The following is a 111,938-nucleotide window of genomic DNA, read 5'->3' on the forward strand; positions in this document are numbered from 1 at the left end:
TATCCGACGCGGGCGAAGCGGCATTTCGCGCCGAGAGCGCTAAAAACAAGGGGTGAAATCAGTCACGGTTCGATCGCGCCCACGAACGTCAGCCATTCGCCGACGATCGCCTCGGGCGCGTCTTCCTGCATCAGATGTCCTGATCCGGGCACACGCGTGAAGCGCGCCTTTGGAATCAGCGATGCGAGTTCGATACCGCGCTCGACCGGTATCCATGCGTCTTCTTCGCCCCAAAGAATCGACACGGGACACGTCAATTCACGGTAGCGCGATTGCACTTCATCCGTGTAACGCTGATCCATCTGCGCGATCTGCCGATAGAACGCGGCCTGCCCCTTCTCGCCCGTCCACGGCTGCGTATAAACGCACAACGTCTCTTCGGATAACTTTCGATGCGCCGCGCCTTGCAGATACGCATCGAGCATCGCTTGATGCATGTACGGCGGCACGCCTGCGAACGCGGCTTCATGTTGCCGCACATGAGCCACGAAAGGCGATCCCCAGGGCGCGACGGCAACGGGATCGACGAGCATCAACGAGCGATACGCGCAACCGTTCAGCAACGCTGCCCTGAGCGATGTCGCACCGCCAAAGTCGTGCGCGAGCACATCGGGTAATGCGCCATTCCAGTCGGCGCTCCAGTACCCGATGAGCGCCGCGAGCACGCGATTCTGCACGCCGAGCGAAACGTCCTGTCCATCGCGCATTTCCGAAGCGCCGTAACCGAGCAGATCGAAGTAATGCACGCGGCGCGAACGGGCCGCAATCGGCGCGATACGCCGCCATACCTGGGATGAAAACGGCGTCCCATGCACGAGCACGAGCGGCGCACCCTCGCCGATCACGCCGTAGTGCACAGCCTGCCCTTCGAAGTCGAACACATGATCGACCGGCAGGCGATCTTTCGTTTCGCTCATGACGCTGTCTCGCTCAACGCAGGTTCGTGCGCGCGAGTTCGACGATTTCATCGCCGCGCCCGCTCAGAATCGCTCGCAACATGTAGAGGCTGAAGCCTTTTGCCTGCGACAACTCGATGGTCGGCGGCATTGCGAGTTCGTGCTTCGACGTGACGACATCGACGACCGCCGGTCCCTTGTGCGCGAACGCTTCCCGCAACGCGTTTTCGAGTTGCTCCGACTCTTCCACGCGTACCGACCAGATGCCCGCGCCCTTCGCGATCTGCGAGAAATCGGTCTTGCTCAGATCGACGTTGGTGTCGAGATAGCCGCCCGCCTTCAACTCCATCGACACGAAGCCGAGCAGACTGTTGTTGAACACGACGACCTTGATCGGCAACTCGAGCTGCACGGCGGAGAGCAGATCGCCCAGCAACATCGACAAGCCGCCGTCGCCCGATAGCGACACGACTTGCCGTTGCGGTTGCGCGGCCTGCGCGCCGAGCGCCTGCGGCATCGCGTTGGCCATCGAGCCGTGATTGAACGAGCCGTGCAACTGGCGCTTGCCGTTCATCGTCAGATAGCGCGCGGCCCATAGCGTCGGCGTGCCGACATCGACGGTGAAGATCGCATCCTCGGCGGCGATTTCATCGACGAGCTTCGTGAGGTATTGCGGATGGATCGGACGTCCCGGCGCGGACGGCGTCGCGAGATCGTCGAGGTCCTTGCGCGCGGTGGCATAGTGCCTGAGCGCGTTCTCAAGAAAACGCCGCTCGTCCTTGCGCTTAAGCTTGGGCAAAAGTGCCGCGAGCGTTTCCTTGATGGTGCCGACGAGCCCCATTTCCAGCGGCGCGCGGCGTCCCAGTTGCGAGCCGCGCCAGTCGATCTGCACGATCTTCGCCTGCGGGGGATAGAACGGGCGATACGGAAAATCGCAACCGAGCAGGAGCAGCGTGTCGCAGGACATCATCGCGTGATAGCCCGAGCTGAAGCCGATGAGCCCGGTCATGCCGACATCGAATGGATTGTCGTACTCGATGAACTGCTTGCCGCGCAGCGCATGCACAATGGGCGCGCCGAGCGTGTCGGCAAGCGCGATGACTTCGTCATGCGAGCCGGCGACGCCGCTGCCGCACATGATCGTCACCGCTTCGCAGCCGTTCAGAAGGTCGGCGAGTCTGCCGAGGTCCGCATCGGCCGGCACGATCGCGCCCGGGGCGCTCGCGGTCCAGCGCGGCTCGACACCCGGGCCGTCGCTCAATGCAACATCGCCCGGCAGCACGATGACCGCGACGCCGCGCTGATCGAGCGCCGCGCGCATCGCGCGTTCGAGCACGCGTGGAAACTGCGATGCATTGGACACCAGTTCCACGAAGTGACTGCATTCCTTGAACAAGTCCTGCGGATGCGTTTCCTGAAAGTAGTTCAGGCCGATTTCGGTCGACGGAATATGCGCGGCGATGGCGAGCACGGGTTGATGATTGCGATGGCAGTCGTAGAGCCCGTTGATGAGATGCAGATTGCCCGGTCCGCAACTCCCGGCGCATACGGCGAGCTTGCCCGTAGCGGCTGCATCCGCGCCCGCTGCGAAAGCGGCCGCTTCTTCATGACGCGTATGCATCCAGCGGATCGAGCCCACGCGATCGAGGCTGAATGCAAGTCCGTTCAGGCTGTCGCCCGTGACGCCCCAGATGCGTTCCACGCCCGCTGCCGCAAGCGTCTTCGCGAGATAGTCCGCTACCGTGTTCCTGGCCATGATGGTTCCTGTGACGAAGAGAGGGAGTCCAATGAGTGGCGGATCGCGGGCAGAGCGGCGCCGCGCATCCGCTATGGCTCAATGCATGCTGGATTCAAAACGCAAAGCGAGTGTACGCCGGGTTACTGTGGATTGTCTTGAACGGGGGGCGAGGCCGCATGGCGCGGCTGTGACATGGCTTACCCAGGCTTTCCGGTACGGCAATACCGGCATTTCGAATGCATTATTCGCCGGTGAATTTCGTATGCGGAATGCAAATAGAAACGGGGCCCAGTCGCGATCTACGTCGAATCTGTTGCTTACGAGGCGCAGCATTGAAGCAGGGCCGGCGTCATCGAAGGAGACCGACGCCGGCCATAGCTCAGCCCTTGCGCACGGTCTCCGGCAAATCGCGCCCGTGGTACTTCTTATAGATCGTATTCAGGTTCCCGTTCTTCATGTTCGTGCCGACCCAGTTGTTCACCCATTCCTTCAGTCGCGGCTGGTCTTTGTTCATCGCAATGCCGAGATCGAAGGTCTTCTGCTCGAACTTCATCTCGATGTTGCGTTGCGGCGCGCGGTCCTGCATTTCCTTCAGGTTCGAAGGCGTGCTCGAAAAGAGCTCGACCTGACCCGTGACCATCGACGTAATGAGCGTCGCGTCGTCCTCATAGCGCTGGATCTGCGCGCCCTTCGCCTGTTGCGTCGTGAGCGTGTCGTTCACGGTGGCACGCGTGAGACCGATGGTCTTGCCGTCGAGGTCCGCGTAATCCTTCACCTTGATCGTCTTTACGCCGCCGACGATGATCGAGATCACCGCATACGGGTTCGAGAAATCGACCACTTTGGCGCGCTCCGGCGTGACCGACAGCGACGAGATGACGAGGTCCGCGCGCTTCGCCTGCAGCGTCGGAATGCGTGCGGCATTGGTGATCTGCACGAGTTCGAGCTTTACGCCGAGATCTTTTGCGAGTGCGGTGGCGGTATCGACGTCCGATCCCGCGGGCTTCAGGTTCTGATCCGCGTAGCTGAAGAGCGGCGTGCCGATCGCGATCGCGACGCGCACGACGCCCGCTTTCTTGATGTCGTCAAGCTGATCGGCCATCGCGCTGTGCACGGCGGCCGCCATCATCAGGGTTGCCACGGCCGCGCGTGCAATGATTGTCTTTGCTTTCAAGTCGAGTCTCCGTCGTTATTGATGTTGCTGGATGGGATGCTGCGGATATCAAAGTCCGTTATCGAGAAATGCGCGCAATTCGGGCGTGCGCGGCGCATCGAGCATGCTGCCGTCGCCCACTTCCCACACCTTGCCCTGATGCATGTAGATGATGCGATCCGCGACGCGCTTGGCGAACGCCATCTCGTGCGTGACGAGTAGCATCGTCATGCCGTCCGCCGCGAGGTCTTCCATCACGCGCAGTACTTCGCCCGTCAGTTGCGGATCGAGCGCCGACGTCACTTCGTCGAAGAGCATTACCTTCGGCGACATCGCGAGCGAGCGCGCAATCGCCACGCGCTGCTGCTGTCCGCCTGACAATTGTTCGGGGTACGCGTCGGCCTTCTGTGCCAGACCGACCTGCTCCAGCACATTCATCGCGATACGACGTGCTTCGTCGCTCGACATCTTCTTCACGTGACGCAGTGCGAGCATGATGTTCTCTTCCACCGTCAGATGCGGAAAGAGGTTATAGCTTTGAAACACGATGCCCACTTCGCGGCGCAACAGATGCAGATCGACTTTCGGATCGTCGACGCGAATGCCGCACACTTCGATCTGCCCCTGGTCGATCGTCTCGAGCCTGTCGATGCAGCGCAGCGCCGTGCTCTTGCCCGAGCCGCTCGCGCCGATCACGGCGATCATCTCGCCCTTGTTGACTTCGAACGACACGCCCTTGAGAACATGATTGGAGCCGAAGCTCTTGTGAATATCGCCGACCTTAACGATTGCTGACATTGAGCTTGTTCTCCATCGATTGGCTCCAGCGCGAAAGCGGATAGCACAGGACGAAATAGAAGGCGCCGACCAGCCCGAAGATGAGGAACGGCTGGAAGATCGAGTTGTTGATGATCTGCCCCGCGCGCGTCAGCTCGACGAAGCCGATCACCGAAGCAAGCGACGTCATCTTGATGAGCTGTACGAGAAAGCCGACCGTCGGTGGCAGCGCGAGACGCATCGCCTGCGGGATGATCACGAGGCGCAGCGTCTGCCAGCGCGTGAGCGACAGACACTCCGACGCTTCCCATTGCGGCTTCGGCATGGCTTCGATGCAGCCGCGCCAGATGTCGCCGAGATATGCACTCGAATAGACCATCAGCGCAAGGCCGGCCGCGACGAGCGCGGGCACCTGATAGCCATAAACCGACAAGCCGAAGTACACGATGAAAAGCAGGATCAGCAGCGGAATGCCCTGAATCGCTTCGATATAGACGAGCGCAGCACGCGAAAGCCACGCGCGCGGCGAAATGCGCGCGAGCATCACGCAGAAGCCGCCGATGCCGCCGAGCACGAACGCGAGCACGGAGAGCACGAGCGTCCAGCCGATCGATTGCACCAGATAGACGAGGTGCGATGACGTGAATCCGCCGCTCATGCCGCACCTCCGGGAATGACGGTATCGATGCGTTGCGAGTCGGGCGGGGTCGTGCCCGCGCGCTTCGCGGCGAGACGGATCGCCCGGCGGCGCTTGAAGAGATGCTCGCCCACTGCCCACGCAATCAGCTTGATGATCAGCGACAACACGAGATACAGCCCCGCCACCACGATGTACGTTTCGAGTGAGCGGAATGTATCGGACTGCACGGTATTGGCGACCGCCGTGAGTTCTTCAGCGGAAATCTGCGACGCTATCGCCGAGGCCTGCATCATCAGCAGGAACTGGCTCGTCAGGGCGGGATAGACCTTTTCGATCGACGGCTGCAGCATCACGTGCCAGCCGATGCGCCACTTCGAAAGCCCAAGGCATTCGGCCGCTTCGATCTGTCCGCGCGGCACCGATTCCAGACCGGCGCGAATGATCTCGGCTGCATAGGCGCCGATGTTGATCGTCATGGCGAGCGCGGCGGCCGCGAAGGTCGGCATGCGCAAGCCGATGCTCGCAAGACCGAAGTACAGAAGAAAGATCTGCACCAGAAACGGCGTGTTGCGCACGGCCTCGATATAGAGGATGCAGACGCGCGTGAGCACCGGCACCTTCGCGCGCTTGGCGAACGCGACGAGCATGCCGAGGATCAGGCCGAAGAACACGGCCACGCACGTCATCTTGAGCGTGAGCCAGGCGCCCAGCAGGAACGTCGGCCAGTACGGCAACAGCGGGGTGAAATCGAGAGAAAACATGGCGGCAAATGTTCCTGTGATGCCCGGGTGCCTGCTCCATGACGCCCGTGCTGGATGTATGACGACATACTACGAATGTCGTGATACCGCATGCTGCATGCATTAAACCGGGTCGAACGGGCCCGTCGTGGTGAACGTGCCGCCTTGCAGTACGGCCACGGGATCGGTGGGCGCGGGCGGCGGCGTCGCTTCGATCTTTTGGCGGAACTGCTCGGACGAGTCGCGCGGCTCGAAGCGCAGATGCGCAGCGCAGCGGTTGTCCCACCATGTGTGCGCGTTCGCGGACATGCCGAACACGATCGTATGGCCGACGTCCTCCGTGAACAGGCTGCGGCGCAGCAATTCATGGAAGTCGTCGTAGCTCATCCAGCTCGCCATCATGCGGCGATCCTTCGGCTCCGGAAACACGGAGCCGATGCGGATGCTGACGGTTTCGATGCCGTAGCGATCGAAATACATCTGCGCCATGTCTTCGCCGAACGATTTCGACAACCCGTAGTAGCCGTCAGGACGCTTGCGCGCGGTGGCGTCGATTCGTTCGTCCTGCCGATAGAAACCCGTGACGTGATTCGAGCTCGCGAACACGATGCGCCTGACACCCTGACGGCGAGCCGCTTCATAGAGGTTGAACACGCCCTTGATGTTGGCTTCGAGAATCTCCTCGAAGGGTCGCTCCACCGACACGCCGCCGAGGTGGATGATCGCATCGCAGTCGGCCGCGAGCGCATCGACGGCCTGGCGGTCGGCCAGATCACAAGGAACGAGTTCCTCGTGAGGCGCCGAATCGCCCGGCAGCACACCGGGCAAGTCGGAAATGCGCACATGTTGCGCGAATTCCGCGACGCGATGACGGATCGCCCGTCCGATACCGCCTGCGGCACCCGTCAGCAGCAGCCGATCGAATCGCGCGACGTCGTTGGTTTGTTGTTCCATCAACCTTGTCTCCTGAAGGCTGTCGTGGCTAGGAATTACCCTGCACGCGTCTTCTTGTACGTTGTCATATCACTACATGACGCATATCATCATTTGCCGACCGATTTGTCAATGTGTGTAAAACCCACGCCAACGAGAACGCCGTGACGCTATCGCCCGATCCGCATGCCGAGTCGCTCCATGCTTCTTCGACAGATCCATCCATTGCGCTGCCTGCCGCGCGACGCAGCCTCACCGCGCAACTGGTCGATGCGTTGCGCGCGCAAATCGATGCGAGGACATTGAAGGCCGGCGCCCGCCTCGCGACCGAAGCGGAGATGGTGCAGCGTTTCGGCGTGAGCCGTACTGTCGTGCGTGAGGCGCTATCGCGTCTGCAGGCTGCGGGGCTCGTGGAGACGCGGCATGGCATCGGCACCTTCGTGTGCGAAGCGGGTATGTCGCCGTTGTTGCAGCTCGATCCAGCCGATGTCGCGGGCTCCATCGACGCGCTCGCGATCCTCGAATTGCGCATCAGCCTCGAAACGGAGAGCGCGGGACTCGCGGCCATGCGATGCGATGCCGCCCGCCTCGCGACGATGCGCTCGGCGCTCGCCGATTTTTCACGAAGCGTCGGCGCGGCATCGGATACGGTCTCGCCCGATTTGCGTTTTCACATGGAGATAGCGCACGCGACGGGCAATCGATATTTCGTCGAGATCATGGAGCATCTCGGCACGCGGATGATTCCGCGCACGCGTATCACGGCCACGCCCATTCCGCGCGAACAATACGCGGAGTATCTGATGCGCGTGAACCGAGAGCATGAACAGATCGCGGATGCCATCGAACGCGGCGATGCGGATTCCGCGCGCACCGCCATGCGCCTGCATTTGATCAATAGCCGCGAGAGATTGCGGCGCGCGCAGGCTGCTTCGGCGTGAATGCGCGGCAAGGACCGCATATCACGCGATCCTTGCCGCCGATACGACGGCTGGCGTTAGCGAGCCGCCATGTTCGGCTCGCCGTCCTCGATATCGTGCTCGCCGGAAATCGTCTCCAGCGCCGCATCGTGATGCAGCAGCAACACGGCAGCCACACCGACCATGCCCGCCCCTGCAAGACACAGCAAGCCCGCGCCGAAGCCGCCCGTGCTGTCCTTGATCCAGCCCATCGCATAGGGACCGAAGAAGCCCGCGAGGTTGCCGAGCGAGTTGATCGCAGCGATACCGCCGGCAGCGGCCGCGCCCGACAGGAACGAAGCCGGCAGCGTCCAGATCACGGGCAGGCAACCGAAGATGCCGAAGCCCGCGATCGAGAGCGCGATCATCTTCATCACCGGGTTATCGAGCCCCGCCGAAGCCGCGATGCCGCCCGCCGCCACCATCAAGGCAATCGCAACGTGCCAGCGGCGTTCGAGCTTGCGATCCGAATGCCGACTCCACAACACCATACTGATCGCGCCCACGGCATAAGGCAACGACGTCACGAAGCCCGTCTGCAGGTTGGTCAGGCCGAACGCCTTGACGATCTGTGGCAGAAAGAAGCTCAGGCCATAGTTGGTCGCATTCGCGCCGAAGTAGATCAACGCAATGGCCAGCACGCGCGGATTGAAAATGGCCTCCTTCACGCTGAACGCATGCACCGATTCACGATGCGCCCGCTCCTGCGCCTGACGATTGACGAGCCAGTCGCGTTCGTCCTTCGCGAGCCAGTGCGCATCGGCGGGCTTGTCCGTCAGATAGAAGAACACGACGAACGCGAGCAACAGCGCGGGCAATGCCTCGATCAGATAGAGCCATTGCCAGCCTTGCATGCCGCCGATGCCGTCCATCTGCAGCAGCGCGCCGGAAATGGGTCCGCCGATTACGGTGGACAGCGGAATCGCCGCCATGAAGTACCCGACGACACGGCCCCGATACTTCGCGGGAAACCACAATGTCAGCAAAAAGATGATGCCGGGAAAGAACCCTGCTTCCGCGATGCCGAGCAGAATGCGCAAGCCATAGAACACATAAGCGTTCGACAAGCCCGTCGCTTGCGCGATGTGCGGAATGTAGGCCATCGCCGCTGCGAGGATGCCCCACGTGAACATGATCCGCGCGATCCAGCGGCGCGCGCCGAATCGTTCGAGCAGCAGGTTGGACGGAACCTCGAAAAAGAAATACGCGATAAAGAAAATGCCGGCACCGAAGCCGAACATGCTGGCGGTAAAGCCGAGCGCCTTGTTCATCTGCAACGCGGCGAAGCCGACGTTGACGCGGTCCAGATACGCGATGAAGTAACACAAGATCAGGAACGGCACGAGGCGAACCATCACGCGTTTCATGGTACGAGCTTCAAGGTCCATCAAGGTCTCCTCCGGATTAGAGAATCGGTAGATCGCTGAGTACTTGAGATACCTGCGGAGACTACTCTTTACGGAGGAACAACAGCATTGGTGTTTGTTCTTGGTATCGGTTCCGGAGCGGGACGTGTTGTTGATTTGATCGCGCCAATGCGGTGCACCGAATCGTTTGCGTCCCGAAGAATGCGAAAAAAAATGCGAACGGGGCGTGCAATCCGCCCCGTTTGGTCACTGTTATGCGACCGGTAACAGACCGGCATAATCCGGTTCCGGTAAGCCTTGCACACCGGGAACCACTGCGAACACGTAACCGTCGTCGTCAGTGGCATTCTTTGCCGGACGAATCGTCGTGACATAGAGCGTTCTCAGATCGCCCCCGCCGAACGCGCACATCGACGGCTTGCTCGCGGGCAATGCAATCTCCCGATCCAGCTTCCCCTGGGGCGTGAAGCGCAACAAGCGCCCCCCGTCGTTCGCGCAGGTCCAGTAGCAGCCGTCCGCGTCGACCGCGGCGCCATCCGGGCGTCCCGCGTAGTGGTGCAGATCGGCGAATACGCGCTGCGCACGGGGCGTGCCCGTGTCGGGGTCGAAGTCGAACGCCCACACGAGGCGGCGCTGCGGATGCGAGTCGGACAGATACATCGTTCTGCCATCCGGCGACCACGCGAGACCGTTCTGGGTGATCAGACCATCGACAACGGGGGCCGAGAGCGTGCCGTGCTCGTCATAGCGATACAGCGCGCCGGCAGTACTCGCGAGTGACATGTCCTGCACCATCGTCCCCGCCCAAAACCGCCCTTGCCTGTCGCAGCGGCCATCGTTGAAGCGCATGCCCGGCGCGGGAAACGCCGGCGCGGCGAGCTTCACGACGCGTCCTTCATTCACTTCGCTCGCACCGGAGAGCGTCACGCCGAAGATGCCGCTCTCCATGCCCGCGACGACACGCCCCGCCGCATCGAACGCAAAGCATGCGACCTGTTCGCCAAACGCCCATTCCGTACGACGCGCGCTTTCGATCTCGAGGCGAACGATGCGGCGCGCCGGAATATCGACCCAGTAAAGCGCGCCCTCTTGCGCGCGCCATACCGGACATTCGCCGACAGCCGCGCGGCCGCCCGCATCCAACCGTTCGGCACGCACGACGGCGCTCATCGCTTGCGCTCCATCGGCTCGCCCAGGACGAACGCGCCGCCCTGGAAGCGCTGCGCGGGGTCGTCGCGCTCGGCGGTCGGTCGGGTCACCGGAAAGAGCCCGTCGAACTTCGCGGAGCTGTCCTTCGGATTGAAGCCGAGGAAACCGGCCTTCGAGTTGTCCCACCACTTCACCGGATTGTCGGACGCGCCATACACCACGGCATGTCCGACGCGGTTCGTGAACAGCGAGCAGCGCACGAGCTCGATGAAATCGCGGTAGCTCAAATAAGTGACGAGCATGCGCGGATTCTTCGGCTCCTCGAACGACGAACCGATGCGCAGGTTCACCGTCTCGATGCCGAAGCGGTCGAAGTAATAGCGCGACAGCGATTCGCCGAAGCACTTCGTCACGCCGTAGAGGCTGTCCGGACGATGCGGCGCATCCGCGTCGAGCACTTCGGTGACCGGATGAAAGCCGATTGCATGGTTCGAGCTCGCGAACACGATGCGCTTCACGCCATGACGGCGCGCCGCTTCATAGATGTTGTACGTGCCGCGGATATTCGCCTCGATCAGATCATCGAACGGTGCGTCGATCGAAATGCCGCCGAGATGCACGACCGCATCCACGCCTTCGACGAGTTGCATCACCTTCTCGCGATCCGCGAGATCGACGGCGCTGATTTCTTCATGGCTCGCCGCGTCGTCGAGCGGCGCGATGTCGGAGAGCCGCACGATGTCGGCCCATTGCGCAAGCGCTGCGCGCAACTGACGACCCAGATTGCCGGCGGCGCCGGTCAAAAGCAGGCGCTTGAACGGTTTGCCCGCTGCGTTTGGCTGATTCATCGAGACTCCTGTTTGATACGTTTAATGCGTCGAAGGAAATATTTGAGAAAACGTTTTCTGGACTATAGCGGCGGCATGGAGCGGGCGTCAATTGACGCTTGGCATCAAAACTCCGCATGCAAAATGCAGAAGCAACGTCATTGTTTCCCAAATTTCTGCGACAATCCGTAAACATTGCGAAAACGTTACCTTCCGAATGAAAAAAATTTCCCCGACCATTCGCGACGTCGCCGCCGCAGCCGGCGTATCCGTCGCGACGGTGTCCAAGTACATCAACGGCGCACAACGCTTTTCCGCGCCGGTCGAAGCCCGGCTCAAGGAAGCGATCGATACGCTCGGCTACCGGTCGAACCCGCTCGCGCGCTCGATGATCACGGGCAAGACACGCACCATCGGCATCACGATCCTCGACATCAGCAACCCGCACTTCACCAACGTCGTTAAGGGCGCGAACCGGATCGCGCTCCGGCACGACTACACGCTGCTGCTCGTCGATATCGACGAGAACCAGGCGCGCGAGCGTCCGCTCATCGAAGCCCTCGCGCAGCGCGTCGACGGGCTGCTCGTGAGCTCGCGTCTCGCCGATGAAAACGCGCAATGGATGCTCGATCTCGACAAGCCCGTCGTACTGCTGCGCAATGCCGAGCTGCCGATTCCGAGCGTCGGCATCAACAGCCGCCTCGCAACCTATATGCTCGCGCGCCATCTGCTCGATCTCGGGCATCGGCGTATCGCGTATCTCGGTTTCGAGCATGCGCGCATCAACGATGAGCGGATTCGCGGCGCACGCGAATGTCTCGCCGAAGCGGGCCTCGAACTCGACATCTACGAGGCGCACGCGCCGACTTCGCTCGCGGGCGAACAGGCCTGCTCGCGCGTGATGCTCGGACCGAAGCGGCCGCAGGCGGTGATCTGCTACAACGACCTGATCGCGCTCGGCTTCATGAAGGAAGCCGCGTCGCTCGGCATTCGCGTGCCGCAGGACGTGTCCGTGACCGGCATCGACAACGTGCCTTACGGCGCGTACGCCGCTCCGGGTCTCACCACTGTCGACATTCAAAGCGAAAAGATGGGCGAACTCGCGATGCAGAAGCTCATCGACGCCCTCGCCGGTCATCCCGATCCCGGCAACTCCATGTTCGAGCCGCGGCTCATCGTGCGTGAATCGACCGCCGCGGTTGCCGCAGTTGCGTAAAGCGCGCCGCGCCGCCTGCAGGTCGTGAGCGCTGGCGGCGCGGCGCATGGTGATGCGTTTGCGGTCGACGCGTATTACGCTTCGAGCTTCGCCGGCGTCATCTTCGGCGTGAGCATGTGCATGATCGCGAAGGCGATCAGATACGCCGATGCGCCGATCGCGAACAGCACCCAGTAGTGACCCGTGCGTTGCAGAACCTGGCCGATCACTTCCGAGAACAGCACGCCGCCGATCGAACCGGCCATGCCGCCGATACCGACCACCGCGCCCACCGCACGACGCGGGAACAGGTCCGATGCCGTCGTGAAGAGGTTCGCCGACCAGCCCTGATGCGCGGCCGCCGCGAGACCGACGATCGCCACTGCGACCCACAAATTATCGGCCTGCGATACGAACGCGATCGGCAGCACGGCGCATGCGCAGATCAGCATCGCGGTCTTGCGCGCCGCATTCACGGTCCAGCCCGCACGCAGCAGCGCCGATGAAATCCACCCGCCGCCGATACTGCCGACCGTGGTGATCGCGTAGATCACGACGAGCGGCAAGCCGATGTGCTGCATATCCATGCCGCGCGACTCGTTGAGCCACTTCGGCAGCCAGAACAGATAGAACCACCATACCGGGTCCGTCAGGAACTTGCCGACGATGAACGCCCACGTCTCGCGCTTCTTGATGAGCACCTTGAAGCCGGGCGCGCCTGCCTTCGCGTGGGCGGCATCGGCGGCACGGGTTTCATCGCCTTCGTTCGCGAGATCGTCCTCATGCGCGCTGCCGTCCGGCTGGCGGTACATGAAGAACCACACGACGAGCCACACAAGACCAATTGCGCCGACGATCACGAATGCCGCGCGCCAGCCGAAGGCCACCGCGATGGCCGGAATGAGCGCCGGTGCGAACACCGCACCGATATTCGCGCCTGAATTAAAAATGCCCGTTGCGAGCGCGCGTTCACGGCGCGGGAACCACTCGGCGGTCGTCTTGATGGCGGCCGGGAAGTTGCCGCCCTCGCCGATGCCGAGCAGCGCACGGACCATCGCGAAGCCCATCACGGAGCCGACGGCCGCATGCAGCATCGCGGCGATGCTCCATACGAACATCGCGAGCGCGTAGGAGATGCGCGTGCCGAGCCAGTCGACGATGCGCCCGAAGCAAAGCAGACCGACCGCGTAGAACGCCGAGAACGCGATCACGATGCGGCCGTACTGCACCTGCGTCCAGCCGATGTCGTGCTGCAGCATCGGGGCAAGCAGACCGAGGATCTGCCGGTCCATGTAGTTGATGACCGTGGCAAAGAAGAGCAGCGCGCACACGGTCCAGCGATAGCGGCTGGCGGTACGCACGACGCCGGCAACGACAGTGTTCATGAATGTCTCCGGACGCGGCGGCGCTCGTCGTGCCGCGTTCTTTGTTGGATGAGCGGCGACGAGCGCCGGGGCGATGGCCTGCATCGGTGGTCGAGCAGTACGCTAGCCTTGGATTGGGAAAACGTTTTTCGAAGGATAGTGGTTTGGTGCGCGTCTGGCTATCCTGGTATTTGCCCTAGTTCGCTCTGAAACGCCGTTATTCCGCCGCTCAGTGGACCATTCCGGCGCATGAATTCATAACCAACCAGCAGTTAATCGTTTTCTGCGGCGTCGTCCTAACCTCCCGCGGCTCGCGTTTCGTGCGAGCGGCATGCAGCGTTCTGAATGCACCTCTGCGTTTTGCATGTCGCCTCATGCATTCAAAATGCCGCCGCCGGCTCCTGCACTTGTACCGATACTGCTGATGGCATCGGCGATCGTCGCGGCAGCGCGCCCGCTCGGCGATCTGCTCGGCGATCTGCTCGGCGAACCGCTCGGCGCGCGCGAAGCTATCGCGATGGCGCTCGCGCTGTCGGGTGTCGCGCTCGCCATGAGGCAACGCCGCTAGCGCACGGCGCAATCGACAATTAAAGAATTGGCAAGAATGTGCCGATAAGGGTTATTACAACTCTTATCGTTCTGTCATTCCCCATGCTTCGCAAAACGCTGGCCCGCATGAACGTCGGGACCAAATTCGCCGTGCTCGCCTGCGCGCTCACGGCAGTCGTCGTTGCCTTTTTTACTGTCGCCGTCACCCGAAGCGCGGGCGAGCAAGTCGACGCGCACGCGCTCGCACGCGTCGAAAGCGAGAATCGCTCGATCGCGACGATGATCGGACTGTTCGACAAAGCCGTGAGCGCCGAAGTCACGCGCTTCATGACGATCTTCGCGCACCGCCTGCCCGCAACGTTCACGCTCGATGAAACGCGTACCGTGGACATCGGCGGTGTCGCGACGCCGGTCTTCCTCGCGGGCGACAAGCCGCTGAACAACGACTTCGCGATCCCCGACGCTTTCCTCGAGGAAAGCGGCGCGATCGCGACGATCTTCGCCCGCACCGGCGACGATTTCGTGCGCGTGACGACGTCGCTCAAGAAGCAGGACGGCACCCGCGCGATCGGCACGCTGCTCGACCGCAAGGGCCCCGCGTACGCACCGATGATCGCGGGCAAACCGTATATCGGCGTGGCGACGCTCTTCGGCAAGCAGTACATCACCGAGTACAAGCCCGTCACCGATGCATCGGGCAGCGTGATCGGCGCGCTCTTCGTGGGTGTGGACGTGACATCCGAATTCGCCGCGTTGCAGGACACGATCGCGAAGCTCGTGATCGGCACGAGCGGCTATCACTTCGTCGTGGATGCCTCGAATGGAGCGACTCGCGGCAAGCTGCTCGTGCATCCCGGCGCGAAAGGCGAACTGGCCGATGAGCGCCTCGCACCCTTCAGGCAGATGCTCGATTCGCACGAAGGCAGGCTCATATTCGACGGCGCCGACATCGCGGGCGCGGATGCGCGCGTGCACGCCGGCACGAAGGAAATCGTCTACATGACGGTGCCGCAGTGGCAATGGATGATCGGCGGCATCGCATATCGCGACGAACTGCTCGCGGATGTACACGCTAGCCGCAACCACTTCCTGATGCTCGGTCTCGTCGTGGTGGCGCTGCTCGTCGGCGTGCTGCTCCATGCGGTCGCCAAGCTCGTGGGCAGGCCCATCGACGACGTGACGCGCGCCTCTGAGCGCATCGCCGCGGGTGATCTCACCGTGCGCATCGACAGCACACGCGAGGACGATATCGGCCGCCTGATGCGTGCGATCGATGGCATTGCGCGCGGCCTCGCGGGGATCGTCGCGCAAGTGCGCAGCGCATCGGCGGACATGAACGAAGGCACGGCGCGCATCGCGTCGGGCAGCAGCGATATCGCGACGCGCATCGCCACACAAGCGGCGAGTGTCGAAGAAACCGCCGCGAGCATGGAAGAAATCACGAGCACCGTGCAGCAGAATGCGGCAAACACGGCGCAGGCGGGCGCGCTCGTCGCATCGGCTTCCGATGCGGCGCGCGCCGGCGGTCATGCGGTAGGACGCGTCGTGGAAACGATGGGCGAGATCGATGCATCGGCACGACGCATCGCCGATATCACCGCGACCATTGAAGGCATCGCGTTCCAGACGAACATCCTGGCTTTGAACGCCGCCGTCGAAGCGGCGCGCGCGGGCGAGCATGGAAAGGGCTTTGCGGTCGTCGCATCGGAAGTGCGCGCGCTCGCTCAACGCAGTGCGGGCGCCGTGAAGGAGATCGAAGTGCTGATCGCCGAATCGGCCGAGAAGGTCTCGCGCGGTTACAAGATCGCCGAGGAAGCCAGCAGCACGATGGGCGGCATCGTCGAGCGCGTCTCGCGCGTGAACGCGATCGTCGATGAAATCGGCGTGGCGTCGCGCGAACAGGCGTCGGGCATCGAGCAGGTGAACAGCGCGGTCATGCTGATCGGCGAAGCGACGCAGCAGAACGCCGCGCTCGTGGGCGAAGCGGAACACTCCACGGCCGAACTGCGCGATCAGGCCGAGCGCCTCGCGCACGCCGTCAGCATGTTTCGTGTCTGAGTCATCGACGATTGAAAGCGGCTTATGAGGATGTGGCGCGTCGTCCCGCACTCGCATGCTTACCGCAATCGCGGCGTCAGATCTCGATGAAAATGCGCCCGCCCTCGACTTTCGCGGGATACGTCTGCAATTTTTCGCAAACGGGCGCGCACAGCGGCCGGCCATCGCGGATATCGAAGCGTCCGTTGTGCTTCGGACATTCGATGACGTGGTCCATCACGAAACCTTCGCTCAGATGGACGTGCTCGTGCGTGCATAGGCCGTCGCTGGCGTACACGGCATCGTTCACGCGATAGATTGCGAAGGTGCGGCCATCGTGATCGAAGCGCATCACGTCTTCATCTTCGATATCGTCCATCGCGGCTGCATCGATCCATTGGGGCATGGCGAGTCGTCTCCTTTCTCTTGAAGTCGCTTATGTCTGCGTCGCGGCGGGCACGGGCCGCTCGACGTGATACGACGGGTCGCGCCGCTGGCGCGCGAGCGCCGGAATGATCTCCGCGTAGGCCGCGATCGTGCTCGTATAGGGTGGCGGCATGTCGTGCTTCACCGTCTCGTGCAGTCGCGGCAGCGCGTGATAAGGCACCATCGGAAACATGTGATGTTCGACGTGATAGTTCATGTTCAGATATAGGAACCGGAACACGGGATTCATCATCACTGTGCGACAGTTCTTGCGATGATCGAGCACGTTCTCGGGCATGCCCGCATGCTGCGTGAGACCGAAGAAGAGATAAAGCCATGCGCCGTAGAGGCTCGGCAAGCCGATATAGAGCAGCGGCAAGATGGAATGGAACACGAGGCAAGCACCTGTTACCACGGCATAGATTGCGAGCGTGATACGCGCCTCCAGAATCGCCTTCGCCCATTCCGACTTCGGCACGTAGGTCTTTTCTTCTTCACCGATATTGCCGAACGCGGACGAGATGATCTTCGGCACTTCGGACGCAGCATGCTTCAGCGCAAACACATTCAACGCGAGACTTAGCCAGTCCGTGGGTAGCGGCACTGCAATCTCTCGATCGCGCCCGACGACGAGCGTATCCGTGTGATGCCGCGCGTGGCTCCACCGCCAGATCGTCGGGCGGCGAAACACCTGAAACGACGCGACCTGATAAAGAATCTTGTTCATCCACGATGTCTTGAATGCGGTGCCGTGACCGCTTTCGTGCCAGCGCGAATCCGCGGGACTGCAGTACAGCGTGCCGTAGAGCAAAAACGCCGGAATCGCCCAGAGCGAATGCGCGCGCCACGCGAACCATGCAAGGACGCCGCTCGCGATGATCGCGGCATACCAGAGCAACGTATCGCGGATAGCGCGCGCGTCACCGCGCTGCATGAGGCTTTTCATCACGGATCGAGGCACCGCGCACTTGTACCACTCCGCATTGACGAGACCCGCCGCTCTAGCACGCTCGCCAGCGCCGCCGATCAACCGGTAATCGCGATAGTCGTTCCGCGCGCCTGCGCAATCCGATTGCCCGGTTTCCATCATGTCACCTCATCCGATGATTGAAACTACATCATTCATTATTTTCGAGTCGATGATAGGAGCGGACGCGTTCATTGTGCAACGTTCAGGCGCATTTGCTATCTTTACGCATCATCGCGCGATTTTGAAATCCATCATTTCCATCAAAGATGAGCAAGCGTCCCACTCTTCAGTCCGTGGCCGACGCTGCGGGCGTGAGCCCCGCAACGGTCGATCGCGTGTTCAATGGCCGCATCAGCGTGCGCGAGGGTACTGCGTTACGTGTGATCGAAGCGGCCGAGCGCATCGGCTATCACGGCGCGGGATTGATGCGCGAGCGCCTGCGCGCGAAGCGCGGCGAGCGTCATGAACGCTACACGTTAGGTTTTTGCCTGCAAAAACGTGCCGATCCGTTCTATCAGACGTTCGCGCGCATTCTCAACGATGCGGCCGCGCGTCACGAACCCGAGCATTGCACCGCCATCATCGAGTACATGGATGAACTGGACCCGGCTTCCATCGCGCGCACGCTGCTTTCGCTCGGCGAGCAGGCACACGCGCTCGGCGTGGTAGCGGTGGATCATCCGCATGTGACAGCCGCCATCGAAACGCTCCACGAACAGGGAAAACCCACGGTCACGTTGTTGTCGGACCTGAGCGCGCCCTTGCGAGCGGGCTATATCGGCGTCGATCCGCGCAAGAGCGGACGCACGGCAGCGTGGGCGGTGAGTCGTCTCACGCGTCGCGACGAAGGCACGGTCGGTGTATTCGTCGGCACACCGCGTTATCTGGGTCAGGAAAGCTGCGAGATCAGCTTTCGCTCGTATCTGCGTGAGCACGCGCCCGGATTGCGCGTGCTCGACACGCAAATCAATCTCGAAGACAAGCAACTCGCCTATGAAGCGACACTCGCGATGCTCGCGCGCCATGCCGATCTCGCCGGCCTCTATATTCCCGGCGGGGGTGTAGGTGGCGTGATTCGCGCGCTGCGCGAAGAAGCCGCAGGACGGCGCATCGTGACGGTATGCAGCGACCTGATGCCCGACCGGTACGAAGCGCTCGTCGAAGGTGTCATCGATCTCGTGATCGATACACCGCTTCAGCGCATCGCTCAGACCGCCGTTCAGACGATGCTGCGCAGTTTGCAGGCGCTGCCGGGGGAAGCCGCGCAAGCGAGCCAGTATCCGCTGCCGGCGCAGCTCTATACGCCGGAGAATGTCTGAGCGCGGCCGACGCACTCACGATGGACCCAGCACGAAGCGTGGCACCGCGGTGTACGCCGATGCGAACTTTTTTCGTCTCGGCCCGTTCTTATGCGCAAAGGGGAAGAAAAATTTGCTGATATCACCCCGGCACGAAGCGGTTGTCACGCTTCATAGCTCTCCATGAACCTTGCATGTGGCCGAGCGCACCGAAATTACTGTCACAAGCCTGGACGATAACGTTGTGAGACTTCGTCTGTCACCGATGTGGCGAGCGCCAATGATCACTTCAAATCGGGAGCTCGCATCTTTGTTTTTCTATTAGTATGTCGCGGAGGAGTCGGCTTCGCCGTTCCAATCGCATATCACGCGCAGATGCGGCGTCATTGTTCCGTTGTTTTTATCGGCTAACATGCAGGCCGCCGGGGAACGACACCCTGCGAAGCTGCTCTATTGAAGTTTGTTCCATCGACATGCACGTCAGGCTGGGGCATCCGGGGCCCGCCATATGATGTGGCATGCTCCAACAACAATAACGTCACGCGGTATTCGAATGGCCGTTCCCCGTCTTGTACGGTCGTCGAGCCAACCGCATCCATCAGACCAACTGCGTGTCTTGCTGTGCCGCGATTCTCGTGATTGCGCACCATCGCGTGTGGCACATCCAGACATCGACCAAGGCTCTTCGCATCGAGCGTGCGGAGAGACACAGCCCAATCATCCGATGGAGAGCGTCATCCATGCCGTTTGAGAGTGACTCATTGCGAGACACCGGTCCGCTGCTCAGCATCGTCGTGGCGGCGTATAACATCGAGGGATATATCGAGGAAGCGCTCGATTCCCTCCTGTCCCAACCTCATATCGATGCGATGAAAATCATCGTCGTCGATGACGGTTCTCGCGACGAGACCTATGCGGCAGCGCGCGCCATCGTGGAGCGCGATCGAGGCGTACACGTCGAACTGCTGCACCAGGAAAATCGCGGCCTGAGCGCCGCGCGCAATACGGGCCTGGCGGCAGTGCGCACGCCTTATGTCGGCTTCCTGGACGGCGACGATATTTATCTGAAGGGTTTCACCGACGCGGTCATTCCGGTCCTCGCCGAGCGCAAGTGGGATGTGGTCGAATACAACGTCAAGATCATCGACGATAACGGGCGAGAGCTCGATGAAATCGAAATCGCCGACGAAGCGACGAGCGGCGGCCACCCGATGGACCGCGCAGCGTTGCAGCAATTCGCCGATCGATTCCACACGTTCGCGTGGGCGCGTATCTATCGCACCGACCTCTTCGACGAAGCGCCGTTTCCCGTGGGACGAAATTACGAGGACATGGCGCTCGTGCCCGCGACCTATCTTCGCGCAAACAGCATCTACCGTATTGCGAGGCCGCTGATCGGCTATCGCCGGCGCTTCGGCAGCATCACGCAAACCGCCAAGCTGAGCGACATGCACGATCTTCGCGTCTCCGGTCAGGAAGCGCTCGCGCGTTGCGACGGCAGCGAGATCGACGATTACTGGCTCACCGTGTTCGACAAGCTATTTCATCGCGCACGTCATGTTTGCGCGCGCGTCGATCGCGCATCGTTCAGGCAGGCATCGGAGACGCTCACGGCCATGGCCGTCGATCATCGCAAGATGCGCGAGAAACGCACCGAGGACGGCGGGCGTAAGGTCGTCGAGCTTGCGCCTTTCGATCTGAACGTGCGCGCGGATCGCTCGATTCACTTCCTCAAAGGTCTTGTGAAGAAAGTATTGCGGCGCAGTCTCGATCATCATCAGCGCGAGCGGCGACCGAGCACTTCAAACCAAATGAGCGGCTGAACAGTACGGACCGCGGCAAGGACGTCTGACGCGCGTGAGGTGAACGGAGGCACGCAAAACCCGGCATTGTTTCGCGGTAGACTTTGAGGATGGAAAAATGTCCCTACTGTGAGCGAATCCGTGACGAATGGGATTGTCACGGTCAGGAGTGCCGCACCGCCATCGCCCGCGCGCTGCGCAGACAGCGCATGGGTTTGCCGATGGTACCGAAGGTCATCCGCAATGAAATTCCGCCGGGCGCGTCGACGGGCGAAGTGATCGCCCAGTTGTCGCGCCAGCGCTTGCGCGCGCGCCGCGCGAACGAGGAACGCCGCGCGCGCAAGGAAGCCGACGACCTCGATCTCTAGCGGCACTCCACTCATCGAGCGCGCGCCGGAGGATCTACGTTCGATCCGCCGCTCTGCGCAAGCGACCCTTCCTCGTTCCATGCACGCCGCGATTCGCGCATCTTCGCGAGCGCCATGCGGGCGACCTTGAGCCACCCATAAGAACGGGGATCGGCGACCCTGCTGAGCGCGCGCGTGCATAGTCGAGCGTGAGGCCAAGCGTCCAGGCCATGGTCACCGCGCGCTTGCACCGCATCAAGATCGCCGCGCGGGACATACTTTGCACTGCCCATCCCTCAAGCGACGGAGACGCCATGTTCGAGCAATGCCGATGGATCAACGAGCCTGCGCAATGGCGCATCGAGCACGACACGCTCATCGTCACCACTGACACGAACACGGACTTCTGGCGCAAAACCCACTACGGTTTCGTCCGCGACAACGGCCACGTTTTCGCGGCGACCGTAAACGGCGACTTCTCGGCCGAAGTCGCCGTCGATGGCGATTTCTCCGCGCTATACGACCAGGCGGGCCTGATGGTGCGTGAAAGCGCCGAGCGCTGGATCAAGGCCGGCGCCGAATACAACGACGGTGCGCTCACTTTTAGCACCGTTCTCACGAACGATCTCTCCGACTGGTCGCTCAGCTCACGCGCCGATACGAACCGCTTCCGGCTGCGCATGACGATCGCGCAAGGCGTGCTGAAAGTGCAATGCAGCGCCGATGAACGCAGCTGGACCCTCATGCGCCTCGCGCCTTTCGCGCCGAGCGGTGCGAACGCGCAGTGGCTCGTCGGCCCGATGTGCTGCACGCCTGAGCGCGGCGGTCTCGACGTGCGCTTCTCAGACTTCACGATAGGGCCGCCCATCGCGAAAGACTTGCACGACATCTCGATGTGAAGCGACGCAGGGCGGCTCGGTAAAAACACTCACTTGCTCCGTTCGCGTGGGCTCTCTTATTAGCTGGGGCTCATCGTGCTGCTCGTGGTCGGCGCGCTGGAGCTCGCCGCACGCGGCGAACGGCGGCAACATCTTTCTGTCGAGTGCCAATATCTTCGACGTGTTTCGTCAGGTGGCGAACGTCGGCGTGATTTCCATCGGCATGACGCTCGTGATCATCACGGGGGGCATCGATCTGTCGGTCGGCGCGATCATGGGTCTCGGCAGCGTGCTCACCGCAATGCTGCTCACGACCGATGGCTTCAATCGCGCGACATACGCATCGCTCGTGCTCGATGCGGTCGCCGTGTTCGCGATCGTGTTCGCCGCGCTCGGCGTCATGCGCGGCATCATGCGTGCCCGCGACACGCAGACCGTGCGCGTCGCGGACCGTTCATCGTTTGCGATACGTGCGGTCGTTGCGTTGCTCTTCGCGCCGTTGGCTTGTGGATATATCTTTCGGGTGGCGTCGGACGCGTGTCGGGCACGGTGGCCGGCGTGCTGATCTTCGGCTTTCTGAGCAATATCCTGCTGCTCAACGATATCGACAGTAATACGCAGCTCGTGCTGAAGGGATTGATCATCGTTATTGCCGTACTCCTGCAGCAGACCGACATGGCCAAGCGCGCATGGCTCAAGCGCTTCGGTGCGCGGAAGTAATCACGACTCGAAATCGATCCCTCGCGCGCGCAACTGCCGCATGCCGCTTGCGAGATGCGCCCGCGCGCTCTCGGCGTCGCCCGCGCGCATCTGCTCGTACGTGCGCTGCGCGATGTCGTGCGGCACCGGCTTGAGCGGACGGTTCGCGCTCATCGCCCGCAATTGCACTTGCGCCGCGCGCTCCAGATAGTAGAGATCGTCCCACGCCTGCGCGATAGTTGCGCCTGCAACCATCACGCCGTGATTCTTGAGGAAGAGGATATCGGCCTCGCCCATCGCGCCGGCGATGCGATCGCCTTCGGCATCGTCGAGCGCAAGACCGTTGTAATGCTCGTCGACCGCAGTGCGTCCGTAGAACTTCAGCGAGGTCTGCCCCAGCCAAAGGAGCGGCGGGCCGTCGAGCAGGCATAGCGCGGTCGCGTTCGGCATATGCGTGTGAAAAGCGGCCTTCACGCGCGGCAGCAGCTTGTGCACGCGCGCGTGAATGTAGAACGCGGTCGCCTCGGGCTCGCCGTCACCGTCGACGACATTGCCGTCGAAATCGCAGATCAGCAGACGCGACGCCGTGATCTCGCCGAACGCGTAGCCGTAGGGGTTCACGAAGAACAGATCGTCGCGGCCCGGCACCATCGCCGAGAAGTGGTTGCAGACACCTTCTTCGAAGCCGTGCAGCGCAGCGAGCCGGAAACACGCCGCGAGCTGACGGCGCGCCTCGGCAATCGCGGGCGCATCGAGCGCGGCTAAAACCGACGCGGACCGCCGCGCGGCACTGGAGAGCGTGTGAGCCATATGAAGTCTGCCTTGGGGTCGTCTGCCCGATCGGAATGTCGAGGATAATCGAACAGGCGGGCGAATTACGTCCGAACAAAAAAATTTCCGCGGTAACGGCGCTGGCGGCGCGAAGTATGACGCGCTTATGTCGTGTCTCTTAGCAGAAACGCTTATTTGAACTCCGCATTCTGGCATGGTAAAACTCAATGCCGCTCGAAAATTCGAAGCGCAAACTTCAACGTAATTCGTCTCAATAGGGTTTGGAAAAATGGCAACAGGTACTGTGAAGTGGTTCAACGATGCGAAGGGTTTCGGTTTCATCACGCCGGACGACGGTGGTGAAGACCTGTTTGCACATTTCTCCGAAATCCAGTCAAAGGGTTTCAAATCGCTCCAGGAGAACCAGAAGGTGAGCTTCGAAGTCAAGCAAGGCCCGAAGGGCAAGCAAGCTTCGACGATCCAGCCGCTGTAAGTAACTTCAGCGCTGTCGCCTCAGGCACGAAACGGCCCATCCGGGCCGTTTTGTATTGGCGCGCCCGGGCATTCATCACTCTCTCCAATGACCGAGTTCGCGCACCGCGTCATGTTGGACGCAGCAGCCGCTTAATATAAATAAAATCAGTAGAATCGCTGCATTATTCAAGCGGCATCCATTCGCGGCGACGCGAAATTATTTCCACTGATTCGTGTGAACTCGACAAGCAATCGGAAAAAATGCCGTACGCTCGTACGACATAAAACAAAGGCATTGCTCGTCTCCATATGGTTCCTGACTTGCGATGCGCACGCGCAATCGTTCGCGGTGAACCGGAACGCGGCGCGCTTCGTCACGGAAGTCGTGATGAACGACTTTCATACGGCGCAGGCAGGCGGCGGTTATGTCTTCTCTTACGATAGCCACGAAACGGAAGCGTCCCTCGCAGACAGGCTCGACCACTGGTTCTCCGGTGACGACCCGCACGCGATCGTCATGGAGCCCGCCGAAAAGCAGGCGCTCTTCGGCTTCTACTGGGCCGCGACCATGATGCCGGCGAATTCGCCGTGTTTCCGCGACATCGCCGATCCCGGCTGCGGCGCGGATCTGTCGAAGTGGATGGCGCGCGAACTCGACGACGATCCGCGCTTCATCCGGGCCTACGAGGCCGCGAAAAAGCCGCTCGGCCTGCCGCCACTCGAACGCAACGCGCATTGAGCGTAAGGCGTTGGCGTCGCGCTTCTCGCCGCTCCCTGCACCGGCAACACACGGCTCGCGCAGGTGCGATCGACGTGGCTTCCGGCGTCTCGGGCACGTCCTCGTCACATGCCCGGCGCAATAACGCGATCTTCGCCGCGACGCTCACGAGCAGCGAAAGCGCGCCGATTGTTTCGAGCAAGGCGGGAATCATGAAGGTCTCCCTAAGCGCCGACGTGCGCGCGCATCATCGATGCAACAGCATCGGCCCGTAGGTCTTGACGAAGAATGCAATCGTGATGCCGGCGCTGACAACCAGCGTGCCCGCACGAATCCAGTGCGGCGGCGCGCGCCGGCCGAGTTGCGCGCCGCTATAACCGCCGGCGATCGCTGCGAGCAGCATCGCGATCGTTTCCGGCCAGCGCACGGCCTGCGCCGCCGCGAAGGTGAGAACGGCGACCGAGTTGGCCGCGCTCACGAGCAGCGTGCGCGGTGCGTTCAGGCTCTTCAAGTCGCGCGAATCGAGCAGGCCCCAGACGGCCATCATCATGATGCCAACCGCGCCGCCGAAGTAGCCGCCATACACGCCGAGCAGCAACTGGATCGACAGCACCGATGCCACGCCGATATGCCAGCGCCGCCGCAGCGCTTCGCCGAGCTTGCGGCCGAACGCAAGCGTGAAGCTCGCGCACAGGAGAAGCCAGGGCAGCACGAAAGAAAATGTCTTGGACGACGTAGACAGCAAAAGCGCCGCGCCGACGAAGCCGCCTATGAGCGTCGTCACCAGCATCTTGCGGATCGACACCGAACCGACGGGTCCGAGCCCGTCGCGATAGGCCCACGCGCTCACCACGCCGCCGGGAAACAGCGCGACGGTGCTCGAAGCGTTCGCCTGAACCGGTGGCAAACCGGCTGCGATCATCGCCGGCAGGCTCACGAACGAGCCGCCGCCCGCGAGCGCGTTCATCGCGCCCGCGATAAAACCGGCGCCGATGACGAGAATGAAGGGTTCCATGCGACAGATGCTAACGACGCCGCGCGCCGCTTACAATCTGGCATTTCCAATGCGAGGCTTCGGCTAAACCGAAGGATGCAGCATGCGATTCGACCTGACCGACATGCGGCTTTTCCTGACTGTGGTCGAACGCGGCAGCATCACGGCGGGCGCGCAGGCGATGCATCTCGCGCTCGCATCGGCGAGTGAGCGCATCGCCGGGATGGAAGCCGCGCTCGGCGCGCCGCTCCTCGAACGCAACCGGCGTGGCGTGCAGACGACCGCCGCCGGCGACGCCTTCGTGCGCCACGCACGCGCGATCCTCGGTCAGGTCGAGCAGATGCGCGGCGAACTGCGCTCGTTTGCGACCGGCCTCAAAGGCCGAATCCGGATGATGTCGAACACGGCCGCGCTGGCCGCCTTCCTGCCGCCGAGGCTCTCGCATTTTCTCGCCGCTCATCCCGATCTTTCGATCGATCTCGACGAGCGCCCGAGCGTCGATATCGTGCTGGCGATCGCGGAAAGCCGCGCCGATCTGGGCGTCGTTTCAGATACGGCGGACCTCGGACAGCTCGAGACGCATCTGCTCGCACAGGATCAACTGGTGGTCGTGGCGAACCGCGCGCATCGCATCGCGGGGGAAAGCGCGGTGGCGTTCGCGGAGATCGTCGGGGAGGCGTTCGTCGGCCTGTCGGATGCCGCGCTCGAATTGCATCTGGCCGAGCGCGCGTCGCGGCTTGGCCGGCAGATGAGCTATCGAATTCGCATGCGCAGTATCGACAACGTCGGGATGCTGGCCGCGGCGGGCATCGGGCTCGTGATTTTGTCGGAGGCGTCGGCACGCATGCTGGAGCGGCCGGAACTCGCCATCGTGCCGCTCTCGGAGCCATGGGCGACGCGCCGTCTGCATCTGTGCGCCCGCGACTTCGACGCGCTCACGCCCCACGCGCGCCTGCTCGCAGAGACGTTGATGGACGGCGCGAGCGCCAGCTAGAACGGCCGCCCGACGATGAACGGATCGACCGCGCCGATCGCCTTCAGGTCGCGATTCGCGTACGGCAGCCTGTGCAGCACGTAGCGCATCGCGTTGAGCCGCGCGCGTTTCTTGCAATCGGAGCGCACGACGGTCCAGGGCGTGTCAGCGCTATCGGTGTGCGCGAACATCGCTTCCTTGGCCTCGGTATAGGCGTCCCATTTGTCGAGCGATGCGAGATCGACAGGACTCAGCTTCCACTGCTTGAGCGGATGAATCTCGCGCTCCTTGAAGCGGCGGCGCTGCTCGGCGCGGCTCACGGAAAACCACAGCTTGATGACGTGCGTGCCGCCCTGAGACAAATGCCGTTCGAACGCGGGCACCTGCTGCATGAATTCGTCGTACTCACGCTGCGAGCAGAAGCCCATCACGCGTTCCACGCCCGCGCGGTTGTACCACGAGCGGTCGAAGAGAACGATCTCGCCGGCCGTCGGCAAGTGCTCGACATAGCGCTGGAAGTACCATTGCCCCCGCTCGCGCTCGGACGGCTTTTCCAGCGCGACCACGCGCGCGCCGCGCGGATTGAGATGTTCCATGAAGCGTTTGATGGTGCCGCCCTTGCCTGCCGCATCGCGCCCTTCGAAGAGAATCACGAGGCGCTGGCCGGTCTCTCGCACCCATGCCTGCAACTTCAGCAGTTCGACCTGAAGGCGATACTTCTGCTTCTCGTACGCGCGCCGCGACATGAGGTTGCGATACGGATAGCCGCCTTCGCGCCACGACGGCGACAGTTCGTCGTCGGGATCGGCCGACGCGCCGGCCGATCGCAGCACGGCATCCCCATCGAAAAGATGAGCCCGCAGCATGGATACTTCATCCGGCGACATGCCGCCGATCAGCGTTCTCACCGTATCGACCAGCGATTCCGTCTCCTCGCGGCTCTGGAGTATGTCGCCGACACTGTTCGTCAGCAGCGCGTGCGCCGCTTCGACCGCGCCGCCCGTCGCTTCCTGCTCGATGCGGTCCGGCATCGTTCGTACCGCGATGTCGCCATCATTCGATTCGACAGCCTTTTCTGGCGATATCAACTTCATTCCTTCCCCTTCGTTGTTGCTCTCGTGTCTCTGTCTCTGGCGGCGTCTCATCAGGCGGCTTCGTGCGCCTTTCTCAAGACGGCATAGAGCTTGTCCTTCAGCAGCAGCTTTTCCTTTTTCAGCGATTCGATCGTGAACGAGTCGGCAGGCGTGACGCCCGTCTCCATGTTGTCAATCCGATGATCGAGTTCGTTGTGACGCTCGAAGAGCCGCGAGAAATGAGCGTCTTCGGTTTTCAAGCGTGAGATGAGATCGCGATATTCGGGAAACATGCGGTGATCCTCCGGTGCGTTCATATTGAGTACTTCGAAGTACATAGTACCGACCGGGCACCGCTATTAGTTAGACATTTATCAAACGCCACTGCGCCGTAACGTCGCAGCGCGTGCGTCGACACTTACCTAGGCAAAACCCTCCTATGGCCGGGCATCGTCCTTGCACACAATGAGATGCCGCTGCGCATCCGCGTGGCGAGCGTGAACCAGGGAGGCCGTCATGAAGAAGAGCCGCAATCGCGCGCAACATCGCGCACTGCATATTGCGTTGATCGCCGGCGTTGCCGGCATGTGCTTCGCCACGGCAGCCAGCGCGGACAGTCAGGCCGCGAAGAAGTTGGGGCAGATGGGCGTCATCAATCAGACGCTTCAGCCCAAGCCCGTCAGGCCGCCGCCCACCGCGAACGCGCCCGCACCGAACGCCCCCACTACCAACCCGAATTACAACGCAAATTCGACCTATAAGCCCAACACGGCCAACAATGCGAATGCCGTGAACCCCGGGGCCGCCGCGGCTGCGGGCGGGGGACAAAAGAAGTAATTTCCGCACGGCGTGCCGATGCCGCCTGCCCGATACCGGGCAGCGGCGTCGCGTTCACGCGCCCTTCCCCGACGAATCAGCACGCGCGCATGCGTACATTCGCGCGCATTCGATCTTTTATACTTGGCTCACGGTCCAGCGTCCCAGGCGCACACTCCTGAGTCCATGAAAAAGATCAAGCCCGGTCTCGTGCTCGAACTCGCCGCCAATCTGCTGCTGCCGTGGCTCGCGTATCGCCTTGCGCTGCCCTATTGGGGCGATGTCGGCGCGCTTTACGCGTCGGCCGCGCCGCCGCTCGCCTGGAGCATCGGCGAGTTCGCCCGTTCGCGCCGTGTCGATGCGCTCTCCGCGCTCGTGCTGTTCGGCATTGCGCTGTCGATCGTATTGCTCGCGATGGGCGGTAGCGCCCGCATCCTGCTCGTGCGCGAATCGCTCGCGGCGGGCGCGACAGGCCTCGTCTTTTTGATCTCGCTTCTTTTCCAGCGTCCGCTCATCTTCTATCTCGCCCGCGCGACCGTCACGCGCGAGCAGGAAGACGGCGCCGAGCGCTTCGAGGCCTACTGGCGCGAAAGCGCGTCATTGCGCGCGTCGTTGCGGCTCATGACGTTCGTGTGGGGCGTCGGGTTGTCGGTCGAAACCGTGCTGCGCTTCTGGTTCGCGTGGACGTGGCCCGTCGAGCGCTATCTCGTCGTATCGCCGGTGGTCAGTTACGTCATCTACGGCGGATTGCTCGCGTGGACGTTCTGGTTTCGCGCGCGGCTCATCGAGCGTCAAGGCGAAAGCGCCCCCTCGCGCGACGGGCTCCTCGGCTAGCTGACGGGCCGCGCATCGCAGGCGGCGATGTGACGCGCGATCGCCTCATTCACCGCCGGCGCATGCGTGAGCGGCCCCATGTGGCCCGCATCGGGCACGACGATCAGCTTCGCCGCCGGCATCAGATCGGGCAGCGTCTCCGCGATCAGTCGGGTCGGCACGGGCGCATGCTCGCCGCGCATCACGAGCGTGGGAATGCGCAGCTTCGCATACGCGCTCGCCGGCGTGGGCTCATGAATCAGCGCGCGAAAATCGAGCGGCGCTTTCGGCACCCAACGCGTGAGCATCGCCTGCACGGACGGCCGCAGCGCGGTCCACGCACCGTGTCCTCCCCAATAATCGACGAACGCGCGCGCCGCGCCGCGCAGATCGCCTGCGACGACGCCCTCCGCCGTGCGCGCCGCGATCGCGAGAATCTCCGCGAACGCCGCCGCGCCGTGCGCGCCCATGCTCTTCAGCAGATGAAACGCGGATGGCTCGTACAGCGTGATGCTCGCGACATCGTGCGGCCGCTCGAGCGCCGCGCGCAGCGCGACGCCGCCGCCATATGAATGCCCGACGAGATGCACCTTGCCGCGCTGGCGATCGATGATGCCGACCGTGCGCGCAGCTTCATCCGCGAGCGTGAAGGCTCGCTCGCCGCTCCACGGGCCGACGCTGTCGCAGCCGTAGTGCTCGGGCGCGATCAGCGAATAGCGGGTGTTGTCCGTATTGAGCGTGTCGAGGGTTTCGCCCAACTGACGCCATTGATTCGCGCCAGCGCCCGAGCAATGCAGCGCGATGACCGGCGCACCGATGTGTTCGTCGTTGAAAGCCATATCGTTCTTTCTCGCGTCGTGAATGATCAGCTTTCGCTGTCGCATGCGCGCATGCGGCGCTCGAGTTCACCGATATCCGCGCACGATTCGAGATAGTTATCGCGGCGGCAATGCTCCGCACGGTCGAGCAGCATCCCTGTCCAGCAGATCAGATGCGGCAGCATGATGTCCTTTCCAACATTGATTAGGTATCCCAACATGATTCGCTCCACTTGCACCGATATTTCCTTGATGAAATGCCGCTGAGCGATCGACTAAAAACGAGGATTCGAAAGAGTCGCTGGGGCGGCGGGTGCGGATGTAATGCAGCCACCGTGCCAGCGATGCGAATCCCTTGTGCCACAAGGCTCGGCGCGAGTGCGGCCACGCGCCGTCCGACACGAGTGTCGGGCGCGAGCCAACGCTTTCAGTCTTGAAAGATGGCAAACTTCGAACACGTCTGCCGAGCCGAATCCCTGCTTGAGATACGGAAAAAGCCGCCAAAATATTCCCGTCGCGCGGGGTCAAGTTTGTGCGCCGTCGCGCCGTAGACATGTTTGATGCCCGGGCAAACGCGGCAATTCGCCTTGCCCGCCCGTCGAACGGTCGCCGCCGAACGACGCGATAAGATACGGCAGCGTTCGATCTTCGCGCCCGGTGCGGCGCCCGGCAATCGCTCATTGGAGACACGGCGTGCTCAGTCGCCATTCGCTCACGTTCCGGATGACGGTGTTCATCGTCATCGTCTGCATGCTTTTGATCGGCACCGATATCGGGCGCAGCGCCGCCGCCCGCCGCGTGCAGCTCGAGGAAATGACGACGGCGACATCCAATCTCGCGCGCGCAATGGCGCAGCACGCGAACGACACCTTCAAGGAAGCCGACACGACGCTCATCGGCATGGTGGAACGCGTCGAGGAAGACGGCACGTCGCCGCAAGCGCTCGCGCGCCTGCATCGCTCGCTCGTCGCGCGCGTCCAACAACTGCCGCAACTGAACGGCCTCTTCATCTACGACAAGACCGGCGCCTGGCTCGTCAACTCACAGCCACAACTCGACTCGCGCTTCAACAACTCGGACCGCGAGTACTTCGAATATCACCGCACACATACCGATCAAGGCTCGCATATCGGCCCGCCGGTCAGGAGCCGCTCGACCGGCAAGTGGATCGTGCCGATATCGCGTCGCATCGATGCGCCCGACAGCAGCTTTGCGGGCGTCGCCCTCGCGACCATCGACATCGACTTCTTCTCGCGCTTCTACGACAGCCTCGATCTCGGACAATCGGGCGCGGCGGCGCTCGTCCTGAACTCAGGCGTGATGGTCGTGCGCCGTCCGTTCGAGGACCGCTTCGTCGGCAAGAACGTGACCGACACGGCGCTTTATCGCGCGCATCTGGAGCTGGGCCGCTCCGGGGTGTTCACGACGCGCTCTTCGCAGGATCACATCACGCGCCTGAACAGCCTGCGCGAATTGCAGGACTATCCGCTCTTCGTCGCGGCGGCGCTCTCGGAGGATGAGATCCTCGCGCCGTGGTGGCGCGACACACTCTGGCACGCTTCGGTTACGACCGTCCTCGCGCTCGTGCTGGCGATGTTCGGTGCGCGCCTCGTGCGCCAGGTCACCGCACGCACGCGCATCGAGCAGGAACTCGCCCGCAGCCTCGCGACGACGCAAACCGTGCTCGACACCGCGATCAGTCCGATCATCACCGTGGACGAGCGCGGCGCCGTGCGCTCGTTCAACTCGGCCGGCGAAAAGGTGTTCGGCTACAAGGCGGACGAGGTCATCGGGCAGAACATCCGGATGCTGGTGCCGCCGCCACATCTGGATGCGTATAACGAATACATTATGCAATTCAAGGGCGAAAACGGTGTCGCGACCGCCGATTGCGAGCTGGCGGGCCAGCGCAAGGACGGCACATCGTTTCCCGCGCACGTGTCCACGGGCGCGATGCGGCTCGATGGCGCTTTGCATTTTGTATCCGTCATCACGGATATTTCCCGGCAGAGAAAGGAGCGGACCGAACTGGCTCACGCGCGCGACCAGTTGCTGCTCGCTGCGGACATCGCCGAGCTGGGCATCTGGTCCTGGAATCTGGCAACGGGCAAGCTGCACTGGAACGCCCGCATGTTCGAGCTGTACCAATACCCGCCGGAACTGCTCGACAACGGCCTGCACTTCGAGCACTGGCGTCTGCGCATTCATGCCGACGATCACGACGCGATCATGGCGGGCCTGCGCGCCGCCGCCGCGGGTGAAACCGAGACCTTGCCGCCGTTTCGCATCGTGCTGCCGGATGGCACGACGCGTCGTATCCAGAGCGGCCTGCGCACGCAGCGCAACGCGAGCGGCACGCCTGTCGTGATGACCGGCGTGAACTACGACGTCACCGATCAATACGAGCTGGAATTCCATCTGCGCAATGCGAAGGAACAGGCAGATGCGGCGAGCGCGGCGAAGTCGTCGTTTCTCGCGAACATGAGCCACGAAATCCGCACCCCGATGAACGCGGTGCTCGGCATGCTGCATCTCGTGCAACTGACGGCGCTCAATGCGCGCCAGCAGGAGTATGTGAGCAAGGCCGAAACCGCGGCGAAATCACTGCTGAACCTGCTCAACGACATCCTCGACTATTCGAAGATCGAGGCGGGCAAGCTGCAACTCGACAGCCATCCATTCGAGCCCGAGAAGCTGATGCAGGAGCTCGGCATCGTGCTCGCCGGCAATCAGGGCGCGAAAGATGTCGAAGTGCTATTCGACCTCGATCCATCCTTGCCCACGGTGCTCGTCGGCGACAGCTTCCGGCTTCAGCAGGTGCTCATCAACCTTGCGGGCAACGCGCTCAAGTTCACGTCGACGGGACAGATCGTCGTGAGCGTGCATCGATGCGAAGACCCGAACGAGACAGCGGGCGATGCGGTGCGCGTGCGCATCGCCGTGAGCGACAGCGGCATCGGCATCAGCGAGGAACAACTGGAGCGTATCTTCGAGGGCTTTACGCAGGCGGAAGCATCGACGTCGCGGCGTTACGGCGGCTCCGGCCTCGGACTCGTCATCAGCAAGCGGCTCGTCGCCATGATGGGCAGCCAGCTCGAAGTCGAAAGCCGCGTCGGCGAAGGCAGCCGCTTCTGGTTCGACATCACGCTCGGCGTGGACACGTCCGGTGCGGCGACGCATGACATCGTCGCTATCCCCGAACATGGCGCGCGTATTCTCATCGCCGACGACAACGCGGTTGCGGGCGAGATCATGTCGCGCACGGTGCGCGCGCTTGGCTGGCAGGCGGACATCGTGACGAGCGGCTCCGAGGCGGTCGAGCGCGTCGGCAATGCTGCGCTCGGCGATGCGCCCTATGACATCGCCCTGCTCGACTGGCGTATGCCGGGACTCGACGGCCTGAACACCGCAAGGCAGATCAGCACGATGAAGGGCCGCGCGACGCCGCCGCTCGTGCTGCTCGTCACTGCTTTCGGACGAGAGGTGTTGAAAGAATCGCAGGACGGCGGCGCCGCTCCCTTCGCCGGTTTTCTCACGAAGCCCGTGACACCGCGACAGCTCGCCGCCGCAATCCGCGCCGCGCTGCCTCGCAATAACGAAGCGATCCCGCGCGACACCCGGCCGCCTGCGAAGAAAACGCGCCGCCTCGCGGGACTTTCGTTACTCGTGGTCGAGGACAACGCGCTCAACCGTCAGGTCGCCGAAGGCCTGCTGCTTGCGGAAGGCGCGTCCGTGACGCTCACGGATGGCGGGCGCGAAGGCGTCGATCGGATCGTGACGGCGAATGGCCGCTTCGATGCCGTGCTGATGGACGTGCAGATGCCCGATCTCGACGGCCTCGAAGCGACGCGCCTGATTCGCGTAGATGGCCGTTTCGCCACGCTGCCGATCATTGCGATGACGGCGAATGCATCGGGCGCGGATCGCGACGCCTGCTTGCAGGCCGGCATGAACGATCACGTCGGCAAGCCGATCGATGTCGAACGGCTCGTAGCGGTGCTGCGCGCGCACACGGGACGAGCGCACATGGAGGCGGATACGCACGAGGCTAGTGCCGAGTCGATCATCGAGCCGCGCGATTCGATCATCGCGCGCTTCGGCGGAAATATTGATTTGATCCGCAATGCGCTCGGCCGCTTCAGCGCGCAGACGGACAAGCAACTGGCGCAGCTTGCGAAGGCGCTCGCGGCACACGACGCGCAAAGCGCCGCATCGATGCTGCATGCGATCAAGGGCAGCGCAGGCACGATCGGCGCGGCGGCGCTCGCGAAACTCGCAGGCACGCTCGAAACCGATGCGCATTTGCTCGACGCAGCGCGCGTGAAACTGCCGCATATGCAGGCTTTGCTTGCATCGAGCGTCACGCAACTCGTCGATGAATTCGGTCAGCCGTCGTCGTCCGTGAAGCCGGAGACCAACACGTCGCCGATCGATGATGAAAACTGGCGCGCTCGTCTCACCACGATCATCGAATTGCTCGATGCATCGAATCTGCAAGCGATCGCACTATCCGAGAAGCTGTCGCCGCATGCGCCGGGCGTGTACCGCGCAGACTTCGAGCAATTCCTCGCGCGCGTGCGTGCGCTCGATTTCGCGCGCGCCTCGGAGATCGCGCGCGATATGCTGGAACAGGTGTGAGATAAAGACGACGCTATAACCTAGCCCCCGCGCGTGTCGCGAGCGAATACAGGGAACGCGTGCACGCTTGCGCCACCGGCCGATTCCAGTTGCGCGCGCAATTCTTCCCGCGCTTGGCGCGCCGAGGTCAGCGCGCCTTGCACGCGCGCCTGCAGCACGGCAGATTTGACGGACCTTGCGATGACATCCGCCGCGCCGGCATCGAGCGTACATTGCTCCGTTTCGACATCGCGCGCATCGGCCAGCACGACGATGGGCACGTGAGCCAGTTCCGCAAGCAATGTACGCACGGCTTCGCAAGGGTTATGGCAGCAACGCGCATCAAGCACGATCGCGTCCGGCTCCTTGCTTTGTGCAAGACGCAGCGCGGCTTCGCAATCCTTCACCCGATCGAGTGCGCCGATGGCTTCGAGCGCGTGGCGATGCGCCTCGAGCATGTCGTCCTCGAGGATGCCGAGCACGCGCACGCCCGTGGGTTTCGTCATGGCGGGCTTCGCTGCCTGCGCCTCCATCACGCGATGCCTCAAGCGAAGCTGCGCGCGCACGCGCGCGCGCAGGCGTGGCGCGACAAGCGGCTTGATCACGTAATCGGCGGCGCCCATGCGAAACGCATCGACTTCGAGCGCAGGCGCGTCGTGACTCGTGATGAATATGACTGGCACGCGCGCGAGGTTCGTGTCGCTCTTCAATATCTCGCAGACATCGAAGCCCGTCATGGTGGGCAGATTCGCGTCGAGAAGAATCAGGTCCGGCGTCGATTCGCGCGCCAGGGCCAGCGCGGCCTCGCCGGTCGTGGCGAAGCGCTGGTTGGGAAATTCCGCGAGCATTTCGCCGATGATGCGGATCATCGCCGGATCGTCGTCGACCAGAAGCAAACGCGGCTGATGTGTTGAAGTGCGGTTCTCTGCTTTTTCCATATTCGAACGAGTATTCATCAGACGATGACGCGCTCACGAACTCTACGCCCGCAATGTGTGCGCCGCAAATTCAAAAAATGCATGAAGGAAATAATTATCTGATATTTCAGCGCGGGCCAGTTTCGACTGCACAAATACTTTCATAGCTAAACATATTCATAAGCGAATAAGTAATTCGTTCCGGCCGCCGCATGCGATGGAAGCCATACCGCATATGACCCAGTCGATAAAGCACGCACGTACAATAAATTTCAGCACGGCCGTAATGCAAAAAATGCTCTGACAATTTCAATCGATTCCACCGATCAATGTAAACATTCAAAATCGGGTTATCGTTTGCGAGGCGTTCTACATTGCGGCAACCGGGAGCATACTGGCCGCTACACCTAAAAAAGCCGGGAAAAGCCATGCACGGGGAAGCCAGAACACTCTACTTCGTGGGTCGCGCCGTATCGGAGGATTTGTCCGGGCGCTTGCATGATCGCGGCTGGACCATCGAGCGCATCGATCCGGCGAAGCCGCCCAAATCCGCCAAACACGGCAAACGTGCCGCCGCCGGCATCGTCGATCTGACGACGCGCGGCTTTTCCGCGGAAGCCGCCGCGCTCACCGCACTGCTTGCAAGTTATCAGATCGGCTGGGTCGCGACCGTCGACGCCGAGCATGTCGACAACCCCGAGATTTGCAGGCTGATTCGCGATTTCTGCTTCGACTATGTGACGGTGCCCTCTTCCGCGGACCGTATCGTCGACGCAGTCGGGCATGCATACGGGATGGTTTCACTGCACGACACTGCCAGCAATGATCCACGCAAGGACGATTGCAGGGAAGGCAGCATGGTCGGCTCTTGCGATGCGATGCAGGCGCTCTATCGCTCGATTCGCAAAGTCGCAATGACCGATGCGCCCGTTTTCATCTCCGGCGAATCGGGGACCGGCAAGGAACTCACGGCAGTTGCGATTCACGAGCGCTCAGTGCGGCGCGAGCAGCCGTTCGTCGCGATCAACTGCGGCGCGATACCGGCGCATCTTCTGCAATCGGAACTTTTCGGCTACGAGCGCGGCGCGTTCACCGGCGCGAATCAACGCAAGATCGGACGTGTAGAAGCAGCTGACGGCGGCACGCTCTTTCTCGATGAAATCGGCGATTTGCCGCTCGAAAGCCAGGCGAGCCTGTTGCGCTTCCTGCAGGAGCGCAAGATCGAGCGTCTGGGCGGGCAAGGCACGACGGACGTCGATGTGCGCATCATCTCCGCGACGCACGTCGATATGCAAACGGCGATGCTGGAAGGACGCTTCCGCGCGGACTTGTACCATCGCCTGTGCGTGTTGCAGATCGACGAGCCGCCGCTGCGCGTGCGCGGAAAAGACATCGAACTGCTCGCGAATCACATGCTCGATCGCTTCAGAAAGGATGCGAGCCGGCGGCTGCGCGGCTTTGCACCGTGCGCAATCGCGGCGCTTCATAACTATGGCTGGCCCGGCAATGTGCGCGAGTTGATCAATCGCGTGCGGCGCGCAATCGTCATGTCCGAAGGACGGCAGATTCTCGCGAGCGATCTCGAACTGGGCGAATATGCGGAGGCCGCGCCTATGACGCTCGCGCAAGCACGCGAGGCGGCAGAGCGGCAAGCCATCGAAGTGGCGCTGTTGCGTCACCGCGGACGTCTCGGTGAAGCCGCGGATGAATTGGGGATTTCTCGTGTCACGCTGTATCGCATGCTCACCGCCTATGGCTTGCGCGCGAAAACGGATCGGCCCCTGGAGGCATCCGGAACCTAGCTTTTAACGATCCTGTGCGAATCATGATTCGCTTAAGAGCACGCGAAGGAACCTTCATTCGCGCTCGCCACTCCAATCACCGCATCGCATTCGATGCATGGTGAAAACCTGAAGCGGCATACGCGCATCATGCGCCGTCAGGCCCGTCACGTCTTTCCTCTCTAGCCCGCTGGCGTTTTCTCGCGCCGCCAGACCGCGCGCTACGCAGTCTCGTTTCATTCATATGCGGCCCGCCTGAGCTTCATCGGCGCGCTCATACAGCGCTCATGCGCCATGCCATAAGCTTTTGCCTCGCACGTCGAATGCGTCGCGCTCGTATTGGCGTGTCTGCGAGTTATCTCGGGTAGTCAGTCATGGTTTCGCTCAACAACAACATTTCGCTCGTTCGTCAATATTCGAACTTCGCCGTACCCACCGTGCTTGCCGCATGGGTGTACTGCATGCATTCGGTCATCAGCGGCATCTTCATCGGACGTCATGTCGGCGCCGATGCGCTTGCCGCGTTGAATCTGCTCGTCCCTTTGCTTTATCTGCCCTACGCGTTCAGCGTGATGATCGGTGTCGGCGGATCGACGCTCGTCTCGCGATTGCTCGGCGAGCAGCGCGAACGCGAGGCCGCGGAAGCGTTCACGCAGGCGCTCTGGCTGTTGGGGTTCTCCGGCGTGGCGTTCGCACTCGCGACTCATTCTTATGCCGATACCTTCGAGCAATGGACAGGCGCTCGCGGCGAACTCGCGCGACTCGCAAACGATTTCCTGCATGCCTATGCGCCTTTCGTTCTCTTTCCGACAGCATGTTATGCACTCGAACTCTTCTTGCGCATCGAGGGTGCGGCGAGTTTCGGGCTCGTCTGCCTGATCGCGGGCGGCATCGCCGACGTCGCGTTGACATGGTGGATGGTGAGTCACATGCAATGGGGCATGCGCGGCGCGGCGCTTGCTTCGGGCATCAGTCAGGCGCTTGCTTGCATCCCCATGCTGGCCTATCACTTCGTGAGGGCGCAACACGTTCGTCCCGTCGCCCGTGCATTCGCACGCCTCGACCATGCGTGGCGCATGGCCTATAACGGCGGATCAGAGTTTCTCGGCGAGATCGCGCCGAGCGTCACGCTCTTCGCATTCAATCACGCGGTGTTGCGCTGGCTGGGCGAAACGGGTCTCGTCGCGTTCGCAGTCGTCGAATACATGACGATGATCGCGTCGGTCACGATGGTCGCGCTCGTGCAGAGCATGCAACCGATCGTGAGCTTTCAGCGCGGCGCGGGCAACGCGCACGCCGTATCGCGCGCATTTTCGATCGGCATCCTGGTTACCGCCGGTTTCGCGCTCGCCGCCGCCTTCGCGCTTCTCACGCTTGCACAACCGCTGGGCGCGCTCTTCGTGCCCGATAGTGCGGCGGCGCAAGCGCTTCTGCGCGACGCCTTGCCGTGGTGTGCACTCGCGTTCCTGCCGGCCGCAATCAATGTCGCGATCAGCGGCTATCTGACTGCCATCGAGGCGCCGCTCGCTTCGATGATCGTCGCGCTGCTGCGTAGCTGGGTGTTGCTGTTGACGATGCTGTGGCTACTCACTCAATGGTTCGGGCCTAATGGCATCTGGATGACCGTCGCCGTCACAGAACTCGCGACGCTCGCCGCGAGCATGGTGTTGTATCGCACGCGTGGACACGGCGTGAAATCACTACATTCGATGCGAAGCCCGCACACCGTTCGCGGCGCATCGCATCCTCACGGCTAGGCGTCACGCGTCAGGTGAAAACGTCGATCGACCCATGCGAGCAGGCGTCTCGACAAGCGTGTTGCACGCCCTTGAATCAGTCGATCCGACACGCGTGACAGTACATAGGAGACGACGAGCACAGCGATCAGCGTCGCGCCGAATAGGGCGAGTGAAGTCTCGCCATTCTTCTCTCCGAACGTGCGGTCGAAGAAATGAAACGTCATGTAGACGCATATGAAGTGCCAGAGATAAATACCATAACTTTCGCGTCCGAGCGCGGCGGCGCAGTGTCGGACGAACCGGGCGCGCGGCGCTGCCGGCGCGCTATCGCGACGTTTGCGGGCGTGATGTGAACACACGAACAGCAGAAACGCCACGGCACTGCATGCGGCGAATACGGGCGCGAGCGCATGCGCCTTGTCGAGCCATACGCCGAGCGCAGCGGTCGCGAGTGCGAAACCCAGTGCAAGCGAAAAATAAAGCCACGATACGCGCCGCGTGACATCGGATGCGCCGAGCAAATGCGGGCGGAATGCATACCAGCCCCACATGCCGACGATGAAGCACGGTCCTTGCACGGGCGGCCAAAAGTAGCTGAAGGTGTTATTGGCGACATTGCAGTCGAGGCCGCCGTTGCAATCGCTCATCGACATCGCCGCATACGAGAGACACAGCAGCAAGACCGTAGCGACCAACAGGCGCGCGCGATTCATCGCGAGGAAAAACAGCAGCGGCGCAATCATGTAGAACAGCATTTCGACACCGATCGACCATCCTCCAGGCACGACGTTATTGATTGCGGTCGGCGAAAGCGCATGCAGAAAGAGCATGTTGAGCAACACGTCCATCGGGCCATGCGCACCGAGAACCCATGCACGCTCGATGCCCGAGCGCGTCGCGCCATAGCTGATGAGGCCATATACCGCAATCGCCGCGTAATACAGCGGTGCTATGCGAAAGAAGCGCTTGATATAGAAGCGCAGCGTGACATGACGCGCATCCGCGCAGCGCGCGTGATCCATTTCGAGCGTCATGAAGATCGTGATCGCGCTGATCACGAAAAATAACTGCACGCCATATTGGCCCATGCGCGCAATGAGCGTCACTGCACCGGGCAGATTGGGGAACTGAAACGACAGGTGTACTGCAACTACCCCGACGATCGCGAGCGCCCGGCCTGCGTCGAGCGCGGCAACACGTCCTTTATCCATCGATACTCTCCTCGCGGTTGATGCCGACCTTCAAAGGCCGCGAGGCTCGTGGACAATCGCGCTTTTGATGAAGTTCCTGAAAATCGCCGACGCATCGGCAGCTCTTACATCAAGAAACGTCATACACGTCTCGATACAACTTTCAGGCACACACGCTAGATGGCGGGCGCATCCTGCCGCAGAAAGCGCAGAATGCGACTGGCGACTGTACTCGGTTGTTCCTGTTGCACCCAATGCCCCGCGCCTTCAATCAGATGCGTCGCGCGAAAATCGGTGCACGCCAGGACGCGCATCGCTTCGAAGTCGCCCGGACGCTGGTAGCAGCCCCAATCGCTAGCGCCCGCGATGAAGCATGAGGGCACGTCGATCGTGCGTCCCGACCAGGTCCGTAAATCGGCCGCATAGCGCGGGTCGGTGCCGCAGCGATACCAGTTCAATCCGCCCTGAAATCCGGTGCGCGCATATTCGCTTGCATAGACGTTCAAATCCCGATCGGGCAGCCACGCGCAGGTCGCGATATGATCCGCAGCGGGCATATGTTCCGCGACGGTCTGCGGCATCGTTGCATCCGCATGCATGACGTAATACGTCGGCAGCATCGCGAGTTGATCCGGTGTCACCGACCCAAGCGGATGAGGATGATTGCCCGGCCAGTCCGCGCTCTTGACGTGGTAATACGCGCGCAAGAATGCGGCGAGCCCTTGCGGCGCGTGCCGCATATCGTCATTGGCCTGCGCGCCCGAGTAATACCATTGATAGTGCTTGCGCGGCGGATCGAGCGATGCGAGCCCGGCCACGGCCTCCGCCATCACCGATGGAGCCGTTTCGACGCGCGCGAGCCTCGCGTCGTTCTTCGCGGTATTGAACGCGAATGCGGGCGGCCCCGCGAAGGGCGCGCTCATCATGACGACGGACGCGAACACATCCGGGCGAATCAATGCACACCACGCGGCGACGGGCGAGCCGAAATCATGACCGATTACCGATGCAACCCTGCGATAACCGAGTGCCGATACGAGACCGAGTACATCGCGCACGAGGTTCGGAAAGTTGAACTCGTCGAGATCGGCATCGAATAAGGTAGCGCCGCCCATCGTGCGTCCATAACCTCGCTGATCGGGTGCGATGACATAAAACCCCGCATCCGCGAGCGGCTTCATGACCTTTCGCCAGCTATAGGCGAGTTCCGGAAAGCCGTGCAGTAGCACGATGCATGGCCTCCCAGGCGCGTCGAACCCGGCTTCGAGCACGTGCATCGAAAGGCCATTGCCGTTCTCGATCATGCGCGCGCGAATGCCATCCGGCAGCGGCAGATCGTTCGGAATCTCGTTCATGCATGTCTCCTCATGCTTCGAGCAAGGCTGCGAAGCGATCCGCGAGTGTAGGACGCGAGCGCGTCGGCCATATTGCGCTGAGTTCGAATTGCGGCAGGTTATCCCCGTCGCGCACATCGCAAAAGCGCACGCCGGCAAATTGCAGCGCGGTTACCGATTGCGGCAAAAGCGATGCGCCGCATCCCGCCGCAACGCAGGCAAGCACGGTCAGCGAGCGATTCGCGTCCTGCACGACATTCGCCTCGCAGCCCGCTTTACGAAAAGCACTCAGGATGCCCGCGCGCACGACCGGCAACTGATCGCCGGGGAACCACACCAGCCCCGCATCGGATAGGTCCTTCAGGCCTACTTTTCCATCTTCGCCGACTGCAAAAGCGCGCGGCAGCACGGCCAGCAAGCGTTCTCTTACGATCAGCTTCTCGCGCATGCGTCCGCCCACCGCGACGGGCGTATGCAGCAAACCGATATCGATGGTGCCTTTCTCCAGCGCCCTCGCCTGCTCCGCATTGCTCATTTCCCTAAGCATGAGCTCGACGTTGGGCACTTCCTCGCGCAGCGCGGCAATCGCGCGAGGCAAGAGACTAAAAAGCGCCGCCGATGCAAAGCCGATCGTCAGGCGCCCACCACGCTGCGCGCCGATTTCCCGCGCGCGATGCGAGGCGGCATCGATGCGCGCGACGCTCAATCGTATGTCTTCGACGATCGCCTCGCCTGCCGGTGTCAATTGCGCGCCGCGGCGCGTGCGCTCGAATAGCTTGACGCCCAGATCGCGTTCCATGCGGGAAAGCGCCTGACTCAAAGCAGGTTGCGCGATGTCGAGCACGTCAGCCGCGCGCGTCACGCTGCCGGCATCGACTACGGCGAGAAAGTATTTGAGGTTGCGCGTCTCCATGCGGCCAGCATATCAAAATGCTATGAAAAACGAACGTATCCATAGTATGCGAGGCCGGCATTCGTTTCTAGAATGCAGTGGCATATTGAACAAGAGCCGGCCCGAGGCCAGCACAGGAGACGCAAGATGAATTGGTACCGTGAAATTTCCACGGCGGAGAGACGCACGCTGTGGGGATGCTTCGCAGGCTGGGCGCTCGATGGCGTCGATACGCAGGTATTCAGTCTCGTCATCCCGACCCTCATCGCGACATGGGGCATCGGTAAAGGACAAGCTGGCTTGATCGGTGGGGCGACGCTCGTCGCGGGCGCATTGGGCGGCCTGCTGGCGGGCGTGCTGTCCGATCGCATCGGGCGCGTCAAAGCTTTGCAGGTGACCGTTCTCTGGTTTTCGCTATTTACGTTTCTCAGCGCCTTTGCGCAGAATTTCGAGCAGTTGCTCGTGCTCAAATCGCTTCAGGGACTCGGCTTCGGCGGCGAATGGACGGCAGGCGCAGTATTGCTCAGCGAAACGATTCGCGCGAAACATCGCGGCAAGGCTATGGGCATTGTGCAAAGCGCGTGGGGCTTCGGCTGGGCCGGCGCGGTATTGCTCTATACCGTCGTGTTCTCGTGGGTTTCGCCCGATTGGGCCTGGCGCGTGCTGTTCGCGGTCGGCCTCCTTCCGGCGCTGCTGGTTGTTTATATGCGCCGCAATATCGAAGAACCGCCGCGCGAATCGAAACCCGCCGGACAGGATCATGCGCAACGTCAGGGCACATTCGCGATCCTCGCCGGCATCTTTCATCCTTCGGTATTGCGCACGACGATCGTAGGCGGATTGATTGGACTCGGCGCGCATGGCGGTTATCACGCCATCACCACATGGCTTCCCACTTACCTCAAAACGGAGCGCCATTTGTCGGTGCTCGGCACGGGCGGCTATCTGGCCGTCGTGATTACCGCGTTCATCATCGGATGCTTTGTGAGTGCGTGGCTGCAGGACAAGATCGGCCGCCGGAAAAACGTGATTCTTTTCGCGATCTGCTGCGCGGTCACGGTCAATGTCTATGTATTTCTGCCCATCGGCGATGTTGCGATGCTCATGCTGAGCTTTCCGCTCGGCCTTTTCTCCGCAGGCATTCCGGCGACGCTCGGCGCGCTCTTCAACGAGTTGTATCCACAAGGTGTGCGCGGCACGGGCGTCGGCTTCTGCTACAACTTCGGGCGCGTGGTGTCTGCTGTTTTTCCGGTGCTCGTCGGGCACATGGGCAATTCGATGCCGATAGGACAGGCGCTCGGCATCGACGCGGGCATCGCGTATGGACTCGTCGTCGTGGCCGCGTTGCTGTTGCCCGAAACGAAGGGCCGTCGCATCGCAACCGTGCCCGCTCAAACCGCATCGAGCGAGCGCTCGCCCACGCATGTCTGATCTATCCATGACGCCTTCACTTCACTCCACGCTCGCCGACGCGCAATGGCTCGCATCGACGCCCGCCGCAATCGAAGCGATCGACAGTCACGCGCATGTCTTCGTGCGCGGGCTTCCGCTTGCACCGCATCGTCGTCACGCACCCGACTACGATGCGACGCTCGATGCCTACGCGGAACATTTGCGCGCGAACGGCATATCGCATTCAGTGCTCGTGCAGCCCAGTTTCCTGGGCACGGACAATTCATTTTTCCTCGATGTGTTGCAGCGCTATCCGCAGCGCTTTCGCGGCGTGGCCGTCATCGATTCTTCGATCAGCGATGGCGAATTGCAGCGTCTCGCGGCGCGTGGTGTCGTCGGCATGCGGCTGAATCTTATCGGCCTTGCGCTGCCCGACCTGCGCGCGGCGCATTGGCGCGAATTGTTCGGGCGCATCAATGCGCTCGGCTGGCATGTCGAGATTCATCGCGATGCGGTGGATCTGCCGATGCTCATCACGCCGCTGCTCGAACAAGGCTGCACGATCGTGGTCGATCATTTCGGCCGTCCCGATCCCGCATTCGGCATCGACGATCCGGGCTTTCGCTATCTTCTGACGACGGCGAAGAGCGGGCGCGTGTGGGTCAAGTTATCGGCGGCCTATCGCAGCGTCCGTAGCGAAAACGGCATCGCGCTCGGGCAAACGCTCACGTCCGCCTTGCTCGGTTCATTCGGCGCCGCACGGCTCGTCTGGGGCAGCGACTGGCCGCACACGCAACATCAAAGGCTGATCGACTACGAGGCGTCGCGCGATGCGCTCGACCGCTGGATTCCGGACGCATCGCTGCGTACCATCGTGTTGCGCGATTCCGGGCGTGCACTGTTCCGCTTCGCGTAATAGCCGCGCAAGCGCCCAAGTGCATCGCGGGTTAGCATTGCAGACGCGGGCGAAACGTCGACGCGAGACACGAATTCACTTTCCGGAACCGAAACCATGACCACTTCCTCTTCACGCCGCCGTGCCGCCTTTCGCGAACGGGTGAACGCACGCAGCGCCCTGCTCTTGCCCGGCGCATTCAATGCAATGAGCGCGCGCGTCGCGGCCGATCTGGGTTTCGAAGCGATCTACATCACCGGCGCGGGCGTGACGAACATGTCGCTCGGCATGCCGGATCTCGGCTTCATCGGCCTCGCGGAAATCGCGGAGCATACGTCGCGCATTCGCGATGCCGTGGACGTGCCGCTCATCGTCGATGCGGATACGGGCTTCGGCAACGCGCTCAACGTGCGTCATACGGTGCGCACGCTGGAACGCGCGGGCGCCGATGCAATTCAACTCGAAGATCAGGTAACGCCGAAGAAATGCGGCCATTTCGCGGGCAAGGCCGTGATCTCGACGAATGAAATGACAGGCAAGATACGCGCGGCGGTGGATGCGCGCGAAGATGATAACTTTCTGATCATCGCACGCACCGATGCATGCGCGGTGGAAGGCTTCGATGCGGCGATCGAACGCGCGCGTGCATTCGTCGAAGCGGGCGCCGACATTCTATTTGTCGAAGCTATCGAAACCCCGGAGCAAATCGCCTCGCTTCCCAAGCTGCTCGATGCACCGCAACTCATCAACATCGTAATCGGCGGCAAGACGCCCGTGACGGATCAGGCAGATCTTGCGCGGATGGGCTTCAGTCTCGTGCTCTATGCGAATGCAGCATTGCAAAGCGCCGTGCGCGGCATGCAGACTGCGCTCGGCGCATTGAAATCGCAGGGACGGCTCGATGAAGATCCGGCAGTCGTCGCGCCGTTCGCCGAACGTCAACGGCTCGTGAACAAGCCGCTCTTCGATGAACTCGACCGCAAATACGCCGCGGACTGAATCCTTCGCCTGAAGCGGCCATGAAAGACCGCTTCGGGCATTCACGCCTCAGCGCGAGTACATCGCATTCCAGTCCGATTGCGATACGCGTGCACCCCCCGATTGCGACGTGCCGTTAGCGGCGCCACCATAAGCCGTCGCGCCATCGCGTGCTGCGAGTTTCGCTTCGGCTGCCTGGATCGCTTCCGGATAATGCGCCTGATCGCCGTCGCCCGCGTGATAACCGACGCTCTGCAATTCTGCGAGTTCGGCACGAACTTGCGCCCGAGTGATTTGGCTTTGGGCGAACGAAGCGACGGGAATGACGAGAGCGGTTGCGACGATGGCTGCGCGAATGATCGACTTCATGATGAAACTCCAGTGTTATGAGGTGCCTGGCTTCGAACGCGGTGTCGTTCGAAAGCAGTGATAGCAGTCTATGACGCTGGTTATTCCGGGTTAACCCCTAGCACAGGAAAGCACCTTTCCCGGAAACACGCAGAATCGACGGCGCGAGTCGCACGGGGCATTAACGCCCGAGAATTTGTTATGCTGGCCGCCGGACTGAACGCACATGCGCGTTGCGTTCGCCTCATGGCGCAAAGCGCCCGTCAAACACTGGAGATACAGATGGCAAAAGGATATTGGGTCAGCGTGTACAAGAAGATCATGAAGCCCGAGCAGGCCGCCGAATACGCGAAGATCGCAACTCAAGCCATCGCGGAAGGCGGTGGCCGTCCGCTCGTCCGCGGCGTCGCGGCGATGGTGCAAGGCGAAGGCGTCATCGAGCGCACGGTGGTCATCGAATTCGATTCGCTCGATGCAGCCGTCGCCGCCTATAACAGCGCGACCTATCAGCACGCACTGGAAGTACTTGGCGATTCCGTCGTGCGCGATTTCCGCATCGTCGAAGGTGCCGCATAACATCCCTTACAGGCCGATGCTTGCGGCGCTCAGGCGCCCACGGCGTCGGCCAGTTCGTTCATGTCGTTCGCGACGACATCCCAATCGCTCTCAGCTTCCAAATCGACTGACTGACCCGGGCCGCGCTCATACGGACGCGAGACGAACGCAGTGCGCAAGCCGCACTTTCTTGCCGCTGCGAGATCGTCGTTATGCGCGGCGACGAGGCAGACTTCTTCTGGCTTCAGCATCAAAACGTCTGCGGTGCGCAGATAAGCCTGCGGATCGGGCTTGTAAATCTGCGCGATCTCCGCGCCGAGAATCGCATCCCAGGGCAAGCCTGCGCGCTTCGCCATATCCACCATCAGCCTGATATTGCCGTTCGAAAGCGGCGCAATGATATGGCGTGCCTTGAGCCGTTGCAAACCCGCGATCGAATCGGGCCACGGATCGAGTCGATGCCACGCGAGGTTCAGTTCGTCCAGCGCCTCCGAAGGAACCGCTTCAGGATTGATGCCAAATTCCGGCAGGAGGTCCACGAGATTCTCGCGATGCAGCACATCGAGCCGCACGAACGATCGCTCGCCGCTGATGATCTTGCGCATCGCGGGCACGTAGCGGCTGCGCCATGCATCCGCGAAGGCCTCAGGCTTCAAGCCGGTCGCGCCGTAGCGCTGCAGGAACGGCGCGGCCTCGCGGGCAATCCCGCCGCGCCAGTCCACGACGGTTCCGAATACATCGAATACGAATGCCTTTACGTTTTGCAAGCTCATGTCATTGCTCCCGTTGAGTCATTCATCTGATCGATTTCTCCTGCGATGCATTTGTTCCTCGCGCGCAAGACTGATTGTCCACCGCGTGTGTACGCAACGAATCTCGAAGAGCCTACATTACAAGCCATCGGAGCCTTCGGTCCGATCCGCAACAGGCCCACATCAACATCTATCGAGGTTCATCATGAGCAACGCAAACAAAGTCGCTATCGTCACCGGCGCGTCGCAAGGCATCGGCGCTGAAATCGTCAATGCCTTTCGCGCGCAAGGTTATCGCGTCGTCGCAACCGCCCGTTCCATTCGGCAGCCGGACGATCCGAACGTCGTGGCTGTCGCGGGCGATATCGGCGATCGCGCCACCGCGCAACGCGTCGTCGATGCGGCGATCGCCAAGTTCGGCCGCATCGATACGCTCGTCAACAACGCGGGCATCTTCATCGCCAAACCCTTCACGCAATATACGCAGGAAGACTATGCGGCCGTCCTGAACGTGAATCTGAACGGCTTCTTCCATGTCACTCAACTCGCCATCGAGCAAATGGAGAAGAACAAGAGCGGGCATATCGTCAGCATCACGACGACGCTCGCCGATCATGCGGTAAGCGGCGTGCCTTCGGTGCTGGCGTCGCTGACGAAGGGCGGCCTGAATTCTGCGACGAAGTCCCTCGCCATCGAATATGCGAAGTCCGGCATTCGCGCGAATGCAGTGTCTCCCGGCATCATCAAGTCGCCGATGCACGCGCCCGAAACGCACGAAGCACTCGGCGCTCTGCATCCGATGGGACACATGGGCGAAATGAGCGACATCGTGAACGCCGTTCTGTATCTTGATTCCGCGCCGTTCGTGACGGGTGAGATCCTGCACGTCGACGGCGGCCAAAGCGCGGGACATTGATCGATCCTTCACCGGTTGTGTATGCGCCCTTCGCGGGCGCGTCGCTGTTTTTCACTCAAGGAGATCGCCATGCCGATGGTTACGATTCAGGTGACACGCGAAGGCAACAAGGCAGGCACGAACGCCGTCACCGCCGACGAGAAAGCGCAACTCATCGAAGGTGTCAGCCAGTTGTTGCTCGACGTGTTGAACAAACCGCTCGACTCTACGTTCGTCGTGATCCAGGAAGTCGACATGGAGAACTGGGGCGTGGGCGGCGTGCCGGTGCAGGAATATCGGCGGCGGAAGCAGGAAAAGGAAAGTTGACGTGCATTGTTATGCAGGCATCGCCGCATGAAGAGCCGCGGCGATGCCGTCGTTTCGCTGTCTTATTGCCCCGGCGCGTAGAGGTCGAGTAGCTTGAGCGTGACGCCGTTGGTCCATCCGAAGCCATCTTGCAGCGGATATTCGCCGCCTCCGCCGCCGCCCGTTCCCTCGCCTTCGACGATGTATTTCTCGACGAGCTTCTGCTGCGTCTTGTAGACGTTATTCACGTCGGCAAGAAAGCGCGTACCGATCTGCTGCGCGAGATCGCTGCGCCCATATCGCTTCAAGCCTTGCACCGCGATCCAGTGCAATGGCGCCCATCCGTTCGGCGCATCCCACTGTTGCGTCGTGTTGTAAGTGGTCGTCGTGAGGCCGCCGGGCTTCAGCAACATCGCTTCGACCGTCTCTGCTGTCTTGTGCGCACGATCCGGCCACGCCGCATTCGCGAAGAGCGGATAAAGCATCGCCGCTGATGGATTATTGCGCGGTTGCCCGAGCTTCCAGTCGTAATCGCCGTAATAGCCGTTCTTGTTCCAGAGATACTTGTTGATGGCGATCGCGCGCTTGGCCGCGCGCCCGATGTACTCGCCGACGCATCCGAAATCGCGCGCCTCGCCGCAACCGATCGCGATGCTCGTTTCGAGGTGGAACATCAGGCTATTCAGATCGACGGGAATGATCGATGTCGTGCGGATCGTCGCGAGCGTCGTGTTGTCGCCGAACCAGCGCGAGCTGAAGTCCCAGCCGCTCTCGGCTGCCGCGCGCAGATCGCGATACACCTCGTTCGCCGGACGGCTCGTGACCTGTTTGGCGGTGGCTACATCTTCCGAGTAAGACTCGTCACGCGGCGTGTCGCGTTCGTCCCAATAGCGATTGAGCACGGTCTTGTCGGGCAGCATCACGACGTTGCGCACCGCACCGCCCGGCTGCAGCGTATTCGCGCCTTGCATCCAGTAGCTATGCTCCTTGCGCAATTGTGGCAAATACTTCTGATAAACCCGGCCGCCTTCTTTGTGCGCGGCAAGTTCGACCATATACGAGAAGAACGGCGGTTGCGACCGGCTTACATAGTACGTGCGATTGCCATTTGGAATATGTCCGATCGTATCGATCAGATACGCGAAGTTATCGAGCATGTCGTCGACGAGATCTTCGCGGCCGGCCTCCTGAAGGCCGAGCATCGTGAAATACGTGTCCCAGTAATAGCCCTCGCGAAAGCGCCCGCCCGGCACCACATATTGCTTGGGCATCGGAATCAGTGAGCTATTCGGCGGCACGTTGGCGGTGGTCGTCAAACGCGTGAGTTCGGGCCACAGCCAGTCGATATGTTCTCGCAATGTCTGATTCGGCGGCGGCGTGATGACCTGATCCGTCGGAGGCGTGAAGTACTGCCCGACGAAGTTCTTGAGCGAAAAGCCCGGCACCGACATCTGCTGATGATAGGCCTGCACGATCTGCGCGGGATCGATCTTCGGTACCGCATCGACGAAGGTTTTTTGATCGGGATAGATGCCCTGCGTCTGCACGGCGACGAAAAGATCGCCGTATAACTCGCTCGGCGGAGGCGGCAGCGTATAACCGGTTTGCGCGTCCGCATACGCGAGGTTCGCAGCCGCGCTCATGACGAGCCAGCCGCATAACGCTGTGCGTGCCTTGAACTGGAAACGCCGCGACGCCTCGTGCGCCGCGCGATACGATGACAGTGCGATCATGCTCCCTCCTCATCAGGATGAGTGAACCGGACTGGTCTCGCTCGTGCCGTTCTTGTTTTGACTGAATCACAGCACGGCGAAGCATCGCATGCTTGCACCGCGGTGGCAACCCTCCGGGATTGGGGCGACGCCGCTATTGCGTCGGCTATTGAATGGCGAGCGCCTTATGCGCCTGAGCCTGAAACTGCGTCGGCGTGACGCCGGTCTGCTTGCGGAAATAACGGCTGAAATAGGCGATATCGGCAAAGCCCAATCCATGCGCGATCTGCTTGACCGACATGCTCGAATAAACGAGATCGCGCTGCGCCTCACGCACGAGATGCTCGTTGATCATTGCAAGCGGCGAGCTCGATATTTCCTCGCGGCAAATACGTCCAAGCTGCGTGACGGTCATGCCGAGCCTTTGCGCATAGAAATCCACCGCGCGATGCTCGCGAAAGTGTGCGGCCACCAGCTCCCTGAAGCGCCTGATCTGTTGCGCGCGTCTTTCCGTCGATGCGACGTTCGGCGCGGACGTGCTCTCGCATAGCCGCGAGACATGCACGAAAAGTGCAATCAGGAGCGACATGCCCGCCGCCATGTGCCCGCGGTTCGTCGCGCGAAATTCCTTTTCCAGCAATTCGACGATCGTCATGAATGCGCTTTCCTTGACGGACTGCGCGCTCACACGGGAGAGGCCCGCGCGCTGCAGCACCGGAATGAGCCCCGGGGCTGCGATCGATGCGAGGGCCTCGATCGATCTTTGCGCGACGGTAACAACGAGACCATCGACGTTCGGCGCGAAGTTGAATCCATGCACCGTTTGCGCGGGCAGCACGATGACGCAGGGCGGCAAGATATCGATCACGCTGTTCTCGATCAGCACTTGCCCGCCGCCGCCGCGAATGTACAGAAATTGCAAGAGCGCGTCGTGACGATGCGCGTCGATATGCCAGTCGTTCGGCGCGCTGCGCTCGGCGATCCACTCGAAATTGAACGCGTCATACCACGGCGGGCGCGCCGACTCTCCATACAGGTTGTAGTTAGGGATTTTCCTCATGTCATGCGTCTCCTCATGCACAAATTGTCCTGTCGTCTGCTGCCTTTGTCCAATTTTTTGTGCATGACCGTGAATATACTTTTTTCACAGGCAAGGCCATCGTCGCCTTCGCATCGAATGGACTCAGGAGACAAGCATGACTAATCACCTCGCGCATGATCACAATACGCCGCATTGGCTCGGGCTCGAATCGAACGTGTGTGTGGTGACGGGTGCGGCGGGCGGCATAGGCCGCGCCATCGCATCGACATTCGCCGATGCGGGCGCTCGTCTCGCATTGCTGGATCGCGATGAAGCGGGCTGCATGGAAGTGGCCGACACGCTGCGCGCAAGCGGAGTCGATGCGCTTGCCATCGCGTGTGATATTGCCGATGCGGCGAGCGTGAACCGCGCGCGCGATCAGGTCGAGCGGAAGTTCGGTCATGTCGATGTGCTTGTGAACAACGCGGGCTTGTTGAGGGCGGGCGGCATCGAAGATATCGGCCTCGATGGGTGGAATGCGATGCTTGCCGTCAATCTCACCGGTTACATGTTATGCGCGCAGGCATTCGGTCGCGGCATGCTCGCGCGTGGCGCCGGCAGCATCGTGCATATCGCATCGGTGGCGGCACATCATCCGCAAACCTGGAGCGGCGCATATAGCCCGAGCAAGGCCGGCATCGCAATGCTGTCGCGTCAGATCGCCGCCGAATGGGGTGCGCGTGGCGTGCGCAGCAACACCGTGTGCCCCGGCATGATCCGCACGCCGCTCTCGAAAGCGTTCTATGAACAAGGCGATGTCGAAGCGCGCCGCAGCGCGATGACCGCGAGCAGGCGCATCGGCGAGCCGCGCGATATCGCCGAGGTAGTTGCATTTCTCGCGAGCCGGCGCGCGGCCTACGTGAACGGGGCGGAGCTTGCCGTCGATGGCGGCTTCGAATGCATGTTGATGGACCTCGTTCCGCGTCCCGGCTTCGAGGCGCCGCGCACCGCCTGAAACACGGCCTTTCATCTCACGGGTGCGCGACGCGCCCGCTTCCAATCAAAGGACTTCACCATGACTACCGTAACGCGGTCGTCCGATCTCGCTTGCGATGTGCTCGTGATCGGCTCGGGCGCAGGCGGCCTTTCGACGGCCATTACAGCGAAGAAACAAGGACTCGACGTGATCGTCGTCGAGAAGGAGGAATACTTCGGCGGCACGACCGCATTCTCCGGCGGCGTGCTGTGGATTCCCGGTAATCGCCACGCGAAGGAAGCGGGTGTTCAGGATACGCGCGAAGCGGCGCTTCGGTACATGCGTGGCGAAACGGGCGCGATGTACGACAAAGCAGCCGTCGATGCATTTCTCGACAACGGCCCGCGCATGATTGAGTTCTTCGAGCGCGAGACGTCGGTGAAATTCCTGCCGACGCTTTACCCCGACTACCATCCAGATGCGCCGGGCGGCGTCGACGTGGGTCGCTCCGTCGTCGCAAAGCCTTTCGATGCGCGCGAGCTGGGCAGGGACATCGCACGCCTGCGTCCGCCACTCAAGACGATCACGTTCATCGGCATGATGTTCAATTCGTCGAGCGCGGATCTCAAGCACTTCTTCAACGCGACTAGATCGCTTGCGTCGGCGTGGTATGTCGCCAAGCGGCTCGCGAGCCATATCATGGAACTCGCGCTGCATAAGCGCGGCGTGCAGATCACGAGCGGCAATGCCCTCGCCGCGCGCCTCGCCAAGTCCGCACTCGATCTCGGCATTCCAATTCATACACGCACGGGCGCGAAGGAACTCAGTACGGTCAAGGGCCGCGTGACGGGCGCGATCGTGATGGCGAATGGAAGCGAAACGCGCATCACCGCGCGGCGTGGGGTCGTACTTGCGTGCGGCGGCTTCTCGCATGATGTCGCACGCATTGCAAAGGCGTATCCCCATGTGCGACGCGGCAGCGAGCATGTATCGCCGGTTCCCGCGGGCAATACCGGGGACGGCGCACGCATGGCCGAACGCGTGGGCGGCCGCGTCGATATCCGCTATCCGCAGCCCGCCGCGTGGATGCCCGTCTCGCGCGTGCCGCTGAAAGGCGGCAAATACGGCGTGTTTCCGCATCTGCTCGATCGCTACAAGCCGGGCGTGATCGGCGTGACGCGCGACGGCGTTCGTTTCACCAACGAATCGAACTCTTATCACGATGTCGGCGCGGCGATGATCGAAGCGTGCCGCGATGATAAAGAAACGTCGATGTGGCTCGTCTGCGATCACAAGACGATTCGCAAATACGGTCTCGGTTTCGCGAAGCCCGCGCCGATTCCGCTCGGTCCTCATCTGAAGAGCGGCTATCTCGTCAAAGGCCGCACGCTTGCAGAACTCGCGCGGCGCGCAGGCATCGATGCAACTGCGCTGGAAGCCACCGTGCGCGACTACAACCGCGACGCCGTGGCAGGCCAGGACACCGCATTCGGCCGCGGCACGACTTCGTTCAACCGCTATCTCGGCGATCCCTCGCACAAGCCGAATCCTTGCGTCGCGCCCATCGGCGATGGCCCGTATTACGCGCTCAAGATCGTGATGGGCGACCTCGGCACGTTCGACGGAATCGCGACCAATCCTCACGGTCAGGTACTCAAAGGCAGCGAGCCGATTCCGGGGCTTTATGCCGTCGGCAACGATCGCGCGAGCGTCATGGGCGGCAACTATCCGGGCGCCGGCATCACGCTCGGCCCGATCATGACCTTCGGTTATCTCACCGGACTACATCTCGCGGGCCGCATCGACGAGCGCGCTAATTCCAGCGAATTGAGGAGCGCAGCATGAGCAAGCCATTCATCGATCACCGCATCTACACTATCAAGCCGCGCGGAATGGCTGAATTCATCGACGTGTTCGATCATCTGGCGATGCCGATTCAGCTCAGGTACCTCGGCGTGCCTGTGGGCTTCTACATGAGCGACATCGGTGCGTTGAATCAGGTCGTGCATTTATGGGGATACGAGAGCATCGCAGATTACGACGAGCGGCGCACCGCTCGCGACAACGATCCCGAATGGCCTGCTTATCTGCAAGCGTCCGCGCATCTGATCGTCGCACAGGAGAGCCGCATCATCAGGCGCGTCGAGTTCAAGAGTCTCTCGCCCGCTGTGCGTTGAAGCGCGGCATTGCGGCACGAAGAAGGCCGCATCCTCGCGACTGCTTTTAGATAAATGAATGGAGACATACCGGCATGGAAAAGAACTTCGGGACCATCGAGGTCCAGAGCTTCATCGACGGCGAACGCTTTTCGCCGTATCAATGGGTCATTCTGATCCTGTGCTTTCTGGTCGTCGCGGCCGATGGCTTCGACACGGCGGCGGTCGGCTTCATCGCGCCTTCGTTGATTGGCGATTGGGGCATCACGCGCGCCGCGTTGGGACCCGTGATGAGCGCGGCGCTCGTGGGTCTCGGTATCGGCGCGCTCGCGGCAGGACCGGTTGCCGATCGCATCGGGCGCAAGGCGGTGCTCGCGCTTTCCGTGTTCTTCTTTGGCGTGTGGAGTCTCGCGTCGGCGCAAGCAAGCTCGGTCGAAACGCTGACCGCGTGGCGCTTTCTCACCGGCCTGGGCCTCGGTGCGGCAATGCCCAACGCCGTCACGCTGATGGCGGAATATGCGCCCGCACGCATTCGCGCGGTCGTCGTCAACACGATGTTCTGCGGCTTCTCAGTGGGCCTTTCGATCGGCGGACTGTGCGCCGCGTGGCTCATTCCGCATTTCGGCTGGCAGAGCGTGCTCGTCGCCGGCGGCCTCGGCCCGATCGTGCTCACGGTGCTGCTGCTCTTTCTGCTGCCCGAGTCCGCGCAATTCATGGTCGTGAGAAGACACTCCGCGCAGAAAATCGCACGCGTCTTGCGGCGTATCTCGAACGATGCACGTCTTGCCGAAGGCGAGCGCGTCACATTCACTGCCGCCGATACGCGCACCGGCGGCGCGGACCAGTCCGCGCTTGGACTCATCGTTTCGCGGCCCTATCGCTTCGGCACATCCATGTTATGGCTCGCCTATTTCATGGGCTTGCTGATCTTCTATCTGCTGACCAACTGGCTGCCGACGCTCTTCAAAGACGCAGGCTTCTCCGCCGAACGCGCGGCGCTCACGACGTCGCTATTTCCGCTCGGCGGCATTCTCGGCAACCTGTCTCTCGGCTGGGTGATGGACAAGGCCAATCCGCGACGCGTCAACGCATGCGCCTATGTGCTCGCGGCGGCACTCGTGCTGACGATCGGACGCGGCGTCGCGGATCAGTTCTGGCTCGCGGTGCTCATCTTCCTGACGGGAACAGCGGTGACGAGCGCGGTCACGTCGATGTCTGCACTCGCGGCATCGTTCTATCCGACGCGAAGCCGCGCAACGGGCGTGGCATGGATGCTCGGCATAGGACGCATGGGCGCGGTCGCGGGCGCGATGACCGGCGGTCTTCTCATGAGCATGGGCCTGCAATTCGGCGCGGTCTTCACGCTGCTCGCCGTTCCGGCAGCCGTTGCCGCGTTGGCATTGGGCGCGTTGAGCCGGCGCGATGCGTCGCGTCAGGCAAGCGAAATGGATCAGACGGCGCGCGTGCCGGCAGAATGAGTCGTGGCATCGCTTTCGGTTGCAAGCGCAACTATATTGACGATGCCCTTATGCGCCATCTTCGTATAAGGGCAAAAGCGCTCTGTGTTGCACACGAGTTCCTCCGCCGTCGTGCGGTCGATAGCGGGCATCTGAACGCGCGCGTGCGCGGTGAGCACGAAGAGGCCGTCCATTGGATCGCGGCCGAATTCGACCGTGACCGACACGCTTGCGCCCTCCACCGCGATGCCCGCGCGCGCCGCGAGCAATACGAGCGCGCCATGAAAGCACGCGGCATAGCCTGCGGCGAACAATTGCTCGGGGTTCGTACCGCCGCCGGGCCCGCCAAGCGTTTTCGACATGCGCAAGTCGAGGTCGAGATTGCCGTCGTCGAATAAAGCGGCTGCACGTCGCGCCCTTCATACTTGTCGAGCAGGCCAACGGGCGGCGGATGCAGTGGCTCCATGACGACCTCTTCTATCAGCGATGACGACAGAGATCGCTCAATGCGCCGTTTGCGTCCGACTCTGGCTTCGCTCGAACCAGGCATCGAAATACATTGTGCCGAGATGCGCTTGTCCGCCTGGCAGCAGCGTGTCCGCTGCGAGTTGCGCGCCGAAGTAGAGCGCGCTCTCGTCGGCGAAGACCGTTCTTGCATCGCCCGTTACTTTGAAATAGCGCTGCATCAGATCGGACAGACGCGACCTGTCCGGACCCGCGATCTCGACAACACCGTTCACCGACGAACCTCCCGCGCGTGATGCACCGTAGGTGTGCGCGCACGCGTCCGCTAGCGCCGTCACCGTACGCGCAGTGTTGCCTCCGTTGCATCAATCGGCGATCGCGAGCGCCGAGGCGTTTGTGTTCGTCATGCTCGTCGTGAGGCAATGCAGATCGAGCGTGCGCGTATGCTCGGTCATGTAATCGACGAATACACGCACCCGTGCGGGCAAATGCTTGCGGCTGAGATAGCAGAGATAGTGGCCGCCGTCATCGGGCGCATGTTGCGCGAGACAGATGACGAGGCGCCCCGCCTTGAGCGAATCGCACACGAGATAGGCAGGCAGTTGCGCGATGCCCTGCCCGTAGAGCACCGCTTGCAACATCAGGTCGATGTCGTTGAACGTTTGCCTCGCGGCGGGCGAGCGTTTGTGCGTAAAGCCGTCTACCTTGAATTCCCAGTCGGCGATACGTCCTGCCGACGTACGGAAGTTGATGCAGCGATGGTTTTCGAGTTCCTCGACATGACGGGGCAAGCCGTGCTCACGCGCATACTCGGGCGATGCGCACACGACCATCTGCATCGGAATCAATTGCTTCGCGACGACTTCGCTGTCTTCCATATGACCATCGCGAAATGCGACGTCGACACGGTCGGCCGTGAAATCGCAAGGGCGATCGTTCAGGACGAGTTCCAGAGCAATCTCCGGATAGCGCGCATTGAAGCCTGACAGAAGCGGCGCGACGACTCTGCGGCCGAACCCCGGCGCGGACGCAATACGCAAGTGTCCGCGGGGCGGGCCGTGGCGCAGTTCGCGCATGTCCTCGAGCGCCTGCACGATGCGCTCCACGCCCGGCTGACAGTTCTTGTAGAAGAGTTCACCCTCGCGCGTGAGCGACGTGCTGCGCGTGGTGCGAAGAAAGAGACGCGCATCGAGCTGTGCTTCCAGCTTCTGCACGTTGCGGCTGACGGCGGACCGCCCGATGCCCAGGCGATCGCTCGCTTTGGCGAAGCTGCCTTCATTGGCAACGGCAAGAAATGAAACGACGCCCGCATAACTCGCCACGAAGCTATACGCGAGCGAATCGTCCGAGTGACATACGAGTTCAGATGGCATGGCGGCACGAAACGTAGTGGTTCTGTCTCACTAGACGTTCATGCCCTGCGCTTTGTGACACGCCATGCCGGATTTTTTATTTCACCGGCGTCAAAACCGGTTTGCCCTTGTCTTTGAGAAGCAGCACGATGAACTTCGCGCGCTTCGTGTTGCTGGCGTTGCGACCTACAGTGTGGATATCGTCAGGGCCTTCATAAAAGGTATCGCCGGGCTTGAGCGTCACGGCCTTGCCGCCCTGAAGCTGCATGACGATCGTGCCTTCGAGCACATACACGAACGCCTGCGCGTCATGGCGGTGCACCGGATCGACCGCGCCCGGCGGATATTCGACGCTGATCATCAGCGCTTCCTTGCCCGGAGATTCGGGCAGCGGCTTCGTCATGAGCTCCTTGACGATGGCCTCTGGCGCGGCCTGCGCCGTCTCCGCGACGAGCGCCGCGCATCCGAAGACGAGCGTAAGTCCCACCCGTTTGATGCTGTGCATGATCGTTCTCCCATGATCGAATGACGGCGCGAGCACATTACGAGAGGTTCGACTTGTCGAGGCCGAAGGCCTTGTCGGACGAACCCGGCACCGTCTGGAACGCGACATTCGCGCGATTCCATCCGTTGATCGCCATGATGGCGTAGGTCAGGTCGGACAGTTCCTTTTCCGAGAACTGTTCGCGCACGCGCGCATAGAGTTCGTCGGGCACGCCGTGCTCGGGAATGCGCGTCAGGACTTCGGTCCACGCGAGCGCGGCCCGTTCGCGTGGCGAGAATAGCGTCGACTCGCGCCAGATCGCCACATGATGCGTGCGCAGTTCGCGCTCGCCGTGAATCTTCGCTTCCTTCACGTGCATATCGACGCAGAAGGCGCAGCCATTCATCTGCGATGCGCGAAGCGTGACGAGATCGCGCGTCGTCTGTTCGATCGAGCACTCCTGCACCGCCTGACTGAACTCATAGAATTTCTTGAACAGTGCGGGCGATTGTTGAATGTAGTTGATTCGCTGCGTCATGATGACTCCATGCCTGGTTGAAAATATCGCCGGCAACCCGTGGCCGGCATGGATGTCATCGTAAGTTTGCGCGCCTTTTCGCGGTAGGCGCGGGATCGTGCGCACGCTATTGCTTCGCGCGCATCAATCAAAGTGGCAGGCGTTACGCATTGCCGTAACGCGCCGCGATGCGTTCGAGCTTGTCCGGGTTGCGTTGCACCTGAATTCGCACGATGCGCTCGTCTTCGATGTCGAATGTCTGCGCGGATTCGAGCTTGCCGTCGATGAAGCGCAAGAACGCCCATTCGCCATTGAGCATGACGAGGTCGAGACGCACGCCCTTTCCATAGCGCAGGAACGCCGCATAGAAAAGCTGCGCGATGCGCTTGCCGCCGAATAGCGGCTCCGGGAAACTCTGCACGCGACCGCCGCCATCGCCGACGAGCGTCGCGTCTTCCGAGAGCATCGCGTGGATGGCCGCGAAATCGCCGTGTTCGATCGCATGCGCGAATGCGCGCAGCAAACGCCTGTGAATCTCGCGCGGCACCGATTGGCGCGGGCGCGCCTCGCGCAATTGCGCTTTGGCACGGCTCACGAGCTGACGGCACGCGGCCTCCGTCTTGCCGATGATGCGCGCGAGCTCGGGATAATCGGCGTCGAAGACCTCGCGCAGCAGGAACGCCGCGCGTGCTTCGGGGCTCAGGCGTTCGAGCAGCATCAGAAACGCCACTGACACATCGTCCGCACGCTCGGTGACTTCTTCGGGCGTCGCGGGCGGCTCGGTGATTTGCGGCTCCGGCAGCCAGATGCCCGCGTAATGTTCGCGCTGCAGTTTCGCGGCGCGCAGCCGGTCGATGGAATGGCGCGTCGTGACGGCGACGAGCCATGCTTCCGCATTATCGATAGCTTCGCGCGCCGCCGCATGCCAGCGCAGCCATACATCCTGCACGATGTCTTCCGCCTCGGCGACCGAACCGAGCATGCGATATGCGATGCCCTGCAGACGAGGGCGCAGCCGGTCGAATTCGCGCGTGGCGTCATCCATGAAGGCGATTAAATGAAAGGTGCGGAAAAGGTGATCGTATATCACGCGCCTATGTTCGTGACGATCACGACGATGCGCCAAAAGATCTGAGCAATGCAGCCGTTAATATCGGAAGCCGGATCCGACTGCATCAACCTCCGTTCATTCATGACTCAATCCGAACATCAAAACGCGTCCGCGAATCCGACCCGCATCATCGTCGCGACCGTGATCGGTAACGGTTTCGTCGCCTACGACTTCACCGTGTATGGTTTCTCCGCGGCGATCATCGGACGGCTCTTCTTTCCCGCGCACGACGCCGCTTCATCCCTATTGCTTTCGCTCGCAACTTTCGGCGCGGGCTTCGTCATGCGTCCGCTCGGTGCCATGCTGATCGGCCGATACGCGGACCGGCGCAGCCGCGAGGCGGGCATGCGGCTGTCGATCGCGTCGATGGCGGCGGGCACCTGGCTGATCGCATGTCTGCCGACGCATGCGGCGATCGGTGCGAGCGCGACCGTGCTTATCGTGTTCGCGCGGCTTCTGCAAGGACTCGCGGCGGGCGGCGAGATCGGCCCGGCATCGGCGCTGCTGATGGAGTCCGTGCCCTACGAACGGCGCTGTTTCATGGTCAGCTGGCGCGGTGCGAGCCAAGGCGCCGCCGCATGCGCCGCGGCGCTCGTCGGCGCATGCACGTCCGCGCTGCTGTCGCAGGAGCAACTCATGCAATGGGGATGGCGCGTGCCCTTCGTCATCGGCGGACTGATCGCACCGCTCGGCTGGTTTCTCCGGCGCATGCCGGGCCACGCGTCGGCGGCGAAGACACGTGCCGCACGCACGCCGCTCGCGATCGTGCTTCGCGAGCACGCACGGCCTCTCATTTGCGGCATCCTGATGATGGCCGCGCCTTCGTCGAGCATCTACATTGCCGTGCTGTACATGCCGAGCTATCTCACGCACACATTGCACCGGCCACCCGCGATCAGCTTCCTGATCGCATCGCTCTCCGGTCTCGTGATCCTCATCGTCACGCCGCTCGTCGCGCTCGCCGCCGATCGCCTGATGAGCCGCAAGACGCTGCAATACGCATCGCTCATCGGCGCGCTCGCGACGGCATATCCCGCGTTTCATGCGCTCACGCAAGGCGCACCGGATACGCTCGCGCTCGTGATCATCCTGCTCTATGTCGCCATCGCGCTGAACAACGCGGGTGCGGGTTCGGTGCTCATGCTCGAAGCCTTTCCGAAGCATCGGCGCGCAGCGAGCCTCTCGGTCATCTACACCTTCGGCGTCGTCATTTTCGGCGGATTCTCCCCGCTCGCCGTCGCCTGGCTCATCGGCGCGACCGGCAATGTCATGACGCCCGCTTGGTATCTGCTCGCGGCGAACTGCGTGACGCTCTTCGCGCTCAGCCGCTTCCCCGAACGCCCCTCGAATGCGCGGCGTGCATGCGCATGACGGGATCGTTGGCCGCCGCGCGCAACAGATCCAGCGCGCGCAGACGCATCTCAAGCGGACTCACGTCGAACGCGCGACGAAACGCCCGCGTGAAATCCGATGCGCTCTTGAAGCCGAGGCCGAATGCGATATCGGCGATCTGGAGGTTCGGGAAGCGCGCCAGTTCATCGGCCGCCTCGCGCAGGCGGCGATGTCGAATGTATGCGGCAAGGCCGCCTTCCTGCTCGAACCATCGATAGATCGTCGCACGCTTCAGACCGAGTGCGTCGACGATCTTCATCGGCGTGAGATCGGCTTCATGAAGATGCGTCTCGACATAACGCTTCACCGGGCCTTTCACGGCCGTTTGCAGCGCGGCGCGTGAATCGTGCAACGCATGCGGCTTGTCGGCGAATGCCGCGAGCAGCAGTCGCGCGCCGGCTTCGAGCGCGTCGATCGCATCAGGCCGTTTCAGCGCCGGCAGCGCGCGCGCGGTGGCATCGAAATGCTGGCAAACGAAGCGCGCGAGCGGCGCGTCCTCGGGCAGGATGCGGCCATGCAGCGCATCGCAGTCAGCGGTATGCGCGGCCACGACCGAACGCGGCGCGAACATCGTCAACACGCGGCATGCCGGGCGTTCGACGCGGAACCGCTGGTTCAGATCGAACGCGACGATGCCGCGCACCGAGCCCGGCGCACTGCGCTTCACGCTCAGGCCGCTCACATGGCCGCACTCGCCTTCGGCATATACGTGAAACGCGAAATCGCGACGGGTATCGGTCGAGACGCGCGCGATCGAGCGCTCGAGCACCAGCGCATCGGTGCGCGCCTCAGTGAACACGAGCCCTCCCGCCGCATGCAGGTCGATGCTGCCCGCAAAGCCGCGCGCGATCTGATCGTTGTCGGGAAGGACATCGACGACATGCCCGACGCGATCGCGCCATGCGAGCAACTGGCGCTCGCGCGGCACTGCCTCCGTCGAGAAGCGCGTGAATAGCGTGGGCGGATCGGAATCGGCGGGCATGGGAGTCGATGTCGGTCCAAAGAGTCCTTTCGATCGGTGGCGCGCACACGAGGCGCCGCCCGGTGAGACGCATGGTAAAGCGTAGTCGAAATGCCGGTATATCGTGCTGATTGAGGAGCAGCGTGTGCGGCGTCGCGGGCGGTTCAGGTCGGCGATTCCTTGCCGTCATCCCGCTGTCACATCGCTGTCTCTCACTCATACGGTTTACGGCTGACAAGATCAAAAACACAGCCGTATGCAGCAAGAAAAGACGTTTCGGGGCGTCAAATGGAAAAGTCGAAAGTTTTGCGAACCAGGCGCGAAGCGGAAGCCACGCGAGCGGCGCTCAAGCCCGCGCGCGTCGCGGACGCCCAGCTCGATCATCTCGAGCGTATGGTCCGTTCGCTCGCGCGGGCGAGCGATCCGAAGGCGTTCGCCTGTCTCGATCGCGCCTATTGGACAAAGCGACTCGCCGCGCTCGGCGACGAAAGCGATCTCGTATCCACGCAGCGCGCTCGCGTGCTGCGGCTGCTCGATCTTCTCGCACAGGATCGCGCCGCCGGACCTGACAAGGCCGCGGCGTGATTTTTCGTCGGATATGCATGCGGAATGCAAGACACAAGACGGCATTCCGAATGCAAAACGCAAGATGCCAGCCATCAGCGGCAAGTCGATTGAAAGGCCAGCCTGAGAGAGCACGATCGACGCGCGGTCGTTTTTGACCGTCGTCCCGAAAAGTGCTATTACGACGGGGCTTCGCGTCCCGCGCATGCTTCGCCAGCACGCGCGAGGTCATGCGCGGGACTCGAAAGCTCCACGTAATCGCATCGGCATTCAAGACGATGCGCGTCAGCTCAAGGTCACCGTGAATCCCACAACCCTAACTCCCTGGTCTGCCCACGACACGCAACTGCTGATCGCCTGCGCGCTCGGCCTCGCAATCATCATCGTTTCCATCAGCGTGCTCAAGCTCGCGCCGTTCCTGTCCATTCTCGTGGGCACGTTCGCGGCGGGCTTCGCCGCGCATCAACCGCTCGAAGCAATCGCGCAAGCGTTCAGCAAGGGCGCTGGCGCACTGCTCGGCGACGTCGGCATCATCATCGCGCTCGGCGCCATGCTCGGCGCGCTGATGGCCGAGTCCGGCGCGGCCGACCGGCTCGTCACCGCGCTGCTCGATCATTCGACGCCGCGCCGCCTGCCGTGGATGATGGCGTTCGTCGCGATCATCGTCGGCTTGCCCCTGTTCTTCGAAGTCGGGCTCGTGATGATGGTGCCGATCATCTTCGTGATGGCGCGTCGCGCGAAGCAGCCGATCCTGCGTATCGCCATTCCCGCGCTTGCCGGCATGACGACGCTGCATGCGTTGCTGCCGCCGCATCCCGGTCCGCTGATCGCGGTGAGCGCATTGCATGCCGATCTCGGCCTGACGCTCGGACTGGGCCTCATCGTCGCGCTGCCCGCCGTGATGCTCGCCGGGCCGCTCTATGGCATCTGGCTGTCGAAACGGCTGCATATCGAAGAGCCCGAGGAAATGGGCAAACTTTTCACCGCGCATGAAGACGGTGCAGCGACGCCGGGCTTCGCGATCTCGCTCGTGACGATCCTGCTGCCCGTCGTGATGATGCTCGGCCGCACCGTCGCCAAGCTCGCGCTCACGAAAGACACGCTGCTCTACAACACACTCGATTTCGTCGGCGAGCCGCTCGTCGCGCTGGCGTTGACGGTGCTCTTTGCGATCGTGATGCTCGGCTGGTCGCGCGGCATGGCGCGCGAGCGCGTGGGCGGCATTCTGCGCAAGAGCCTGCCGCCGATCGCGGCGCTCCTGCTCACCATCGGCGCGGGCGGCGGATTGAAGCAAATGCTCGTCAACGCGGGCATCAGCGCGACTATCGGCAAGATCGCGGTGGGCACGCATCTGCCGCTGATCCTGCTCGCATGGCTGATCGCGGTCGCGCTGCGTCAGGCGACGGGCTCGGCGACCGTCGCCACCACGACCACCGCGGGCATCGTCGCGCCCGTCGTGAGCGGACTCACGGCGACGCACAACTCGCTGATGGCGCTCGCGATCGGCGCGGGCTCGGTATTCTTCTGCCACGTCAACGACGCGGGTTTCTGGATGGTGCGCGAATACTTCGGGCTCACGCTGAAGCGCACGGTCGCGGTATGGTCCGTGTTGCAGACGATCGTCTCGGTGGTGGGACTCGTGCTGACGCTCGTGTTGTGGAGCGTGCTGGCGTAAGGACGTTTCAGGCGTCGGGCGTTCAGCCCGACGCTTCCTCGCGCGCGAGATCGCCGATGCGCGCAGCCGGCGCATCGCGCTTTGCGCGTTCGAGGACGGCGAGCACTTCGCGCGCCGTGTTCTCCGAATGCTCGCGCAGGACCGCCGGCAAGCCATCGCGCGCGGGATCCTCGAGCGCGGCCAGAATGGCTTCGTGCTCGCTCGCGGATTCGGCCCAGCGCAGCGTGTCCGCATTCGCCGCGCCGCGCGCCCGATGCACCTTCGACATCAACGTCGAATAGACGCTCGCGAGCACGGGATTGTCGGCGGCATCGACGATCATTTGGTGAATCTGCTGATTCAGCTTGAAATACTCGACGCGCTTGCCGGCGTCGTGACACTCCACCATGCGCCGGTGCTTCGCCGCGATTGCCGCGATTTGCGCATTCGTGATGCGCTGCCGGACCAGTTCGCCCGCCATCGCTTCGAGGCCGTGAAGCAGTTCGAAGGTGGCGGCGAGATCATCGAGATCGATCTCCGCGACGCGATACCCGATGTACTGCCGGTGCGTCACGCGCCCCTCCGACACCAGCACCTTCAGCGCCTCGCGCAAGGGCGTCTTCGAGACGTCGAACGCGCTGCTCAGTTCTTTTTCGTCGATGCGCGCGCCGGGCGGCAATTCGCCCTCGTCGATCATGTCGCGCAGGCGCGCGGCGATCTCCGCAGCCATGCCGCGAGTGCGCAAAAGGAGGGGGCTTTTGATGGTCTGGTTCATTGCAGTGCAAGCTTATCACGAAGTTGGTGAAAACCCTGCACCAACATTTACCTCGTTAATTTTCAATAAAACCAATCGTTTACACTGTTTGTAATTATAAATTTCTAATCCTATACTCTGTCCAACGTTGCGCGACGTCACGAAAACATCCGCTTATCCAGGAGCCCGTTCATGTCTTCAACATCCGGTGTTGCCGCATTGACGGTGGGCAAATCCACCGTTCGCTGGAAGATTTTCGTCGTCATGCTGAGCCTCATCGCGATCAACTACATCGACCGCGCGTCGCTGTCCGTCGCGATGCCGCTCATTTCCAAGGAGTTCGATATCGGCCCGGCGATGGAGGGGCTTATCCTCTCCTCCTTCTTCTGGACCTACGCGGTGATGCAGATTCCCGGCGGCATGCTCGCCGACCGCTTTAAGCCGCGCGTCGTGATCGCATCCGCGACCGTGTTCTGGGGTTTCTTCCAGGCGATCGCCGCCGTCTGCACCAATGCGCCAGGCCTGCTGCTCACGCGTCTCGGACTCGGCGCGTCGGAAGCGCCGATCTATCCGGCCGGCGGCAAGCTCAACGCGATCTGGATGACGCAGACCGAGCGCGGCCGCGGCGCGACGCTGCTCGACGGCGGCGCACCGCTCGGCGCGGCGCTGGGCGCGATTCTGATCACCGGGCTGATCGCGATGCTCGGCTCGTGGCGGCTCGCATTCGCGGTGGCGGGCGTCGGCACGGTCCTCGCGGGCATCCTCGCCTGGTTTTATGTACGCAATACACCACGCGAGCACCCGGGCGTGAACGAACTCGAAGCGGCCTATATCGAGGAATCGCATGCCCGCGACGCCGCCGCCGAGCCGTCGTCGCTCTCGGGCCGCACGCGCGATTTCTTCAAGTACCGCTCGGTGTGGTGCATGTTCTTCGGCTGGATGTGTTTCAACAGCGTGTTCTACGGCCTGCTCACGTGGATGCCCAACTACCTGCACATGGTCCACGGTTTCGACATCAAGCAGATGGGCGGCTCGAGCTTCATCATCTTTTTCAGCGGCTTCATCGGCGAGTTGATCGGCGGATGGATCGCGGACAAGTGGAAGGCCGCGGGCGGGCGTCCGAATGTCGTGATGCGCACGCTCTTCGGCATCGCGGCGGTCATCGCGACCGTGTCGATCTTCTCGGTGGCGTATGTGACGAATGCGGTCGCGGTCGTCGCCCTGCTTTCGACGACGCTCTTCTTCCTGCGCTGGTGCGGTCTCTACTGGTGCATTCCGTCGTCGCTCGGCACGCGCAACAAGATCGGCTTTCTCGGCGGCTTCATGAATCTCGGCGGCAACATCGGCGGCATCGCGGTGCCGATCATCGTCGGCGCGATCGTGCAGCTCACGCACTCCTACTTCCTTGCGCTGATGTTCTTCGCGGCGGCCGGCATCGGCTTGCTCGTGTGCTCGAGCGCCATCGATTACGAAAAGAAGATTCCCGTCTGAGTGGAATCGGCAGTTCACGCTGCAACGCTTCGCTCAATTCACACAGAGACATCACGATGAAAAAACGTACCTTGCTCGGCATGCTCACGCCCTCGTCCAACACGTCCCTCGAACCGCTGACGAGCGCGATGGTTTCGAACCTGCCAGGCGTCTCCGCGCATTTCGCGCGCTTTCCGGTCACGGAGATCTCCCTCTCCGATCAGGCGCTCGGCCAGTTCGACGATTCGAAGATCCTGCAGGCGGCGCAATTGCTCGCCGATGCAAAAGTGGACGTGATCGCCTGGAACGGCACATCGTCGGGCTGGCTCGGCTTCGAAGCCGATGAGCGTCTGTGCCGGCGCATCACGGAAGCGACGGGCATTCCCGCGACGACCTCCGTGCTCGCATTGAACGAAATCCTGAAGAAGACCGATGCGCGTGAATTCGGTCTCGTCACGCCGTATCTCGACGACGTGCAGGAGAAGATCATCGCGAACTATCGGAGCGTTGGCCTGAACTGCATCGCCGAGCGGCATCTGAACCTGAAGGCCAACTTCTCGTTCTCGGAAGTTCAACCCGATGAAATCCGCCGCATGGTGCGCGAAGTGGCGAAGGACAAGCCGCGCGCGATTTCGATCTTCTGCACCAACCTGAACGCCGCGCATCTCGTGCCCGAGTTCGAAGAAGAAACCGGCATTCCGATCTACGACACGATCACGACCGTCGTATGGAAATCGCTGCAGCTCGCCGATTACGACACGCGCAGCGTCAAGGGCTGGGGACGTCTCTTCAGCGAAGTCGTCTAAGGAGACAGGCCATGTCGAACGAACTCGATTTCGTGATCCGTCACGCCGACGTCGTCACCGCGTCGGACCGGTTTTCGTGCGACATCGGCATTCGCGACGGCCGCGTGGCGATGCTCGGGCATGGCCTGCCCGACGCGCCGCGCGAGCTCGATGCGAGCGGGATGCTGGTGTTGCCGGGCGGCGTGGACGGTCACTGTCATCTCGATCAGCCGATGCCCGACGGCCTGCGCATGGCCGACGACTTTCTCAGCGGCACGCGCTCCGCGCTATGCGGCGGCACGACAACCGTGATTCCGTTCGCCGCGCAAGCCAAGGGGCAATCCCTGCAAGCGGCCGTCGACGATTATCACCGCCGCGCCGAAGGCCGCGCGGTCATTGACTACGGCTTTCATCTGATCGTCGCCGATCCGACGCCGCACGTGCTCGCAGAAGAGTTGCCGCATCTGATCAAGAACGGCTACACGTCGTTCAAGGTTTATATGACTTACGACGATCTCAAGCTCAATGACCGTCAGATGCTCGACGTTCTCACGGTCGCACGCGAGCACGGCGCGCTCGTGATGGTGCATGCGGAGAACTCGGACTGCATCGGCTGGCTGACCGAACGCCTGTTAGGAAATGGTTTGCATGCGCCGCACGCCCATGCGCTCGCGCGGCCCGCCGTCGTGGAACGCGAGGCGACGCATCGCGCGATTGCGTTCGCGGAACTCGTCGACGTGCCGATTCTGATCGTGCATGTATCGGGCGCGGATGCGATCGAACAGATTCGCTGGGGCCAGTCGCGCGGGTTGCCGATTCTCGCGGAGACCTGTCCGCAGTACATGTACCTGACCGCCGACGATCTCGGCCACGGCGGATACGAAGGCGCCAAGTGCGTATGCAGCCCGCCGCCGCGCGATCCCGCGAATCAGCACGCGGTGTGGAAAGCATTGCGCCAAGGCGTGTTTTCGCTCGTCTCGTCCGATCACGCGCCCTTCTCTTATGACGATCCGCAGGGCAAGAAGCCGGGCGGCAAGGAAGTGTCGTTCGATCACATTCCGAACGGCATTCCCGGCCTCGAAACGCGCTTGCCGCTGCTCTTCAAGGGCGTGAAGGAAGGACGCATCTCGTTGCATCAGTTCGTCGAACTCACGTCGCTCGCGCCCGCAAAGCTATACGGCCTGTATCCGAAGAAAGGCACCATCGCGGTGGGCGCGGATGCGGACATCGTCGTGTGGGACCCGGAGAAGCGCGTGACCATCGCGAACGCGTCGCTGCATCACGCGGTGGATTACACGCCTTATGAAGGCATCGAAGTGACGGGATGGCCGCGTCATTGCTTCTCGCGCGGCGAACTGCTCGTCGAAGACGGCAGGCTTCTGAACGTGCAGAGTGGACGCGGTCGCTTTCAGCCAGCCGGCAAACCCAATCTCGAATGAAGGCGAAAGCGATGAAGATGCGTTTGTTGTCACTGACCGCTGCGGCGTTCTGCATGAGCGCACACGCCGCGGAAAAAGATATGCCGAGCGTCGCGCCGGAATCCGTCGGCGTCGATTCAGCGCCGCTCGTACGCATGTCGGAATGGATACGCGCGGACAACATGGATGTGCGCAGCCTCGTCATCGTGAAGGACGGCAAGATCGTGTTCGAGCGCTATGGCGATGGTCTCACGCGCGACAACAACTACGAGCTGTATTCAGTCACGAAGACAATCACTTCGTTGCTCGTCGGCGTGCTCGAAGGCGAAGGCAAGCTGAGTCCGTCGACGAAAGCTGCGCCGCTCATCGCGAAAGCGCGGCCCGATCTCGCCGCTCAACTCGCCGACAAGCAGAGCATCGAATTGCGTCATCTGATGTCGATGTCGAGCGGCCTCAGTTATCAGGCGCGCGAAGGCACCGACCCGCTTTACTACGGCGCGCCGGATCGTTTGCGTGTCGCGGTGACGGCGAAGGCCGCAAAGACGCCGGGCACGGACTTCGATTACATCGACGTGAACCCGGTACTCGTCGGCACGGCCGTGAGCGTCGCGGCACACGAACGCGAGGATCGTTTCGCGCAGAAGAAGCTATTCGAGCCGCTCGGGATGTCGCATTACCGCTGGACCGGCGTCGATGAGACCGGCGCGGTCGCGGGCGGCTGGGGCCTGCGGCTGCGCGCCGTCGACATGGCGAAGATCGGCATGCTCATGCTCGACAACGGCCGCTGGCAAGGCAAACAACTCGTGCCGCAGGCGTGGATCAGACAGATGACGACGCCCTCGCCCGCCGCCGCCGATTATGGTTACTACTGCTGGATTCAGCATGTCGTCGAGAAAGGCCAGCCTGAATTCGGCGCGATGGGCTTCAAGGGGCAATTCATCACGGTCCTGCCGAAGCAACATGCGGTCGTCGTAATAACGAGCCTCTTGCCGACCGATGGCGGATTGCGCGACGCCACTTATCTCAATCAATACCGCCGCATGGTGAACGATTTCATCTTGCCCGCGCTGACACCGACGACGCGTCCTGCCGTGACGGCCGCGAAGACCGAGGCGCTCAGCGAAGAACTCGAACGCAGCAACAAGACACAGGGCGTGCCCGGCACCGCAGCCGCATTCAACGACGCACCCGAGACCTGATCCATGACTCTACGCTCGCTGCTCAAGTGCATCGCGCCGGCTATCGTCGCGATGTCGATCTCGAACGCCCAGGCCGACGCGCCGCTGCGTGAGACGGGTCTCGCCGAGGCATCGCCGGAAGATGCGGGCGTCGATTCGCATGGACTCGTGCGCCTGTCGCAATGGATTCGCGAGCAGAAGCTCGATGTGTACAGCCTGCTCGTCGTGAAAGACGGCAAGCTGATTTTCGAGCGCTATGGCGCGGGCGCATCCCGCGATTCGAACTACGAGCTGTACTCGGTCACGAAGTCGGTGACGTCGATGGTCGCGGGCATGCTCATCGGCGAGGGGAAGGTCAGTCTGGACGATTCCGTCGCAACGAAGCTCGCCGCGTGGCGACCCGACTTGCGCGCCGAGCTCGCCGACAAGCGCAACATCGAACTGAAGCACGTGCTCTCGATGTCGAGCGGCCTGCACTACGACTTCAAGCCGAAAGACGATCCGATCTACTACGCCGCGCCCGATCGTTTGAAGCTCGCGGCCGAAACGAATCCCAAGGCCGAGCCCGGCTCAGCGTTCGAATACACCGACATCAACCCGATCCTCGCCGCCGCGATGTTGAGCGCCGCAGCGCATGAGCCCGTCGAGAAATACGCACAGGCCCATCTCTTCGGCCCGCTCGGGATGAAGCACGCGGTATGGGCGCGCACAGACCGTTCGGGACTCGTGTCGGCGGGATGGGGCTTGCGGCTGCGCGCCGTCGACATGGCGAAGATCGGCATGCTCGTGCTCGATCACGGCCGCTGGCAAGGGCGCCAGATCGTGCCGCGAACATGGATCACGCAGATGACGTCGCCCGGTGTCGCGCCGTACTTCGGCTATTACTGGTGGATCAACAACATCGTGCAGAAAGAGCCGGAATTCGATGCGATGGGCTTCAAGGGGAAATTCATCACGGTGCTGCCCGAACGAAATACGGTGATCGTGATGACGAGCATCATGTCCGTCGCCGGCGGCCTGCGCGATGCGAAGAATCTCCAGACGTTCCGCCAGATGGTGAACGACTATGCGATTCCCGCACTCGACAATGCGCATCACGCGCGGCCCTCGGCGCAACGCCGCGCGACGTTGCGGCATGAGCTTGCCGTCAGCGCGCAAACGAAAGGCATGCCGGGCGCACAAGTGGACCCGACCGATCTTCCCGGCCTTTGACCCTAACGCACGCCGAATTTCCAGACCGTGATTTCGTGATACTCGTCACCCGGCTTGAGTGCGGTCGAGGGGAACGCCGGACGATTCGGCGAATCCGGGAAATGCCCGGCTTCGAGCGCGAAGCCATCCGTTTGCCGGTACGCCGTACCCGACGTGCCGATGGCGCTGCCATCGAGCCCATTGCCCGTGTAGAACTGCAGGCCCGGCTGCGTCGTGTAGACATCCAGCACGCGACCGCTCGACGGATCGTAGGCGCGCGCCGCGAAGCTCGGCTCGCCATTGCGCTGTCCGTTCTTGTTGAGCTTCCAGTTGTGATCGTAGCCGTGCGCATAACGCATCTGCTGATTCGACGAACGCAGCCGCGCGCCTATCGGTGTCAGCGCGCGCAAATCGAGCGGCGTATTCTCGACGCTCATGATCTCGCCGGTCGGAATCGAATCGGCACGCGTCGGCGTATAGCTCGATGCCGCGATCATGATGAGTTGCCCTTCGACACTGCCGCTACCCTCGCCCGCCAGGTTGAAGTAGCTATGGTTCGTGAGGTTCAGGACTGTCGACTTGTCCGTCTTAGCGCGATAGTCGATGCGCACTTCGTTGTCGTCCGTAAGCGTGTAGGTCACATCGACCGTGAGCGTGCCGGGAAAACCGTTCTCGCCATCGGGACTCACATAACGAAGTTGCACGCCCGCGCGCTGCGCGCCCTGAAACGTCCTGACCACGGTCCAGACTTTTTCGTCGAAGCCGTGCGGGCCGCCGTGCAACGTATTCGGCGGCTCGTTGACGGGCAGCTTGTAGCTGCGTCCGTCGAGCTCGAACCGGCCATCGGCGATGCGGTTCGCATAGCGCCCGATCAGACTGCCGAAGTGAATCTTGCCGTTGTACTTCTCGTAGTCGCCGAGGGAGCCGAAGCCGAGCACGATATCCGCGCGACGCCCGCGCCGGTCGGGGACATCGATTCGCGTCACGATGCCGCCATAGGTGACGCAGTTCATAGACACGCCCCGCGCATTCGAGAGCGTGTATTGAACGACCGCTTGCCCTTGCTGCGTCGCGCCATACGGTGTGGAAGTGATCGACGCCGCAAAGCCATGCAACGGCATGAACGTCGCGCATGCAAGGGCGGCAAAACGGATGAGCGTTCGGTTGGTATCCGGCATAAGCGGCGTGAACAGAAGGCTGCTCGATATGGCTGTGAAATCACGCATGGAGCCGAACGCAGCATCGCCTATGCCTGATGAGGCCGGGCACGCACGATGCGTTCGCTTGTCGCATTCAGTTCGACGATGACGACAAGGAGCCTTTCATGAACGAACCAGCCGATCGTCCGACGCCACCGAAGCAGACACCCGACGATCCGAACGTGGCGGATCGCCGTCTGTCCGACGAACAAAAGGATTCAATGAAAAACGAACCGGAGCCGCCGAAGCGTACCGACGAAGGCAATAACACCAAGCTGCCGAATCCGAAGGACGTCGGGGAAGCGGGGTAGTCTTCGCGGGCCGCGGGTTATTCGTTAGATGAATCGGCGGTCCGCACGTACGAATTACATACGACGCTCGCTCGTATGAAATCTGCAATGGCACTTCGCGGCGTTGTCGAGCGCTTTTGTTGTATGGTATTCCGAAACTGTTGCAGCGTTCGAAGCCGCGCCCGGCGACGCGCCTCGCCGGAATAAGGAAGCACGACGCCCATGTACGATCCTGCTCACTTTTTGCCATCGTTCGTATGGCGCGCGACGCGAGACGGAGTGATTCAATACGCCAATCCGTGGGCGTGCCGCTATCTCGGCATCCCCTTTCCGGAACTGGTCGGGCGGCATTGGAATGCTTTTGTCCACCCCGACGACATCCCGCCGGTGCTCGACGCATTGCGGCAAATGCGCGACGGCACGCTTCTCCGCAATGTCGACGTGCGCCTTCTGCGCAACGATGGCGCGTTTCGCTGGCACACGTTGCATCTTCAGGCGCGGCGCGACGAGGAAGGACAAATCAGCGATACGGTCGGCGTCGCGATCGACATCCACGAATGCCGTCACGCCTGGGCGATGTACGAGGAGAGCGAGCGGCGACTGCAGGCCGCATTCGCCGGCGCACGCATGGGCGCATGGGAATGGGACATGAAGACGCGTGTCGTGCGCATGACCGCGCAGCTCGCCGCGCTCTACTCCTTTCCACCCGGCACCGACGCGGTGCTCCTTTCGGAAGTATGGGACCGCGTCGCGCCCGAACACCGCGAGCCGTTTCAGCGCAAGCTCACGGAAGCATTGCGTGACGGCGGCCCGTTCGAGTTCGACTTCATGCTCGAAGGCGATCAGGGACAACAACGCTGGCTGCGCATGCGCGGGCATCCCGAGTTCGACCGTCATGGCGTGCTCGCTCGCGTGTATGGCGTGAGCTTCGACATCAGCGCGCAGCGCGCCGACGAGGAACGCCTCAGTCTGTCGGAAAGGCGCTATCGCGCGCTTGTCGAAACGACGGGTGCGCTCGTCTGGTCCGCCGATGCGAAAGGCGGGATTCGTGCTTCGGGCGGCGAATGGGAGCAGTTCACGGGCAAGTCGCCGGACGTGCTGTCCGGCGGGGGCTGGCTCGACTACATCCATCCGGATGATCGCGAGCGCACGCATCAGGCATGGCTCGACGCACTGCGCGAAGGCGCCGCGCGCACGCTCACCTTCCGCATGTACCGGCGTGACGGACTCTATCGCATGGTGGAGGCGCACGCGGCGCCGCTTTACGACGACAAGGGCAACTTGCAGGAATGGTTCGGCACGACAACCGACGTCACGCCGCGCTATGAAGCGCAGGCCGCGATCGAAGCGCGCAGCCTGCGCCTGACGGTGGCGATGCAGGCCGCGAAGATTCATATCGCATCGCTCGAACTCGAGACGTGGACGCTCTTTCTCGAAACCGGCGGCGAGCGCCAGATCACCGAAACGCTCAGCTACGACGCAGCACTCGCCCGCGTGCATCCCGACGACAGTGCGACGCTCGACCGCTATGTGCGCAGCATTGCGGCAGGCGAAAACCCCGAGGGTCATTTCGAGTTTCGCGTGCGCAACCTGCACGGCGAACAATGGATGCAAGGCAGCGCCCTGCTCCAGCGCAGCAAGGACGGCAAGCCGCTGCGCATCATCGGCAGCGTGATCGACATCACCGAACGCAAGCACATGGAGCTGATGCTGCGTGAAGCGGGACGCCGCAAGGACGAGTTCCTCGCGATGCTTGCGCATGAGCTGCGCAATCCGCTTGCGCCGCTGCGCACGGCCCTCGCGCTGATGCAGAAGGATCAGGATGGCGACACGCATCTGCGTGAGCTGACCGACCTGATGCGCAGGCAAGTGGAGCACATGACCCGCATCGTCGACGACCTGCTGGAAGTCTCGCGTATCACGCAGGGACGCATCGCGCTGCAAACCGAACCGATTCTGGTCGGCACGGCCGTGTATCACGCGGTCGAGGCGATCGCGGGCATGGTCGAGTCGCGCTCGCAAACCATTCAAGTCGATGTATCCGATGCCACCACATGGGTATGCGGCGATCCCACACGCCTCTCGCAGATCCTCGTCAACGTGCTCAACAATGCGAGCAAGTACACGCCCGAGCAAGGCCGCATCACCGTGAGCGTGCAGGCGGACGAGGCATGGGTGTCGATCGTCATCGCCGATACGGGCACCGGCATTTCGGCCGATCTCCTGCCGAAAGTATTCGAGCTCTTCTCGCAAGGCGAGCGCACGCTCGACCGCTCGAACGGCGGCCTCGGCATCGGGCTGTCGCTCGTGAAGAAGCTCGTCGAGATGCATAAAGGCACGATCACCGTGCAAAGCCCCGGACCGGGACTGGGCACGACCGTCACCGTGCGGCTGCCGCGATTGCATCATCACGAAAGGCATTCGGCGCTCGCGCTCTCCGAGACGAGCATGCGCGAGACGCGCGCGGCGCTGCGCATTCTCGTCGTCGACGATAACCGCGATGCCGCCGATTCGCTCGCGATGCTGTGTGAATCGGAAGGACATGTCGCGCGTGTCGCGTACTCGCCGACGGAAGCGCTGGAGGCCGCGCCGCACTTTCAGCCCGATGTGGCGCTGCTCGATATCGGCCTGCCCGATATCGACGGCTATGAACTCGCGCGGCGCCTGCGTCGCAAAGGCGACACGACGCCCATGCTGATCGCGATCACGGGCTATGGACAGGCGGAAGACCGGTTGCGCGCGCAATCTGCAGGCTTCGATTATCACTTCGTGAAGCCAGTGAATGTGGACAGCCTGCTGAAACTCCTGTCGTCGCTGACGGTCGCGCGTTGAAGAGCCGCGCTCTACAATGAGCGTTCCATCCAGGTCTTCGAGGACGTCATGACGCCAAAGCCCATCAGCCGCTATCCCGTTCCCGATCCGCAAGACTGGCCGGACGATATCCGCGCCCGCATTCTCGACGTGCAGGAAAAGGCGGGCTTCGTGCCGAACGTGTTCCTCACGCTCGCCCATCGTCCCGACGAGTTCCGCGCGTTCTTCGCCTATCACGATGCGCTGATGCTGAAGGACGGTGGCCTCACCAAAGGCGAGCGCGAGATGATCGTCGTCGCGACGAGCGCGGTGAACGATTGCCTCTATTGCGTCGTCGCACACGGCGCGATTCTGCGGATCTATGAAAAGAACCCGCTCGTCGCGGATCAGGTCGCGGTGAATCATCGCAAGGCGGACATCACGCCGCGTCAGAAGGCCATGCTCGATTTCGCGTTAAAGGTATGTCGCGCGTCGGGCTCCGTGGACGACACCGATTTCGCCGCCCTGCAAGCGCATGGTTTCAGCGATGAAGACGCATGGGATATCGCGGCTATCACGGCGTTCTTCGGTTTGTCGAATCGCATGGCGAACGTGATTTCGATGCGCCCCAACGATGAGTTCTTCTTGATGGGGCGTGTGCCGAAAGAGCCGAAATAAGCACCCATGCGCCTGCCTCCGCTGAAATCCATCATCGCGTTCGAAAGCGTCGCGCGAACGAAGAGCGTGAACCGCGCCGCCGACGAGCTCGGCCTCACGCCCTCCGCCGTCAGCCATCAGTTGGCGAATCTGGAAAGCATCGTCGGGCGCCCGTTGTTCACGCGCCTGGGCCGCGGCCTCGTGCTCACGCCGACCGGCTCGCAATATCTCTCGGACGTCACCGGCGCGCTCGCCGAGCTGAACCGCGCAACCGAGCGCGCGTCGAGCGAAACGTCGGTCGAGATATTGCGGATTCATTCGAGCCCGAGCTTCGGTCTGATGTGGTTGCTGCCGCGTCTCGCCGCATTTCAGGAAGCGAACGGCGATATTCAGATGAATCTCGCGTGCTCATATGAGAATGTGTCGTTCACCTCGGGTTACTACGATATCGACGTGCGTCACGGCTACGCACACTGGACCGATGTCGAAGTGAAGACCCTGCGTCATGAGACCATCGCCCCGCTCGCTTCGCGCACGTATCTCGAACGCTTTCCTGTTTCTTCACCCGAGGATCTGCTCAACCGTCGCCTGATCTTTTCCGAATCGCCGCTCGTCCAGTGGCAGCAATGGTTCGGCAAGTTCGGCGTGGCGGTGAAGCGCAAAGCGTTCGATTTCTCCTTCGACCGCTCGTACATGTCGCTCGAAGCGGCCGCGCTCGGTCATGGCATCGCGCTGGAAAGCACGATGCTCGCGTCCGGTCATCTCGAACGCGGCTCGCTCGTGCCCGTGTTCGGCAAGGAATACGCGGTTGAAGTCGACGCGCATCATCTGGTTTACCCGAGTCAGAACGCCGGATTGCCGCGCGTGGCCAAGTTTCTGCTGTGGATGGATCAGCAAATCGGGCGTCGCGGCGACACCTGAAAATTTCTCAGCAACAGTTGAACCAAACTGCGTTGATCGTCAGGTCAAAGGCGAAGAAACTGCGCCTACACCAGACAACCAACGGAGACAACGATGTTGCTCGACAACCAGGTAGTGATCGTCACAGGCGCGGCTTCGGCTCGCGGCATCGGCAAGGCAACGGCAAAGGCGCTCGCCGCGCAGGGCGCGCGCATCGTAGTGCTGGACCTGAAGGAAGCGGACGCGCAAAGCGCCGCGAACGATCTGGGCGAAGGTCATCTCGGCCTCGCCTGCGATGTCACCGACAAGGCCGCGTGCGTCGCGGCCGCCCGAGCGGCGATCGACAAATACGGGCGCATCGACGTGCTCATCAACAACGCCGGCATCACGCAGCCGATCAAGACGCTGGAGATCAGCGCGGATAACTTCAACGCGGTTATCGACGTGAATCTGCGCGGCACGCTCTACATGTCACAGGCCGTCATTCCGCAGATGAAGAAGCAGAAGAGCGGCAGCATCGTGTGCATGTCGTCGGTGTCGGCGCAACGTGGCGGCGGCATTTTCGGCGGACCGCATTACAGCGCGGCGAAGGCAGGCGTGCTCGGTCTCGCCAAGGCGATGGCGCGCGAATTCGGCGGCGATGGCATCCGCGTGAATTCGATCACGCCCGGCCTGATTCAAACCGATATCACTGGCGACAAGCTCACGCCGGACATGCGCGCGGACATCATCAAGGGCATTCCGCTCGCGCGTCTCGGCGATGCGGCGGATATCGCCAATGCATGCCTGTTTCTTGCGAGCGGCCTGTCGTCGTATCTCACTGGCGTGACGCTCGATGTGAATGGCGGCATGCTGATTCATTGATCGCACGCAATAGCGCACCCGGATAACCGGGGCGTCATAACATGGCTGGAGACATCTATGAAATCCAAACTCGCCGCATCGGCGGCAACGGCTGAATTCGCATCGTCCGAAGATGCAGGCAGCTTCGAGGCGAAGACCTACGCCAAGGTCGGACGCCGCCTCATCCCCTTCCTGATGCTGTGTTATCTCGGCGCGTATCTCGACCGTGTGAACGTCGGCTTCGCCAAGCTGCAGATGCTCAACGATCTGCGCTTCTCCGAAACCATCTACGGCATCGGCGCGGGCATCTTCTTCCTCGGCTACTTCCTGTTCGAAGTGCCCAGCAACGTCATCCTGCATAAAGTGGGCGCGCGCAACTGGCTCGCGCGCATCATGCTGACGTGGGCCGTGATCTCCGCGAGCTTCGTCTTCGTCAAGTCACCGACTACGTTCTATATCCTGCGCTTTCTGCTCGGTGTCGCCGAAGCGGGCTTCGCGCCCGGCGTGATTCTCTATCTCACGTACTGGTTTCCCGCAGCGCGGCGCGCCAAGGCGCTCTCGCTTTTCTTCATGGCAATTCCGCTCGCGGGTATCGTCGGCGGTCCGCTCTCCGGCTACATCATGCACGCGTTCCAGGGCATGCACGGGCTCGCCGGATGGAAGTGGCTCTTCATGCTCGAAGCGCTGCCCTCGCTTTTCCTCGGTGTCGCGATCCTGTTCTATCTCGACAACGGCATCGCCGGCGCGAAGTGGCTTACCGACAAGGAAAAGGCCTTGCTCAAGCGCAATGTCGAAAAGGACAACGCCCAAACGGTGAAGCATGTATCGATCGGCGCATTCATCCGCGATCGTCGTCTGTGGCTCATGGCCGCGATCTACTTCTGCGTCGTGCTCGGTCAGTACGGACTTACCTTCTGGCTGCCGACGATCGTGCGTCGCACCGGTGTAGCGGACCCGCTGTGGGTCGGCATTCTCACCGCGATTCCGTATCTCTGCGCGATCATCGCGCTGCCGCTGATCGGTGCGAGCGCCGACAAGCGCCGCGAACGCCGCCTGCATCTCGCGATTCCGATGCTCGTGTCCGCAGCCGGCTTCGCCACCTTGCCGATGCTCGGCAGCGTAGGCGCCTCGATCGTCTGCGTGAGTATTGCGGCGGCCGGCATTCTCGCTTCGTCGTCGCAATTCTGGTCGCTGCCTACCGCGGTGCTCGGTGGCATGTCGGCAGCGGCGGGCATCGCCGCGGTCAACTGCTTCGCCAATCTCGCGGGCTTCTTCTCGCCAGCGATCGTCGGCTGGCTCAACGACTTCACCGGCAAATCGACGGCGGGCCTGATCTTCATTTCTGTGGCGATCGTGCTGGGCGCGGTGCTCGTGTTCTTCGTGCCCGCCAAAACCGTCAATCGCTGATTTCAGCTTCAATCAAGGAGACAACACATGAATACCCCCGTCATCGAGGAGGTGACGCTCGCCGAGCGCGCCTACCGTATCCGTCGTAACGCCCTGCTGATGGGCGAAGTGCAGGGCCAGGGTTATATCGGCCAGGCGCTCGACATCGCCGATGTGCTGGCCGTCGCCTACTTCGGCGCGATGAACTACCGCCCTGAAGATCCCGACTGGGAAGAGCGCGACCGCTTCCTGCTCTCGAACGGTCACTATGCAATCGCGCTGTACGCCGCGCTTTTCGAAGCGGGCATCCTGCCCCAGGAAGAACTCGAAACCTATGGCAGCGACGACAGCCGTCTGCCGATGTCCGGCATGGCGAGCTACACGCCCGGCATGGAGATGTCGGGCGGATCGCTCGGGCAAGGACTCACGATCGCCGTGGGCCGATGCCTTGGCCTCAAGAGCAAAGGCTCGAAGTCCTTCGTCTACACGCTTTTCTCCGATGGAGAACTCGATGAAGGCGCGATCTGGGAAGGCCTCATGTCCGCTGCGCACTGGAAGCTCGACAACCTCATCGCGATGGTCGACGTGAACAATCAGCAAGCCGATGGCCCCTCGACGCAGATCATGGCGTTCGAGCCGCTCGTCGAAAAGCTCGAAGCGTTTGGCTGGTACGTGCAGCGCATCGACGGCAACGATATCGACGCCGTGAAGCAGGCCTTCGACAACGCACGCAATCTGAAGGACGCGAAGCCGCGCATCATCGTATGCGATACGAAGATGGGCTGCGGCGTGCCGTTCCTCGAACAACGCGAGAAAAATCACTTTATCCGCGTCGATGCCGATGAATGGCAACTGGCGCTTCAGGCACTCGAAGCAGGGAGACAAGCATGAGCACCCGTCTGAAAACTTCCGCGATGATCGCGTCGATTGCAAGCGAAGGACAGGTCACCCGGTCCGCGCCTTTCGGTAATGCGCTGGTCGAACTGGCGGGCACGAAGACGAACGTCATCGGCATGACGGCCGACCTCGGCAAGTACACGGACTTGCATATTTTCGCGAAGGAGTTTCCCGAGCGCTATTACCAGATGGGCATGGCCGAGCAATTGTTGATGGGTGCAGCGGCGGGCTTCGCGCATGAAGGCGCGCAGCCGTTCGTCACGACCTATGCCGTGTTCGCGACGCGCCGTGCGTATGACTTCATCCACCAGACGATCGCCGAAGACAATCTCGACGTGAAGATCGTCGCCGCGCTGCCCGGTCTCACGACAGGCTACGGTCCGAGCCATCAGGCCGCCGAAGATCTCGCCTTGATGCGCGCAATGCCGAACATGACCGTGATCGACCCGTGCGATGCGCTCGATATCGAGCAGATGGTGCCCGCCATCGCCGCGCACAAAGGGCCGGTGTATGCGCGCCTTCTTCGCGGCAACGTGCCCGCCGTGCTCGACGAATACGATTACCAGTTCGAATTGGGCAAGGCGAAGCTGCTTCGCGATGGCCGCGATGTGCTCATCATCTCGTCCGGCATTCTGACGATGCGTGCGCTCGAAACCGCCAAGGCATTGCAAGCCGACAACGTCGATGTCGCCGTGCTCCACGTGCCGACGATCAAGCCACTCGATACGGAAACGATCATCCGCGAAGCGAAGCGTTCGGGACGTCTCGTGGTGGTAGCAGAAAATCACACGACGATCGGCGGATTGGGCGAAGCAGTGGCGACGGCGCTGCTGACCGCAGGCGTAACGCCAACGTATCGTCAGATCGCGCTGCCCGATGCGTTCCTCGATGCGGGCGCGCTGCCTACGCTGCACGACCGCTATGGCATTTCGACCAATGTGATGTCGGCCACCATCAAGGGCTGGCTCGCCTGATGGACGAGCGCCGCGCAGTTCGATGAAACGCGCGGCGCTTGTTCACTTCTTCTTTCGTCCGCCCTTCTTCGCGCCCGCCGCCTCTTTCGCGACGATCACGCCGGGCCCGTTCATTTCTTCCATCCACGAAAGCGCGTCGGCATAGGCGAGGAATTGCTGGAAATAACCCGGCGATACTTCGCGCATGAGCGACAACGAACGATGTACGAGGCTGCTCGAATTGAGCGGTCCCGCATTCCTCGGAACGTGCGCGAGCGAATCGCGCAACTGCTTTTCCGCGCTGACTTTCGACCACACCGCGCGAAAGTATTCGAGCAACTCGGCGTGCGATGTCGCGTGCTTCGAAGACGGCTTCGCGATGTCATCGACCAGCGCAGCAAGCGGTCCGCGTTCGTCGGCATCGTGAGTTGCGGTGCGGTGCAATGCGGCACGCTCGATATCGGTGCGATAAGCATCGAGCAACTGCGCGAGGCGCGCATCGAGCTTGCGGCGCGTCTCGCCGTCGTAAGCCGCCGCGCGTTTGGCGAGCGCATCGATGAGATGAAAGCGCACGGGATTCGCGCGATCGTCGCCGTTCGCGCGCCATGCGTCGAGCATCGCACGTGCCGACGCTGCGTTATTCATGAGCCTTCACCGCGCCATCCGCGGGCCGCGGCACGGCTGAAATCTCGACGCGACGATTTTTCGCGCGCCCGACTTCATCGGCGTTCGAACTCACGGGCTGCTCCGACCCGAACGCCGCAGCGAACACCGACGAAGAAGGCACGCCCGCATCGATCAAAGCGCGTGTCACGGTCAACGCGCGTTTCGCGGAAAGCTCCCAGTTATCCGCGAAGCGCCGGTTGCCTTCGTGCACTTGTTGATCGTCGGCGAAACCGCTGACCATGAGGATCTCCTCATGCGCATGCAGATAGGCGCCGAGCGGCGCGGCCAGGCTCTTCAACACATCGCGGCCCTGCGGCTGCAACTGATCGGAATTGAGCGCGAAGAGCACGCTGCCGCTGATGCCGATGCGCCCGTTCACGAGCGTCACGCGTCCCGATGCGAGCGGCCCCGCGAGCGCCTGTTCCAGCGTCTGGCGGCGCTGCGTTTCTTCCTGGCGATGCTTCACCTCCTCGTCGAGCTTGTTCTCGAGCTGCAATTGCACGCCAATCACGCCGACGAGTATCAGCACGAACGCACCCAGCAGCACGGACATCAAATCGGCGAACGCCGGCCAGATCGGCGCGGCGTGTTCCGCGCCGCCGTCGATTTCCTCGTTCATGCCGCCCGCGCTCCGGCCGCGCGCTGTCCCGCGATGTGCTGCAAGTCCTCGACGATCTGCTTCTGCGACATCATGCTCAGATCGATGACTTCCTTCGCCTGCGCGACGTAATACGCGAGCTGTTCGTCGCTGCGTGCCAGCGATTTGTCGAGTGCGCTTTCGATACGTTCGAGATGCGCGACGAGCTTGTCGTTCGATTCGCCGAAGGACTGCACGGCCGCACCGAACGCGTCCGAGAGGCTCGCCATTTCGACCGCGCTCGTCGCCACTTGCGCGGCCATCGCGCCGAGCTTGCCGGCTTCGGCTTCGACCGTGCCGGTGAACTGTGCGCCGACGCGCTCGAGCAGCGTCGCCGATGTATCGACCAGTGCGTCGATCGCGGCGCGCTGCTCGTTCGATGCGTGATTCACGGCATCGAGCAGTGTTTCGACCGTGGCGAGCAGACGGCTGCGCTCGTCGAGCATCGCGGTGTCGCGGACCATCGAATCGGAAAGCTTCTGGCGCATTTCGGCGACGACTTCCGCTGCGGCCTTCGGTGCTTCCGATGCCGCCTGAACGAGCCGCTCGATCTCCGCGATGGTCGCGCTCGCGTGTGCCTGCGATTGCGCGGACATGTCGTGCGCGGTTTGCGCGAGCGCGTCGCAAATCTCTTTCTGACGATTCGCCGCCACCGCGCTCGTGTCCTGCCATTGCTCCCGCAACGAGGCCGCCATCGTGTCGAGCGCACCGCTCCATGCCGCGAGACGCGCTTCGCCGTGCTGCGCGAGTTCCGCGCGCAAGTCCGCATGCGATCGATCGACCGATTGCACGAGCGATGCCGCGTGCCGCTCGAAGCTGGCCGCTGCAGTCGTCAATGCGTTCTCGTTCTGCGCGGCGGTTTGCTCGCTGGCGCGCGCATGTTGCGCGAGCGCATCGCGCCATGTTTGCGACATGCTGCCCGTCGCGTTTTCCAGGCGCGCTGCAACAGCATCGATCAAACCGGATGAACGCGCTTCGAAGGTCTGTGCGAATTGCGCGAGCGATGCATCCATGCGTGCGACGAGCGCATCGCTCGATTGTGCATGCTTCGCAACCGACGATTCGAGTCCGCCCGACACGCGATCCATGTGCGCAGACACGCCTTCGACGAGATTCGCCGCACGCTGATCGAACGCAAGCGCGAAGCGATCGAGCGATCCGCCCATCTCATCGACGAGCGCCGCGCTCGATTGCGCGTGCTTCGAAAGCGATGCGTTCCAGATCTCCGCGACCTTCACCGACGATGCCTCGAAGCCGCTAGCCAAGCCTTCCAATTGACGCGCGACCGCTTGCTCGACGCTCCCGTGCAGCGAAGTGACTTCGCGCGCGATGCCGTCCATCGTCGCCTGCATGACGGGCTGCAACGCGGCGCTCGCGGCACGCGCGCTATCGGCGACGCTCTGCTTCAGCGACAACTCTACCGATGTAGCCAAACGCCGATACGACGTCTCCGCCTTCGCATGGAACGCATCCTGACTGGCGATCTGGCGTTCGCTCGCCGCGAGGCTCTGCTGCTCGATTGCCATCGTCATCGACTGAAGACGATCGACGAGCTTCGGCATCAATTCGGTCTGAAGCTGCAGCAGCTTGAACGTCTCCTCGCGTTGATGCGCTTGCGTGAAGGCGCGCAGCGTCGTTGCGATTTTCACGTCGAGCTGCTGCGTGACATGCAGGCGTTCACGGCGGCACAGCGCCGACAGCAGGCCGAGCATCGCGGAGGTCGCGACGCCCGCGATCGACGTGCCGAATGCGAAGCCGAGACCCGTGACCGGCGCGGAAAGGGACGCGCGGATGGCCGTCAGATCCGATGCGCTTTGCAACGCCGTGCCGGTGCCGCGCAGCGTCGCGACCATGCCGAGCAGCGTGCCCAGCATGCCGAGCAACACGAGCAGGCCGACGAGATACGGCGCGAGCACCGGACCGGGCAACGCCGCGCGCTCGCCTTCGATGCGCAGGCGCACGGCATGGCGCAAGCTCGGATGCAGGCTGTCGAGCCACACGGCGAGGCTGCGCGGCGCGCTCGCAAGTTGCGTGATGCGCTGTTCGAGCGAGACGGTGATCTGTTGATAGCGGCGTAATTCCGCCGCGCCCGCGAGATAGCATCCGGCGATCACGACCGTCACGGCGAACGCAATCGCGTTCGACGCGATATACGCAATGCCGATGCCCAAAACCGCGGCGAGGCCAATCGAGAAGACAGCGATATTCAAAAGATTTCGGGGCATAGCGAGCCAGTTAGCGGGGGCGAAGAGCCGCGAGCAAGCCTTCGATCGGTTGGAAACGAACATCGAGTTCGGCGAGCAACACGCTTTGCAGATCCTTGCGAAACACGTCGAGCCAGGTGTGGGCCGCGGATGTCTCCAGTGACGCGTGAGCGCTCTTCAGGCGCTCGAAATGCTTGCCGAGCAATGCGGGCACGTTGGCGAGCAGACCGCGCTCGCGCGCGCTCAGCGCCTGTTCCATGACGGCATCGACGACCGCGAGGCGCGCCATGTCCGGCGATCTGGCCGCGAGCATCGATCTCAAACGCGTACGCAGCGCGCCGATGTCGGATTCCATCGCCTGTTGCAGCGACACGTAACGCTGGCGAAACTCCGCATAATCGATGAGCGGCTCGTCCGGCGAAGGCTGCACGGGCGCACGATGCCTGCGGCGCGCAGCCGCTTCGTCGCGCGCGAACGCGCCGGCGAGAGAGGTCCGCACGCGCGCGCACTCTTCTTCCACGTCGCGAGGGGCGGATCGCGCGCCGGACATGGCGGGCGGATCGGTCGCAAGCGCGGTGGACAGCGCGATCGCGTCGGTCCAGCCGAGCCATTGACTCAGACGGTCCGCGAGCGATTGAGCGGGTTCGTGAACTTCGAGATCGGCAAAATGTGCCAGCAGCCGAACGAGCGCCGGGCCGCTGAATGCCGTGCGCTTCATGCCTTGCACAGTATCACCGGGGGCAAAAGGACACTATTTTACCTGCGCAGGCGAAATCGATGCCTCGTTTCTTGTCGAAACGGTGCAACGCGGCTGCGAACGTGGCCTCAGGGCGCCTTCGCAGGCATGAACGCGAACGGCTGTGTGGCGACGAAACTTCCCGCTGTCTCGCCAGAAAAAACCTGCCCCGCATCGATGGTCAGCTTCATCACCGGCGCGCCGGGATTCAGGTTGAGTTTTTTCAGCGAGACCCAGAACGTATCGGGCCGCGTCGCGGAATCGAAGTAATAGATCAGGTTCTGCTGATCCGACACGGTACGCCATATCGTCGACGATAGATTGGGCCGCTCCGGCGTGCTGATGCCGAGTGGCACGCTCACCGAACGCATCACGCTCATCACGCTCGCGACTGCCTGAAACGCATACGACTGCTGCGGCACGCCCGCCATGTAGTTCGGATCGGCCTGCTTCGGGATCGCATCGAGCAGGAAGGATGCGCGCACGAAGCGGTCCGCGGCGCGGTTCGTGCCGGGCAGGAAGCCCACGCCGCCCACGCTCTTCCAATACGTATCGATCGCAAGTTGTTCATCGTAGATCGGCGAGTTGGTCATCACCTTGTACTTCTTGCCCTGATGGATGATCAGCTTGCCGTTGATGTATTCGAAGATGGCAGAATCGCCGCGCGCATCCGACAAGGAGAGATGAATCGTCAGCGGCTTGCCGTTGGGCAGCGGCGGCGCGATGATCTGGAACGGCTCGCGCGACAGCACATACACCGCCTGCCCGACGGTCGCGAAGTTATCGAGCGCGTATTGCGCCCACAGGCTAATCGACATCGGATCGCGCTTCGGATCGGGCTTGCCGTAATCGGTTTCCGCGAGATAAAGCGCATTGGCGACGAGTCCGCGCTCGTTCATGCCGTCGACCGTGCCGATCTCATAGCCCGACACCACCACGCTGCCGTACTTCGATTTCCATTTGATCGAGCGCGGCCCCGCATTGCCATCGCGCTCGATGCCTGCGGGCATCACCCAGAGGTTCGAGCGCATGTCCTCGGACCAGTCCATCGACCGGCCTGTTATCACGAGGCCCTTGTCGCCGACATACAGTGCGCGCGTGCAGGCAAGCGCGAGTGACGTGGAGAGCAATGCAAGCGCGGCGAGGCACGCGATCTTTCGAGTCAGACGGGTCATGGCCGTGTTCCTCATCCGGTTGTGCAGGTTAGCGCTATAAGCCCGCGTGAGCGACAAGTTACTGGACCCGCGCCCTTTCGTCAAAGCATCGCATTGCTGCGCTTTTTGAAATTGCATGCGCCCTGAATCGCAATGTCGATTGCATGAGGCGGTGTTTCGCGTAGATCCACGACACGGCTCAAATAAACATCGAGTTCAGGTATGCGTTCGTATATTGATGGGATCGAAGCGGGCGAAGCGCACGCGAAGTCGCGTGCGCTGAAGACAAGCGGCGTCTATCGAGTTTCAGTGCGTATGACGCTCGGGTTCGAACGGCCTCTTTAGCGCGTGAACAGCGCCGCGCGCGAGAGGCCCCGGGGCCGCGTCATCGTGAAGGAAATCCCGACGCGATCGCCTTGGCGCGTAAGTCGGCGAAGCGGCCGCCCGGCGTCGGCGTCTGCGATGCGCCTTCCGCTGCCTGCGATTTGTCGACGGTGCCGAGGCCCGTTCCGGTCACCGGCGTGGTCGAGCATTGCAGGCCGTACGGCCCTTGCGCCACCGTCAGGGCGGGCGCATCCGTGCGCGGCGCGTCGCTCAGATCGAGTGCATAAGCCATGTTGAACGTGGCCGGATCGCTCGCTCGCGGGCCCAGCGGATCGAGCCCGAAGCGCCACGCGAGCAGTTGATGAATCGAGCTCGGATCGAAGGGATAGCGCGCCACGTTGTTTGCGCGCACGCGCGGCCCGAGCAGCATGCACGGCACGCGAAAACCGAGGCGTCCATCGTTGCCGAGTGCCTGCTCCGCCGACGACACCGGCCTGACCGGCGGCGCGACATGCTCGAAGAAGCCGCCCCACTCGTCATAAACGACGATCATGAGCGTCGTGCTCCAGTTCGGGCTCGTGCGCAGCGCTTCATAGATTTGCGAGAGCAGCGCCTGGCCATTGCGCACATCTGCATGCGGATGATCGTCGTTCGAGGTGCCGTTCGCCTCGCCGCCGAAGCTCGGATCGACCATGCAGAACGACGGCAGATTGCCGCTGGCCGCATCGGTCAGGAAGTCGGCAAAGAGCTTCGAGCGATCGACATAGCGCGTTCCGTAAAGCGCCGTGAACGGCACGTCGTGGAAGTAGTACTTCGACGAGACGTTCTTCGCGTCGAGGCGATCCCAGATCGTCGATAGCGACGAGGTGTCGAGCGTGTCGCTCAGGCGATCGGTCTCGCCGCTATGCAGATAGACCCGGTTCGGAAACGTGTCGGCGAGAATGCCGCTCATGTAGTAGTCGCAGACGGTGTATTGCGTCACCGCCTGGCGATAGAAGTCGAGATCGCTGCCCGTGAAGTAACCGATCGGCAGCAGATCGCCGCGCGTCTTGTTCGTGTCGGGCGTGAGCAGGAAGCCGTTCATCGCGCCGTTCGCGAGATGCGTGCGCCCTGCGTCGTATTCGTGATCCGGGTCCGCGAACTGGCAGCCCTGAAAACCATAGGCCGCGTTGGCCGACAGCGAAAACGTCGGATGCGCCTCGCCGAATGCATCGGTGAACTGCCTGCCCGCCTGCACGCCCTCGACGCCCGGCACCCAGCCGAGCAGGTGGTCGAAGGAGCGGTTCTCCATCGTGACGAGCACGATGTGATCGATGCCCGATGTCGCCGGCGCGGGCAACGCGGGGCGCGGCAGATTTGCGCGATCGGGCGGAATGTCGCCGATGGGACTCTTCGGCGTGACAGTGCCGGAGTCGTCGTCGCTGCCGCCACCGCAGGCGGACAGCATGGCGGTGCTGGCGAGTGCGGCAAGCAGGCGGCGGCGTACTGCGTCGGGTTCGTTCGAGGTTTTCTTGACCATGACGGCGCACCATGTGAGTGTCGTTATCGAACGCCGTTCGTCTGCAAACTCGGTTGCGCTTCGACGCATCGCACGCGAACGGCTTGTGGGTGCCGCGATATAGCATGCGGCGTTCCCGGCGACTTCACTCACACGGCCGCGCCGCTATGGTTTTCCGACGACCGAGTGGCTCGCGCCGTCCGCGACGGGCGCCTCGATCGAATAGGCATCGACGCCATCGATGCAGCCGAGGTTCACGCGCCAGTTGTCGGGATTCGAGCGCGTCTGATGGAACGTGTAAATTCCACAGTGCTTGCAGAAGAAATGTTTTGCGACTTGCGTATTGAACTGATAGAGCGTGAGTTCGCTTTCGCCTGAAAGGATGCGCAGTTTGTCCCTGGGGAACGGCGGCGACATTACCGCGCCGCGCCGCCGGCACAGGCTGCAATTGCAGCGCACGGCCGGCTCGGCCGGCGTCTCGACTTCGAAGACCACCGCACCGCAATGGCACGCGCCTTTCAGGATCGTCGGGTTGATCACGGGTCTGCCTCCTTCGCGGTTTCTTCTCAGGCCGCGTCCTCCACATATTGTGCGAGTCCGCGTCCGAACGACCAGTCCTCACGGCGATTCGGCGCAAGCACGATCAGCACGTCCTCGGGACGCAAGCCCGGCGATCTCGCGAGCTTCGCCGCCAATGTCGTGTAGAACGTCTTCTTCGTCGCCGTGTCGCGCCAGTCGCTCGCGGTGATGTGAATGAACACGAGGTCATCGCTACGCTCGACCCCGAGATACCCGGGATCGTAAATGAAGTCGTCGCGGTCGTGCTCCTGTATCAGCTGGAAGCGGTCGTCGGCCGGCACCTTGAACGCTTCGACGAGCGCCTCGTGGACGCTGTTCGAGATCGCGCGGATATGATCGCGCGGTTTGCCCTTCACGAGCGAGATTCTGACGAGCGGCATGAGGATTCTCCTTCGAAAGCCGGTTGAGCCAGCACCACTCTACGCCGCACTATGAATGCTGAAAATTCAATAGTTCTGCATCGACCGTTCGGGGAAACTGAATCATCGCGCCCGCAAGGCGTCGACGATGTTCATCCTCGAAGCCCGCAACGCCGGCAGGAAGCCGCCGACCAGTCCCATCACGAGCGAGAAGCCGAGCGTCCTCGCGATGACCGAAGGCGTCAGCATGAATCGGAATGAGAGGTCCGCGAAGGTCTGGAAATTCGTGGTCGAGAACGAAGCGAACTGCATCAGCGCCGCGCAGCACAGCCCCGCCACACCGCCGACCAGCCCGAGCAGCAACGCTTCGAGCAGGAACGCGCCGAGCACGTCGAAGCGCTTGAAGCCGAGCGCGCGCAACGTGCCGATCTCCGCGACGCGATTGGCCACCGACGCGTACATCGTGATCATCGCGCCGATCATCGCGGCGATAGAAAAGATAATCGACAGCGTGAAGCCGAGGATATTGATGAACGTCGACAGCGCCTTCGACTGATCGCCGTAGAAGACCTGCTCGCGCTTCGCCTCGTCGGCGAGACGCGGGTCCACGTCGATATCGGCTTTGAAGCGCTCGAACGCATCGCTGCGCGCGAGCCGCACGACCATCGACGAAAAGCTCGTGCGCCGGAACGACTGCATCAACTGATCGACGTCGCCCCAGATTTCCGAATCGAAACCACTGCCGCCCGCATCGAAGTGACCCACGACGGTCCAGTCGCGCTGCGCGAAGCGCAGATGATCGCCGATGCGCGTGCCGCCGAATCCCTTCGCGATGCTGCTCCCGACGATGATCTCCGACGACCCGCGCCTGAACATGCGCCCCGCCGTGAGCTTCACTTGCGGACGCAGTTGCACGCCCATCGGCGACACGCCGCGGATCACGACGTTCGCGGGCGTGTTCGAGCCGAGCTTGGTGAGCGAAATCAGCACCACGGTTTCCTTCGATGCGAGCGGCTCGCCGTCGCCGTTCATCGCGACCGATGGATGCATCTGCATCACGTTCGCCTGATTGCGGTCGATCGCGCTCTGGATCTCCGTTTCCGCGCCCTTGCGGATCACGACGACATTGTCCGCTTCACCGGTCGAGACGAGCGTCTTCTTGAGGCCCGCGTCGAGCATCAGCACGGTCGCGAACACGAACACGACGAGCGCGAGACCGCCCGCGGTCAGCATCGTCGTGAGCCGGCGCGCCCAGAGATTGCGTGCGACGTAGGAAACGGGAATGGCCATCGCGCGTCCTCAGCCGATCGCCCGAAGGCCTTCGACAATGCGCACGCGGCTCGCCTGCACCGCCGGCACGATCGCCGCCGCCATCGCCACGGCGAACGCGCACGCGGCCTGCAACAGCATGGTCTCGTGCGACACCATGAAGACCGGAAACACGCCGCCCGTCGCGCGCTTGAAGACTTCGGCCATTGGCGGCGTCGCCAGAATGCCGATGCCGCCGCCGATCGCGCAGATCGCCATCGATTCGCCGAACACGAGCATCGACAGGAAGCCAGGACCGAAGCCGAGCGCCTTCAGCGTCGCGTATTCGGTGATGCGCTCACGCGCGCTCATCGCCATTGCGTTCGCCATCACCGCCATGATGATGAGGATGACCACGTACGACACGACGCGTATCGCCGCAATGATCTGATTGGACATGGCGACGAAGCCGAGTTGGAACGCCTGCTCCGTTTCGGTGAGCGTTTCGGCAAGCGAGTTCTTGAAGACGCTGTCGATGTTGCGCGAGACGGCCGCGGCTTCGTCCGGGTCACGAATGCCGACCACATACACGCCGACCTGATCCACGGTGCGTTTGGTCGTCTTGCGGATCGTCTCGTTCAAATAGTCGTAGTGAAAGATGAGTTGCCGCGTGATCGTCGATTCCTCGCGGCCTTCCATGATGCCGCGCACGACGAAGTCCCATGTTCCCGGATAGATCGTGCCCTTGAGCGGAATGACGTCGCCGACCTTGAAGCCATATTGATCCGCGAGTTGCCGGCCGATGAGCGCGCCCTTGCGATCGCGCTGATAATCGGCGCGTTGCTGATCCGGAACGATGAACTCGGGATAGAGATCGAGATAATTGTCGGACACGGCGAACTGCGCGAAGAAGTTCTTCGGGTCGCGATAGACGCCGCCGAACCAGTTCGAACGTGCCACGAGCGTCACGCCATCGACGCCGCGGATGCGGTTCTCGTATGCGAGCGGCAAGGGAAACACGAGCGAGATCGCATTGCGCGTGACGAGCCGCGCATTCGATGCCGCCGCCGCGCCCGCGTACCACGCGTCCACGACCGTGTGCAGCAGGCCGTAAGCGAGCACGGCGATCGTGAGACCGAGCACCGTCAGCGTGGTGCGCAGCTTGTGCCGCAGCGCGTTGCGCAGGATCAGCTTGAGCACGAACATGATGGTCTAGCGCGCGGTTCCATCGATCAGTTCCCCCTTCTCCAGATGCACGAGCGCCTTCGCCGCGCCCGCGGCGTGAGCATCGTGCGTCACCATGATGATGGTCTTGCCGAGCTTGTCGTTCAGGCGTTGCAGCATCGTGAGGACATCGGCGGCGGAGTTGCGGTCGAGATCGCCGGTCGGTTCGTCGGCGACGATCAGCTTCGGGTCAGTGATCAGCGCCCGCGCAATCGCGACGCGCTGCTGCTGCCCGCCCGAGAGCTCCGATGGATAGTGGCTCATGCGGTCCGCCATGTTGACCATGTCGAGGACCATCGCGACGCGCTCGCGCCGCTCCTGGCGCGTGAGGCGCGTCAGCATCAACGGCAATTCGACGTTCTCGAATGCGGACAGCACCGGCATCAGGTTATAGAACTGAAAGATGAAGCCGACGTTCGCCGCGCGCCAGTCCGCGAGCGCGGCTTCGGGCAGTCGCGTGATATCGAGTCCGCCGACGAGCAGCTCGCCGCTATCGGGCCGGTCGATGCCCGCGATCAGGTTGAGCAGCGTGCTCTTGCCCGAACCCGATGGCCCCATCAGCGCGACGAAATTTCCTTCCGCGATGGATAGCGTGATGTCGGTCAGCACCGGCACCGTCTGCACGCCGCGCCGGTACGACTTGACGACGTGGCTGATCTGAACGAGAGGCGTCGTGCTCACGCTATTTCTTCGCCAGCGTGACTTTCGCGCCGTCCCTGATCTTGTCGCCGGGCGCGAGGACGAGCACATCGCCGGGCTTCACGCCCTGCACGGCCAGCAGATCGCCGATGCGCTCGCCCGTCGTCACGGGCACTTCGCGCGCGGTGTCGCGCTCGACGATGAAGACCACCTTCTTGCCGTCGCGCGTGACGACAGCCGCCGGCTGCACGGCGACGACCGCCTTCTTGTCCTCCGGCGGCACGGGCTTCGACAGGAACGCGACCTTCGCGGACATATCGGGCAGCACGCGCGCGTCGCGCTCGACGAAGCGCACTTTCACGAGCACGGTGGCTTTGGAACGATCGACCGTCGGCACGATGCGCGACACGCGGCCCGCGAAGCGCACGTCGGGCAGCGCGTCGAGCTGGATTTCGCACGGTTGCTCGACGGCGATGCGCGAGATGTTCGACTCGGCGACATCGGCTTCGACTTCGAGCGTTTTCATGTCGGCGATGGTCACGACCGCGCCCTTGCTATCCGACGCCGACGAGAAAGGCGTGATGTTGTCGCCGACATTCGCGTGTTTCTCCAGCACGACGCCGTCGAAAGGCGCGCGGATCACAGTCTGATCGACGGCCACTTGCGCGGCCTGCGCGTTGGCCTGGGCCGAAACGATCGCGGCTTCGTCGCTGTTGATGGACGCTCTCGCCTTGTCGTAGCGGGCGAGCGCGGCGTCGTATTGCGTCGCGGGAATGGCCCCTTGCGGGGCGAGGATCTTGTAACGAGCGAGATCGACTTCCGCGTTCTTCAGCTCGGCGCGCTGAAGCTCCAGATTGGCCCGCGCAACCTTGACCTGTGCCTGTGCCTGCGCGAGCGACGCGGCCACGTCATTGCTCTCGAGCCGCGCGATGATCTGACCTTCCTTCACGGGCGTGCCTTCGAGCACGCCGAGCCATTCGACGCGCCCTTGCCCCTTCGACGCGACCGCCGCCTTGCGCTGCGGCACGACATAGCCCGTAGCGTTCAGCAGCGTATAGCTCTGCGACGGATACACGGATGTGACCGTGGCGGTCTCCACGGCCTGCGGGCCGGCGAGACGAAACGCGACGGCGGCGAGCGCGATCAGGATCGCGACGATGACCGCGTATCGAAGCCAGTTGCGCCGGCGCCGCGGCATCGTCCCGGACGGTCCCCGGTCGATTTTGAGTTTTGCGAGATCGTGTTCAGCCAATTTTTGGACGTGCGCCGCCGGATGGTCCTGCGGATCGGGATGCGGTGGAGGGATGGTCAGTATAGCGCCGAGACTTGCTGCGCTTACGAAGTCTTTACTTGACTATTGACACCCCACAAGCCCTGCGCCGGCTTCGGATCGGGCGCGCCGTTATCCATCGATTTACACACCTCTTCTCTATTCGCAACGGAAGGCGATCACGCCCGCTATTTCGGTTGCAAGCCCGACAAAGCGGTTGTACTCCTCGAACGGCGTCAGACGATCGGCGATGGCATCGGTCGAACCTTCCCGTACGAACACGTCGAGCATGTCCTTCACCGCCTTGTGCGTCGCGAGCATCGGTTCGATGGGGCTCAACGTGTAATCGAAGCCCATTTCGTAGGCGTCTTTCATCGAGACACAAGGACTCTTTCCGGTAAGGGCCTGATTGAAGAGAATCGGCTTGCCGAGCGGCTTCAGACGCCGCGTGAGCTCGCGCATATGCTCGATGCTTTCCGGCGCGTCGATGACGGCCATCGACGATGTGCGCGGCCGTGCGCAAGTCCTCGATACGGCTGTTCGTTCATGAACCGATGAACACACGATCCACGGCGAGTTCATCGTGATGCCGTCCCGCGTGCGCGCCCATGCTCGGAACAGGTGCGCCGCGTGCGGGAATTGACGCTGCGGCTGATTGAACTCGACGAATCGCAAGCGCGGGAACTGCGCGCAATCGTCAACGCGTTGCGGCAAGGCGATGTGTCGTCGGCACAAGCGCTATGCCGCAAGAATCGCGGGCGCAATCTTCAGACCCAAATCGAAGCGTTGCAACGCCTCAGGATTCTTGACGTCTGATCGTGAGCACGATGAGATCCGCATCGAGGCGATCGGCTTCATCGGCGATCAGGCGCCCGATGCGCAAGCCTCCGATCATTGGACGAGCCGTTGCGGGCGTCCGTCGTTCAATTCATGTGATCGGCGCCGACAATTAGCGGAAGGTGAGCGTGCGCATCGAAAGAGGTTACGATGCGATAAATCAAACTGATGGGATGCTCATTCGCCTTTCGCCATGAACGATCGTGAACTGCTCAACCTCGCCTATTTGCGCGCGTTCCGTCTCGTTGCGCAGATGGGCAGCGCCACGCGTGCCGCCGCCGCGCTGTTCCGCGCCCAATCGGCAGTCACGCGTTCCCTGCAGGAACTCGAGGCGGCGGTCGGCGAGACGTTGCTGGAGCGCCGTCCGTCGGGCATGCTGCCGACGCCCGCGGGACGCGCCGTGCTGTTGCGCTGCCAGCGCATCTTCGCGGAACTGGAAGAGCTGGCGCAATGGTGCGCGACGCGTCAATCGCGCCGCCGAACCGCGCCCGGAGGCACGCTTCCCGCCTTTCTGCTCAACACGCGGCGGTTGCAATTGTTCTCCGCGCTAGCGCGCCATCGGCATATGCCGAGCGCGGCGCAGACATTGGGCCTCAGTCAGCCGGCTGTCAGCAGCGCGATCCGCATCATGGAAACGGGCTCGGGCATGCAACTGTTCTATCGCAGCCCGCGCGGACTGCTGCTCACGAGCGAAGGCGAAACCTTCGTGCTGCACGTGCGCCGCGCGCTAAACGAACTGCGCCATATCCCCGATGATCTCGCGGCTTTGCGGGGCACGATTCAGGGCTATGTCACGGTCGGCGCGCTGCCGCTCGGCAGAACGTTGATCCTGCCGGGTGCTATCGCGCGCGTGGCCGCGCAATATCCGGGCGTGCGCGTCGTGACCGACGAGAGCGCTTATGAAACGCTAGTCGCGGGACTGCGCGCGGGCGATATCGACTTCGTGCTGGGTGCACTGCGTCAGAACGATGCGTCGAGCGGTCTCGTGAATGAGCGCATGATGTCGGAAGACATCGTCGTGCTCGCGCGTCGCGGGCATCCGCTCGCGAGTGTGAGCGGTTTGACGCTCAAGGATCTGATTGCCGCGCAATGGATCTTGCCGCGCAGTCAGGCGCCCGCGCGGGGCATGTTCGAGGCGCAGTTCAAACGCGGGAAACTCAAGCCTCCGATGCCGACCGTCGAGACTGCCGATCTCGCTGTCATCCGCGGCCTCTTGATGCATACGGACATGCTCGCGGCCGTGTCGGCACAGCAATTGCACTACGAATGCGAATCAGGCCAGCTTGTCGTGATGGACATTCCCCTGCACAACACGCGGCGGGAAATCGGCCTTACGATGCGCGCGGGCGGCACGCCATCGCCGGCGGCACGGGCGCTGATCGATGCGATCAGATTGACTGTCGATCAACTCGGGCATGAACTGCGCCGAGCATCGCCCAACATCGTTCGAGTGCCTATCTAAATCGTTTATCGCCTTGTCGCATCGTTTCCTGGTGCGATCACCGCAGAGAAAAGGGAGAGGCAATGGACGAACAGCAATGGATTGCAATGGATGCGTATTTGTGCGATCGAGCGCAAACGCAGGATGAAGTGCTAGACGCAGCCCTTACGTCCAGCACGGAAGCGGGATTGCCTGCGATCAACGTCGCGCCGACGAGCACGAACACCACCGCGTTCAGGCTGTATCAAGACGGTCCAGTGAACGTGTTCTACTGCAGCGATCACAACGTGATGCTCGAGCCGGCGCACGATGTGTACGCGCACCTGACGCCATCGACGCCGGGTTGATCGCTTACTCGGAAGTCATGCCTTGTCTGTTCAAACCGGACCATCTGCCGCGCAGCGCGGACATGCCCGTTTGCGATCCGGCAGGCGGCAATTTCCTGCATTCGACATGCATGCCTCGCGAAGCCGCGGCCGCCGTGAACTGATCGATCTCCTCGCGTACGTCCGGGTCGACATAGTCCGCGCGTGATGCATCGAAGATCACCGTCGCGCCATCGGGGATGGTGCGCAGAAGATGCTTCAATGTGACCTTGCCGAGAAACGAAACGTCCTTACGGAACGACACCAGATAATGATCGTCGTGTTGCGTCATCGTAATCGGGCGCTTGAGATTCGCGCGGATCGCAAGCAGAAGACTGCACCCGATGCCGAGCAGGATGCCCATCAGCAAGTCGGTCAGCAACACGCCCGCAATCGTCACGATGAACGGCGCGAAGCGTTCGATGCCCTGTTTCGCGATGGCCGCGAACAACGAAGGCTTGGCGAGCTTCAAACCGGTGAAGATCAGGATGGCCGCGAGGCAGGCAAGCGGAATCAGGTTGATTACGCTCGTCAGCGCGAACACACTCGCGAGCAGCAGCGCGCCATGCACGAACGATGACCAGCGGCTCTGCGCACCCGCATGCACGTTCGCCGAGCTGCGCACGATGACCGAGGTGATCGGCAGTGCGCCAATCGCACCGGCCATCATGTTGCCGATGCCTTGCGCTTTCAGCTCACGATCGGGATGTGCCGCGCGCTTCTTCGGGTCGAGTTGCTCGACGGCTTCGAGGCTCAACAGCGTTTCGAGACTCGCGACGATGGCGAGCGTGAAGGCGAGCCGCCACACATCGGGATTCACGAACTGAGAGAAGTTCGGCAATTCGAGCGCATTCGTGAATGCAGCGAACGATTCGAGCGACGGCAGCGCGACGCGATGTTGCGCGGGCGGTGCGAAGCCCGGCGCGAACAGGTCGAGCAACAAGGTCGCGCCGATGCCGAACGCGACCACCGCGAGCGGCGCGGGCACGGCGCGCACGAGCGCAAAGCGGCGCATTGCGCGCGTTTCCCAGCCTGCGAGCATCGCAAGCGATACGACGGCCACGATGCACGCCGCCGCCGATATCGGTCCGAACGGCGTACCGAGCACGCCGGGTCCGCTCGCGGCCGGGGCGCCTCCATTGGCGAAGCCCGCGGCAAGGGGAATCTGCTTGATGACGAGCAGAAGACCGATCGCGGCGAGCATGCCCTTGATCACCGACGACGGCACATAGGCTGCGAAGCGCCCCGCCTTCAACATGCCGAAGCCGAACTGGATCGCGCCCGAGAGCAGCACGGCAAGCAGGAACGCTGAGAAGCTTCCGAGCCCGGCGATGCCATCGACGACAATCACGATCAGGCCCGCTGCCGGACCGCTCACGCTCAGTTGCGAGCCGCTCAGCAACGCGACGACTAGTCCGCCGATGATGCCCGACAGGAGCCCGGCGAATGGCTCGACACCCGATGCATTGGCGATGCCGAGGCACAGCGGCATCGCGACCAGGAAGACGACAGTGCCCGCGAACATGTCACGCGGGAAAGTGGCGATACGGTTACCAGAGTTCATAGTTTTTCTTCGAACGAGTTGGGGCCTGCGAAAGTCGCGAAAGCGACATCGCATCTTCGGGTGATCGATTCAGGAAAGCGGGCTTAAGCGGCTTGCAACGATGCGACCTGCGCGCGCGCAGCGTGCTGCGTTTCCCCCTCATCGGCGTAGCCGGAAGCGAGAACCTTGATGAGGCCGTCATGAAGGCCGAAGATCCAGCCGTGAACGAGCGGCGGCTCGTCGCGCTCGCAAACGATTGCGTGTTGCCGCAAAAGACGCACTTGTTCGAGCACGTTCAGTTCGGCGAGACGGTTCGCGCGCGCATCGAGTTCGGAGAATGCATCGAGCTCGTGTCGATGCCGTTGCCCCAATGCGCACAGCGGCGCGATCCGGCGATTCACGTGCGGCAAGTCGCTCGATTGCGGTAGAAGCGAGGCGCGTACACCGCCGCATCCGTAATGGCCGCATACGATCACGTGATCGACTTTCAGCACGCGCACCGCATATTCCAGCACGCTCATTGTGTTGTCATCGGAAGGCGAGAAGAGGTTGGCGATATTGCGATGAACGAAGAGATCGCCGGGATTGGCATTCGTCACCGTTTCAGCGGGCACGCGGCTATCCGCGCAGCCGAGCCACAACACCTTCGGGCTTTGTCCCTGCGCGAGACGCGGAAAGAACTGCGCATCGGCATGCGCGGTCTCGCGTGCCCACGCAATGTTTTCCAATAGCATTCGTTTCGGTCGATTCATGCATTTCTCTCCAGAACAAGCGCGTCTAACGATGCCGACGCAAAAGAATCAAAAAGGGGCCACATCTGCATTGCAGTGCAGCGAGTTCCTTACGAATTACTTTCGCAGAAAAAGTTCAGCGGAGATGACGTTATGCACGCAAATGATGCATGCGGCGGTTGGGTTATCTGCGCCATGGAGCGGCGCGGTTGTCTGATAACCTTGAGCCCTCCAGGTTCAGCTATCGCAAACACATGACCGACCCAGCAGCAAGCATCGACACGACGCGTTTCATCGAATTGAACGGCGGCGCTCATCCGGTGCGCATCGAATATCAGTGGTTGAACCCAGAACGCGCGGATACGCCCATCGCGTTGTTCCTGCACGAAGGCCTGGGCTCCGTCTCGTTATGGAAGGGCTGGCCGCAGATGCTTTGCGATCGTCTGAATTGCCGGGGCCTCGTTTATTCGAGGCCAGGTTATGGGCGCTCGACGCCACGCCAGCCCGGCGAGCGATGGCCGGTCGAGTTTCTTCATCTGCAGGCGCACGAGGTACTGCCTGCATTGCTCGATGCACTCGGCATTGGCGCTGAAGAACGCTCGCGCATGTGGCTGATCGGGCATAGCGACGGCGCCACGATCGCCCTGCTTTATGCGGGCGCGTTTCCCGAAGCCCTTGCCGGCCTTGCCGTCATGGCGCCGCATGTGTTCGTGGAACCAATGACGGCTGATGGCATCGAAAAGGCGCGCATAACCTATGAAACGACGTCGTTCAGAGACAAGCTGCAGGCTTATCACGAAGATGTGGATTCAGCCTTTTACGGCTGGAACGATGCGTGGCTGAATCCGGCGTTTCTGCATTGGGACATCACTGAAGAGATATCGTCGATCAGGCGGCCCTTGCTCGCCATTCAAGGCTATGACGACGAATATGCATCGATGCTGCAGCTCGACAAGATCAAGGCGGCTGTCGATCACGCGCAACTCGTCAAGCTGACGCAATGCCGGCATTCGCCACATCGCGATGCGACCGATGAAGTGAACGATGCGATCGCCGCTTTCGTGCGCGCGCACCGAACTTGAATCAGCGCTTGATCTTCAGATAGGCGCGGCTGATCGCGGGCCGCGTATGCACCCACAAGCGCGACGCGAGCCACGAGGCGGGACGGTCGCGCACTTCCAGCCGTTTGATCGTACGTTCCGCATCGCTGAATGCGTTGCGATCCAGCGGGTTTGCTCCGACATTCGTTCCGGTGTGGCACGTATAGAAGTGCCTGAAGCCCGCGCTCAGCGCCACTTCGCGGTAGTCGTCATCGTAATAGCCCTGCGGCCAGCAGAGATGATCCGACACTTCGCCGAGACGCGCGCGCAACGCGGCACGTGCAGCGCTCAGATCGTTTTGAAGGCGCTCGCGTTTCTCGTCGGGCGATGTCGTAACCCGATCCCAGCGCACATGCGTATGCGTGTGGCTATGAAACTCGAACGTGCCCGCTCCTAGCATCGCTTCGATTTCGGACCAGCGCAAAATCACATCGTCGATGTTTCCGCTCTCGATTGCGCGTTCACCTGCGTGATGATCGAGCAAGCGCGGCAAGGCCGCGGCAGCATTCGATGCATTCGGACGCACGCCGCCTTCGCCGGGCCAACTGCTCACGAGAAAGCATAGTGCTGTGAAGCCGTGGCGTTTCAATACCGGATGCGCATGCACCCAGTTGTCGAGATAGCCATCGTCGAAGGTGATGACAATGGATTTCGCAGGCACGTCGTCGCCATTCAGGAAAGCGGCGAGTTGCGCCGAGCCGATTGTGCGATAACCCGCGCTCGCAAGGTAGTCCATTTGCGCGGCGAAGTTTTCGGGCGCCACGGTGATCATGCCGGGCGACGTGCTGACGTGGTGGTACATCAGCACGGGAACCGCCCGTGCCTGCTTTGCGCTCATCTGCGATGGCCTCGCTCGTGCAATGCGCGTCGATAGAAGTGCGCTGTTTCGTCCGCCATGTGGCCCACCGTGAAGCCGTGTTCGGTGATGCGCGCACCCTCGTCCCTGAGGCGCTGGCGTAAGGCGGGATCGTCGATCATGCGTGCGATCGCACCGCGCAATGCAACCGGATCATGCGGCGGCACCAGCAGTCCATTCACGTTGTCTTCGATGAGTTCGGGCACGCCGTCTACATGTGTGCCGATGACGGGCAAGCCCGCCGCCATCGCCTCGATGAAAGCCTGGCCGAGCGCTTCCTGATGCGTGGGCAGCACGAAGAGATCGGAACCGCGAAAGATGTTCGGTATGTCCGTGCGAAAGCCCAGCAGGTGAATACGATTTGCGAGACCGAGGCTATCGACGATGCTCTTGATGCTGTCGAAGAGTGGACCATCGCCCGCCATTACGACATGCAGGTTCGGACGCGTGTCGATCAGCGGGCGTACCGCGGCGATCAGGTCTTCATGTCCTTTCTTGTCGCGCATGATCGCCACCATGCATGCGACAAACGCGTCCGGTGCGAGACCGAGCTCCTCACGCAAGGTCGAATGTGCGACGGCCTGCGGCTTCACGATGCCGTCGTAGATCGTCTGGACGCGCTTCTCCGCCACACCCGCTGAAATCAGATAGCGGCGCACGTAATGGCTCACCGCGATGACACGATGCGGGATCCAGTTATAAGTCGCGAGCGAGGATATGGGCAGTGCGAGATGCCGCGTGCGCACGATGAGCGGCGTGCCTGCCAGCCTCCCGGCCGTGCCGGCGACGAGACTGTCGTGACCGCTATGCGTGTTGAGCACGTCGAATGCACGGCGGCGCAAGAGCGCCTTGATACGCAGCATCGATTGCATGTCGCCGCCGCTGCGCATGCGTGCGTGATGAACCGCGAACCCGAGTTCAGCGCAGTGCTGCCCGAGACGCGCATCGCCCGGGCAAATCAGTTCGACGGTATGACCGCTTTCCCGTAACGCGACCATTTCCTTCAAAGTGCGAATCTCCTGACCGCCCCATCCCTTTGAGGACTCGCTATGTAAGATCTTCAAATGCTGGTCTCCACAACCCTCGGCTGCCAAGCCGGAATATTTGGTAATAATTGGAATAGCTTTCTGCTTTCGGTAATTCGTAAAGAAAAAGCAAGGGAATTTAAACAAGCCTCGAACGAGGCTTGTCGTAAAGAGATGCATGGCTTGCAAGCCAGATGTAAGCGCGGCGCTGACAGCGCTCTACATGACCAATCGATGCCCCGCCTCAAGGTCGATTGGCATGGCTCGACATGGCGACCTGATGACCTGATGAGCTAACGGATGAGGCAGGCACCTGGTTGACGCGTACCTGGCAGTTCTGTCAGCTTGGGATCCCTGATCTTAGCGTGACTTTGCGGGAAATGACACTTATCCGTTTGCGCTTCGGGCACTTAAGGAAGCCATAAGAAATGCGTTGCGAGGCGCAAACGTTTGTCGGTCTTTCGGGGGAGGATGTTGCTATGGACAGCCTTTCGACAGAGGCAAATTCGGGTACGCGCCATCACCTGTTTGGTCAACGACCGCGTACTGCGGTCGCTGCCTCATGCGCTGAATCTGTTCGTCAGTTGCTTTGAGCGGAGCACGCAACTTATACCGATTGATGACGTTGGCGGATGGGATTTTGCAAGTGAAGTCCCCGCCTGAGAACCAACGACCGCAATCAAGCCCCGTCCTGCGCCTTAGACGACGCTTCCTGCGCCCGCCGCAGCCTTTCGCGGCTGTTCGAAAGATGCATGCGCATGGCCGCGCGCGCTGCCTCGGGATCGCGTCGCTCGATCGCATCGTAGATATCTTCGTGCTCGCGATTCACGCGATCCAGATAGCCGGCGGGATCGTTGTGTGCGAGCGCGGCTGAATTGACACGCGTGCGCGGGATGATGGTGTTGCCGAGCTGGCTCAGGATGCTGTGAAAGTAGCGGTTACCCGTAGCTTTCGCGAGTTCGAGATGAAATGCGACGTCGGCGGCGACCGCGTTGCCCTCGCCGGCTTCGATGAGCCGTTCGAATTCGTCGAGCGCGCGACGCATATGCGCGAGGTTTTCATCGGTGCGGCGCACGGCGGCGAGACCGGCCGCCTCCGCTTCGAGACTGATGCGGAGCTCGAGAATCGCCATCACGTCGCGCACCGTGAGGTCGCCCGCGGCCTCGATCTGAAAACGGTCCTGATCGCCCGCTTCGAGTACGAATGTGCCGATGCCATGCCGCGTCTGCACGAGGCGCGCCGCCTGCAGCCGCGAGATGGACTCGCGAACCACCGTGCGGCTCACGCCGAGCTGCGCCATGATCTCCGATTCCGTCGGCAGCTTGTCGCCAGGTCGGAGCGCGCCGCTGCGAATCCGCTCTGACAACTCGGCGACGACTTCCTCGGTGAGATTGCGGGAGCGGCGAAGCGCGCCGGACGCGAGGGCTTGGGACATTGAAAGACCGATCTTTGTATGCTCGATTGGCCATTATAGGGCGCACCATAGCTTGTACGATGACTATTGACTGCAGTCGGTACTGTCCGCCTTCGCCTCGTGCACATTTAGACGCAATACTCGCTTTAATAGCGCCCAGTGCCATGTCGAACGGCGCGTGCCGGCAGCCGCTAATCGCCATGATGGAAAACCCCATCAAAATCATGCGATTAGGGACAAAACAAAGCGTTGATAAACCGATTGTTGCGGCGTAAAGTTCAAGTACCGCATGAAGTGCAATCGTGCCAGCCCGGTGGCAGCAAACGCACGCCGGGCGGCGTCGTTCATAAAAGAAGGCTCGCGAATCGATTGCCGCATCCGTTGGATTCGCCATCATCTTGCGCAGTCGCGAGCCCGATCACAGCGGTTCACCGGCTCGTCGCCGCGCGTGTCTATGCGATACGCCACGCGCTTTGCGCCTCTCGCGCGTCTCGCTCATCGATCAGGCGAAAAGCCGGTGCCCGCCCTTATTCACATCCGCGAATTTCGCAGCGATACTGAGGCGCGGCATCGAGTTTGGCAGGCAAGGAGACGAGCAAATGATGCGTGAAGTAATCGGAGCGTTCCATGGCTCCCGTAAGCTGGATGAAGCGCTTGAAGATTTGCGCGCGGAGGGCATCGCGGCCGATCGCGTCCGCGTGGCGAGCATGAGCGGCTTCGCCGATTTCCACACATCGCAGATACAGAGCAACAACGCGCAGACGCAATGGATCGCGGCCGAATACGCGGGCCACGGCGAACATCTGGGTGTGGTCGATACGCACGACTACCCGTACGGGCTGGACGCTTCGAACGACGACATCCTCCCTTCGTTCGGCGCTGACGGCGGCGATGCGGACCTGGCGTGCGGCGTCACGCGCGTAATCGTGAGCATTCGCGACGAAGCGGAGATGCGCGCGGTGTGCGACATCTTCTCTCGCCTCGGCACCGACGACATCGACGTGGAAGGCGCCGCGGCCTGACCCGCACCGTCCGCGGCTCACATCGTCGCATTACTGCGTCGTCGTCGCGGGCTTCGCCTTCTTCTTGTGCTTGAAGTGAGAGCCGCCCTGGTGCGCGCTGCCGGGTGTGGACGTGTTGTCACCGCCGACGGTCGGCCCGGCCGTTGCCGCGCCATGTGCGTTGCCGCCGCCCGAGCCGCCATTGCCGTTACCACCGCCGGACTGCGCCATTGCGGCGCCCGTCACGCCCATCGTCGCGCCCGCCAGCAGCGCGACCAGAAACCTCAATCCAGCTTTTCTCATTTCTTCCTCTTCGATCAGGTTGTTTGCCGGTCGGCGTGCACTTCGCATGCAAGATGCGTTACGCAAAATGCCGTTTGGTATCTGGCATGCTGCGTGCTCGCTCTATTAATTCCGTCGTCGCGTTCAGCAGGAAACCGTACCTATTCATGGATGTCCGCAAATCCACCCGCAAGTCGGCCGATCGCGACGATGCCGCGACTGCATCGAGAGCAGGTTTCGTGCGCGTTCGTGGCGCACGCGAGCACAACCTGAAAAACGTCGATGTGGACGTGCCGCGCGATGCGCTCGTCGTCTTCACCGGCGTGTCCGGTTCCGGCAAATCGTCCCTGGCTTTCGGCACGCTTTACGCCGAGGCGCAGCGGCGCTATTTCGAATCGGTGGCGCCGTATGCGCGGCGGCTCATCGAACAGGTTGGCGTGCCGCAGGTGGACTCGATCGAAGGCTTGCCGCCCGCGGTCGCGCTGCAGCAGCAGCGCGGGGCACCGAACGCCCGATCATCGGTGGGAAGTGTGACGACGCTGTCGAGCCTCGTGCGAATGCTGTATTCGCGCACCGGCAGCTATCCGCCCAAACAGCCGATGCTCTACGCGGAAGACTTCTCGCCGAACACGGTCCAGGGCGCGTGCCCCGTTTGTCACGGCCTTGGGCGCGTCTACGAAGTCACGGAAAAGTCGATGGTGCCCGACGACTCGCTCACGATCCGCGAGCGCGCCGTCGCAGCCTGGCCGCCCGCGTGGCACGGCCAGAATCTGCGGGACATTCTCGTCACGCTCGGCTACGACGTCGATACACCGTGGCGCGACTTGCCGAAGAGCGACCGCGACTGGATTCTCTTCACAGAAGAGCAGCCGACCGTCCCGGTGTATGCCGGCCTCACGCCGAAAGAAACGCAAGCCGCATTGAAGCGCGGCGCCGAGCCGAGCTATCAGGGCACCTTCACCGGCGCGCGCCGCTACGTGCTGCATACCTTCGCGCATACGCAAAGCGCGCTCATGAAAAAGCGCGTGTCGCGCTTCATGATCGGCAGCGATTGCCACGCATGCCACGGGAAGCGGCTCAAGAAGGAAGCGCTGTCCGTGACGTTCGCGGGGCTCGACATCGCCGAGTTCGCGCGTCTTCCAATGAGCCGTCTCGCCGATCTGCTTGCGCCCATCGCACGCGGAGAGTGGCCTTCTCACGACGAAGCGCCGGGTCTCGCGCTCGCAAAAAAAGACCGCATCGCGGCAACGGCCAAGCGCGTGGCCGCCGGCGGGTCGGCACACAAGGCCGCGACCGACGTGCGCCGCACGGCCAATCTCTCCGACGAGAAGCACGCCGCCGCCGAACGCATCGCGGCCGACTTGCTGGAGCGGCTCGCCACGCTGATCGATCTCGGGCTGGGCTACCTGTCGCTCGATCGCGCGACGCCGACGCTTTCCTCCGGCGAGCTGCAACGCCTGCGGCTCGCGACACAACTCGCATCGCAACTCTTCGGCGTCGTGTACGTGCTCGACGAGCCGTCCGCGGGCCTGCATCCCGCCGACAACGAAGCGCTCTTCGCCGCGTTGCAGCGTCTCAAGGCCGCGGGCAATTCGCTCTTCGTCATCGAGCACGATCTGAATACGATGCGGCGCGCGGACTGGCTCGTCGATGTCGGTCCGGCTGCGGGCGAACAAGGCGGACATGTGCTCTATAGCGGACCGCCGGAAGGCCTTGCATCGATCGAGGCATCGCAGACGCGCAAGCATCTCTTCGCGCCGGAACAGACCATCGAACGCATTGCGCGCGAGCCGCGCGGATGGCTGCGGCTCGAGGGCGTCACGCGCAATAACCTGCATGGCATCGACGCCGCGTTCCCGCTCGGCGCCTTCACGACCGTCACCGGTATTTCAGGTTCCGGCAAGTCGAGCCTCGTGAGTCAGGCGCTGCCGGAGCTCATCGCTCAGCGGCTCGGACGCGCACTCGACGACGCGGACGAAGACGAACAGGATCCGCTCTTCGCGCCAGCAGACGCATCGGCTGGCGGACGCATCGCCGAAGGTATGGAGACGATCCGCCGCCTCGTGCGCGTCGATCAGAAACCGATCGGCCGCACGCCGCGCTCGAACCTCGCGACTTACACGGGCCTCTTCGACTACGTGCGCAAGCTGTTCGCGGATACGCCCGCCGCGCGCAAGCGCCGCTATGGCGCGGGGCGCTTCTCGTTCAACGTCGCGCAGGGACGCTGCCCGACATGCGAAGGCGAAGGCTTCGTCAGCGTCGAACTGCTATTTTTGCCGAGCGTCTACACCTCTTGCGCCACGTGCCACGGCTCGCGTTACAACCCGCAGACGCTGGAGATCACTTGGCGCGACAAGAACATCGCGGACGTGCTCGGCATGACTGTCGATACCGCATGCGAGTTCTTCGCCGATGAACCGAACGTAATGCGCGCACTCGCCGTGCTGCGCGACATCGGCCTCGGTTATCTGCGGCTCGGGCAACCCGCGACGGAGCTTTCGGGCGGCGAAGCGCAGCGCATCAAGCTCGCGACCGAATTGCAGCGCGCGCATCGCGGCGACACGCTCTATATCCTCGATGAACCGACGACAGGCCTGCACCCCACCGATGTCGACCGGCTGATGGCGCAACTGCAAGGACTCGTCGATGCGGGCAACACGGTCGTCGTCGTGGAGCACGACATGCGCGTTGCCGCGCTCTCCGACTGGGTCATCGATATCGGTCCCGGCGCAGGCGAAGATGGCGGCCGCGTCGTCGTGACAGGCACGCCGCAACGCATCGCGAAGCATGCCGCGAGCCGCACGGCGCCTTATCTGGCGGAGGCGCTGGGCTCAGGACAGCGCACGCCCTGAAGGCACGCCTTTGCGATACGCCTCGTCGAACGCGGCTTCGAGTCCGGCGTGCGCCCCGCGCAAACCATCGACGACGCGCCTTGCCCACTCGAAGTATTCCCGCTTTCTTTCCTCGCCCCAGTTCGACGGCGGCATGGCGATAATGTCGCGCAAATTGCAGATCTTGTCCGCGAGCTTCACGAGTTGCGCGCCATGACTGATATGCGCCGCGTGTTCGATCTGCAGGCGCTTTCTTTCGGCCTTCGGCAAGGACTTGTCGTCCGTCACTTCAGCGACGATGTCCGCGACTCCCGCGCCGAACCATCGCACGAGCTCGTCGTGCGACGTGGCCGTATCCTCGATCGTGTCGTGCAAAACGGCCGCAAGCAGCACGCGCTCGTCGTCTATGCCGCCTTCGTTGGCGAGCACGTTCGCAAGCGCGATCGGATGATTGATATACGGCGACGCCTCCGCGTCCTTGCGGCGCTGATTGCGATGTTTGTCCGCGGCGAACGCGATGGCCCGGATCAGTTGATTCACTGGATGGTCTCCCTGCGGCGAATAACGAAAGTATATTCGCCGCGCAAGCGCCGCCGGTCTCAATACAGGCCGAGCCATCGCCACACATAAAAACGTGCGATGCCGACCAGCTCATGCAATGCGCTGTTCGAATCGAACCATCCTCGGCGATGTGGCAGCCACCATGTCAACGAAGGACGGATGTAGGCAACCGCGGGCTGCGGATGCAGTTCGAACGCATCGAACGCGAGCATTGCACGACGCATATGCAGCGACGACGTGATCAGCACCGACGTGTCGTATTGCCGCGAACGCAATATTTTTTCGGTGTTGCGCGCGTTCTCGTATGTGTCGAGGCTCTCGTCTTCGAGGATCAGATCCTTGCGCGCTACGCCAGCGTCGAGAAGCAGGCTGCCGTACAACTGCGCTTCGCTTTGCTCGTGATGCTGCGGATTGCCTCCGCTCACGATCACGAAGCACGCCTTTTCCATCTCGATGCAGCGCTTGTAGAGCGAAGCCGCGAGATCGATGCGCGTCATCGCATCGCCCTTGGGCACCAGACGTCCATGGCGATCGTACGACGTCCCGCCACCGAGCACGACGATCGCCATGCGTGAGCCGAAGCTCGGGTCCTTCATCGAGGCATACGTGTCGTTCGCAAGACGCACGAGCGGCCCGGGCAGACAACTGCCGAGCAACCAGAAGGCCGCGCCCGCCGCGAGCAGGATCGTGCCGCGCCGTTTCTTCCAAACGACGAACAGCGCAATGAATATCAATAGCAAAGAGACCAGTATCAATTAGCTTACCCCGATGGTTGTTTTTCAAAAGCCTTTCGAGTGCGGATACTTTTTACAAGGACTTATGGAAACAGGTGCAGGAGTTACCTACCCCCTCGCAGCAATGGCGTCAGTTTGAATGATCGCAACGGATCGAGACATGCTCGATATCGCACATAACAACGATCTGTCATCGAGGCCGACCGTGCGGCATCGCACGGACGCACTGGCCCGCAAATTCGTTAAATACGATCAAACAAAATTCACAAGAAGACAGCGCGTGCGAGGACGCTCGTGGAATGGTCTTCACGAGACAACACAACACCGCTGCCGATTCGCCCCGGAGCTAGCGACACCCGATAACAACTCATCGTCGCGATCCGGTATTACTGCACCGCTGGCCGGGTACAAGGGAAAACACAGACAATGAAAACTGAATTGCGCCGCATCCTCGCCGAGTCCGCTCGTCTCGACGTGCCCATCGACACGCTTGCCGACGGCGACGATCTCTACGCCGCCGGTCTCTCCTCGCTCGCCACGGTTCACGTGATGCTTGCGATCGAAGACGAATTCGGCATCGAGATTCCCGATCACATGCTCACGCGCCGGCTCTTTTCGAGCGTCGATTCGCTCGCATCGGCCGTCAACGAACTGCGCCGTTCGCAGGCGGCAGCATGAACGCGCCCGCTCAAGAGCTTGAAATGGCCGAGCTCGCGCAGAGTGCGACAGCGCGCTGCGAAAGCGAGTTGATCGAGGCCGCGAAGCGGGTGGCCGCCGTCGCGGCAAAGCACGCCGATGCGGTCGATCGCGAAGCGCGCTTTCCCGCCGAAGCGGTCGCGGCGATGCGCGAGGAGCGCCTCTTCTCCGCGATGATCCCGACGATGCATGGCGGCGACGGCCTGTCGCTCACCGGCGTCGCGCGCTTGTGCGAGGCCCTGGCGCAAGGCTGCGCATCCTCCGCGATGATCTACGCGATGCATCAGAGTCAGGTCGTATGCATCGTCGATCATGGCGCAAACGTGCCCTGGCAGCGCGACTTCCTTGCGCGCATGGTCAACGAGCAGTTGCTGCTCGCATCGGCGACCTCGGAAGAGAACATCGGCGGCAACATGCGTACGAGCGCATGCGCGGTCGATCTCGTCGACAATGCGTTTCGCATCGAGAAGCTCGCACCGACGATCTCTTACGGCAAGTATGCCGATTGCATTCTGGTGACGGCCCGCCGCCATCCCGATGCGCCGCCCTCCGACCAGGTGCTGATCGTGGCGCCGCGCGATACGTTCACGCTCGAGCAGCGCGGCACGTGGGACACGCTCGGCATGCGCGGAACCTGCAGCGAAGGACATCGTCTCGTCGCGAGCGGCTTCGCGGAACAGATCCTGCCTGCGCCGTTCTCGCGAATCGCCGACGAAAGCATGCTGCCCGTATCGCACACCTTGTGGTCGTCGGTATGGTGCGGCATCGCAAGCGACGCGGCGAATCGCGCACATCAGTTCTTCCGCAATCAGGCTCGCGGCAAGCCCGCATTGCCGCCTTCGGCCGCGCGGCTTTCACAAGTGCTCACGCTCATCAAGATGATGCAGGCGCGTCTGCGCGAATCGCTCGCCAATGTCGAAGCGGCTCAGGCCGATCGCACCGCGCGCAAGGCGAGCCAGAGCAATGACGACGACGCGCCGCTCACGGCGTCGATCGGCATCAATGCGGACCTGAACATGCTCAAGCTGGCGATTTCGCAATCGGCTGTGCATGTCGTGCAGGAAACACTGATGATCTGCGGCATGGCGGGCTACAAGAACGACACGCCGTTCAGCGTGGGGCGCCATCTGCGCGATCTGCATTCGGCGCCGCTCATGATCAGCAACGATCGCATCGAATTGAACACGGCGAATCTGCTGCTTGCGCAGCGCGCCGCAACGGGGACCCTTTGACGATATGAACATGCCGACGGAACAGGCCGCCATGATGCAGGCCGAAGCACAAGCACAATCACAAGAGACTCAGGCACCGTACGACAAATCGGACTTGACCTTGCGCGATCGCCTGATCGAAGCGGGCATTCTGCTCGATACGGGCGAAGATGGTCTTTACGGCCGCAGCGAAGTATTCGAGGACGTCGTCGAGCGCCTCAATCAGGCGATCACGATGCTCGGCGCGGATCAGCACGCGGAAGTGCTGCGTTTTCCGCCCGCGATGCGCCGCCGCGATTTCGAGGACAGCGAGTATCTGAAGAGCTTCCCGAATCTCGCGGGCACGATTCACTCGTTCCAGGGCAACGACCGCGGGCATCATCGCCTGCTCGAAGCGCTCGACAAGATCGTGCATATCGGCGAGGAAGAAGAACGCTCCGATGAATGGATGGATCAGCAGAAGCCCACGCGCCTCGTGCTCACGCCGGCCGCATGCTATCCGATCTATCCGCTCGTCGCGAAGCGCGGCAAGCTCGCTGAAGACGGCGCGACCTTCGATGCGTTCTCGTACTGCTTCCGTCACGAGCCGTCCATCGATCCCGGCCGCATGCAGATGTTCCGCATGCGCGAGTACATTCGCGTCGGCAGCCCCGAACAGGTGATGGCATTCCGTCAGAAGTGGATCGAGCGCGGTTCGCTGCTCGTGAATCTGCTCGCACTGCCGTTCGAAATCGACCTCGCCAACGACCCGTTCTTCGGGCGCGGCGGCATGATCGTCGCGGATAGCCAGCGCGCGCAGCAACTGAAGTTCGAATTGCTCGTGCCCGTCGCGACACCCGACCGCCCGACCGCGTGCCTGTCGTTCAACTATCACCAGGACCATTTCGGCGAGCTCTGGCACATCAGCCAGGCGGACGATCAGGTCGCGCATACCGCATGCGTCGGTTTCGGCATGGAGCGCACGACGCTCGCGCTCTTCCGTCACCACGGACTCGATGTCAAGGCGTGGCCCGAGAAAGTGCGTCAACTGCTGTGGGGCGACAAGGGGCCGCTCATCGAAGGAGGCCTCGCGAATCTGGGAAGCCAGACATGAACGCACGCTCGCCGGCAGAAGCCGTGATCGACACGTCCACGTCCGCGAACGGCGAGTACCGTCAACACGCGCTGCATCGTGAAGAGCGCGTATGGCTGGAGACGAACTGTTATGTCGACTTGTGGATCGAGCTGCTGCATCACTACGGCTGCGATCCGCATGCGGCGCTCAGCTTCACGGTGACGCAGGCGTTCGAGGGCGATCAGTTCACGTTCCCGAAGTTCTCGCTCGACGATATCTCGCGGCTCTACGGCCTGCAGGCCCAGGAGCTCGCGATCTACGACACGCTGGAAGCGCACGTGCGCGAGCAGACGCGGCGCGGGCACATGGTCGTGGTGGAGATGGACTCGTACTATCTGCC

At 62.3% G+C, this 111,938-nt stretch carries 110 protein-coding genes and 2 pseudogenes (2 of these 112 cut by a window edge); 55 read left to right on the forward strand and 57 right to left on the reverse strand.

The features are described from left to right. Positions 1-56 carry the end of a DUF899 domain-containing protein gene (locus NCR38_RS23160; protein WP_061117071.1) on the forward strand. Its footprint begins 739 nt before the window's first position, so the window shows 56 of its 795 coding nt (coding positions 740-795); its start codon lies off the left edge, out of view; it ends in the stop codon at positions 54-56. A gap of 6 nt (positions 57-62) precedes the next feature. Here the strand turns inward: NCR38_RS23160 and NCR38_RS23165 are convergent, their stop codons facing one another. The 7 genes from NCR38_RS23165 to NCR38_RS23195 all read right to left on the reverse strand — a co-directional run bounded on the left by NCR38_RS23165 (position 63) and on the right by NCR38_RS23195 (position 6,898). Further along, positions 63-917 (reverse strand): alpha/beta fold hydrolase, encoded by an 855-nt coding sequence (locus NCR38_RS23165; RefSeq protein WP_061117072.1) that lies wholly within the window; start codon positions 915-917, stop codon positions 63-65. Positions 918-930: 13 nt separating this feature from the next. Next, positions 931-2,652: a ubiquinone-dependent pyruvate dehydrogenase gene (gene poxB, locus NCR38_RS23170; protein ID WP_061117073.1), complete on the reverse strand. Its 1,722-nt coding sequence runs from the start codon at positions 2,650-2,652 to the stop codon at positions 931-933. A 361-nt stretch (positions 2,653-3,013) separates the two neighbouring features. Next, complete coding sequence (locus NCR38_RS23175; protein WP_061117074.1) at positions 3,014-3,808, reverse strand: transporter substrate-binding domain-containing protein; 795 nt, start codon at positions 3,806-3,808, stop codon at positions 3,014-3,016. Positions 3,809-3,856: 48 nt separating this feature from the next. Continuing rightward, positions 3,857-4,585, reverse strand: a complete 729-nt coding sequence (locus NCR38_RS23180; RefSeq protein ID WP_061117075.1) for an amino acid ABC transporter ATP-binding protein — start codon at positions 4,583-4,585, stop codon at positions 3,857-3,859. Beyond that, entirely contained in the window at positions 4,569-5,222 is a 654-nt protein-coding gene (locus tag NCR38_RS23185; protein ID WP_061117076.1) for an amino acid ABC transporter permease, read from the reverse strand. Before NCR38_RS23185 ends, NCR38_RS23180 begins: the two co-directional genes overlap by 17 nt. After that, positions 5,219-5,965, reverse strand: a complete 747-nt coding sequence (locus NCR38_RS23190) for an amino acid ABC transporter permease (RefSeq protein WP_061117077.1) — start codon at positions 5,963-5,965, stop codon at positions 5,219-5,221. Before NCR38_RS23190 ends, NCR38_RS23185 begins: the two co-directional genes overlap by 4 nt. A gap of 102 nt (positions 5,966-6,067) precedes the next feature. Continuing rightward, positions 6,068-6,898, reverse strand: coding sequence for an NAD(P)-dependent oxidoreductase (locus tag NCR38_RS23195; protein WP_061117078.1), 831 nt, complete (start codon positions 6,896-6,898; stop codon positions 6,068-6,070). A gap of 143 nt (positions 6,899-7,041) precedes the next feature. Here NCR38_RS23195 and NCR38_RS23200 point away from each other — a divergent pair, with 143 nt between their 5' ends. Next, positions 7,042-7,818, forward strand: coding sequence for a FadR/GntR family transcriptional regulator (locus NCR38_RS23200; RefSeq protein ID WP_061117079.1), 777 nt, complete (start codon positions 7,042-7,044; stop codon positions 7,816-7,818). Between the two features lie 56 nt (positions 7,819-7,874). Here the strand turns inward: NCR38_RS23200 and NCR38_RS23205 are convergent, their stop codons facing one another. The 3 genes from NCR38_RS23205 to NCR38_RS23215 all read right to left on the reverse strand — a co-directional run bounded on the left by NCR38_RS23205 (position 7,875) and on the right by NCR38_RS23215 (position 11,200). After that, positions 7,875-9,224, reverse strand: coding sequence for an MFS transporter (locus tag NCR38_RS23205; RefSeq protein ID WP_061117080.1), 1,350 nt, complete (start codon positions 9,222-9,224; stop codon positions 7,875-7,877). A gap of 231 nt (positions 9,225-9,455) precedes the next feature. Next, positions 9,456-10,373, reverse strand: a complete 918-nt coding sequence (locus tag NCR38_RS23210; RefSeq protein WP_061117081.1) for an SMP-30/gluconolactonase/LRE family protein — start codon at positions 10,371-10,373, stop codon at positions 9,456-9,458. Next, positions 10,370-11,200 (reverse strand): NAD(P)-dependent oxidoreductase, encoded by an 831-nt coding sequence (locus NCR38_RS23215; protein ID WP_061117082.1) that lies wholly within the window; start codon positions 11,198-11,200, stop codon positions 10,370-10,372. The genes NCR38_RS23210 and NCR38_RS23215 overlap by 4 nt, the downstream gene beginning before the upstream one ends. 196 nt (positions 11,201-11,396) lie before the next feature. Here NCR38_RS23215 and NCR38_RS23220 point away from each other — a divergent pair, with 196 nt between their 5' ends. Next, entirely contained in the window at positions 11,397-12,395 is a 999-nt protein-coding gene (locus tag NCR38_RS23220) for a LacI family DNA-binding transcriptional regulator (protein WP_061117083.1), read from the forward strand. Between the two features lie 74 nt (positions 12,396-12,469). Here the strand turns inward: NCR38_RS23220 and NCR38_RS23225 are convergent, their stop codons facing one another. Further along, positions 12,470-13,759 (reverse strand): MFS transporter, encoded by a 1,290-nt coding sequence (locus NCR38_RS23225; protein WP_061117269.1) that lies wholly within the window; start codon positions 13,757-13,759, stop codon positions 12,470-12,472. A 403-nt stretch (positions 13,760-14,162) separates the two neighbouring features. Between NCR38_RS23225 and NCR38_RS23230 the strand changes: the two genes are divergently transcribed. Beyond that, positions 14,163-14,306, forward strand: coding sequence for a hypothetical protein (locus NCR38_RS23230; RefSeq protein WP_250477675.1), 144 nt, complete (start codon positions 14,163-14,165; stop codon positions 14,304-14,306). A gap of 83 nt (positions 14,307-14,389) precedes the next feature. After that, positions 14,390-16,345 (forward strand): methyl-accepting chemotaxis protein, encoded by a 1,956-nt coding sequence (locus NCR38_RS23235; protein WP_061117084.1) that lies wholly within the window; start codon positions 14,390-14,392, stop codon positions 16,343-16,345. 76 nt (positions 16,346-16,421) lie between these two features. Here NCR38_RS23235 and NCR38_RS23240 read toward each other — a convergent pair whose 3' ends face one another. Beyond that, on the reverse strand, positions 16,422-16,730 hold the full coding sequence (locus tag NCR38_RS23240; protein WP_061117085.1) for a non-heme iron oxygenase ferredoxin subunit: 309 nt from the start codon (positions 16,728-16,730) through the stop codon (positions 16,422-16,424). A gap of 30 nt (positions 16,731-16,760) precedes the next feature. Further along, entirely contained in the window at positions 16,761-17,840 is a 1,080-nt protein-coding gene (locus NCR38_RS23245; RefSeq protein ID WP_061117086.1) for a fatty acid desaturase family protein, read from the reverse strand. Positions 17,841-17,986: 146 nt separating this feature from the next. On the opposite strand from NCR38_RS23245, the gene NCR38_RS23250 reads away from it, so the two are divergent. From NCR38_RS23250 to NCR38_RS23275, 6 genes are all read left to right on the forward strand, one after another. Then, positions 17,987-19,039: a LacI family DNA-binding transcriptional regulator gene (locus NCR38_RS23250; protein WP_061117087.1), complete on the forward strand. Its 1,053-nt coding sequence runs from the start codon at positions 17,987-17,989 to the stop codon at positions 19,037-19,039. A gap of 719 nt (positions 19,040-19,758) precedes the next feature. Beyond that, positions 19,759-20,841, forward strand: a complete 1,083-nt coding sequence (locus tag NCR38_RS23255) for a glycosyltransferase family 2 protein (RefSeq protein WP_061117088.1) — start codon at positions 19,759-19,761, stop codon at positions 20,839-20,841. An 89-nt stretch (positions 20,842-20,930) separates the two neighbouring features. Further along, complete coding sequence (locus tag NCR38_RS23260; protein WP_061117089.1) at positions 20,931-21,188, forward strand: hypothetical protein; 258 nt, start codon at positions 20,931-20,933, stop codon at positions 21,186-21,188. A 293-nt stretch (positions 21,189-21,481) separates the two neighbouring features. Further along, positions 21,482-22,066 (forward strand): DUF1349 domain-containing protein, encoded by a 585-nt coding sequence (locus tag NCR38_RS23265; protein WP_061117090.1) that lies wholly within the window; start codon positions 21,482-21,484, stop codon positions 22,064-22,066. Between the two features lie 46 nt (positions 22,067-22,112). Beyond that, on the forward strand, positions 22,113-22,610 hold the full coding sequence (locus NCR38_RS23270; RefSeq protein ID WP_061117091.1) for an ABC transporter permease subunit: 498 nt from the start codon (positions 22,113-22,115) through the stop codon (positions 22,608-22,610). Further along, positions 22,604-22,765: a hypothetical protein gene (locus NCR38_RS23275; RefSeq protein WP_250477676.1), complete on the forward strand. Its 162-nt coding sequence runs from the start codon at positions 22,604-22,606 to the stop codon at positions 22,763-22,765. The genes NCR38_RS23270 and NCR38_RS23275 overlap by 7 nt, the downstream gene beginning before the upstream one ends. Here the strand turns inward: NCR38_RS23275 and NCR38_RS23280 are convergent, their stop codons facing one another. Further along, complete coding sequence (locus NCR38_RS23280) at positions 22,766-23,554, reverse strand: aldolase (RefSeq protein WP_061117092.1); 789 nt, start codon at positions 23,552-23,554, stop codon at positions 22,766-22,768. Between the two features lie 250 nt (positions 23,555-23,804). Here NCR38_RS23280 and NCR38_RS23285 point away from each other — a divergent pair, with 250 nt between their 5' ends. After that, the gene (locus tag NCR38_RS23285) at positions 23,805-24,008 is read left to right on the forward strand and encodes a cold-shock protein (protein ID WP_008347993.1); all 204 of its coding nucleotides are present in this window, start codon (positions 23,805-23,807) and stop codon (positions 24,006-24,008) included. Positions 24,009-24,284: 276 nt separating this feature from the next. Beyond that, positions 24,285-24,728 (forward strand): hypothetical protein, encoded by a 444-nt coding sequence (locus tag NCR38_RS23290; protein ID WP_061117093.1) that lies wholly within the window; start codon positions 24,285-24,287, stop codon positions 24,726-24,728. A 226-nt stretch (positions 24,729-24,954) separates the two neighbouring features. Here NCR38_RS23290 and NCR38_RS23295 read toward each other — a convergent pair whose 3' ends face one another. Beyond that, on the reverse strand, positions 24,955-25,722 hold the full coding sequence (locus NCR38_RS23295; protein WP_061117095.1) for a sulfite exporter TauE/SafE family protein: 768 nt from the start codon (positions 25,720-25,722) through the stop codon (positions 24,955-24,957). 82 nt (positions 25,723-25,804) lie between these two features. Between NCR38_RS23295 and NCR38_RS23300 the strand changes: the two genes are divergently transcribed. Continuing rightward, positions 25,805-26,695 (forward strand): LysR family transcriptional regulator, encoded by an 891-nt coding sequence (locus tag NCR38_RS23300; RefSeq protein ID WP_061117096.1) that lies wholly within the window; start codon positions 25,805-25,807, stop codon positions 26,693-26,695. Here NCR38_RS23300 and ppk2 read toward each other — a convergent pair. Together ppk2 and NCR38_RS23310 are read right to left on the reverse strand one after the other, a co-directional pair. Continuing rightward, positions 26,692-27,768 carry a polyphosphate kinase 2 gene (gene ppk2, locus NCR38_RS23305; RefSeq protein ID WP_061117097.1) on the reverse strand — a complete coding sequence of 359 codons (1,077 nt, stop codon included), beginning with the start codon at positions 27,766-27,768 and terminating at the stop codon, positions 26,692-26,694. The genes NCR38_RS23300 and ppk2 overlap by 4 nt on opposite strands. A 50-nt stretch (positions 27,769-27,818) precedes the next feature. Further along, a complete protein-coding gene (locus NCR38_RS23310) occupies positions 27,819-28,040 on the reverse strand; it encodes a YdcH family protein (protein ID WP_061117270.1) in 222 nt (73 codons plus the stop codon). 223 nt (positions 28,041-28,263) lie between these two features. Here NCR38_RS23310 and NCR38_RS23315 point away from each other — a divergent pair, with 223 nt between their 5' ends. Together NCR38_RS23315 and NCR38_RS23320 are read left to right on the forward strand one after the other, a co-directional pair. Beyond that, positions 28,264-28,584 carry a hypothetical protein gene (locus tag NCR38_RS23315; protein ID WP_250477677.1) on the forward strand — a complete coding sequence of 107 codons (321 nt, stop codon included), beginning with the start codon at positions 28,264-28,266 and terminating at the stop codon, positions 28,582-28,584. A gap of 165 nt (positions 28,585-28,749) precedes the next feature. Continuing rightward, positions 28,750-29,397 carry a VC0807 family protein gene (locus NCR38_RS23320; RefSeq protein WP_061117099.1) on the forward strand — a complete coding sequence of 216 codons (648 nt, stop codon included), beginning with the start codon at positions 28,750-28,752 and terminating at the stop codon, positions 29,395-29,397. On the opposite strand, the gene NCR38_RS23325 is transcribed toward NCR38_RS23320, so the two are convergent. Continuing rightward, positions 29,394-30,215, reverse strand: coding sequence for an alpha/beta fold hydrolase (locus tag NCR38_RS23325; RefSeq protein ID WP_061117271.1), 822 nt, complete (start codon positions 30,213-30,215; stop codon positions 29,394-29,396). The two genes, NCR38_RS23320 and NCR38_RS23325, sit on opposite strands and share 4 nt — an antisense overlap. Positions 30,216-30,241: 26 nt before the next feature. Beyond that, a complete protein-coding gene (locus tag NCR38_RS23330) occupies positions 30,242-30,415 on the reverse strand; it encodes a hypothetical protein (protein WP_250477678.1) in 174 nt (57 codons plus the stop codon). A 472-nt stretch (positions 30,416-30,887) separates the two neighbouring features. Between NCR38_RS23330 and NCR38_RS23335 the strand changes: the two genes are divergently transcribed. After that, positions 30,888-34,832: a response regulator gene (locus tag NCR38_RS23335; protein ID WP_250477679.1), complete on the forward strand. Its 3,945-nt coding sequence runs from the start codon at positions 30,888-30,890 to the stop codon at positions 34,830-34,832. 20 nt (positions 34,833-34,852) lie between these two features. On the opposite strand, the gene NCR38_RS23340 is transcribed toward NCR38_RS23335, so the two are convergent. Next, positions 34,853-35,767, reverse strand: coding sequence for a response regulator (locus NCR38_RS23340; RefSeq protein ID WP_284502363.1), 915 nt, complete (start codon positions 35,765-35,767; stop codon positions 34,853-34,855). A gap of 389 nt (positions 35,768-36,156) precedes the next feature. Here NCR38_RS23340 and NCR38_RS23345 point away from each other — a divergent pair, with 389 nt between their 5' ends. Both NCR38_RS23345 and NCR38_RS23350 read left to right on the forward strand, forming a co-directional pair. After that, on the forward strand, positions 36,157-37,530 hold the full coding sequence (locus NCR38_RS23345) for a sigma-54 dependent transcriptional regulator (protein ID WP_061117102.1): 1,374 nt from the start codon (positions 36,157-36,159) through the stop codon (positions 37,528-37,530). Between the two features lie 353 nt (positions 37,531-37,883). Then, positions 37,884-39,266 carry an MATE family efflux transporter gene (locus NCR38_RS23350; protein WP_250477681.1) on the forward strand — a complete coding sequence of 461 codons (1,383 nt, stop codon included), beginning with the start codon at positions 37,884-37,886 and terminating at the stop codon, positions 39,264-39,266. Here the strand turns inward: NCR38_RS23350 and NCR38_RS23355 are convergent. The 3 genes from NCR38_RS23355 to NCR38_RS23365 all read right to left on the reverse strand — a co-directional run bounded on the left by NCR38_RS23355 (position 39,263) and on the right by NCR38_RS23365 (position 42,685). Next, on the reverse strand, positions 39,263-40,459 hold the full coding sequence (locus NCR38_RS23355) for an acyltransferase (RefSeq protein WP_061117104.1): 1,197 nt from the start codon (positions 40,457-40,459) through the stop codon (positions 39,263-39,265). The two genes, NCR38_RS23350 and NCR38_RS23355, sit on opposite strands and share 4 nt — an antisense overlap. Positions 40,460-40,614: 155 nt before the next feature. Continuing rightward, complete coding sequence (locus tag NCR38_RS23360) at positions 40,615-41,793, reverse strand: alpha/beta fold hydrolase (protein WP_061117105.1); 1,179 nt, start codon at positions 41,791-41,793, stop codon at positions 40,615-40,617. Between the two features lie 10 nt (positions 41,794-41,803). Further along, the gene (locus NCR38_RS23365) at positions 41,804-42,685 is read right to left on the reverse strand and encodes a LysR family transcriptional regulator (RefSeq protein WP_061117106.1); all 882 of its coding nucleotides are present in this window, start codon (positions 42,683-42,685) and stop codon (positions 41,804-41,806) included. A gap of 126 nt (positions 42,686-42,811) precedes the next feature. On the opposite strand from NCR38_RS23365, the gene NCR38_RS23370 reads away from it, so the two are divergent. The 3 genes from NCR38_RS23370 (at position 42,812) to NCR38_RS23380 (ending at position 45,950) form a co-directional block, all read left to right on the forward strand. Next, on the forward strand, positions 42,812-44,095 hold the full coding sequence (locus NCR38_RS23370) for an MFS transporter (protein WP_061117107.1): 1,284 nt from the start codon (positions 42,812-42,814) through the stop codon (positions 44,093-44,095). After that, positions 44,088-44,972, forward strand: a complete 885-nt coding sequence (locus tag NCR38_RS23375; RefSeq protein WP_409241438.1) for an amidohydrolase family protein — start codon at positions 44,088-44,090, stop codon at positions 44,970-44,972. Before NCR38_RS23370 ends, NCR38_RS23375 begins: the two co-directional genes overlap by 8 nt. Before the next feature lie 96 nt (positions 44,973-45,068). After that, complete coding sequence (locus NCR38_RS23380; RefSeq protein WP_061117109.1) at positions 45,069-45,950, forward strand: oxaloacetate decarboxylase; 882 nt, start codon at positions 45,069-45,071, stop codon at positions 45,948-45,950. A 48-nt stretch (positions 45,951-45,998) separates the two neighbouring features. On the opposite strand, the gene NCR38_RS23385 is transcribed toward NCR38_RS23380, so the two are convergent. Continuing rightward, on the reverse strand, positions 45,999-46,298 hold the full coding sequence (locus NCR38_RS23385; protein ID WP_250477682.1) for a DUF4148 domain-containing protein: 300 nt from the start codon (positions 46,296-46,298) through the stop codon (positions 45,999-46,001). Positions 46,299-46,559: 261 nt separating this feature from the next. Here NCR38_RS23385 and NCR38_RS23390 point away from each other — a divergent pair, with 261 nt between their 5' ends. After that, a complete protein-coding gene (locus tag NCR38_RS23390; RefSeq protein WP_061117272.1) occupies positions 46,560-46,853 on the forward strand; it encodes a DUF1330 domain-containing protein in 294 nt (97 codons plus the stop codon). 29 nt (positions 46,854-46,882) lie between these two features. Here the strand turns inward: NCR38_RS23390 and NCR38_RS23395 are convergent, their stop codons facing one another. Continuing rightward, the gene (locus tag NCR38_RS23395; RefSeq protein ID WP_061117111.1) at positions 46,883-47,605 is read right to left on the reverse strand and encodes a haloacid dehalogenase type II; all 723 of its coding nucleotides are present in this window, start codon (positions 47,603-47,605) and stop codon (positions 46,883-46,885) included. Between the two features lie 184 nt (positions 47,606-47,789). Between NCR38_RS23395 and NCR38_RS23400 the strand changes: the two genes are divergently transcribed. Further along, positions 47,790-48,500, forward strand: a complete 711-nt coding sequence (locus NCR38_RS23400) for an SDR family NAD(P)-dependent oxidoreductase (RefSeq protein ID WP_061117112.1) — start codon at positions 47,790-47,792, stop codon at positions 48,498-48,500. A 69-nt stretch (positions 48,501-48,569) separates the two neighbouring features. Beyond that, positions 48,570-48,806 (forward strand): 4-oxalocrotonate tautomerase family protein, encoded by a 237-nt coding sequence (locus tag NCR38_RS23405; protein ID WP_061117273.1) that lies wholly within the window; start codon positions 48,570-48,572, stop codon positions 48,804-48,806. A 62-nt stretch (positions 48,807-48,868) separates the two neighbouring features. Here NCR38_RS23405 and treA read toward each other — a convergent pair whose 3' ends face one another. Next, positions 48,869-50,518: an alpha,alpha-trehalase TreA gene (treA, locus tag NCR38_RS23410; RefSeq protein WP_061117113.1), complete on the reverse strand. Its 1,650-nt coding sequence runs from the start codon at positions 50,516-50,518 to the stop codon at positions 48,869-48,871. 145 nt (positions 50,519-50,663) lie between these two features. Further along, positions 50,664-51,557 (reverse strand): helix-turn-helix domain-containing protein, encoded by an 894-nt coding sequence (locus NCR38_RS23415; RefSeq protein ID WP_061117114.1) that lies wholly within the window; start codon positions 51,555-51,557, stop codon positions 50,664-50,666. 136 nt (positions 51,558-51,693) lie between these two features. Here NCR38_RS23415 and NCR38_RS23420 point away from each other — a divergent pair, with 136 nt between their 5' ends. From NCR38_RS23420 to NCR38_RS23435, 4 genes are all read left to right on the forward strand, one after another. Next, positions 51,694-52,533, forward strand: coding sequence for an SDR family NAD(P)-dependent oxidoreductase (locus NCR38_RS23420; RefSeq protein ID WP_061117115.1), 840 nt, complete (start codon positions 51,694-51,696; stop codon positions 52,531-52,533). Positions 52,534-52,593: 60 nt separating this feature from the next. Next, complete coding sequence (locus NCR38_RS23425; RefSeq protein ID WP_061117116.1) at positions 52,594-54,339, forward strand: FAD-dependent oxidoreductase; 1,746 nt, start codon at positions 52,594-52,596, stop codon at positions 54,337-54,339. Further along, entirely contained in the window at positions 54,336-54,671 is a 336-nt protein-coding gene (locus NCR38_RS23430) for an NIPSNAP family protein (RefSeq protein WP_061117117.1), read from the forward strand. Before NCR38_RS23425 ends, NCR38_RS23430 begins: the two co-directional genes overlap by 4 nt. A gap of 74 nt (positions 54,672-54,745) precedes the next feature. Further along, positions 54,746-56,128 carry an aromatic acid/H+ symport family MFS transporter gene (locus NCR38_RS23435; protein WP_061117118.1) on the forward strand — a complete coding sequence of 461 codons (1,383 nt, stop codon included), beginning with the start codon at positions 54,746-54,748 and terminating at the stop codon, positions 56,126-56,128. Here NCR38_RS23435 and NCR38_RS23440 read toward each other — a convergent pair. The 6 genes and pseudogenes from NCR38_RS23440 to NCR38_RS23465 all read right to left on the reverse strand — a co-directional run bounded on the left by NCR38_RS23440 (position 56,101) and on the right by NCR38_RS23465 (position 59,970). After that, positions 56,101-56,573, reverse strand: a pseudogene (locus NCR38_RS23440) (Ohr family peroxiredoxin). The gene NCR38_RS23435 and the pseudogene NCR38_RS23440 sit on opposite strands and share 28 nt — an antisense overlap. A 37-nt stretch (positions 56,574-56,610) precedes the next feature. Further along, on the reverse strand, positions 56,611-56,847 hold the full coding sequence (locus NCR38_RS23445; protein WP_061117119.1) for a hypothetical protein: 237 nt from the start codon (positions 56,845-56,847) through the stop codon (positions 56,611-56,613). 90 nt (positions 56,848-56,937) lie between these two features. Continuing rightward, positions 56,938-57,945: a LysR family transcriptional regulator gene (locus NCR38_RS23450; RefSeq protein WP_061117120.1), complete on the reverse strand. Its 1,008-nt coding sequence runs from the start codon at positions 57,943-57,945 to the stop codon at positions 56,938-56,940. A gap of 76 nt (positions 57,946-58,021) precedes the next feature. Next, on the reverse strand, positions 58,022-58,429 hold the full coding sequence (locus NCR38_RS23455; protein WP_061117274.1) for a cupin domain-containing protein: 408 nt from the start codon (positions 58,427-58,429) through the stop codon (positions 58,022-58,024). A gap of 37 nt (positions 58,430-58,466) precedes the next feature. Continuing rightward, positions 58,467-58,946 carry a carboxymuconolactone decarboxylase family protein gene (locus tag NCR38_RS23460; RefSeq protein WP_061117121.1) on the reverse strand — a complete coding sequence of 160 codons (480 nt, stop codon included), beginning with the start codon at positions 58,944-58,946 and terminating at the stop codon, positions 58,467-58,469. Between the two features lie 142 nt (positions 58,947-59,088). Continuing rightward, complete coding sequence (locus NCR38_RS23465) at positions 59,089-59,970, reverse strand: RNA polymerase sigma-70 factor (RefSeq protein WP_061117122.1); 882 nt, start codon at positions 59,968-59,970, stop codon at positions 59,089-59,091. A gap of 147 nt (positions 59,971-60,117) precedes the next feature. On the opposite strand from NCR38_RS23465, the gene NCR38_RS23470 reads away from it, so the two are divergent. Further along, positions 60,118-61,407, forward strand: coding sequence for an MFS transporter (locus NCR38_RS23470; protein WP_061117123.1), 1,290 nt, complete (start codon positions 60,118-60,120; stop codon positions 61,405-61,407). On the opposite strand, the gene NCR38_RS23475 is transcribed toward NCR38_RS23470, so the two are convergent. Beyond that, positions 61,358-62,410, reverse strand: a complete 1,053-nt coding sequence (locus NCR38_RS23475) for an AraC family transcriptional regulator (protein ID WP_250477683.1) — start codon at positions 62,408-62,410, stop codon at positions 61,358-61,360. The two genes, NCR38_RS23470 and NCR38_RS23475, sit on opposite strands and share 50 nt — an antisense overlap. 267 nt (positions 62,411-62,677) lie before the next feature. Here NCR38_RS23475 and NCR38_RS23480 point away from each other — a divergent pair, with 267 nt between their 5' ends. Both NCR38_RS23480 and NCR38_RS23485 read left to right on the forward strand, forming a co-directional pair. Continuing rightward, positions 62,678-62,974, forward strand: a complete 297-nt coding sequence (locus NCR38_RS23480) for a hypothetical protein (protein WP_061117125.1) — start codon at positions 62,678-62,680, stop codon at positions 62,972-62,974. Between the two features lie 280 nt (positions 62,975-63,254). Next, entirely contained in the window at positions 63,255-64,628 is a 1,374-nt protein-coding gene (locus NCR38_RS23485; RefSeq protein ID WP_250477684.1) for a gluconate:H+ symporter, read from the forward strand. A 22-nt stretch (positions 64,629-64,650) separates the two neighbouring features. On the opposite strand, the gene NCR38_RS23490 is transcribed toward NCR38_RS23485, so the two are convergent. Continuing rightward, entirely contained in the window at positions 64,651-65,337 is a 687-nt protein-coding gene (locus NCR38_RS23490; protein WP_086960854.1) for a GntR family transcriptional regulator, read from the reverse strand. Positions 65,338-65,553: 216 nt separating this feature from the next. On the opposite strand from NCR38_RS23490, the gene NCR38_RS23495 reads away from it, so the two are divergent. Genes NCR38_RS23495 through NCR38_RS23515 form a run of 5 tightly spaced genes read left to right on the forward strand, consistent with a single transcriptional unit; the run spans position 65,554 to position 71,424 of the window. Continuing rightward, positions 65,554-66,852, forward strand: a complete 1,299-nt coding sequence (locus NCR38_RS23495; protein WP_061117127.1) for an MFS transporter — start codon at positions 65,554-65,556, stop codon at positions 66,850-66,852. A gap of 56 nt (positions 66,853-66,908) precedes the next feature. After that, positions 66,909-67,637: an aspartate/glutamate racemase family protein gene (locus tag NCR38_RS23500; RefSeq protein WP_061117128.1), complete on the forward strand. Its 729-nt coding sequence runs from the start codon at positions 66,909-66,911 to the stop codon at positions 67,635-67,637. 11 nt (positions 67,638-67,648) lie between these two features. Next, on the forward strand, positions 67,649-69,055 hold the full coding sequence (gene hydA / locus NCR38_RS23505; protein ID WP_250477685.1) for a dihydropyrimidinase: 1,407 nt from the start codon (positions 67,649-67,651) through the stop codon (positions 69,053-69,055). Positions 69,056-69,108: 53 nt separating this feature from the next. Continuing rightward, a complete protein-coding gene (locus tag NCR38_RS23510) occupies positions 69,109-70,233 on the forward strand; it encodes a serine hydrolase (protein ID WP_250477686.1) in 1,125 nt (374 codons plus the stop codon). A gap of 3 nt (positions 70,234-70,236) precedes the next feature. Beyond that, positions 70,237-71,424 carry a serine hydrolase gene (locus NCR38_RS23515; RefSeq protein WP_061117131.1) on the forward strand — a complete coding sequence of 396 codons (1,188 nt, stop codon included), beginning with the start codon at positions 70,237-70,239 and terminating at the stop codon, positions 71,422-71,424. A gap of 2 nt (positions 71,425-71,426) precedes the next feature. On the opposite strand, the gene NCR38_RS23520 is transcribed toward NCR38_RS23515, so the two are convergent. Beyond that, positions 71,427-72,524: an aldose epimerase family protein gene (locus NCR38_RS23520; protein ID WP_250477687.1), complete on the reverse strand. Its 1,098-nt coding sequence runs from the start codon at positions 72,522-72,524 to the stop codon at positions 71,427-71,429. Between the two features lie 203 nt (positions 72,525-72,727). On the opposite strand from NCR38_RS23520, the gene NCR38_RS23525 reads away from it, so the two are divergent. From NCR38_RS23525 to NCR38_RS23560, 8 genes are all read left to right on the forward strand, one after another. Then, on the forward strand, positions 72,728-72,913 hold the full coding sequence (locus NCR38_RS23525; protein ID WP_061117276.1) for a hypothetical protein: 186 nt from the start codon (positions 72,728-72,730) through the stop codon (positions 72,911-72,913). A gap of 201 nt (positions 72,914-73,114) precedes the next feature. Continuing rightward, complete coding sequence (locus NCR38_RS23530; RefSeq protein ID WP_250477688.1) at positions 73,115-75,724, forward strand: PAS domain-containing protein; 2,610 nt, start codon at positions 73,115-73,117, stop codon at positions 75,722-75,724. A gap of 48 nt (positions 75,725-75,772) precedes the next feature. Continuing rightward, positions 75,773-76,360: a peroxidase-related enzyme gene (locus NCR38_RS23535; RefSeq protein WP_061117134.1), complete on the forward strand. Its 588-nt coding sequence runs from the start codon at positions 75,773-75,775 to the stop codon at positions 76,358-76,360. A 6-nt stretch (positions 76,361-76,366) separates the two neighbouring features. Then, positions 76,367-77,260 (forward strand): LysR substrate-binding domain-containing protein, encoded by an 894-nt coding sequence (locus NCR38_RS23540; protein WP_061117135.1) that lies wholly within the window; start codon positions 76,367-76,369, stop codon positions 77,258-77,260. Positions 77,261-77,353: 93 nt separating this feature from the next. Next, on the forward strand, positions 77,354-78,103 hold the full coding sequence (locus NCR38_RS23545; protein WP_061117136.1) for an SDR family NAD(P)-dependent oxidoreductase: 750 nt from the start codon (positions 77,354-77,356) through the stop codon (positions 78,101-78,103). A 57-nt stretch (positions 78,104-78,160) separates the two neighbouring features. After that, positions 78,161-79,489, forward strand: a complete 1,329-nt coding sequence (locus NCR38_RS23550; RefSeq protein ID WP_061117137.1) for an MFS transporter — start codon at positions 78,161-78,163, stop codon at positions 79,487-79,489. 27 nt (positions 79,490-79,516) lie between these two features. Further along, the gene (locus NCR38_RS23555; RefSeq protein WP_061117138.1) at positions 79,517-80,359 is read left to right on the forward strand and encodes a transketolase; all 843 of its coding nucleotides are present in this window, start codon (positions 79,517-79,519) and stop codon (positions 80,357-80,359) included. Further along, positions 80,356-81,339: a transketolase family protein gene (locus NCR38_RS23560; RefSeq protein WP_061117139.1), complete on the forward strand. Its 984-nt coding sequence runs from the start codon at positions 80,356-80,358 to the stop codon at positions 81,337-81,339. The genes NCR38_RS23555 and NCR38_RS23560 overlap by 4 nt, the downstream gene beginning before the upstream one ends. 42 nt (positions 81,340-81,381) lie before the next feature. Here NCR38_RS23560 and NCR38_RS23565 read toward each other — a convergent pair whose 3' ends face one another. From NCR38_RS23565 to NCR38_RS23625, 13 genes are all read right to left on the reverse strand, one after another. Next, positions 81,382-81,963, reverse strand: coding sequence for a DUF2894 domain-containing protein (locus NCR38_RS23565; RefSeq protein WP_061117140.1), 582 nt, complete (start codon positions 81,961-81,963; stop codon positions 81,382-81,384). Continuing rightward, positions 81,956-82,603: an OmpA family protein gene (locus tag NCR38_RS23570; protein WP_061117141.1), complete on the reverse strand. Its 648-nt coding sequence runs from the start codon at positions 82,601-82,603 to the stop codon at positions 81,956-81,958. Before NCR38_RS23570 ends, NCR38_RS23565 begins: the two co-directional genes overlap by 8 nt. Further along, a complete protein-coding gene (locus tag NCR38_RS23575) occupies positions 82,600-84,846 on the reverse strand; it encodes a DUF802 domain-containing protein (protein ID WP_061117142.1) in 2,247 nt (748 codons plus the stop codon). The genes NCR38_RS23570 and NCR38_RS23575 overlap by 4 nt, the downstream gene beginning before the upstream one ends. Positions 84,847-84,856: 10 nt before the next feature. Then, positions 84,857-85,543, reverse strand: coding sequence for a DUF3348 domain-containing protein (locus NCR38_RS23580; RefSeq protein WP_061117143.1), 687 nt, complete (start codon positions 85,541-85,543; stop codon positions 84,857-84,859). A gap of 107 nt (positions 85,544-85,650) precedes the next feature. Further along, positions 85,651-86,736 (reverse strand): linear amide C-N hydrolase, encoded by a 1,086-nt coding sequence (locus NCR38_RS23585; protein ID WP_061117144.1) that lies wholly within the window; start codon positions 86,734-86,736, stop codon positions 85,651-85,653. 364 nt (positions 86,737-87,100) lie between these two features. After that, a complete protein-coding gene (locus tag NCR38_RS23590) occupies positions 87,101-88,558 on the reverse strand; it encodes an alkaline phosphatase family protein (protein ID WP_061117145.1) in 1,458 nt (485 codons plus the stop codon). Positions 88,559-88,702: 144 nt separating this feature from the next. Next, on the reverse strand, positions 88,703-89,074 hold the full coding sequence (locus NCR38_RS23595; RefSeq protein ID WP_061117277.1) for a GFA family protein: 372 nt from the start codon (positions 89,072-89,074) through the stop codon (positions 88,703-88,705). A 29-nt stretch (positions 89,075-89,103) separates the two neighbouring features. Next, positions 89,104-89,496 carry a tautomerase family protein gene (locus NCR38_RS23600; RefSeq protein ID WP_061117146.1) on the reverse strand — a complete coding sequence of 131 codons (393 nt, stop codon included), beginning with the start codon at positions 89,494-89,496 and terminating at the stop codon, positions 89,104-89,106. Positions 89,497-89,598: 102 nt separating this feature from the next. Then, on the reverse strand, positions 89,599-90,765 hold the full coding sequence (locus tag NCR38_RS23605; protein WP_061117147.1) for an ABC transporter permease: 1,167 nt from the start codon (positions 90,763-90,765) through the stop codon (positions 89,599-89,601). A 9-nt stretch (positions 90,766-90,774) separates the two neighbouring features. Continuing rightward, positions 90,775-91,929 (reverse strand): ABC transporter permease, encoded by a 1,155-nt coding sequence (locus tag NCR38_RS23610; protein ID WP_061117148.1) that lies wholly within the window; start codon positions 91,927-91,929, stop codon positions 90,775-90,777. 6 nt (positions 91,930-91,935) lie between these two features. Continuing rightward, positions 91,936-92,628 carry an ABC transporter ATP-binding protein gene (locus NCR38_RS23615; protein WP_061117149.1) on the reverse strand — a complete coding sequence of 231 codons (693 nt, stop codon included), beginning with the start codon at positions 92,626-92,628 and terminating at the stop codon, positions 91,936-91,938. 1 nt (position 92,629) lies between these two features. Continuing rightward, on the reverse strand, positions 92,630-93,784 hold the full coding sequence (locus NCR38_RS23620; protein WP_250477689.1) for an efflux RND transporter periplasmic adaptor subunit: 1,155 nt from the start codon (positions 93,782-93,784) through the stop codon (positions 92,630-92,632). Positions 93,785-94,015: 231 nt separating this feature from the next. Continuing rightward, positions 94,016-94,570, reverse strand: coding sequence for a hypothetical protein (locus tag NCR38_RS23625; protein ID WP_250477690.1), 555 nt, complete (start codon positions 94,568-94,570; stop codon positions 94,016-94,018). Positions 94,571-94,886: 316 nt separating this feature from the next. Here NCR38_RS23625 and NCR38_RS23630 point away from each other — a divergent pair, with 316 nt between their 5' ends. Together NCR38_RS23630 and NCR38_RS23635 are read left to right on the forward strand one after the other, a co-directional pair. Further along, positions 94,887-96,155 (forward strand): LysR family transcriptional regulator, encoded by a 1,269-nt coding sequence (locus tag NCR38_RS23630; protein WP_061117153.1) that lies wholly within the window; start codon positions 94,887-94,889, stop codon positions 96,153-96,155. 194 nt (positions 96,156-96,349) lie between these two features. Continuing rightward, positions 96,350-96,481: pseudogene (locus tag NCR38_RS23635) on the forward strand (anti-sigma factor); the annotation flags it as partial. Between the two features lie 4 nt (positions 96,482-96,485). Here the strand turns inward: NCR38_RS23635 and NCR38_RS23640 are convergent. Next, positions 96,486-98,063, reverse strand: a complete 1,578-nt coding sequence (locus tag NCR38_RS23640; protein WP_061117155.1) for a SulP family inorganic anion transporter — start codon at positions 98,061-98,063, stop codon at positions 96,486-96,488. Positions 98,064-98,146: 83 nt separating this feature from the next. Beyond that, positions 98,147-98,794, reverse strand: a complete 648-nt coding sequence (locus NCR38_RS23645) for a carbonic anhydrase (protein ID WP_061117156.1) — start codon at positions 98,792-98,794, stop codon at positions 98,147-98,149. A 233-nt stretch (positions 98,795-99,027) separates the two neighbouring features. Here NCR38_RS23645 and NCR38_RS23650 point away from each other — a divergent pair, with 233 nt between their 5' ends. Next, positions 99,028-99,855, forward strand: coding sequence for an alpha/beta fold hydrolase (locus NCR38_RS23650; RefSeq protein ID WP_061117157.1), 828 nt, complete (start codon positions 99,028-99,030; stop codon positions 99,853-99,855). 1 nt (position 99,856) lies between these two features. Here NCR38_RS23650 and NCR38_RS23655 read toward each other — a convergent pair whose 3' ends face one another. Then, positions 99,857-100,711, reverse strand: a complete 855-nt coding sequence (locus tag NCR38_RS23655; RefSeq protein WP_061117158.1) for a polysaccharide deacetylase family protein — start codon at positions 100,709-100,711, stop codon at positions 99,857-99,859. Further along, positions 100,708-101,793 carry a glycosyltransferase gene (locus tag NCR38_RS23660; protein ID WP_061117159.1) on the reverse strand — a complete coding sequence of 362 codons (1,086 nt, stop codon included), beginning with the start codon at positions 101,791-101,793 and terminating at the stop codon, positions 100,708-100,710. Before NCR38_RS23660 ends, NCR38_RS23655 begins: the two co-directional genes overlap by 4 nt. On the opposite strand from NCR38_RS23660, the gene NCR38_RS23665 reads away from it, so the two are divergent. Continuing rightward, positions 101,794-102,051 (forward strand): hypothetical protein, encoded by a 258-nt coding sequence (locus NCR38_RS23665; protein ID WP_143756297.1) that lies wholly within the window; start codon positions 101,794-101,796, stop codon positions 102,049-102,051. Between the two features lie 382 nt (positions 102,052-102,433). Here the strand turns inward: NCR38_RS23665 and NCR38_RS23670 are convergent, their stop codons facing one another. Then, on the reverse strand, positions 102,434-103,189 hold the full coding sequence (locus NCR38_RS23670) for a FadR/GntR family transcriptional regulator (protein WP_061117160.1): 756 nt from the start codon (positions 103,187-103,189) through the stop codon (positions 102,434-102,436). A gap of 578 nt (positions 103,190-103,767) precedes the next feature. Here NCR38_RS23670 and NCR38_RS23675 point away from each other — a divergent pair. Next, positions 103,768-104,190, forward strand: a complete 423-nt coding sequence (locus tag NCR38_RS23675; protein WP_061117278.1) for a hypothetical protein — start codon at positions 103,768-103,770, stop codon at positions 104,188-104,190. Positions 104,191-104,220: 30 nt separating this feature from the next. On the opposite strand, the gene NCR38_RS23680 is transcribed toward NCR38_RS23675, so the two are convergent. Continuing rightward, positions 104,221-104,472, reverse strand: a complete 252-nt coding sequence (locus NCR38_RS23680; RefSeq protein WP_061117279.1) for a hypothetical protein — start codon at positions 104,470-104,472, stop codon at positions 104,221-104,223. Between the two features lie 146 nt (positions 104,473-104,618). Between NCR38_RS23680 and NCR38_RS23685 the strand changes: the two genes are divergently transcribed. Further along, entirely contained in the window at positions 104,619-107,303 is a 2,685-nt protein-coding gene (locus tag NCR38_RS23685) for an excinuclease ABC subunit UvrA (protein ID WP_250477691.1), read from the forward strand. On the opposite strand, the gene NCR38_RS23690 is transcribed toward NCR38_RS23685, so the two are convergent. Both NCR38_RS23690 and NCR38_RS23695 read right to left on the reverse strand, forming a co-directional pair. After that, positions 107,283-107,822 carry an HD domain-containing protein gene (locus NCR38_RS23690; protein ID WP_061117162.1) on the reverse strand — a complete coding sequence of 180 codons (540 nt, stop codon included), beginning with the start codon at positions 107,820-107,822 and terminating at the stop codon, positions 107,283-107,285. The genes NCR38_RS23685 and NCR38_RS23690 overlap by 21 nt on opposite strands. A gap of 59 nt (positions 107,823-107,881) precedes the next feature. Beyond that, the gene (locus tag NCR38_RS23695; protein WP_250477692.1) at positions 107,882-108,583 is read right to left on the reverse strand and encodes a YdcF family protein; all 702 of its coding nucleotides are present in this window, start codon (positions 108,581-108,583) and stop codon (positions 107,882-107,884) included. A 420-nt stretch (positions 108,584-109,003) separates the two neighbouring features. On the opposite strand from NCR38_RS23695, the gene NCR38_RS23700 reads away from it, so the two are divergent. The 4 genes in view from NCR38_RS23700 to NCR38_RS23715 are tightly spaced (at most 4 nt apart) and all read left to right on the forward strand, a layout consistent with a single transcriptional unit that may run on beyond the window. After that, positions 109,004-109,255 (forward strand): acyl carrier protein, encoded by a 252-nt coding sequence (locus NCR38_RS23700; protein ID WP_061117164.1) that lies wholly within the window; start codon positions 109,004-109,006, stop codon positions 109,253-109,255. Then, positions 109,252-110,505 carry an acyl-CoA dehydrogenase family protein gene (locus NCR38_RS23705; RefSeq protein ID WP_061117165.1) on the forward strand — a complete coding sequence of 418 codons (1,254 nt, stop codon included), beginning with the start codon at positions 109,252-109,254 and terminating at the stop codon, positions 110,503-110,505. Before NCR38_RS23700 ends, NCR38_RS23705 begins: the two co-directional genes overlap by 4 nt. Positions 110,506-110,509: 4 nt before the next feature. Continuing rightward, positions 110,510-111,577, forward strand: coding sequence for an amino acid--[acyl-carrier-protein] ligase (locus NCR38_RS23710; protein WP_409241439.1), 1,068 nt, complete (start codon positions 110,510-110,512; stop codon positions 111,575-111,577). Next, on the forward strand, positions 111,574-111,938 hold the beginning of the coding sequence (locus NCR38_RS23715; protein ID WP_061117167.1) for a DUF1839 family protein. 640 nt of this gene lie beyond the right edge of the window; only the first 365 of its 1,005 coding nucleotides appear in the window; its start codon is at positions 111,574-111,576; the stop codon falls past the right edge of the window. The genes NCR38_RS23710 and NCR38_RS23715 overlap by 4 nt, the downstream gene beginning before the upstream one ends.

The sequence above is a fragment of the Caballeronia sp. INML1 genome, from assembly GCF_023631085.1.
Lineage (GTDB): Bacteria > Pseudomonadota > Gammaproteobacteria > Burkholderiales > Burkholderiaceae > Caballeronia > Caballeronia turbans.

What these genes read in the sequence shown, in the direction of transcription:
- NCR38_RS23165 (WP_061117072.1), bottom strand. Translation starts at nt 917, where the DNA reads ATGAGCGAAACGAAAGATCGCCTGCCGGTCGATCATGTGTTCGACTTC.
- poxB (WP_061117073.1), bottom strand. Translation starts at nt 2,652, where the DNA reads ATGGCCAGGAACACGGTAGCGGACTATCTCGCGAAGACGCTTGCGGCA.
- NCR38_RS23180 (WP_061117075.1), bottom strand. Translation starts at nt 4,585, where the DNA reads ATGTCAGCAATCGTTAAGGTCGGCGATATTCACAAGAGCTTCGGCTCC.
- NCR38_RS23185 (WP_061117076.1), bottom strand. Translation starts at nt 5,222, where the DNA reads ATGAGCGGCGGATTCACGTCATCGCACCTCGTCTATCTGGTGCAATCG.
- NCR38_RS23190 (WP_061117077.1), bottom strand. Translation starts at nt 5,965, where the DNA reads ATGTTTTCTCTCGATTTCACCCCGCTGTTGCCGTACTGGCCGACGTTC.
- NCR38_RS23195 (WP_061117078.1), bottom strand. Translation starts at nt 6,898, where the DNA reads ATGGAACAACAAACCAACGACGTCGCGCGATTCGATCGGCTGCTGCTG.
- NCR38_RS23205 (WP_061117080.1), bottom strand. Translation starts at nt 9,224, where the DNA reads ATGGACCTTGAAGCTCGTACCATGAAACGCGTGATGGTTCGCCTCGTG.
- NCR38_RS23210 (WP_061117081.1), bottom strand. Translation starts at nt 10,373, where the DNA reads ATGAGCGCCGTCGTGCGTGCCGAACGGTTGGATGCGGGCGGCCGCGCG.
- NCR38_RS23215 (WP_061117082.1), bottom strand. Translation starts at nt 11,200, where the DNA reads ATGAATCAGCCAAACGCAGCGGGCAAACCGTTCAAGCGCCTGCTTTTG.
- NCR38_RS23220 (WP_061117083.1), top strand. Translation starts at nt 11,397, where the DNA reads ATGAAAAAAATTTCCCCGACCATTCGCGACGTCGCCGCCGCAGCCGGC.
- NCR38_RS23225 (WP_061117269.1), bottom strand. Translation starts at nt 13,759, where the DNA reads ATGAACACTGTCGTTGCCGGCGTCGTGCGTACCGCCAGCCGCTATCGC.
- NCR38_RS23230 (WP_250477675.1), top strand. Translation starts at nt 14,163, where the DNA reads ATGGCATCGGCGATCGTCGCGGCAGCGCGCCCGCTCGGCGATCTGCTC.
- NCR38_RS23235 (WP_061117084.1), top strand. Translation starts at nt 14,390, where the DNA reads ATGCTTCGCAAAACGCTGGCCCGCATGAACGTCGGGACCAAATTCGCC.
- NCR38_RS23240 (WP_061117085.1), bottom strand. Translation starts at nt 16,730, where the DNA reads ATGCCCCAATGGATCGATGCAGCCGCGATGGACGATATCGAAGATGAA.
- NCR38_RS23245 (WP_061117086.1), bottom strand. Translation starts at nt 17,840, where the DNA reads ATGATGGAAACCGGGCAATCGGATTGCGCAGGCGCGCGGAACGACTAT.
- NCR38_RS23250 (WP_061117087.1), top strand. Translation starts at nt 17,987, where the DNA reads ATGAGCAAGCGTCCCACTCTTCAGTCCGTGGCCGACGCTGCGGGCGTG.
- NCR38_RS23255 (WP_061117088.1), top strand. Translation starts at nt 19,759, where the DNA reads ATGCCGTTTGAGAGTGACTCATTGCGAGACACCGGTCCGCTGCTCAGC.
- NCR38_RS23260 (WP_061117089.1), top strand. Translation starts at nt 20,931, where the DNA reads ATGGAAAAATGTCCCTACTGTGAGCGAATCCGTGACGAATGGGATTGT.
- NCR38_RS23265 (WP_061117090.1), top strand. Translation starts at nt 21,482, where the DNA reads ATGTTCGAGCAATGCCGATGGATCAACGAGCCTGCGCAATGGCGCATC.
- NCR38_RS23280 (WP_061117092.1), bottom strand. Translation starts at nt 23,554, where the DNA reads ATGGCTCACACGCTCTCCAGTGCCGCGCGGCGGTCCGCGTCGGTTTTA.
- NCR38_RS23285 (WP_008347993.1), top strand. Translation starts at nt 23,805, where the DNA reads ATGGCAACAGGTACTGTGAAGTGGTTCAACGATGCGAAGGGTTTCGGT.
- NCR38_RS23295 (WP_061117095.1), bottom strand. Translation starts at nt 25,722, where the DNA reads ATGGAACCCTTCATTCTCGTCATCGGCGCCGGTTTTATCGCGGGCGCG.
- NCR38_RS23300 (WP_061117096.1), top strand. Translation starts at nt 25,805, where the DNA reads ATGCGATTCGACCTGACCGACATGCGGCTTTTCCTGACTGTGGTCGAA.
- ppk2 (WP_061117097.1), bottom strand. Translation starts at nt 27,768, where the DNA reads ATGAAGTTGATATCGCCAGAAAAGGCTGTCGAATCGAATGATGGCGAC.
- NCR38_RS23310 (WP_061117270.1), bottom strand. Translation starts at nt 28,040, where the DNA reads ATGTTTCCCGAATATCGCGATCTCATCTCACGCTTGAAAACCGAAGAC.
- NCR38_RS23315 (WP_250477677.1), top strand. Translation starts at nt 28,264, where the DNA reads ATGAAGAAGAGCCGCAATCGCGCGCAACATCGCGCACTGCATATTGCG.
- NCR38_RS23320 (WP_061117099.1), top strand. Translation starts at nt 28,750, where the DNA reads ATGAAAAAGATCAAGCCCGGTCTCGTGCTCGAACTCGCCGCCAATCTG.
- NCR38_RS23325 (WP_061117271.1), bottom strand. Translation starts at nt 30,215, where the DNA reads ATGGCTTTCAACGACGAACACATCGGTGCGCCGGTCATCGCGCTGCAT.
- NCR38_RS23330 (WP_250477678.1), bottom strand. Translation starts at nt 30,415, where the DNA reads ATGTTGGGATACCTAATCAATGTTGGAAAGGACATCATGCTGCCGCAT.
- NCR38_RS23340 (WP_284502363.1), bottom strand. Translation starts at nt 35,767, where the DNA reads ATGAATACTCGTTCGAATATGGAAAAAGCAGAGAACCGCACTTCAACA.
- NCR38_RS23345 (WP_061117102.1), top strand. Translation starts at nt 36,157, where the DNA reads ATGCACGGGGAAGCCAGAACACTCTACTTCGTGGGTCGCGCCGTATCG.
- NCR38_RS23350 (WP_250477681.1), top strand. Translation starts at nt 37,884, where the DNA reads ATGGTTTCGCTCAACAACAACATTTCGCTCGTTCGTCAATATTCGAAC.
- NCR38_RS23355 (WP_061117104.1), bottom strand. Translation starts at nt 40,459, where the DNA reads ATGGATAAAGGACGTGTTGCCGCGCTCGACGCAGGCCGGGCGCTCGCG.
- NCR38_RS23360 (WP_061117105.1), bottom strand. Translation starts at nt 41,793, where the DNA reads ATGAACGAGATTCCGAACGATCTGCCGCTGCCGGATGGCATTCGCGCG.
- NCR38_RS23365 (WP_061117106.1), bottom strand. Translation starts at nt 42,685, where the DNA reads ATGGAGACGCGCAACCTCAAATACTTTCTCGCCGTAGTCGATGCCGGC.
- NCR38_RS23370 (WP_061117107.1), top strand. Translation starts at nt 42,812, where the DNA reads ATGAATTGGTACCGTGAAATTTCCACGGCGGAGAGACGCACGCTGTGG.
- NCR38_RS23375 (WP_409241438.1), top strand. Translation starts at nt 44,088, where the DNA reads ATGTCTGATCTATCCATGACGCCTTCACTTCACTCCACGCTCGCCGAC.
- NCR38_RS23380 (WP_061117109.1), top strand. Translation starts at nt 45,069, where the DNA reads ATGACCACTTCCTCTTCACGCCGCCGTGCCGCCTTTCGCGAACGGGTG.
- NCR38_RS23385 (WP_250477682.1), bottom strand. Translation starts at nt 46,298, where the DNA reads ATGAAGTCGATCATTCGCGCAGCCATCGTCGCAACCGCTCTCGTCATT.
- NCR38_RS23390 (WP_061117272.1), top strand. Translation starts at nt 46,560, where the DNA reads ATGGCAAAAGGATATTGGGTCAGCGTGTACAAGAAGATCATGAAGCCC.
- NCR38_RS23395 (WP_061117111.1), bottom strand. Translation starts at nt 47,605, where the DNA reads ATGAGCTTGCAAAACGTAAAGGCATTCGTATTCGATGTATTCGGAACC.
- NCR38_RS23400 (WP_061117112.1), top strand. Translation starts at nt 47,790, where the DNA reads ATGAGCAACGCAAACAAAGTCGCTATCGTCACCGGCGCGTCGCAAGGC.
- NCR38_RS23405 (WP_061117273.1), top strand. Translation starts at nt 48,570, where the DNA reads ATGCCGATGGTTACGATTCAGGTGACACGCGAAGGCAACAAGGCAGGC.
- treA (WP_061117113.1), bottom strand. Translation starts at nt 50,518, where the DNA reads ATGATCGCACTGTCATCGTATCGCGCGGCGCACGAGGCGTCGCGGCGT.
- NCR38_RS23415 (WP_061117114.1), bottom strand. Translation starts at nt 51,557, where the DNA reads ATGAGGAAAATCCCTAACTACAACCTGTATGGAGAGTCGGCGCGCCCG.
- NCR38_RS23420 (WP_061117115.1), top strand. Translation starts at nt 51,694, where the DNA reads ATGACTAATCACCTCGCGCATGATCACAATACGCCGCATTGGCTCGGG.
- NCR38_RS23425 (WP_061117116.1), top strand. Translation starts at nt 52,594, where the DNA reads ATGACTACCGTAACGCGGTCGTCCGATCTCGCTTGCGATGTGCTCGTG.
- NCR38_RS23430 (WP_061117117.1), top strand. Translation starts at nt 54,336, where the DNA reads ATGAGCAAGCCATTCATCGATCACCGCATCTACACTATCAAGCCGCGC.
- NCR38_RS23435 (WP_061117118.1), top strand. Translation starts at nt 54,746, where the DNA reads ATGGAAAAGAACTTCGGGACCATCGAGGTCCAGAGCTTCATCGACGGC.
- NCR38_RS23450 (WP_061117120.1), bottom strand. Translation starts at nt 57,945, where the DNA reads ATGCCATCTGAACTCGTATGTCACTCGGACGATTCGCTCGCGTATAGC.
- NCR38_RS23455 (WP_061117274.1), bottom strand. Translation starts at nt 58,429, where the DNA reads ATGCACAGCATCAAACGGGTGGGACTTACGCTCGTCTTCGGATGCGCG.
- NCR38_RS23460 (WP_061117121.1), bottom strand. Translation starts at nt 58,946, where the DNA reads ATGACGCAGCGAATCAACTACATTCAACAATCGCCCGCACTGTTCAAG.
- NCR38_RS23465 (WP_061117122.1), bottom strand. Translation starts at nt 59,970, where the DNA reads ATGGATGACGCCACGCGCGAATTCGACCGGCTGCGCCCTCGTCTGCAG.
- NCR38_RS23470 (WP_061117123.1), top strand. Translation starts at nt 60,118, where the DNA reads ATGACTCAATCCGAACATCAAAACGCGTCCGCGAATCCGACCCGCATC.
- NCR38_RS23475 (WP_250477683.1), bottom strand. Translation starts at nt 62,410, where the DNA reads ATGCCCGCCGATTCCGATCCGCCCACGCTATTCACGCGCTTCTCGACG.
- NCR38_RS23480 (WP_061117125.1), top strand. Translation starts at nt 62,678, where the DNA reads ATGGAAAAGTCGAAAGTTTTGCGAACCAGGCGCGAAGCGGAAGCCACG.
- NCR38_RS23490 (WP_086960854.1), bottom strand. Translation starts at nt 65,337, where the DNA reads ATGGCTGCGGAGATCGCCGCGCGCCTGCGCGACATGATCGACGAGGGC.
- NCR38_RS23495 (WP_061117127.1), top strand. Translation starts at nt 65,554, where the DNA reads ATGTCTTCAACATCCGGTGTTGCCGCATTGACGGTGGGCAAATCCACC.
- NCR38_RS23500 (WP_061117128.1), top strand. Translation starts at nt 66,909, where the DNA reads ATGAAAAAACGTACCTTGCTCGGCATGCTCACGCCCTCGTCCAACACG.
- hydA (WP_250477685.1), top strand. Translation starts at nt 67,649, where the DNA reads ATGTCGAACGAACTCGATTTCGTGATCCGTCACGCCGACGTCGTCACC.
- NCR38_RS23510 (WP_250477686.1), top strand. Translation starts at nt 69,109, where the DNA reads ATGAGCGCACACGCCGCGGAAAAAGATATGCCGAGCGTCGCGCCGGAA.
- NCR38_RS23515 (WP_061117131.1), top strand. Translation starts at nt 70,237, where the DNA reads ATGACTCTACGCTCGCTGCTCAAGTGCATCGCGCCGGCTATCGTCGCG.
- NCR38_RS23520 (WP_250477687.1), bottom strand. Translation starts at nt 72,524, where the DNA reads ATGCCGTTGCATGGCTTTGCGGCGTCGATCACTTCCACACCGTATGGC.
- NCR38_RS23525 (WP_061117276.1), top strand. Translation starts at nt 72,728, where the DNA reads ATGAACGAACCAGCCGATCGTCCGACGCCACCGAAGCAGACACCCGAC.
- NCR38_RS23530 (WP_250477688.1), top strand. Translation starts at nt 73,115, where the DNA reads ATGTACGATCCTGCTCACTTTTTGCCATCGTTCGTATGGCGCGCGACG.
- NCR38_RS23535 (WP_061117134.1), top strand. Translation starts at nt 75,773, where the DNA reads ATGACGCCAAAGCCCATCAGCCGCTATCCCGTTCCCGATCCGCAAGAC.
- NCR38_RS23540 (WP_061117135.1), top strand. Translation starts at nt 76,367, where the DNA reads ATGCGCCTGCCTCCGCTGAAATCCATCATCGCGTTCGAAAGCGTCGCG.
- NCR38_RS23545 (WP_061117136.1), top strand. Translation starts at nt 77,354, where the DNA reads ATGTTGCTCGACAACCAGGTAGTGATCGTCACAGGCGCGGCTTCGGCT.
- NCR38_RS23550 (WP_061117137.1), top strand. Translation starts at nt 78,161, where the DNA reads ATGAAATCCAAACTCGCCGCATCGGCGGCAACGGCTGAATTCGCATCG.
- NCR38_RS23555 (WP_061117138.1), top strand. Translation starts at nt 79,517, where the DNA reads ATGAATACCCCCGTCATCGAGGAGGTGACGCTCGCCGAGCGCGCCTAC.
- NCR38_RS23560 (WP_061117139.1), top strand. Translation starts at nt 80,356, where the DNA reads ATGAGCACCCGTCTGAAAACTTCCGCGATGATCGCGTCGATTGCAAGC.
- NCR38_RS23565 (WP_061117140.1), bottom strand. Translation starts at nt 81,963, where the DNA reads ATGAATAACGCAGCGTCGGCACGTGCGATGCTCGACGCATGGCGCGCG.
- NCR38_RS23570 (WP_061117141.1), bottom strand. Translation starts at nt 82,603, where the DNA reads ATGAACGAGGAAATCGACGGCGGCGCGGAACACGCCGCGCCGATCTGG.
- NCR38_RS23575 (WP_061117142.1), bottom strand. Translation starts at nt 84,846, where the DNA reads ATGCCCCGAAATCTTTTGAATATCGCTGTCTTCTCGATTGGCCTCGCC.
- NCR38_RS23580 (WP_061117143.1), bottom strand. Translation starts at nt 85,543, where the DNA reads ATGAAGCGCACGGCATTCAGCGGCCCGGCGCTCGTTCGGCTGCTGGCA.
- NCR38_RS23585 (WP_061117144.1), bottom strand. Translation starts at nt 86,736, where the DNA reads ATGACCCGTCTGACTCGAAAGATCGCGTGCCTCGCCGCGCTTGCATTG.
- NCR38_RS23590 (WP_061117145.1), bottom strand. Translation starts at nt 88,558, where the DNA reads ATGGTCAAGAAAACCTCGAACGAACCCGACGCAGTACGCCGCCGCCTG.
- NCR38_RS23600 (WP_061117146.1), bottom strand. Translation starts at nt 89,496, where the DNA reads ATGCCGCTCGTCAGAATCTCGCTCGTGAAGGGCAAACCGCGCGATCAT.
- NCR38_RS23605 (WP_061117147.1), bottom strand. Translation starts at nt 90,765, where the DNA reads ATGGCCATTCCCGTTTCCTACGTCGCACGCAATCTCTGGGCGCGCCGG.
- NCR38_RS23610 (WP_061117148.1), bottom strand. Translation starts at nt 91,929, where the DNA reads ATGTTCGTGCTCAAGCTGATCCTGCGCAACGCGCTGCGGCACAAGCTG.
- NCR38_RS23620 (WP_250477689.1), bottom strand. Translation starts at nt 93,784, where the DNA reads ATGCCGCGGCGCCGGCGCAACTGGCTTCGATACGCGGTCATCGTCGCG.
- NCR38_RS23630 (WP_061117153.1), top strand. Translation starts at nt 94,887, where the DNA reads ATGAACGATCGTGAACTGCTCAACCTCGCCTATTTGCGCGCGTTCCGT.
- NCR38_RS23640 (WP_061117155.1), bottom strand. Translation starts at nt 98,063, where the DNA reads ATGAACTCTGGTAACCGTATCGCCACTTTCCCGCGTGACATGTTCGCG.
- NCR38_RS23645 (WP_061117156.1), bottom strand. Translation starts at nt 98,794, where the DNA reads ATGAATCGACCGAAACGAATGCTATTGGAAAACATTGCGTGGGCACGC.
- NCR38_RS23650 (WP_061117157.1), top strand. Translation starts at nt 99,028, where the DNA reads ATGACCGACCCAGCAGCAAGCATCGACACGACGCGTTTCATCGAATTG.
- NCR38_RS23655 (WP_061117158.1), bottom strand. Translation starts at nt 100,711, where the DNA reads ATGAGCGCAAAGCAGGCACGGGCGGTTCCCGTGCTGATGTACCACCAC.
- NCR38_RS23665 (WP_143756297.1), top strand. Translation starts at nt 101,794, where the DNA reads ATGCTGGTCTCCACAACCCTCGGCTGCCAAGCCGGAATATTTGGTAAT.
- NCR38_RS23670 (WP_061117160.1), bottom strand. Translation starts at nt 103,189, where the DNA reads ATGTCCCAAGCCCTCGCGTCCGGCGCGCTTCGCCGCTCCCGCAATCTC.
- NCR38_RS23675 (WP_061117278.1), top strand. Translation starts at nt 103,768, where the DNA reads ATGATGCGTGAAGTAATCGGAGCGTTCCATGGCTCCCGTAAGCTGGAT.
- NCR38_RS23680 (WP_061117279.1), bottom strand. Translation starts at nt 104,472, where the DNA reads ATGAGAAAAGCTGGATTGAGGTTTCTGGTCGCGCTGCTGGCGGGCGCG.
- NCR38_RS23685 (WP_250477691.1), top strand. Translation starts at nt 104,619, where the DNA reads ATGGATGTCCGCAAATCCACCCGCAAGTCGGCCGATCGCGACGATGCC.
- NCR38_RS23700 (WP_061117164.1), top strand. Translation starts at nt 109,004, where the DNA reads ATGAAAACTGAATTGCGCCGCATCCTCGCCGAGTCCGCTCGTCTCGAC.
- NCR38_RS23705 (WP_061117165.1), top strand. Translation starts at nt 109,252, where the DNA reads ATGAACGCGCCCGCTCAAGAGCTTGAAATGGCCGAGCTCGCGCAGAGT.
- NCR38_RS23710 (WP_409241439.1), top strand. Translation starts at nt 110,510, where the DNA reads ATGAACATGCCGACGGAACAGGCCGCCATGATGCAGGCCGAAGCACAA.